A 113,204-nucleotide genomic window follows, 5' to 3' on the forward strand; every position below is an offset into this window, starting at 1 on the left:
CGCCGCCGTCAGCGTCGTCTTGCCGTGGTCAACATGGCCAATCGTGCCGATGTTCACATGCGGTTTCGTCCGGTCAAACTTTTGCTTTGCCATGGATAGGGCACCCTCTGTTGGTGGGCCGATGTGGCGGGCCCGAAAAGACACGCGCGCCAGTTACCGAAGCGCGCGGGGGAAATCAAGCCGGAAAGGCGCGGCTGCGGCGTCTCAGCTGTCTTCGGTCGCGGCGGTGGCGGCCTGTGCGGGGTCGTCCTGCGCTTCGGCGGTCTCTTCCTCTTGGGTGTCGGGCTGCTCTGGCGCGGGCGGGAACCACTCTTCCTGGGTGGCCAGCCAGCGCTCGATCGCGGCGACGCCGTTCTGGGTCAGGTTCTGCATCTGCTCTTCGGCGCTTTGGGTCAGCCCAGAGCTGATGGCGGTTTCGCCCGACAGCGATTCGAACACGATGATGCGGTGCGGCTTGTCGTTCAGCTTCTGGCCCGCCGCGTCATCCCAGACGGTCACGCCAAGGATGAGGAACGACTTGGGCGCGGCCACCAGCGGAATGCCCGGAATGGCCAGCACGTAGCCCTGCACCGCGACCCCCAGATGATAGAGCTTGTCCCCCTGATAGCGCCCGAATCGACGCTGCAATTCAGCTTCAAGGCTCTCTTTCCAAGCATTCGGCTCTGCCTTGCGCGAGGCGGGGCCGGCGACGGCGTTTTCATCCACCACGATGGCATGGCCCAGCAGGAAATTGTTCAGCTCGGCGCGTTCTTCGCCCAGCTTCGCGCCGCTGGCGCAAGCCGACAACAGCCCGATCGCGGCGACCAGCCCAAGCCTGCGCAAGAAAGCACCCGAAACCCGCATGACGACACCCTTTCAGCCAAAGACCCGTCTGCCATAGCTTATTGAAGCCAAAGGCGCAAACCCATGAGGCGGGCCAGCCGGTCAGGCGAAGCGGTTATCGCGTGGAAAGCCGCGCGGGGCCATGCGGCCCGCGCTAGCGCGTTTGCCCAGCCATTCGGTCAGGTCCGCCTCGTGCCGGGTGCGCCCTGCCGGGTCCAGCCAGCGCAGCCCTTCGGCCAGCGTGATCGTGGTCAGGTCCGACAGCCCGCCATCCTTGTAGGATTGCAGCCGCACCCCCTTGCCACGCCCCATTTCGGGCAGATCGGCCAGCGGGAAGACCAGCATCTTCCGATTTTCACCCACACAGGCCAGATGGTCGCCTGCCACGGGTCGACAGACCAGCGCGCGCACGCCTTCCTTGACGTTGAGCACCTGTTTGCCGCTGCGGGTTTGCGCTACCACATCATCGGCAGGCACGACAAAGCCGTCGCCCGCACTGGAGGCCACGACAAGCTTGGTGCCGGGCTTGTGGATGAACAGATCAACGATTGCCGCTTCGTTCGGCAGATCGACCATCAGGCGCACGGGTTCGCCCATGCCGCGCCCGCCGGGAAGGTTGGCGGCCAGCAGCGTGTAGAACCGCCCGTTCGAGCCAAAGAGCACGATCTTGTCGGTGGTTTCGGCGTGAAACGCGAAGCGCCCTTCGTCGCCATCCTTGAACTTGAACGCCTGATCGAGCGCCACATGGCCCTTCATGGCGCGGATCCAGCCCATGGCAGAGCAGACGATGGTCACGGGTTCGCGTTCGATCATCGCCTCTAGCGGCACATCTTCGACGTCGGCGGCCTGTGCGAAATCGGTGCGGCGGCGGCCCAGATCGGTATTCTTGCCGAACTCGGCCTGCACATCGCGCAACTCGCGCCCGATGCGCTTCCATTGCAGTTTGTCCGACCCAAGCAGGTCTTCCAGATCGGCGCGTTCTTTCAGCAACTCGTCACGCTCGCGGCGCAACTCCATCTCTTCCAGACGGCGCAAGCTGCGCAGGCGCATGTTCAGGATCGATTCGGCCTGAAGCTCTGACAATTCGCCCTCGCCCTCAGCCGGGGCGACATAATCCTTCTCGGACGTGGCGCGCGGGAAATCGCGCCCCCAAACCTCGCGCATCAGCGCGGCGCGGGGGTTGTCATCGTAGCGGATGATGTCGATCACGCGGTCAAGGTTCAGGAAGGCGATGATAAAACCTTCCAGCACTTCCAGCCGGTGGTCGATCTTGTCCAGCCGGTGGCGCGAGCGGCGCAGCAAGACCTCGCGGCGATGGTCCAGAAACGCGCGCAGCACTTCGCGCAAGGAACACACCCTGGGCGTGACCCCGTCGATCAACACATTCATGTTCAGGCTGAAACGGGTTTCCAGATCGCTGTTCTTGAACAGCATTCCCATCATCAGCTCTGCATCGACCGTGCGCGACTTGGGTTCCAGCACGATGCGCACATCATCGGCGGATTCGTCGCGCACATCGGCCAGAAGCGGCACTTTACGGGTCTGGATGACCTCTGCCAGCTTCTCGATCAGGCGCGATTTGGGCACCTGGAAGGGAATTTCCGTGACCACGACCTGCCATTGCCCGCGGCCCAGATCCTCGACCTCCCACCGCGCGCGCAGACGGAAGGCACCGCGCCCGGTGGCATAGGCCTCGCGGATCGCCTCGGGCGGCTCCACGATCACGCCGCCTGTGGGAAAATCGGGGCCGGGGATCAGCTTGACCAGATCGTCATCGGGCAAATCGGGCGTGGCGATCAGCGCCAGACAGCCCTCGATCAACTCGTCCAGATTATGCGGTGGAATGTTGGTGGCCATGCCCACGGCAATACCGCTTGCGCCATTGGCCAACAGGTTCGGAAAGGCAGCGGGCAGAACAACGGGTTCGCTGAGCGTGCCGTCGTAATTCGGGCGGTAATCGACCGCGTTCTCGGCCAGCCCTTCGAGCAACAGCTCCGAGGCCCGCGCCATGCGTGCCTCGGTATAGCGCGCGGCGGCCGGGTTATCGCCGTCGATATTACCGAAATTGCCCTGCCCGTTCACCAGCGGGTAGCGCAGGTTGAAATCCTGCGCCAAGCGCGCCATCGCGTCATAGATCGCGGCGTCGCCATGTGGATGATAGTTGCCCATCACGTCGCCGGTGATCTTGGCCGATTTGCGAAAGCCGCCTGTGGGCGAAAGCTTCAACTCGCGCATGGCGAACAGAATGCGCCGGTGCACGGGTTTCAGCCCGTCGCGCGCATCGGGCAGCGCGCGGTGCATGATGGTGGAGAGCGCATATTGCAGATAGCGCGAGCCAAGCGCGCGGCGCAGCGGCTCGGATGTGTTCAGCTCGGGCGTCGGATCATCATCTTGGGGCATTCCTCTCGCATACCGCTATGGATGGGCTGCGTCCAGCCCTTGCTTTTGCTGCGCGCCAATCGCCGTGGCAAATACCCGCCGCTGCCCGCGCGTGCCTGTTTCCAGCGCATCTTGCACAGGCTAGGCTGCGTGAGCGTTTACATAAAGGACCGCCCCATGCGCCCCATCGCCGCCCTTCTGCTTTGCACCGCGCTGACCCAACCCGCCTTGGCCCAGACCGACCTGCGCGCGGTCACGCTGTCGACCGCCGGGGTCGCCATGCTGGAGGGTGAGGGGCAAATGGGGCCGGATGGTCTGCGCCTGACGCTGCGGCACGCCGACATGAACGATTTCCTGAAATCGCTGCGGCTGGCCGACCCCACGGGGGCCACACCCCGCCTGACCATGCCGGGGCCGGGGGGCTTGGAAGATGCCTTTGCCACCCTGCCCTTCCCGCCAGAGGCCGTGTCGGACCTGACCGCGCTGATTGACGCCATGCAAGGCGCGCCCGCGCGGCTGACCCGGCGGGCAACCACGCTGGAGGGGCGGCTGATGGGCACCGGGCCAACCCCTTGCGACGACGGGCGCGCGGGATGCGTGGCCGTGTCGGTCATGGATGCCGACGGGCAGATCTTGCAGATGCCGCTTGATGATGCGACCACGCTTGTGCTGGACGATGCCGATGACCGCGCGGCGCTGGACACCGCGCTAAATGCCATCCGCGCCCAAGGCCGCGCCAGCCGCATCGAGGTGCAGATCGACAGCGCTGACACCAGCCCCCGCACCGTGGGCCTTGGCTGGCTACAACCCGCGCCCGTGTGGAAAACCGCGTGGCGCGCGGTGGATGGTCCGGATGGGCTGACGCTGACCGGCTGGGCGGTCGTGGAAAACACCACCGGCCAGGATTGGGACGGCGTGTCGCTGACACTGGCCACGGGGGCTGTCCGCGCGCTGGATGCGCGGCTGTATGACCGGGTGGATGCCCCACGCGAAAAAGCGCCGCAATTCGCGCCCGCGATGGCGGAAAGCGCCGTGATGCGCGGGATGGCTGACATGCCCGTGATGGAACCCGCCCCGGTCGAGATGGTCGAAGGCACGAGTTTCTCGGCCTATACGCTCAGCGACCCCGTGACCTTGGCCAGCGGCCAGATGATAAGCCTGCCCTTCCTGCAAGAGCAGGCGCAAAACGCGCGGCTGACGGTCTATTACGGCGGCAGCTATGCGCCCCATCCGATGATGGCGCTGGAAGTGGAAAACCCCCTGCCGCTGCGCCTGCCTGCGGGCATTGTCACCGTCTATGACGCCACGCGCGGCCATGCGGGCGATGCGATGATGCCCGAACTTGCCCCCGGCGACACCGCGCTGGTCGAGTTTGCCGAGGACACCGCCCTGTCCATCCGCGAGGATCTGGCAGAGCAATCGACCGTGACCGAGGCCACGCTCTCGGACGGGGTGCTGGTCGCGTCCGAGCGGGTGGAGCTGACGACAACCTACCGGATCGAAGGGGCCGAGGCGGGCACGCGCGTGCTGACGCTTTTGCACCCGTTGCGCCCCGGTTGGGACATGCAGACCCAAGGCGGCGCGGCAGAACTGGACGCAACCCGCTTCACCATCGACCTGCCGCAGGGCGAGATCACGCGCTTCGACGTGCTAGAGACCCGCACCACCCGCACGCGACTGGCGCTTCTGGATATGGACGCCGACGAGCTTGCCTATTGGCAGGGGCGGATGCCCACCGACGACACGCGTGCCCTGTTCGAGCGCTTGCGCACCCTGCGCGCCGAGCAATCGCGCCTGCAAGACCAGATCGCCGATCTGCGCGACGCCGAGGCGCAGCTTATCGCCGATCAGGACCGCTTGGCGGGGTTGATCGTGCAACTGGGCGACGAAAGCAGCGCGACTGCCGAGCGTCGCGCGCGGGTCGATGCGATAGAAGGCGAAATCGCGGCCCTGCGCGCCGAGCGTATCGCGCGGCAGGCCGAGTTGGACGCCTCGGACGCAGCAATCGCGGAATTGCTGCGCTAAGGGCCGCTCAGGCGGCGGACAAGATGGCGGCCAGATCGTCGAGGCTCAGGTCCACCGGGTTGGCCTTGTAGGACGAGGACAGCCGCGCCTCGCGTGCAAGCTCTGCGTGCTGGTCCGGCTGCACGCCCAAGGCAGACACCCTTTGTAAGCCATGGCCCTGTGCCCATGCGTGAAAGTCGCTCAGCCCGCCAAATTCATCCGTGATCCGGGCGATCACCCAATCCATCCGCTGGGCAGCCTCGGTTTCCGGCGCGGCAGCGGCCCGGTTTGCGCGCAAGACCGGTACCAGAAGCGCGCCGCAGATCGCGCCATGCGCCGCCCCCGTGCGCCCGCCGATGACGCCCGCGAACCCATGCACTGCCCCCAGCCCCGCATTGGCCAGCGCCAGCCCGCCGTAAAGGCTGGTCAGCGCCATGTCGTCCCACGCCGCACTCTCGCCATGGTCCATCAGGCGGTGCAGCGCGTGCAGCCCGCGCGGGATGGCGTCGCGGCACAGCGCATCGGTCATAGGGTTGGCGCGCGCGCAAATGAAAGGTTCGATCACCTGCGTAATCGCATCAAGGCCAGAGGCAAGCGTCACCCCGCGCGGGCAACTTTCCAACAGGTCTGGATCGACCAGCGCCAGTGCCGGATACAGGCGCGGATCGCGCAGGCTGACCTTGCGCCCGGCCTGCGGCACGCCGATGACCGCGTTGCGCGTGACCTCTGCACCCGTGCCGGCGGTGGTGGGAATGGCGATCAGCGGCAGGGGGGCGGCATCCAGCGGTTGCCCCTCGCCCACCACTTCCAGGTAGCGCATCGCGCCATGAGGCGCGGGCACAAGCGCGGCCAATGCCTTGCCATGGTCGATGATCGCGCCGCCGCCGATGGCGACGATCAGATCGGGACCAAAAGCGCGCGCTTGCGCGAGCGTGGCCTCTAGCTGGGGCAGGTCCGGCTCGCCCCGCGCGACCATGTCCAGCACATCGCCCGGCAGCGCGCGGGCCAGATCCCCGGCCTGCGCGACAGAGGCCGAGCGCAGCAACAGCACCCGCCGCGCGGATGCGGCAAAGGGGGCGGCTTCCGCCAGCACCCCGCGCCCGAAGCGGATTTGCCCCGCCGTCGCAAAGCCGAAGGGCGGCACGCTCATACCCCCAACACGGCATTCACCGCGCGGCCCCAACGGTCATAGCGTGCGCTGCGTTCGCCCGCGTCCATCGCGGCGGTGAATTGCCGTTCGATCGCCCAACCCTTGGCAAACTCGTCCATCCCCGGCCAGACACCGGCACGTTGGCCTGCCAGCCAAGCCGCGCCCAGCGCGGTTGTTTCCAAGACCTGCGGGCGATCCACGGGCGCGCCGATAATGTCGGACAGGAATTGCATGGCATAGTCATTCGCGGCCATGCCGCCATCCACGCGCAGGCTGGGCCGGGTGCCTTTTGCGGTCCAGTCATCCTGCATCGCTTCCAACAGGTCGCGGGTCTGGTAGCCCACCGATTCCAGCGCCGCGCGCGCGAATTCAGCAGGGCCGGAATTGCGCGTCAGGCCAAAGACCGCGCCGCGCGCCTCTGGCTTCCAATAGGGCGCGCCAAGCCCCACGAAGGCGGGCACGAGGATCAGGTCTTGGGTAGGGTCGGCCTTTTCGGCCAGCGCCTGGGTTTCGGGGGCCGAGCGGATGATCTGGATGCCGTCGCGCAGCCATTGCACCACCGCGCCCGCAATGAAAATCGACCCTTCCAGCGCATAGGTGGGCGTGCCGTCCAACTGGTAGGCGATGGTCGTCAACAGCTTGTTCGACGACGCCACCGGCTTTGCGCCCGTGTTCAGCACGGCGAAACACCCTGTGCCGTAGGTGGATTTCATCATGCCGGGGGTAAAACAGGCCTGCCCGATGGTCGCGGCCTGCTGATCGCCCGCCACGCCAAGGATCGGGATCTCGCGGCCGAACAGATCGGCGCGCGTGACGCCGAAATCGGCGGCGCAATCGCGCACCTCGGGCAGCATGGACATGGGAATGTCGAAAAGATCGCAGATCGTCTTGCTCCACCGGCCCTTGTGGATGTCGTAAAGCATGGTGCGCGCGGCGTTGGTGGCGTCGGTCACATGGGCCTTGCCGCCGGTCAGGTTCCAGATCATCCAGCTATCGACCGTGCCGAAAGCGAGTTCCCCGCGCTTGGCCCGGTCGCGCGCGCCGTCGACCGTGTCGAGGATATACTTCACCTTCGTGGCAGAGAAATACGGGTCCGCCAGCAACCCCGTGCGCGCGGTAATCATCGGCTCGTGCCCGTCCTTGCGCAGACCGGCGCAGAAATCGGACGTGCGGCGGTCCTGCCAGACAATCGCGTTGTGGATGGGCTTGCCCGTTGCGCGGTCCCAGATCAGCGTGGTTTCGCGCTGGTTTGTGATCCCGATGGCGGCGATGTCACTGGCCGAGAGCCCCGCCTTTTCGATCGCGGCGCGGGCCGTGGCGGCGGTCGTCGCCCACAGATCGGACGGGTCATGTTCCACCCAGCCCGAGCTGGGGTAATGCTGGGTGAACTCTTCTTGCGCGATGGCCTTGATCCGCATCTGCGGATCGAACACGATCCCCCGGCTGGACGTAGTGCCCTGATCGAGTGCAAGAATATGGCCCATTGACCCCTCCCTGGAATTCCAACTTCTCAGAGAGGTTTTGCCCCGAAACCCCGCCATGTTGCAATCTTTGCGTGGCGGCGGGGCGCATGGGCCGTGTCAGCCCTTGGATTTGCCTTCCAGCGCATCCAGCCGCGCTTGCAGGGCCGCGTTTTCCTCACGGGCCTTTTGCGCCATGGCGCGGACCGCATCGAATTCCTCGCGGGTGACGAAATCGCGGTCGGCGAGCCACCGGTCGAGCAGGCTTTTCATGGCCGTCTCTGCCTCTGTGCGCGCGCCTTGGGCCACGCCCATGGCGTTGGTCACAAGTTGCGACATGTCGTCTAGGATCTTGTTGCGGCTTTGCATGACGGCTCCTTTGCCAGCGGCTTTTGCCTGATATGTGACCTGACGCGCCAAAACGCAAGGTTGACTTCCCTAGCCCCCACGCGCCAGACAGTCGCAACACTTGCCCGGACCTTGCCATGCTGTCGCCCCTCGCCATTCTGTTTCCCGACCTGCGCCCCGAGATTTTCACGCTCGATATCGGCAATTTCAGCTTCGCGCTGCGCTGGTATGCGCTGGCCTATATCGCGGGGTTCCTGCTGGGCTGGTGGATCATCCAGCGCCTGATGGCGCGGCCCGCGCTTTGGCCGGGTGACACAGCCCCCATGGCCCCCGCCAAGGTCGAAGGGCTGCTGACATGGGTCATCATCGGGGTCATTCTGGGCGGGCGGCTGGGGTTCGTGCTGTTCTACCAGGCGGGCTATTACCTTGAATATCCGTCGCAAATCCTGCGCATCTGGGAAGGGGGAATGTCCTTCCACGGCGGGCTTGCGGGGGTGATCGTGGCGGGGCTTCTCTATTGCCGCCGCCACGGCGTGCCGCCGATGCAACTGGCCGATGCGATGGCGCTGGTCGCGCCCATCGGGATCGGGCTGGGGCGGGTCGCCAATTTCATCAATGCAGAGCTTTGGGGGCGGCCCACGCTGGCCCCGTGGGGCGTGATCTTTCCCGGCCCCGCCGCGCAAGACTGCCCGTGGGATTGGCCCAGCACCATCTGCGCGCGCCACCCCACGCAGCTATACGAGGCAGCGCTTGAAGGCGCCCTTCTGTTCGCCGTGCTGGCATGGCTTGTCTGGCGGCGCGGCGCGCTGAAGCAGCCGGGGCTGGTGACGGGCGTGTTCATCGCGGGCTATGGGCTGGCGCGCTTCACGGTCGAATTCTGGCGGCAGGCGGATGCGCAATTCATCACGCCCGACAACCCGCTGGGGCATGTGCTATCGCTTGGCCCCCTCGGCGTCAGCATGGGGCAAATGCTGTCGCTGCCCATGGTGCTGATCGGGCTGGCGCTGCTGTGGCAGGCCCGGCGCACATGACGGCGCTGGCGGACATCCTGCGCCGCCAGATCGCGGCGCAAGGGCCGATCACCGTGGCCGAGTACATGACGCAATGCCTGCTGCATCCGCGTCATGGCTACTATACCACCCGCGACCCGCTTGGGCAGACGGGCGATTTCACCACCGCGCCCGAAATTAGCCAGATGTTCGGCGAACTCTTGGGCCTGCTGATCGCGCAGGTCTGGATGGACCAAGGCGCAGCCCCCCGCTTCACGCTGGCCGAACTTGGCCCCGGTCGCGGCACGCTGATGGCGGACATCCTGCGCGCCACAGCCCGCGTGCCGGGGTTTCACGCGGGCGCAGAGCTGCATTTGGTAGAGGCGTCGCCCGTGCTGCGTGCGGCCCAGGCGCAGCGCGTGCCCGGTGCGGTCTGGCATGACAGCGCCGACAGCTTGCCCGACGACCGCCCCTTGTTTGTAGTGGCCAATGAATTTTTCGACGCCCTGCCCATCCGCCAGTTCCTGCGCCACCCCAAGGGCTGGGCCGAGCGTGTGGTGGGGCTGGACGGCGACCAGCTTGCCTTCGGCCTGACCCCACCCGCGCCCTTGGCCGCCTTGGACAACCTGCTCGACAACACGCCAGAGGGCACGATGGTTGAGTCCTGCGCCCCCGCCCTGCCCGTGATCGACGCGCTGAGCACCCGCATCGCTACACAAGGCGGTTTCGCGCTGATCGTCGATTACGGCGACTGGGGCAGCGCGGGCGACACGTTGCAAGCCATCTGGCAGCAGCAAAAGGACCACCCGCTGGCCCATCCGGGCGACGCGGACCTGACCGCGCATGTCGATTTCCGCGCCTTGGCCTATGCCAGCCCCTTGGCCGCCACACCGCTTGCCCCGCAAGGCGCACTTCTGGCGGCGCTCGGCATCGGCCAGCGCGCGCAGGTGCTTGCCCAAGGTCTGACGGACGCGGCGCTGGAAAACCACCTTGCCGCATATCGGCGCTTGACCGACGCGGGGGAAATGGGTCAGCTATTCAAGGCGCTGGGCCTTTACCCTGTAGGGGCGCCGCAACCGCCCGGTTTTGGACAAGTGACGTGACGTTGGACATCATCACCTCGGACGCGCTACAGCCCTTTCGGCACGGGTTTTTCACCCGGCGCGGTGGGGCATCCTCGGGCATTTTCGCGGGGCTGAATTGCGGCACCGGGTCTTCCGACCAAAGCGACAGCGTGCGTATGAACCGCGCCCGCGTGGCAGAGGCGATGCAGGTTCCAACCGACGCGCTTGTCACCGTGCATCAGGTGCATTCAGCCGATGTGGCCAGCGTGAACGCAGCGCTTGGCGATGACGAGCGCCCGCGCGCCGACGCGGTCGTGACCGCCACACCGGGGCTGGCGCTGGCCATCCTGACCGCCGATTGCCAGCCGGTCCTGTTCGCCGACCGCGATGCGGGCGTGATCGGCGCGGCCCATGCGGGCTGGCGCGGCGCGCTGGACGGCGTGCTGGAACAGACGATAGACGCGATGATCGCGCTTGGCGCCCAACGCGAGCGCATCACCGCGGTGATCGGCCCCTGCATCAGCCAACGCAACTACGAGGTCGGGCAGGATTTTCTGGAAAAGTTCCTCGACGAAGACCCCGACCACATGCGCCATTTCGTCAATGGCGAATGCGGGCGCTACCAGTTCGACCTGCCGGGCTTTGGTCTGGCCCGTCTGCGCGCGGCGGGGGTCGATGCGCATTGGACCGGGCATTGCACCTATGCCGACCCGGCGGCATTCTATTCCTACCGCCGGTCCTGCCACGAAGGGCAGGCCGATTACGGGCGGCTGATTTCGGTCATTCGCCTGTAGCGTCCAGCCCCGCGCTGAATTCGCCCATCAGGGACCGCACCACGGCGCGCAGGGCTTCGGCCTGATCCGCGCTATCGGCCACGGCCTGCGCATGAACGGCGCGCTGCCGCTCGGCGCTGGTGCCTTGGGCGACGATGTCCTGCGCCGCGCGCAACTCGTTCAGGCAGCCCAAGGCCATGGCATCTGCGTCCAGCAGATCAATCAACTCGGCCACCAATTCGCCCATCGGCACAAGCGCGCCGCGCCCAATGTCCAAGAGCCCTTCGCGCGGGCCATAGCGTTGCGCCCGCCAGCGATTCTCGGCGATCAGGAAGCGGTCATAGATGCGCCAGCGTTGGTTGCGGCGGCGCAGCTCGACCAGCATCCGGGTGATGGATTGCACCATCGCGGCGATGGTCAGCGTATGCTCCATGATCGGCATGACATCGCAAATCCGCGCCTCGATGGTCGGAAAGCGGGCCGAAGGGCGAATATCCCACCAGATTTTCGACGTGTCCTCGATCAGCCCCGCGCCGATCAGCATATCGACCGAGCGGCGATATTCGGCATATGAGATGAAATCAGGCGGTAGGCCCGTGCGCGGCAAATTGTCGAACACGCTTAGTCGGTAGCTATTGAGCCCGGTATCCTGCCCGCCCCAGAACGGCGAGGAGGTGGACAGCGCCAGCAGATGCGGCAGGAAATAGCTGATCTGGCGCATGATATCCATGCGCAAATCGTCATCCGGCAGGCCCACATGCACATGCGTGCCGCAGATCAGCATCCGCCGCACCACGCCACCCAGATCGCGGGCCAGATCGTCATAGCGGGGCTTTTCGGTGTGCTTGCGCGATTGCCAATCGGCAAACGGGTGGCAGGACACCGCCAAGGGCGCCATGCCGTATTGCGCGGCGCAAGCGGCAATCGTGCGGCGCAGATGGCCCAGATCGGCGCGCGCCTCGGCCACGCTTTCGCAAATACCGGTGCCGACTTCGATCTGACAGGCTAGAAATTCGGGCGAGACCTGATCGCCAAGCGCCTGCGCGCAGTCGCGCATCAGCGCATCGGGCACATCGACCAGCGCGCAGGTCTCGGCATCGACCAGCAGGTATTCTTCTTCGATGCCAAGCGTGTATTCGGGCTGTGCCATGGGGCCATGCTGCCGCGAAATCCGCCCTTGCGCAAGAAATTGCTGTGGCGGGGCGAGCGCGGGCGCGGTAGCGATGGGGCATGATCCTGAACGCGCGCCTGCCTTTTGCCCCTTGGGTGGACCCTGCCCGCCGCCGCTTGCCGGGTGTGATGCCCTTGGCGCGGGACGAATGGCTACTGATCTCGGACGCTTACGCGGCGCAGATGGCAGAACGCGCGCGGCTTTTGGCAGATCGCCCCGCCGAGGTGACGGCCTGCTTGGCCGAAGCCGAAGATGCGGCGGCGGAACTGTTGGCGACCGTTCTGGGCGACCTGCCCGCCTTGGGCTTCACGTGCGACGGTCCGCGCATCACATGCCCCGATGGGCGCAGAGTGGACCTGTCCGCCCTGCCCCCGCTTCATGCGCTAGGGCTGCTGGTGCAAGAAGATTTCTGCATCCTGCAAAAGCGTGATGGCGCGGACGAGCATGTGTTGACGGGCGCGGTGCTGTGTTTTCCGTCCAGCTGGACGCTGGCGCAGAAACTGGGCCGCCCGCTTCTGCGTATTCACGCCCCGGTCGAAAGCTATGATAGCCAGATGGGCGCGCGGGTGCAGCGGATGTTCGACGCGATCCGCCCGGAACAGCCGCTCTGGCGCGCCAACCTGCTGCGCTACACCAACGCCGCGCTTTACCAGCCACGCCAAGAATACGCGCCCAAGGACAAGCGCGACGATGGCGATTTCATCCGCTCGGAACGGCAATGCCTGCTGCGCTTGGCCCAAAGCCGGGCGGTGGTGTTTTCGATCCACACCGCTCAGGTACGGCGGGCGGATCTGACCAAGGCGCAAGCGCAAGCGCTGGCCGAAATTCTGGATTAACGCAGGCTGGGGCCAGAGGCGAGCAGCCGCGCGCGATCGGATGCCGCGATGACCGGGCCGCGCAGGCGGGCGGCGCGCGCTCGCAGAGCGGCGGCACGGGCTTGGGGGGCGGCGGCAAGGCTGACGGCGGTCAGGCTTTCGGGGCGTGCGGCTTGGTCAAGCAGGCCCGAAATCGGCACAAGGCTGGGGGCTGCGCCCTGCGCCTGCCGGTCGGCGGGCGGCAGGTCAGGGCTGGTCACGCAGGCGGCAAGCCCGGTGCAAAGGCAAAACAGCAAACTGGCGCGGCGCGGCATGGCATGGTCCGTTGGCGAGGCTGGCTTACCCTAGCCTTGGAACGACACGGGGCGCAAGGCGATCTTGCCCTGCGCCCCGGTCTGTTTGCCGGTGGGGAAATTGTCAGTAATGCTCGAACAGAATGTCGGCTTGACAGGTGCCCTGACTGTAGCGCCCACCCCAGATGATGTAGGTTCCGCTTTGTGCATGAGCCAGTTCCAGCCCAGCATTCCAGCCAAATCCTCTAAGGTCGTCGACCCAGAACCACTGGCCGTTGGGGTCGCGCATCAGCAACACGGCATCGCATTCCGCGCCATTGGCCCCGTCATCGGTGCGAATGCGGAAGCGGTTATTGTCCCAGTTGCCGGTGTCGTTTTCATATTCCAGAACCATCAGCGGCGAGGCGTTGAAAAAGCCATAGCCGTCACTGCGGCAGTTCCTCATCTGCGTATCCCCGCCGAAGGTGCGGCGCATCGGGATCGCACCGCCCCACAGGTCGTAATTGCCCAAGGACAGGGTATCTGCCGGGTTGTTGTTCACGAAACAGCCGGAATGCACCGGAAAGCCGGTCAAGCTATCGGTTCCAATCAGGGTAGCACGGTCGGGCACCCAGCGGTCGGGGTCTTGCGACCCGGCAACAGCGCTGAGGGACATGCCGCCGAAACCGAAGGATTCATTGTCGAGGCCTTCGCTTGTGTTGGCAACGAAACCGATGCTGATCGTTTGCGCCGGATCGACGATACGAATCGACAAGGACCAAATCTGGTCCATCCAGTAATCCCCGTCGATATCGACCGCAGTTTCAACAGGTTCCAGTGTGACGCGGACGCGACCATGTGCAGTATGGACCAAGCTTTCCCGAGCGCGCTCCGTAACCCCCCAAGGGTTGACTGCAAACGGCTCCAGCGCGACGACCTCGCCATTGACGGTGATTCCGAGCGTCTCGCCCTCCGGCAAGTTCCAATTCCGATCGAAACCATCCCACGAGCCAAGGATGACCAAATCGAAATGGTAATCCGCCTGCGACATGGTCTGGCTGAACGTATTGGTAAAGGTGACGGGGCTGGTGCGGGTTTCATTGCCGAACGGACCCAGATAGCTGTTGCCCGCCGCGTTGCTACCGGCCGCCGCGGTTGTTTGCGTGCTGGACCAGCCGTCGTTCACACCCGCCGAAAAATCCGTGACCGACACCACATCGACCGTGTCGCCGGGGTCAACCGGGTCCACCGGGTCGGTAATGTCCCCCTCGGGGTCGCTGACCGGGTCCGAGGGCGTGCCGTCAAATTCCGAGAAATCCGGCGGAACCGCGTCGATCGCGCCTTCGAAATTGATGAAGGGCGAGAAGCGCGGGCGCACCACGGCAATCGGGCTGAGGCGGCTGTTCTCCAGCAGGTCGAAGCCAAGGAAAATGCCGCGCGTGGGCGCTTGCCACATGGTGAAGCTTTCGACCAAGATCAGCGCCTCACCCGGCATGACCGGCGGGATACGCTGGTGCAGGTCGGCGACCGGCGTCTGGGTAAAGCCGGAAATCAGGTTCTCGCCTTCCATGCCGTCCATGGCTTCTTGCAGCATGGCATATTCGCCGCTCGCCATAAGCTGGAAAGCGTTGTCGGGCAGCGGGTTCATGCCGCGCGTGCCATAGGACCACAGCACCATCGGCTCATCCGCGTCGCGGTCCCACACCACAGAGGTCACGCGCAGGCGCGACAATTCCTCGCCCCCGGTCAGGAAGTCATACACGTCGTTCATGCCTTCCAGGTATTCGGTCGTCAGAATGGTCGTGTTGCGCGAAATGGCGTCGGCCACATGCAGCGCCGCCGCCTGCGCTTGCGTGCGCGCGCGGTAGGCGTCGTTGAAGATCATGGTCGCGAAAAAGGCCCAAAGCAGCATGGGCAGAACCAGCACCAGTTCCACGGTAATGGCGGCGCGGGCATCTTGCGCGAAAAGCCGCAGGCGCAAGAAAAAGGCGTTAGCTAGGTTCATTGACGAAAATCCCCCGAGACGCGATCACGTAATCACCGTCAGGATTGATCGGCATCGCGTTGAAAAAACCGGTGAGCCGGATGAACGGGTTGGCCGAGACACAGGTCTTGATAAGCATCAATTCCTGCGCCGCGCCGCCAGAGCCGGGGTTGAAGGCCACGGCGGGCGTGAGCGCCAGCTCGCGGTTCACGCAGCGCACAGGGTCATTCAGCCCGGTGAAATTGGTAGTGTCGATCGGTTGCATTTCGACCGCGATATTGTCGTGGCAATCGGAAAACAGGATCGCGCGGTCACAGATCAGTTGCGCCATGGTGACAGAGCCGTCGCTGGGCACCCGGCCCAAGCGCACCTCGCGCACCGCCATGTCCACCGCGCGGTCCAGCATGACCTGGCGCAGCATGGTGATACCCGTGTCGACCGACGCGAAGAACAGAGTCAGGACAAAGGGCACGACGACGACGAATTCGACGGTGACAGCGCCATCCTGGCGCGTGGCCCATGATCGAAGGAAGTGACTGACACGCTTCATGGTCTTACCTGTTCACACTCTTGGCCCGGACTGTCGGGCCTGTAGGTCTTGAAATCTAACGCGGCATTGCGGCCCTATCGGCGCGCAAAAATGGCAAAATCGGGGTTTTGGCGGATTGACCCGGCGCAGGCGTTCGGCCCGCGCCGGGTCTGATGGCGCTATTCGATCAGGCGCAGCGCCTGCACCTGAACATGCGTGGCAATCGCGTCGAAAGAGGCGATCAGCTCTTCCCCGCCGGTGTTGAAGAAGTGACCGGGCGAAGAGGCGCATTCGGCCAACAGGTCGATCCCGCCCTGCGGGGCTTCGAACGACACGGTGTAGACCGTCACGTCATTGGCGCGCAGACCTTCGCAGACTGCAAGCGTGTTGTCGTCTTGCGTGTCGCGGTTGAAGCGTGCGCCACAGCAGTTCTGACCGTCGGTCAGCAGCACCATGACCCGCGCGACATTGGGCTCGTCCCAGTCAAAGGGGCGGCCGCGCATGGATTCGGGCAATTGGCCTGCATCCACCAACGCGTCGATGAAGGGGCGCATATCCGGGTCCAGAAGCATCGCCCCGAACCGTGCACCAAGGTCGATAGAGGTGGTGCCGCGCGTGGTGATCGCATCGACATAGCCCTCGAAGGCGGTCAGGTCATTGACCATGGGGCGCACTTCGTAAGCGGCATTGGTCGGGCAATTCACACGGGTTGCTTCGGCGTTGCGGCTATTTTGGCCGACGGACGCATAGGGTTCGGTGCTGGCACCGTTCTGGAACGGCGGCGGTGTGCCCCCAACGCCCCAGCCGTTGCCGTTGGTGCTACCATTGCCGTTGCTGCCACCGACACCAACGCTAACGCCAACACCGCCAACACTGACTCCAACGCCAATACCGTTGCTATTGCCGTTTCCGTTGTTGCCGCTGTTGCCGGGGCTTCCGCCGTCTTGGAACGGCGGCGGTGTGCCACCAACGCCCCAACCGTTGCCATTGCTGGGCGCAGGCGGGCCGTTTCCGGCGCGCACATCCGCCCAGTCGTCGAATTCCATACAAGCGCCCGTGCCATCCACGCGCAGCATGTGGTTCAACATGCCCGGCGTCGGCAGCACCCAGGAATCGTAGGTGACAAGCGAGATCGACACGAGGTCGGGGTCAGACGTGGTCAGGATCTGGTTCGCGAAGGATTTCGCGGCAAGCTTCATCTCTTCAAGGCGCGTGTTCCCGGTAGAGGTCATGGACCCCATCGACCCGGACGCATCCAGCACCATGACGATTTCCAGCTTGGTCGGCCCGCCCCGCCCTTCGACGGCAGCGGCCGGTGCGGACATGGCCAGCTGGTCCACACCCGACATGCGCAGGAACATCGTCTCCATCGGGGCTTCGGGCGTCACGCGCACAACACGGCCGGTTTCCGGCGTATCGGTCACGGAAATGCGGCCTTGGGAATACTGACCCAAACCTTCGGCATCGAAATAGGCTTGCGCCAGTTCCACGGGCGTCAAGGTCGTGTTGTTGTTCATCAACGATGTCGCGGCCAGAACCGCACGGTCCGACGTGCCTTGCAGGCGCACGCGTTCATTCTCGTAGCGCATGACATCGACGGCCAGACCGCTGACCATCAGCATCATGACGAAGATAATCAGGCCCAGCACGATGATCGCGCCGTCTTGTGCGCGGGCGAACCCGGCAGCCAGCCCTTGCGCCTTGCGGGCGGCGATACTTCCAATACTCGTAATCCGTTTCATGGCTAATACCTCTAAACTGGCCAACCTGCGCGAACCGCAAGCTGGAATGAGCAGCATCCATCTCTCTAGATACGTGGCTCAAATGGCTTTTCTGGGGCGCTGGCGGGGCGAAATATGGCGGGATTTTGGCGGTCTGGTGGCGCGTTGCCGGCCTTTGCCGACAGTTTTGCCGACCGGCCTAATGCACCAGCCTTAACGAGGTCGTTCGGATATGCGTGGCAATCGCCTCGAACGAATAGACAAGGTCATCAATGGTGCTGTTGAAGAAATGCCCCGGCGAGGATGCGCAAGCCTGCATCACGTCGATCCCGGCCTGCGGCGCGGCGAAGGCGACGGAATAGATAATCACGCCCTGCGCTTTGATGGCGTCACAGGTCGCGATGGTCGCGGCGTCCATCTCTGCGCGCGTTGCGTAGCGGTTCCAATAATAGCCTTCGTTGAAGCAACAGTTTTCACCATCGGTCATCACGACGATTGCCTTGGTCGCGCGGTCATCGGTCCAGTCGGCCGGGTAGGCTTGGAACCGCGCGTCCAGATCGCCGCTGGCCACCAGCGCAGAGGTGATGGGGCGAATGCTGGGGTCCAGCAGCATGGCGGCGGTGCGGATACCCAAGTCGATATGCGTTTGTCCGTAGCGCGACAATTGCGCAATGGCATCTACCGCATCGGCATGGCTGTCAACAAAGGGGGATACACGCGCCATGATGTAGTCAGGCGCGGGCCGGACAATGCAATTCTGCCGGAACATGGGCGCGTTCAGACTGTCGACGACATTGGTGATGTCGACCCAATCATGGCACCAGTCATTCTCGACCACAGGGGCGGGCGATGGTCCGACATTCGTGAAATGGTCCAGCCAGCCTTCGGGCAACCAAACCTGCGTGGAATAGGGCACGATGCTGAGCGCAAGGCTCTCTTCCGGGCGCCCGTCCGCAAGGCTTCGCGAAAAGCGCTCCGCGGCGGCGCGCAGGGTGGGCATCATGGCCGAATCGTCCATCGAGGTGGACACGTCCAGCACCAGCGCCACTTCCAGCGTCAGCTTGTCCAGCCCTTCGCCTGCGGCGGCGGGTGCGGACACCCCCAACCCCGACACCCCGCCCAGACGCAGGAACATGGTATCCATCGACGCCTCTGGCGCGACCGTGACCACGCGGCCCGATTCGTTATTGCCCGACACGGAAATTCGGCCCTGCGAGTAGGCGCCAAGCCCCTCGGCCTCGAAATAGGCCTGCGCCAGTTCCTCGGGGGACATGGTGGTGTTGTTGTTCATCAGCGACGCCGCCGCCAGCACCGCCCGGTCAGAGGTGCCCTGCAGGCGCACGCGGTCGTTTTCATAGCGCATGGTGTCGACCGCGAAGCCGCCGACCATCAGCATCAGCACGAAGATAATCAGCCCTAGAACGATGATCGCGCCGCTTTCGTCGCGGGCATGGCGTTGCAGGGCGCGGCTGATACGGGGGAACGGGCGAAACGGGATCGAGGGAAACCGGGACATGACACTCACCATGGCAAACAGGCTATGCCCCCGCAGAAGAGCGGTTGCATGATACAGTCTTGTCGTATCGCCGCAGAACACGGCAGGATTCGGGCAACAGCAAGGCAGATTGCGGCAAGTGCAGGCAACTGCGCGCATTACCCGACCAGGCCCGCGGAGCTGCCACGCCGGGGTTTCGCTGCGGCGTTTACCTGTTACTCTCCGAATCAATGTAGCAATATGCCGCAGCCACCGCGTTCATCTGGGAGGATTTCATGCGCGACACGACCGAGCCGGGCTTTCGGGAAAATGTGGACATCATGTTCCGGCGTGCCGTCGAATATCTGGACCTGCCACCGGGGCTGGCCGACAAGATCCAGATCTGCAATTCCACCTACACCGTGCGTTTCGGCGTGCGGCTGCGCGGCAAGATAGAGACATTCGTCGGCTATCGCGCCGTGCATTCCGAACATATGGAACCTGTGAAAGGCGGCATCCGTTACGCCCCCGAAGTGCACCAGAACGAGGTCGAGGCGCTGGCAGCGCTCATGACCTATAAATGCGCGCTGGTTGAAACCCCTTTTGGCGGGTCCAAGGGGGGCTTGTGCATCGACCCGCGCAAATACGAGGAACACGAGCTTGAACAGATCACCCGCCGCTTCGCCTATGAACTGGCCAAGCGCGACCTGATCCATCCCGCGCAGAACGTGCCCGCCCCCGACATGGGCACCTCCGAGCGTGAAATGGCCTGGATCGCCGACCAATACGCCCGGATGAACACGACCGACATCAACGCGCGCGCCTGCGTGACCGGCAAACCGCTGAACGCGGGCGGCATCAAGGGCCGGGTCGAGGCGACGGGCCGAGGCGTGCAATTCGCCCTGCGCGAATTCTTCCGCCATCCTGATGATGTGAAGAAAACCGGGCTGAAGGGCGATCTGTCGGGCAAACGCATCATCGTGCAGGGCTTGGGCAATGTGGGCTATCACGCCGCCAAGTTCCTGCGCGAGGAAGATGACGCCATCATCACCGCCGTCATCGAGCGTGACGGTGCGATCCTGAACGACAAGGGGCTGGACCCCGACGCCGTGCGCGACTGGATCGGGCAGCACGGCGGCGTCAAGGGTTTTCCCGATGCCGAATTCACCCCCGGCGGCGCGTCGGTGCTGGAGCATGAGTGCGACATCCTGATCCCGGCGGCGCTGGAAGGGGTCATCAATCGCAGCAATGCCGACCGCATCCGCGCACCCCTGATAATAGAGGCCGCGAATGGCCCGATCACGGCCGGCGGCGATGAAATCCTGCGCGAGAAGGGGACGGTTGTCATTCCCGACCTCTATGCCAATGCGGGCGGTGTCACGGTGTCCTATTTCGAATGGGTCAAGAACCTGTCGCATATCCGCTTCGGCCGGATGCAGCGGCGCAACGAGGAAGCCCATGCCATGACCCTTGTACGAGAGCTGGAACGGCTGTCGGCCGACAAGAACCTTGGCTGGGAATTGTCGCCCGATTTCAAGAAACGCTACATGCAGGGCGCGGATGAGTTGACGCTGGTGCGCTCCGGTCTGGATGACACGATGCGCACCGCCTACCAGTCCATCTCGGAGGAATGGAACCAGCGACGCGACGTGCGCGACCTGCGCACGGCGGCGTTCATCGTCTCTATCAACCGCGTGGCCAGCAGCTACCGCGCCAAGGGGCTGTAGGCGCGACCGGTGGCACGGCACCTTATTTCGCGCCGCAAACCAAAGCGGCCGCAACTGCGCGTGACGCATTTCGCCCAAACAGGTCGCATTTAACGGGCTGATCGCCCGGAAGGCACATAATCTGTAGGCGGTTATCCTGAAAAAATGCTGTGGTAATCGAAATAAAGAGTTATCGGTTGCATTGCGAAACCCGGTTCGTTTTACTCTGTGACAGGAAAAGAGCGGATACCGCCGGTCCAACAGGGAGAAGAGTGTGAGCGCATCAGATAAGCGTGACGGCTTCGTCGTATTCGACAAAGTGCAGAAGAGCTACGATGGCGAAACGCTTGTCGTAAAAGACCTCAACCTCTCGGTCGCGAAGGGCGAATTCCTGACCATGCTGGGGCCGTCCGGGTCCGGCAAGACGACCTGCCTGATGATGCTGGCCGGGTTCGAGACCGCCACCAATGGCGAGATTTTGCTGGACGGCAAGCCGATCAACTCGGTTCCGCCGCACAAGCGCGGCATCGGGATGGTGTTCCAGAACTACGCGCTGTTCCCGCATATGTCGGTGGGTGAAAACCTGTCCTTCCCGCTGGAAGTGCGCGGCATGGCCAAATCCGACCGCGAGGTGAAGATCAAGCGCGCGCTGGACATGGTGCAGATGGGCAATTTCATCAACCGCCGCCCGGCGCAGCTTTCGGGCGGTCAGCAACAGCGGATCGCGCTTGCCCGCGCGCTGGTGTTCGAACCCGAACTTGTTTTGATGGACGAACCATTGGGCGCGCTCGACAAACAGTTGCGCGAACATATGCAGTTCGAGATTACGCGCCTTGCGCATGAGTTGGGCATCACCACGGTCTATGTGACCCATGACCAGACCGAAGCGCTGACCATGTCCGACAACGTGGCGGTGTTCGATGACGGGCGCATCCAGCAGCTGGACCCGCCCGACAAGCTGTATGAGGAACCGCGCAACAGTTTCGTGGCGCAATTCATCGGTGAAAACAACACGCTCGACGGCGTTGTGAAAGAGATCACGGGCGACGAATGCGTCGTGCAACTGGACAGCGGCGACCTGATCGACGCGCAGCCGGTCAATGTCTCGAAAGTGGGCGAGCGCACCCGCGTGTCGATCCGCCCGGAGCGCGTCGAGGCCAATAAAGAGCGCCTGAAAGAGGGCGCGCATACGATCAAGGCCCAAGTGCTGGAGTTCATCTATATGGGCGACGTGTTCCGCACGCGCCTGAAGGTCGCCGGCAACGAGAATTTCATCATGAAAACCCGCAACGCACCCGACCAGGTGCGCCACAAGCCGGGCGACATGATCGAAATCGGCTGGTTGCCGAAGGATTGCCGCGCGCTGGATCACGACTGATCCGGCATTGCGGCCAATAATTGCATAACCAGAGGGATGGGGATGCAAAAATGCGTATCGGCACGGACCGATCACGTTCACAACCTAGGAGGTTACGAATGACGAAGAAATTGAAACTGATCGCGCTAAGCTCGGCCGCCAGCATGATCGCGCTGAGCGCCGCGGCCCAAGACCCGGTCTCGCTGACCGTTGTGTCCTGGGGCGGTGCCTATACCGAAAGCCAGCAGCGCGCCTATCACGAGCCCTATATGGCCGCGAACCCGCATGTCACCATCATCAACGATGACGGTTCCGCCAACGCACTGGCCGGTCTGCGTGCCCAAAGCCAGGCAGGCAACGTGACCTGGGATCTGGTCGACATGCTGCCGTCGGATGCGCAGCTCGCCTGTGACGAAGGTATCATCCTGGAAATCGACCATGACGCGATGCTGGCCCCTGCCCCCGATGGCACGCCTGCCAGCGAAGATTTCCTGCCCGGCTCGCTGGGTGACTGCTTCATCCCGCAGATCGTGTATTCGACCATTCTGGCCGTGCGCCCCGGCGCGTTCGAAGGCGAGCAGCCCGACTCGATCGCCGACCTGTTCGACCTAGAGAACTTCCCCGGCAAGCGCGCGCTGCAAGACCGTCCCGGCACCAACCTGGAATGGGCGCTCTATGCCGATGGCGTCGCCCCCGAGGACATCTATGACGTGCTGGCCACGCCCGAAGGTGTGGACCGTGCGTTTGCCAAGCTCGACACGATCAAGGACGAGATCATCTTCTGGACCGAAGGCGCGCAAGCACCGCAGCTTCTGGCAGATGGCGAAGTTGCCTTCGCAACCGGCTATAACGGCCGTATGTTCAACGCGATCGAGGTCGAAGGCATGGATGCCGCCATCGTCTGGGACGGCCAGATCGTGGAATGGGATGGCTGGGTCGTGCCCGCAGGTGGCCCGAATGTCGATGCCGTAATGGACTATCTGCGTTTCGCCACCGACACGCAGCGTCTGGCGGATCAGGCGAAGTTCATCAGCTACGGCCCGGCACGCGCCTCGTCGGCAGCACTGGTTGGCCAGCACGCCGATCTGGGCATCGACATGGCACCGCATATGCCGACCGCGCCCGCGAACTACTACTCGCCGATCGTTCTGGATAACGATTTCTGGGCCGACTATGGCGACGAACTGCGCGAGCGTTTCGCGAACTGGATGCTTCAGTAACCAGAGGCAACCACCAAGGGCGCGCGGGTTTCGCGCGCCCTTTTTCGGCCCTTCGGCCGATCACGGATTTCCATGAAGGATGACGCCATGGCACCGTCTGACGCTTCGGACACCCCCACAGCAATCGGAAACGAGACCGACAGCAAGGGCCGCTTGCTGACCTCGGACGGTCGCCCGCTGCGCGCCGCGCTGCAACGCGCCAACCGCCGGCGCAAGCTGACGGCGCTGGGGCTTGTCGCGCCGCTGCTGGCCTTCATCCTGATTTTCTTCGCCTACCCCATCGTCCAGATGATGTGGCGGTCTGTCGACAACCCCGCCGTGGTCGAAGCCCTTCCCCGCACGCTCGCCGCGCTCGAGGAGTGGGACGGCAATGACCTGCCCGGCGAAGAGGTCTACCGCGCCCTTTACGAGGATATGCTGGCCGACGAGGAACTGCCCCGCGCCGAGCAGAAAATGGGCCCCCTGGCCGTGCGCCTGAACTACGAGATTTCGGCAGCACGCAGCGCGATCGTGCGCACCGCGCGCAACGTGGACGAGATGGAAGCGCCCTACAAGGAAGCCTTCCTTGACGCGCACCGGCTTTGGAACGACCCCACCATCTGGCGCATCATCGAACGCGAAGGGCGGCCCCTGACCGCGTCCTATTACGTTGCAGCCGTTGACCGCGAGTATAATGCCGAGGGCGAGATCGTTCAGGCCCCCGAGAACCGCCAGATCTATGTCGCGCTCTTCGGGCGCACCTTCATGATGAGCGTGGTCATCACCTTCATGACCTTCGCGCTGGGCTTTCCCATTGCCTATTACCTGTCCACCCTGCCGATGAGCAAAGCCAACCTGCTGATGATCGCGGTGCTATTGCCCTTCTGGACATCGCTTCTGGTGCGGACATCGGCGTGGATCGTGCTGTTGCAGGGGCAAGGGGTGATTAACGACATGCTCGTGGCGCTTGGCGTCATCGACGATGAGAACCGCCTGACGATGATCTACAACCAGACCGGCACCATCATTGCCATGACGCATATCCTGCTGCCTTTCATGGTGCTGCCGCTCTATTCCGTGATGAAGACCATCCCCCCCAGCTACACGCGCGCCGCCAAAAGCCTTGGGGCCACGCCCTGGACCGCGTTCCGCCGGGTCTATTTCCCGCAGACCCTGCCGGGGATTGCCGCGGGCGGTGTGCTCGTCTTCATCATCTCGATCGGCTATTACATCACGCCCGCGCTGGTTGGCGGTCAGGATGGGCGCATGATCTCGAACGAGATCGCGCGGCATATCCAATCCTCGCTGAACTGGGGTCTGGCCGCAGCGCTCGGCACGATGCTTCTGGTCAGCGTGCTGATCCTCTACTGGCTCTTCAACAAGCTTGTCGGAACCGACAGCCTGAAATTCGGATAAGGGGGCGCGCATGTCACTTCCCGCCTATTACACCACCAAGGACAAGGTCTGGCATTACGCCTTCCGCGTGATCTGCTTCGCGATCTTCTTCTTCCTGCTGGCGCCGATCCTCATCATGATCCCGCTCAGCTTCAACGCGCAGCCCTATTTCACCTTCACCCGTGAAATGCTGACGCTGAACCCCGAAGGCTACAGCCTTCGTTGGTATCAGGATTTCCTGGGCGATGACGGCTGGATGCGGTCAATCCGCAATTCCTTCCTGATCGGCATTGCGGCGACGATCCTGTCCACCACGCTGGGCACGCTGGCAGCCCTTGGCCTCTCGCGCGCAGAGATGCCGGCGAAGGGGCTTATCATGGGTATCTTGATCTCGCCCATGATCGTGCCGCTTATCATCTCGGCGGCGGGGATGTTCTTCTTCTTCTCGCAGATCAATATCGCGCAAACCTTTCTGGGGGTGGTGATCGCCCACGCAGCCCTTGGCACGCCCTTCGTGGTCATCACGGTCACGGCCACGCTGGTGGGCTTTGACCAGTCGCTGACCCGCGCGGCGGCCAATCTGGGCGCGTCGCCCACGACCAATTTCTTCAAGATCACCATGCCGCTGATCTTGCCCGGCGTGATCTCTGGCGCACTTTTCGCTTTCATCACCTCTTTCGACGAGATCGTCGTGGTGCTGTTCGTGGCCGGCGTCGAGCAACGCACGATCCCGCGCGAAATGTGGTCAGGTATCCGCGAGGACATCAGCCCCACCATCCTCGCGGTGGCGACGATCCTTGTGCTCATCTCGATCGCGCTGCTGACGGTCGTGGAACTGCTGCGCCGCCGGGGCGAGCGGTTGCGCGGACTGTCGCCGCAATAGCCCATGGCAGAACGATAACAAAAGGCGCGTCCCCGGACGCGCCTTTTTGCTTGGGCACCGAACAACGGCAACACCCGGCCCGAACGGGCCGAAACCTATGGAATTAAGGGAAAAATGGTGCGGTCGAGAAGAGACCGCTTTTCCAAGGCCTAGTCATTGTTTTTCAACGACTTTTTGTCACCCGAATTTTCAGCTTTGTAGCAGGTCTTTGTAGCGCAGGTCAAGCCAAAGCGCGCCCCGAACCCGCGCGTAGCAATTCAGCTTGCGATTGCGCGGCCCTCTCTGTTCAATAGCCGCAAATCCGACAGGGGCATTCCGTGACATTGATTTCCGACTTCATCGCCCGCGTTCAGGACGTCCAGAAAACCGGCATTGCCCGCGAACATGCCTACCGGCCTGCGCTGCATGACCTGCTGAAAGCTCTGGGCGATGATCTGGAACCCGTGAACGACCCCGCCCGCTCTGAAGTGGGTGCGCCCGATTTCATCATCCTGCGCGACAACATCGCCATTGGCCACCTAGAGGCCAAGGATATCGACATCGACATCCGCGCGATGAAGGACGCGAACAAGCGCCAGAAGGACCGCTATGTGAAGGGTCTGGCCAACCTGATCTACACCAACTGTCTGGATTGGGATTTCTACCGCAATGGCGAGCTGGTCGCCTCGGTGAAGATCGCGGATTACCTGATGGGCATCCAACCCATCCCCGACAACTACACCCAGCTTGAAAACCTGTTGCGCGACTTCATCGCCCAGCGCCCGCAGACCATCACCAGCCCGCGCGACTTGGCAGAGCGGATGGCGGGCAAGGCAATCCTGATAAAGGACGTGCTGTTCAACGCGCTGCGAACCGATGCCGACATGCAAAGCGAACTGACGGGCCAATACCTTGCCTTCAAGGAACACCTTATCCACGACATCGCGCCAGAGGATTTTGCCGACATCTACGCCGAAACCATCGCTTACGGCATGTTCGCGGCGCGCCTGCATGACGACACGCTCGACACGTTCAGCCGCCGAGAGGCGCTGGACCTTCTGCCCAAATCCAACCCCTTCCTGCGCAGCCTGTTCAGCTATGTCGCGGGCGTGGACCTAGACGACCGCATCGCGTGGATACTCGACGACCTTGCCGCCGTGTTCCAAGCCGCGAATGTCAAAAAGATCATGGCCAATTTCGGCAAGCTGACGGGCCAGCAAGACCCGTTCCTGCACTTCTATGAAACCTTCCTTGCCGCCTATAACCCGGCCAAGCGCAAGGCGCGCGGGGTCTGGTATACGCCCGAACCCGTGGTCAACTTCATCGTGCGCGCGGTGGATGAGGTGCTGCAAACCGAATTCGGCCTGCCCGACGGGCTGGCGGACACGTCCAAGGTCACGCTGGATTGGGACACGGGCCAGACCGACAACAAGGGCCGCGCCGTCACCATCAAGAAAGAGGTGCATCGCGTCCAAATCCTTGACCCGGCCACCGGCACGGGCACCTTTCTGGCAGAGGTCATCAAGCAGATCGCGCCGAAAATCCAGGGCGTGGCCCCCGGCATGTGGTCGGGCTATATCGAGAATGACCTTATCCCCCGCCTGCACGGGTTCGAGCTGCTGATGGCGTCCTATGCGATGTGCCACATGAAGCTGGACATGATCTTGACAGAGATGGGCTATAAACCCACCAGCACCCCCCCGCGCCTGTCGGTCTACCTGACGAACTCGCTGGAGGAAGGGGAACCCGCCACCCAGAACCTGCTGTTCAGCCAATGGCTGTCACGAGAGGCGAAGGGCGCGAACACCATCAAGCGCGACATGCCGATCATGTGCGTCATCGGGAACCCGCCTTACTTGGGCGAGGGTGGCGTGTCCGAGGGGTGGCTTGGCACGCTGATGGATGACTACAAGAAGGAACCGGGCGGCAAGGAGAAGCTGCGCGAACGCAACCCGAAATGGCTGAACGACCTATATGTGAAGTTCATCCGCCTCTCGTCGCACCTGATCGAAAAGAACGGCGAAGGGGTCTTGGGCTTCATCACCAACCACGGCTATCTGGACAACCCGACCTTTCGCGGGATGCGCTGGCACCTGCTGCACAGCTTCGACAAGATCTGGGTTCTGGACCTGCACGGCAATGCCAAGAAGAAAGAGGTCACGCCCGACGGCAAGCCCGACAAGAACGTCTTCGACATTCAACAGGGCGTGTCGATCATTATCGGGGTGAAGAAGAAAGGCGCGCGCAAAGGTCTGGCGCAGGTCATGCAGGGCGACCTGTGGGGCGCGCGACAGGCGAAATACGAGGCGCTGGAAGCGGCCAGCCTGACCGCGCCGGTGTTCGAGAAGCTGGAAAGCCCCGCGCCGCAATATCCGTTGGTGCGGCGGGATTTTGCGACGCAGGAAGCGTATGACGCGGGGTTTCAGATCAATGCTTTTATGCCGGTGAACTCGGTCGGAATCGTGACCGCGCGGGACGCGCTGACAATCGACATATCCAAAGACGAGCTTTGGAGGCGGGTGCAGGTCTTTGCCAGCCTTGAGCCGGAAATGGCACGCGAACGCTTCAAACTGGGAAAAGATGTCAGAGACTGGCAGGTCGCTTGGGCACAAGAGGACGCAAATGAGAACCTAACGCAGGACCGGCTTGAGAGAATCGCCTACCGACCACTCGACAATCGCTGGTCATTCTATACCGGGAACTCACGGGGGTTCATGTGCTACCCGAGATATGACGTAATGCGACATATGCTTGAAAAGAACTTTGCGCTTGCAACCGCGAGAAGCAACAAGAACCCAAGCCTCGATCATTTCTTCTGTGTCGACGCGATCATGGAAACGAAATGCGCAGAACGTAGCACTCAGTCCTGCCTTTTCCCCCTCTACCTCTACCCCGACGCGCAAGACCTCGACCAATCCCGCCGGGTCAATTTTGACCCGAAGCTCTATGCCAAGCTGCGCAAGCTGGCCACGCACCCCGACCACGGCACCCCCGATGAGGTGCAGGTCTTCGACTATATCTATGGCGTGCTGCATTGCCCCGCCTACCGCGACACCTATGCCGAGTTCCTGAAAATCGACTTCCCGCGCATCCCGTGGCCCAAGACGCCTGATGAATTCTGGGACGTGTCCGCCAAGGGCCACACCCTGCGCCAGCTTCACCTGATGGACCCCGCCACCATCGGCCCCACGCCCTACCCGTTCATGGGGGACGGCGACAATGTGGTCGAGAAACCGCGCTATGAGGACGGTCGCGTCTGGATAAACCCCACCCAGTATTTCGACGCAGCACCAGAGGTGTCTTGGGGCTTCTACATCGGCGGCTACCAGCCCGCCCAGAAATGGCTGAAAGACCGCAAGGGCCGCGCGCTCAGCTTCGACGACGTGAAGCACTACCAGCGCATCCTGAAGATACTGGCCGAAACCGACCGCGTGATGCAGACGATAGAGATGGATTTGGGGGATGACCCGGCCTGACGCTCGCCCCCGCCCGCGATTGATTTTGCACCCCGCATCCGAGCGGCCAAGATCGACTACACGGCCCAGCGCCTACCCCCCTGCACCCCCTAGCATAGCCCAGAGGATACCATGCCGACCCGCTTTCGTATGACCGCCCTGACCCTTGCCGCCAGCCTGATGGCCAGCACCGGGCAAGCCTATGTCTCTGGCGGGCATGAATACGGGCTGACCTGCAACCCGGACGGCTATGTGCTGACCTCGCGCTACCCCGTCGCGCGCACCAAGGGCTTTGGTGCAGCCACCCAAGTGGTGTCGGGTATCGAGAAGCTCTACCTTGGGAAAAGCTGCGATGCCTTCCACCCCATCTTTGGCGGCGGGCGTTGGTGCTGGGCGAATGGCGGTTTCGTTGCAGAGTTCGCAGAGTTCCGCTTTGGCTTCGCTCGGCAAGAGCTGCACTGCGAGGCAGAGCCGGGTTTGGGTCTGGAGTGCCTCTGCTAAGGTTCTGGAATCGGGCAGTTTTGGTGCGGTGTCCGTTAGCCTATACCCCAGCGGTCATGTTGAGGTGAGTCCGAAAGGGTGTCCGTAAGGGTTGACTCGGGCTTTCGGTCAGTCTACTCATCGGTCACTACCCTTTCGAACACTACGGACTGCCATGACCACGATCTTCTATGCCCGCGTCTCGACCACTGACCAGACCCTCGACCACCAAGTCACCCAAGCCCGGAAAGCGGGTTTCGAGATTGACGAGGTGATCGCAGACCACGGGGTCTCTGGGGTTGCCACGAAGCTCTCGGAACGCCGTGAGGGCCGCAGGCTGTTCGACAAGCTGCGCCGGGGGGATACCTTGGTTGTCCGTTGGGTGGACCGCTTGGGCCGCAACTATCAAGACGTGACCGACACCATCCGGCACTTCGTGCGGCAGGGGGTGACGATCAAGACGGTCATCAACGGCATGACCTTCGACGGGGCCACCACAGACCCCACGCAGCAGGCCGTCAGGGACGCGCTCATCGCCTTCATGGCGGCAACGGCACAGGCGCAGGCAGAGGCCACGAAAGAGGCCCAGAAAGCGGGCATAGAGGCCGCACGCGAGGGGAAACCGCAGGCCTACCGGGGGCGCAAGCCTAGCTATAGCCGGGAACAATTCGAGATGGTGCAGAACATGCTTGCGGGGGGCACGGCGGGAACCTCTGAGATCGCGAGGGCTACCGACTTGAGCCGCCAGACGGTGCTGCGCATTCGCAACGACATGGCAGAGGCAGAAGCCGCGTTGGCCCGGTGGGGGCTGTGAGGGAGCCTCAGGGTGCCCAGCGCCCGTTCCTGTCGCGGGGTATCTGTCTTGCCGAGGTGAATGTCCGCGTGGGCAATTAACCCACACTTACGCCCTCACAAAACCGTTTCGGGCACACGCAAATCGACCGACGGCCCCTGCCTGATGGCGGGGGTCTTTTGCATTCCGGCCTTCTCAAGTGGCCGCGTGTTCACTCAAGGAAACCCCATGACAGCCAAAGCGAAAACCCCACGAACCCCAACCTACCGCCGCGCCAATGTGAACCTGCGCGAGATCAATTTCGACCCAGAGTTCTCCATCCGTGACATCCAAGAGCACCATGTCAGGACGTTGGTGGCTGCGCTGCGCACCAAAGGAAAGCTCGACCCGATCTTGCTTCTGGATGACAAAAGGAACCCTGAGCAGCCCAAGCTGACCTTGATCGACGGGCACCACCGGGTCGCGGCATACAAGACGCAGCAGCGGTCACAAAAACACCCCAAGCCAGTGAATGCCCTCATCGTGTCATGTGATGAGATCACGGCGCACCGTCTGGCCGCCCAGCGCAACAGCAAAGACAAGCTACCTCTGACCACCACAGAGAAGCTGAATCTGGCTTGGAAGCTGGTTTGGCTTTCAGAGGCCGCGCTCTCGAAGGCCGAGATTGTGAACGACACGGGGGTCAGTCGCACGACCGTCCACAACATGCGCAAGCGCCGCAGGCAGATGCTAGAGGCTGGAAAGGAACCGACAGGGGAATGGTGGAAAGACTCGAAAGACAACAGCCTAGGGACACAGGAGGAGACTGATTTGGACAAGAAGCTCGAGAAGTATGTCGACGCGCTGAAAGGTCCGGCTGAGGCGATGCGAAGGGAACCTGCCGAGGTGAAATGGGGCGTCCTTGAATATGTCTTCGGAACCTATGAAGCACGGCAAATTGCTTGGCACGGCATCTACACGGCACAAGACGATTTCGAGCTGGACGCACCCCAACTAGAACATGTGATAACCGAACTAGACGAAAACTGCGACTTCTAGCAGAGACACATGGTCACCTCTATTGTGGTCATATGACCACCTTGTGCGGCCCTGAGGGATACCCTTGGGGCCGTCACGAACACGGCCAGACGCCCACTGAACCCCAAGAAAACGCGGCGTTTGGCACTGTTAGACGTCATATCGGGGGAATCGGCTGATTGCCTCTGCGATGTCCTCTAGCGAAGGCGTCTCATAGATTGCCCCAACACTACCCGAACTATGCCCGCAAATCCCGTCCCTCAGTCGCTGTTCGATTCCTGCCCGTGCAGCTCTGCGTTTGAACGTATGCCGCCAAGCATGGTTTGGCCGAATTCGCGGGTCTTCGACTCCCTGCTTCCGAACCCAGTCTGCAAGCTTGGTCCGCGCAATCACATGCGGGGGCCGAGGTGGGTTCAGCGGGTCTATCGGGGTATCGCTAGCAGGCTTGCAGAAGAGATAGCCGTCATTGCTATCAGCGACAAAATCAATGAGGCCTTGCTCCAAAAGGTGCTCATGCAGCACAACTTCACGAAACTTGTCACCCTTTACCGCTCCAGCTTCGGGTGTGATGGTGATGAACCAAAACCCTGAGCGGTGACGCTGGAAATCTTGCTTTCTTAGCTGAGTGATTTCCCCAACGCGCGCACCCGTGTAGGCACAAATCCAAGGCACCCAGCGATACGCGGCCCGGAGTTGTTCCCCAATGCGCGGTGACATGGGGGCAAGGCTTGCGTTCAAGATCAGCTTGATTTCTGCGTCGTTAAATTCGTCTTGCCGCGTCTTCGGCGGTTTTGCTGGGCCAGCTACCTTGACGCCTTCGAATGGATTTTTAGGGATTTTCTTCTGCTCGACAACCCATCCGAACACCCGGCGCGCAGCACTCAACCAGATTTCGTTCACTGTGCGAGTGCCCCGCCCCTCTGTAATCAGGCTGTTTTTCCAGTTGATGGCGTCCTCTGCGGTGAAAAGCGCAACGTCCTTACCTTCATGGGCAACATCAAGAGCTTGGAAAACACCTCGCCAGCGGTTGACAGTCGACGCCGCAGGTTTCCTTTCTGCCACCCAAGCTTCGAATGCTTGCCACGCGGTCCAGCCTGCAAGCTTCTCCTTTCGGACGACGCGCGCCAGATCAGACACGTCAGGGAATCTTCGAAGCCTAGTGTCTTCCCCGAAATCGCCCAAAGCGCGACGCCTGCGAACCCCAAGTGCTGCAACGAAGTCATTCTCGAGTGCATCAATAAGTTCACATCGCTGACCTTCTGACAGCCCTACCCCTTCAGAGATCAGAAATGCATCAATGTCGGAATGCGCCGCAACGAAAGCTCTGACACGCGCGGCATGTTGTGGTGTCCGTTCTTCGCTTTCGTCAAAGTCCTCTGGATTACCAAGGGTTGAACAGCCGCTTTCGACAACCTGTTCGTAGGCGTCGTAGATATGTTCGATCTCTTCGGCAGTTTCAGGCGGGTCTGTGCGCTCCTGCGTGAACTCTGCATACCAGCGCCCGATAAGAGCGTGCATTTGCCGCTGAGTGAGCGTTTGCACCGAACTCGCATTGCGAATTCTGTCTATGCGATCTTCGATTTCGGCAAGCCAGTCGAGGAACTCTCGCTTGGCACGGCCTGACGGCAACCCCGAATCTCTGCGAAAGCGTTCTTCTTGAGATTTCCCATACGCTGCCCGATAGGCATCCCGAATGTCCTTTGGGATACCCTTTCGGGCAAACCAGTCGCCGTTCCTATCGCGCTTGAGAGACGTCATGCAGATAGCCATTTTGTAGTGCCCTTTGTAGCGAAGGGGCAACCACAAGTCGTTGAAAACACCTAACTATTTGGCATCACAACATAAAAGGCAAGGGATGGTGCGGTCGAGAAGACTCGAACTTCCACGGGAGTTACCCCACAGCGACCTCAACGCTGCGCGTCTACCAATTCCGCCACGACCGCACGTGGGTGGTATGGCCGCCTGATAATCATTTCGCTGCGCGTTGAAAAGGGGAAAAAGCCGCTTGCCGGATGCCCGCCCCAGAAAAACGGCCAAAAAAAAGCGCGCCCGTCGCGGGGCGCGCCTGGTCGGGGCCGATGCGGTGGCGCCGGGGTTATTGCAGGCTGAAAACCGGCAATGTCGCCGTGGCTTTTTGGGTCTCTGCCTCTGCTGGAGTGCTGAACAGAACCGCGCGCAGCAACTCGTCCCGTTCGGGCTGCATGGGCGCGAAGACGGCGGTTTTCGCCGGGTCCAGACCGTGTTCATACCACGCCAGCGACAGGTCATCGCGCTGCGAGGCGCCAAAACCCTCGGCCAGATGGTGGCCCATCAGCTCGCCATAAGCGCGCTCGCCCATGGCCACCAGCAACAGGCCGGAACCGATGGCCAGAACCATGTCATCCTGCATGTAGCCCACGGCCAGGCAGATGCGGGCCGTCGCGCCAAGCTGTTCGGGGTTCATGCCGGTTTGCAGCACAAACCCGCCCACATCGCGCATCACCTCGTCACGCGGCTTGACCGAAAGCGCGCTGACATGCGGCTGCAAGCTGGGGGCAAAGCCTGCGCATTGGGCCGCGATCTGGTCGGGCGTCACACCTTGCACCTTGGCGATCAACGCCTCGCCATCGGCCATGGCATAGGTGCGGGCCAGACAGAACTGTTCGGCAATTACGACGGCGCGGTCGGCCATCGTGTCGAGCGTGGCAAAGCCACCATTGGCGTTTGTCAGCAGGTTGACCTTGTTGCAATGCGATGCAAGCGAGCGCGCCCCCTGCCCGCCCCCGAAGAAATTGGGAATGGCCGGGGCGGCGGGCGCGGCAGCCATTTCGGCATTCGGGTTGCGCGCGGCGGGTTGCGCCGAGGGAACGGACAGCGCCACCTCCGTGGTGGGCGTGGCAGGGGCTGCGGGCACGGCCGGTTGCGCCACGCTGACCGGGGCGCTGGTATCGGTCATGGTGCAGGTGCCGCGCGTGCAAGAGAACATCGCAGGCGTGACGTTGAACGCCTGGAAGTCGTTGCGCACATAGCCGTCGGGCGTGGACATGAAGGTCTGCACCGTGCAGGCCTGCGCCGAACACCAGAAGGCAGAACCAGTCACGGATGTATCAAGGATATAATCGGTGCGCCCATCGCCATTCATATCGGCCAGCTGAATGAAGCCCGCGCGCTGCACAAGCTGTTCGGCATTCGGATCGGACGAGGCCGCGATTTCATCGACCGCTGTCGCCACCAAGGCGGGCAACCCGTAATTGCCCGCGCTGCGCGCCGGGCTGCGGCCCGACATCTCGTCGCGCACCACAAGGATCAGCCCGCGCATTCCCTGCGGGTGCGATGACACGGTCTGCGCCACCTGCGGCCCGCCCACGATCGCGCGCTGATGCGCCGTGACAAGGATGTTGCGTTCGAAATCGGTCAGCACGCCCGTGCCCGAGAACCCGGCAAAGACCTGGTACTGGCTGATCCCCTCGCGCGAGCGGCGGCCCAGAACCCCGTCGGCACCGCCCACGTTCCAGCCGAAATGGTTCAGCGCGGTCTGCACCGAACGGTTCTGTTCGCGCTGCGCAGAGCTGACGGCGGGGGCAGAACGCACCACGCGCTGGGTTTGCGGCGCGGAGCGGCGCTGCCCATTGGCAATGGCACCGCCGATAATGCCGCCGATGATCCCGCCAACCAGCCCGTCCTGCGCACGCGCCTGCTCTATCGGAAAGGCGGCCACGCTCAGCGACAGGACCGCGACCAGACTGAATTTTCCAAACATATCAATTCTCCCCAAGAAACATCGGTCGATGCTACCCGAAGTTGAGGATTCGAGATAACAAAAAGTTCAAGACGGGAAAAAACGCCTTAGCGCGGGGTCGGGTGGCCTTGGAGACTGCGTTGCAAGCGCGGGTAAAGAATCAGACTCAGCGCGATGGTAAGCCCCAACGCGATCAGCACATAGCCAAGCTCGGGCAGTTGCGGGAACAGCGTGCGGTTCACGATCCGGCCCGGCAGAAAATTGAAAAGCCCAGCCACCATCAACCCGTACCAGTATAGGTTTCGAAAAACCCGCCGATGTGCCGCGACCTGCCTCATACGCGCGCGGCGAATGCCTTCCCACAGCGACCATAGCGTCAGCAGGGCCAGACCATGCAGCGGGCTGAATGGCCCGATCAGCGCAAACCCGTGGATGCCGAAGGACGACAGCGCCAGCACGGCCATGGAAGCAACCCAAAGACAGCCAATCATCTTGTGCGCCCCTTGCCCCGGTCGCATGTAGAGCGCGACAGGCCCGAGCAGGATGGCCAGACAGGCCGCCGCGATATGAAGTTGAATGACAGGGCTAGCGGTCAGGATTGCGGACATGGTCATATTGGGTCTCCGGGAATTGGCGTTGCAGTGGATCTGCGCTATGGCTGACAGGAACCCGCGCTGCACCCAAGCGCCGATACGGCAAGAACAAGGATTGCTTCGTGACTGACGCCCGTTCGCAGTCTGCGCTTCGTGAATGGCGGGACCAGTTTCGCCAGCCCAAGGTGCTGGTCGTGCTAGCGGCGGTGGGTGTCACGCTTGCCATTGTCGCGCCATACGGCACCGACATATCGCTGCGTCCCCTGCCCCGGTTGGGCTACTGGGCTCTGGTTGTGGCCGCAACTTATGCGGCGGGTAGTCTGGTGGTGACGGTTCTGCGTGAAGTGCTGCCGCCGTGGGGCTTTGCACTGCGCATGGGGCTGTCGGGCATCGCGGCAGGGCTTGTCGTGGCAGTGGTCGTGTTGGCCCTGAATGCCGGGTTGCTTGGGTATGTGCCCGAAGCTGCCGATCTGCCCGGCCTTGTCGGCAGTATTACGGGCGTGGCCCTGGTGGTGACGCTGACCATTGGCTGGCTCAGCCGGGAGGATCGGCCAAAGCTCGAAACGCCGCCCGCGCGCCCTGCCATTCTGGACCGCCTTCCACTGGAAAAGCGTGGCGCGCTTCTGGCGCTGTCGGTCGAAGACCATTATGTCCGGGTGCAGACAAGCAATGGAACCGAGTTGCTGCTGATGCGCCTGTCCGATGCCATCCGCGAAACCGGCGATCTGGCCGGTGCGCAGGTTCACCGCTCGCATTGGGTGGCGTTCCCGGCGGTGCAAACGGCCCGGCGCGACGGCGACCGCGCAGTTCTGACGCTGAAGGACGGCACAGAAATTCCGGTCAGCCGCGCCAACCTGCCCAAACTGAAAGAGGCGGGGCTCTTGCCCCGGTAGCGCCATGGTGGAGTGGATCATATCGGACGGGCTGACGGATTACGACGCGGCAACCGCTTTCATGGAGGCCCGCGCAGAGGCCATTGCCCGTGGCGAGGCCCGCGAATGTATCTGGCTGGTCGAGCATCCGCCACTTTACACCGCCGGCACCTCTGCCCGCCCCGAAGACCTGACACAGCCCGACCGTTTCCCGGTCTACCCGTCCAAGCGCGGCGGGCAATATACCTATCACGGCCCCGGCCAGCGGGTCGTCTATGTCATGCTGGACGTGGGCAAACGCGGGCGCGACGTGCGCTGTTTCGTGCGCGACCTAGAGGCCTGGGTCATCGCCGCACTGGCCGAGTTCGGCCTGACCGGCCATATCCGCCCCGGTCGCGTGGGCGTCTGGATAGAGCGGCCCGACAAAGCCCCCCTGCCCGATGGCAGCGCGCGCGAGGACAAGATTGCCGCCATTGGCATCCGCCTGCGGCGCTGGGTCAGCTTTCACGGCATCTCTATCAACGTAGAGCCGGATCTGGAACATTTCAGCGGCATCGTGCCTTGCGGCATCCGGGGGCATGGCGTGACCAGCCTTGTCGATCTGGGCCTGCCGGTCACGATGGCCGATCTGGACAGCGCCCTGCGCAGCAGTTTCGAGCGCGTGTTCAATGCCCCCGCAAGCTGTGACAACACAGGGAGCAACCCGGTTACAGCCTGACGAGGGCCGTGTCTTTTCAACAAGATGCCTGCCCCGACGACCCATGCCAAAGGTGCCTTGGTCGCGATTTCAAGAGCGCTGCGACATTTTAGATCAAAAAATGTGAATATGCCGCAGATCGCGCGTTGCGTCACGAAAAGAGACATTCTAAACCTATAGTATGCCGTGCCATGCCATTTGGGTTGCACGGAATGGAATCGGGCGCGCGGTTTTCGTCGCGCGCAGCTGCAAACAGCCGCCGAAAAGCGCGGCAGGAAACGGGAACTGGAGTAGCCAATGGCCGACGCAGCCACCCATGACCATGGGCACGAAGATACCCGCGGGTTCTTCACCCGGTGGTTCATGTCCACCAACCACAAGGATATCGGTATCCTTTACCTGTTCACCGCAGGGATTGTCGGGTTCATCGCCGTAGCCTTCACGGTCTACATGCGCATGGAGTTGATGGAACCCGGCGTGCAATACATGTGCATGGAAGGCGCAAGCTTTACCGCACAGGAAAACTGCACCCCGAACGGCCATATCTGGAACGTGCTGATTACCGCGCATGGCATCCTGATGATGTTCTTCGTGCTGATCCCGGCGCTGTTCGGTGGGTTTGGTAACTATTTCATGCCGTTGCAGATCGGCGCGCCGGACATGGCTTTCCCGCGCCTGAACAACCTGTCTTACTGGCTGTTCGTGGCAGGGTCCGCGCTGGCCGTGGCTTCGGTCTTGTCGCCGGGCGGCAATGGTCAGCTTGGCTCTGGCGTGGGCTGGGTTCTCTATCCGCCGCTCTCGACCAACGAGGCGGGCTATTCGATGGACCTCGCGATCTTCGCGGTGCACGTGTCGGGGGCGTCGTCCATTCTGGGCGCGATCAACATCATCACGACCTTCCTGAACATGCGTGCCCCGGGCATGACCCTGTTCAAGGTTCCGCTGTTTGCCTGGTCGATCTTTATCACCGCGTGGATGATCCTTCTGGCGCTGCCGGTTCTGGCGGGTGCGATCACCATGCTGCTGACCGACCGCAATTTCGGCACCACCTTCTTCGATCCGTCGGGCGGTGGCGATCCGGTGCTCTACCAGCACATCCTGTGGTTCTTCGGCCACCCGGAAGTGTATATCATCATCCTGCCGGGCTTCGGCATCATCAGCCATGTGATCGCGACCTTCTCGCGCAAGCCGGTCTTCGGCTACATGCCGATGGTCTGGGCGATGATCGCGATCGGTGTTCTGGGCTTCATCGTCTGGGCGCACCACATGTATACGGTCGGTATGTCGCTGACCCAGCAGACCTATTTCATGCTGGCCACGATGACGATTGCGGTGCCCACGGGGATCAAGATCTTCTCTTGGATCGCGACCATGTGGAAAGGCTCTGTCAGCTTTGAAACGCCCATGCTGTGGGCCTTCGGCTTCCTGTTCCTGTTCACCGTGGGCGGTGTGACCGGGGTAGTGCTGTCTCAGGCCCCCATCGACCGGGTCTATCATGACACCTATTATGTGGTGGCCCACTTCCACTATGTGATGAGCTTGGGTGCCGTCTTCGCGCTGTTCGCCGGGATCTACTACTGGATCGGCAAGATGTCGGGCCGTCAGTATCCGGAATGGGCCGGTAAGACCCATTTCTGGCTGATGTTCATCGGCGCGAACCTGACCTTCTTCCCGCAGCACTTCTTGGGCCGTCAGGGTATGCCGCGCCGCTATATCGACTATCCGGAGGCCTTTGCTTACTGGAACTACATCAGCTCGATCGGCGCGTTCATCAGCTTCGCTTCGTTCCTGTTCTTCATCGGGGTCATCTTCTACACCCTGACGCGCGGTGCCCGCGTGACCCAGAACAACTACTGGAACGAACATGCCGATACGCTGGAATGGACCCTGCCCTCGCCGCCGCCCGAACACACGTTCGAGCAACTTCCCAAGCGCGAGGACTGGGACAAGCAGGCCGCTCACTAAAGCAGCCTAGCTACCCATGCCAGCAATCTGGACAATAACGCCAAAGGCCCCGGGCACGCCGCCCGGGGCCTTTAGCGTGGCACAGGCGGATGGCGCGGAATACCTGCTGGTGCTGTCGCCGCATCTGTCGATGGGGGCCGAGGGATTCGTGGCGATCATCGGCATCAGCGCCAGCCTTTTGGCCCTGCCCCTGATCGGCGTCTTGGGCACGCCGGTTCTGTGGGGGCTGATCCCTTTCGCCGGGATTGTGCTATGGGGGTTGTGGTATGCGCTGCAACGCAACGGGCGCGAGCGGATGGCCCTGCGTGAAGAACTGCGCCTGACCCGCGAGCGGATAGAGATTACCCGCACCAACCCGCGCACACCCGAACAACGCTGGGAAGCCAACCCCTATTGGGTGCGCCTGTCGCTGCTGGAAAAGGGTGGGCCGGTGGAAAACTACCTGACGCTCGACGGCGGCGGCCGCGCGGTGGAACTGGGCGCATTCCTAAGCCCCGAAGAGCGTGCGGCACTCCATGACGAGTTGTCGCGCGCGCTGCGCCATCTGCGCTAGGCCGGCGCGCGCCGATTCGTGTCATATGCTTGCGCCACGCAAGCGGCGCGCCGGGTATCCTTCTCGCAAAGCGGCCCCGCCCCTTCTGGCCGAAACCGCGCCCGAAACGCGGCCAACCGATCCTCGGGCGGCGCGGGCGGATAGCCGATGCGGTCAAGGCTCGAACCGAAATCGCCCTCGCCCCCCTGCCCCTCTGGCCACAGCGCATGGCCCGCGCGGGCCAAGGCGCGCCAGTCGAACCTTGGGCCGGGGTCTTGCTTGCGCGCAGGTGACATGTCGGAATGTCCGATCACGCCCTCTGGGCCAATGCTCCATCGCGCCATGATCCCCGGCAAAAGCCCTTCCAGCGCGCGCATCTGCGGCCATGGAAACGGCTCTGCCCCGGTATTGACCAGCTCTATCCCGACAGAGCGGGAATTGATGTCCTCCAGCCCCGCCCATGCGCCTGCGCCCGCGTGCCACGCGCGCATCTCTTCATCCACCATCTGGAAACAGGTGCCATCCCGGTCGATCAGGTAATGCGCCGACACCTCGGCGCTGGGGTCGCACAAACGGGCCAGCGCCTCTGCCGCGCTGCCCATGGCCGTGTAATGCAACACGATAAACCGGGGCCGCAGCCCGTCGCGGCGCGGCCCAAAATTTGGCGAAGGGTGCCAGATCACGCTATTCGCGGGCCTTGACCGTGCTCGCCGCTTGCCGGAACGGGGCCGGATCCCACCAGCAGGCAAAGCCGTCGCCATCTGGGTCCATATGGTCGGGGTCACGCTCTGGCCCGCCTGCGGCAAGGAATGCTTCCTGCGCCAGATCCTGATGCGGGTATTGCGCGCAGGCCGCTTCCCAACGGTTCCAGCGGAAGGGGTTGCGGCGCGTGTAACGCTCCTGCCCCACGTTATGCTGCGTCGAGAGCGCATACATGAACAGGTTCGGGCCAGAGGCTGCGGGCGCTTCCGCTTCTGTCACGCGCACTTGCGGAACATAATCCCGCCGCACCACGCGGTTCTGAATGGGCGTGCCGAACGGCTGCGCCTGATAGCTTTGCGTGCTGACCCCGGCCTCTGCCGGGGCGGGTGCCGCGGCGGCAACGGTCTGCCCGGTGTTGAAGCTTTGCGCAGGCGATTGCGCGACCTGCTGCGGCAGGGGCTGGCTTTGCAGCGGGCTGGCCGCCACGGGCTGGCCCAAGGGCGCTTGCTGCGGCATCTGGGTTTGCGCGTTGCCAAAGCCCTGCGGCTGAAAGGCCACCTGCGCCGGGGCATCGGCGGGCGGCACCAATGCGGTGCGCGCGGCCGCGGCCTCTGCCCGGCGAATGCGCGACAGTTCTTCCTGCGCACGCATATACTGGGCGTAATCGCTGAAACCCACACCGCTGCCCGCCGTGTCGATCACATTGGAATAGGGCGCGTTAGAGGTGCAGGCCGACAGCAGACCAACTGCAACAAGAACTAGGGGCAAACGCATGGGGCAAATCTCGACGCTCGACTGTTTTGCCAGACGTTACCACCATTTGGCCGGTTTGGCCACAAAGCCCGCAGCCGTTTCCAAAACATGCGCGGTGTTCAGCAAATCGCCCTCTTCCCACGGCCGCCCGATCAGTTGCAGCCCCAGGGGCAAGCCTTGGCTGTCCAGCCCCGCAGGCACCGACACACCCGGCAAACCTGCAAGATTCACAGTCACGGTGAACACATCGTTGAGATACATCTGCACCGGGTCGGCGTCGGCCATTTCACCCAGACCAAAGGCGGCAGAGGGCGTGGCAGGCGTCAAGATCGCATCCACACCCGCCGCGAAAGCCTGCTCGAAATCACGCTTGATGAGCGTGCGGACCTTGCGGGCGCGGTTGTAATAGGCGTCGTAAAAGCCTGCCGACAGCACATAAGTGCCGATCATCACCCGGCGCTGCACTTCGGGGCCAAAGCCCTCGGCGCGGGTTTTCTCATACATCTCGGTTATGCCATCGCCCGCCGACAGCGTGGCGCGGTGGCCATAGCGCACCCCGTCATAGCGCGCGAGGTTCGACGACGCCTCTGCCGGCGCGATCACGTAATAGGCTGGCAGCGCGTATTTCGTATGCGGCAAACTGATCTCGACGATCTTCGCGCCCGCATCGCGCAGCATATCGGCACCCTTGTCCCAAAGTGCCGCGATCTCTGCGGGCATCCCGTCAATGCGGTATTCACGCGGAATACCGATGGTCTTGCCGCGAATGTCGCCGGTCAACATCGCCTCGAAATTCGGGACCGGCAGGTCGGCGCTGGTCGAATCCTTCGCGTCATGCCCACACATGGCTTCCAGCATGATCGCCGCATCGCGCACGGTTTTCGTCATCGGCCCAGCCTGATCGAGCGAGGACGCGAATGCCACGATCCCCCAGCGCGAGCAGCGTCCATAGGTCGGCTTGATCCCCACGGTCCCGGTAAAAGCCGCGGGCTGACGGATGGACCCGCCCGTGTCGGTGCCGGTCGCGGCCAGACACAGATCAGCCGCCACGGCTGCGGCAGACCCGCCGGATGACCCGCCCGGCGTCAGGTCGCGCGCATCCACCTTCCACGGGTTGATGGCATTGCCGTAGACGCTGGTTTCATTGCTGGACCCCATGGCGAACTCGTCCATGTTCAGTTTGCCCAGCATCACCGCGCCCGCATCGCGCAATTGCGCGCTGACGGTGGATTCGTATTCGGGGCGGAACCCGTCCAGAATGCGGCTGGCCGCTTGGCTGGCCACGCCTTCGGTGCAGAACAAGTCCTTGATCCCGATGGGCAAGCCGCACATCGCGGGCGCATCGCCTTGGGCCAGCCGTGCATCGGCGGCCTTGGCACGCTCCAGCGCCAGTTCAGGGGTCTTGTGCACGAAGGCATTCAGCGCACCCGCGCCCTCTATCGCGTCCAGACAGGCCTCGGTCAGCGCCACGGACGTCACATCGCCCGTCCGCAGCAGATCGCGAGCCTCGGCCAGCGTCAGTTTGTTCAGATCGCTCATTCCACCACCTTCGGTACCGCGAAAAAGCCCTCGCGCGCATCGGGCGCGTTGGACAGGATACGCGCCTGCATGTTGCCATCCGTCACCCCGTCGGCGCGCCGCTTCAGGCGCATGGGCGTGACCGATGTCATCGGCTCCACGCCCTCGACATCGACCTCGTTCAGCTCTTCCATGAAGGTCAGGATGTTGCTGAGCGATTGCGCAAGCTCTGGCAGGTCAGCCTCTGCCACGGCAATGCGCGACAGCTTGGCAACCTTGCGCGCGGTTTCCAGATCAATCTCGGACATACGCCCTCCGCCGGGTAGTCGGGTTTCGCTTCGGGGTTTATCCAGATGCCGCGCGGGGTGCAAGCGCGCCCGCGCGCGCGTGGCGGCAATAGACAAGGATCATCCATCCCAGCATGATCCCGTTCAGGATATGCCACATGAAATGCGTGCCGATCGGCAGGCGCGCACAAACCACCTCATCCGCCATTCGAAAGCCAAGCGACAGGCACAGGATCGCCGCCCCGATCAACAAACCCCGACCCGTGTCGCTGCGGATCAGCCACAGGCCATAGGCGAAGATCAGCACCGCGACACTGGCATAAAGCGCATTGGCACCGGGCAAGACACCGCTGAACACCGCGTGGAAGCCGAATGCATAGGGAAAGAACCCCAATGCCACGATCGCGGCCACGACCGCGGGTGCCCCCAGATAGTCGCGCGTGGCGGCATATATATAGACAAGGATGAACATGAGGATCGGCAACACATCGGCAAGGCTTGCCCAGCCGGTTGCATGGGTGTGCCACAGGAAAGACCCAAGCCCAATCATCGCCAAAATCACCGCCATCGCCCGCGCCAGAACCAGCCCCCGCGTCTGCGGCCAGACATGGAGTGCGGCTAGCACAAACGCGATATTTGTCAGCGCGTTGATGGGTTCGGCCCAATAAGAGAAATCCGTGCGTTCACAATAGGCTATGACCTGCTCGAACATGATCCGGCCTCAGCGCAGCTTTTCAAAAAACGACATAAGCAGCCCGCGCGCGTCTTCTGCCTGCAAGCCGTCATAAAGCTCGGGCACATGATGGCATTGCGCATGCGAAAAGACCCGCGCCCCGTGCAGCACCCCGCCCGATTTCGGGTCATCCGCCCCGAAATAAAGCCGCGCAATCCGCGCATGGGCAATCGCCTGCGCGCACATGGCGCAAGGCTCCAGCGTGACATACAGATCGCAGCCCGTCAGCCGCTCTTGCCCAAGGCGCGCACAGGCCGCGCGAATGGCCAGAAGCTCGGCATGGGCCGTGGGATCGTTTCGCTCACGGGTCCGGTTGCCCTCGGCGGCAAGGATTGTCCCATCGGGCGCAACAATCGCCGCCCCCACCGGCACCTCGCCCCGCAAGGCGGCCTTGCGCGCTTCCTCCAGCGCCAGCGGCATATGGCTTCGAAACCGGGTCATGGTCTTTCACTTGCCTTCAAAGGCGGAAAAAACAAGCCTCTTCATCCTTGCCCAAATATCCTGGGGGAGTCGCGGCACAGCCGCGACGGGGGCAAAGCCCCCTGAAACATAGACTTGGCGCGTCAGCGCCTCCGCCAGATTTGACACGTATCCGCGCCAATGCGGTCGAACCCCACAAGATCGAACTGAGGGGCATCGGCCAAGGCGGCCAGCCCAAGCGGCCCCATGCCGGGCAAGCCATCCGCGCCGATCACCTTGCCCGCGGTGAACAGCACCAGTTCATCCACAAGCCCCGCGCGCAGCAGGCTTGCGGCCAGCGCCCCGCCGCCTTCGCAAAACACACGCGTGATCCCTTCACCCGCAAGCGCCGTCATAATCGCGTGCGGATCAAGATACCCCTCGGATACGGCACATCCCATCATCCGCGCGCCTGTTGCGGCCCATGCAGCGGGCACATCCAGCCCGTCGCCATGCAGCACCCAAAGGGGCACATCACGCGCGGAACGGCCCAAGCGCCCGTTCGGGTCCAGATCCAGCCCGCGGCTGGCCACCACCCGCACGGGCTGCTGCGTCACGCCCAGATCGCGCACCGTCAGGTCCGGGTCATCGGCCCGCGCGGTGCCGCCGCCCACCAAAACCGCGTCGTGGCGCGCACGCAGCGCGTGAACGGCGCGCCGCGCCTCTGGCCCCGTGATCCAGCGGCTTTCGCCGCGTGCCGTCGCGATCCGCCCATCCAGCGTTTGCGCCAGCTTCAACGTAACCCAAGGCCGCCCTTCCGTCACACGCAGCAGGAAACCGGCATTGACCAGCGCCGCCGCGTCCGCCTCGACCCCTTCGTCGACCGCGACCCCGGCGGCGCGCAGCCGCGCATGGCCTTGCCCTGCCACGCGGGGGTCAGGGTCGGTCAGCGCGGTCACAACCCGCGCCACGCCTGCCGCGATCAGCGCATCGCAGCAGGGCGGCGTGCGGCCATGATGGGCGCAAGGCTCCAGACTGACATAGACGGTCGCGCCCCGCGCGTCGCAGCGCGCGAGCGCCATGGCTTCGGCATGGGGCCGTCCACCCGGTTGGGTCCAACCGCGCGCCAGGATACGCCCATCGCGCACGATGACGCAGCCCACCGCCGGGTTCGGCCAGACCCGCCCCAGCCCGCGCGCCCCCAAGGCAATCGCCAGCCGCATGAAGCGGCGGTCTGCGCGGCTTGCCAAGGGTTACTCCGTGTCTTGCTGCGACGGCCGCAATTCCGAGACGAACTTGTCGAAATCGTCAGCTTCCTGGAAATTCTTGTAGACCGAGGCGAAGCGCACATAGGCGACCGTGTCGATCCGCGCGAGCGTTTCCATCACGATCTCGCCGATCAGTTTGGACGGGATGTCGCTGTCGCCCACGGATTCCAACCGCCGCACGATGCCGCTGATCATCTGGTCCACGCGCTCATGCTCGATATTGCGCTTTTGCAGCGCGATGCGCACCGAGCGTTCCAGCTTCTCGCGGTCAAAGGCCTCGCGCCGCCCGTTCGATTTCACCACGACCAGATCACGCAATTGCACGCGTTCATAAGTGGTGAAGCGCCCGCCACAGGCCGGGCAAAAACGGCGGCGACGGATCGCGCCATGGTCCTCTGCGGGACGGGAATCTTTCACTTGCGTGTCGGTATTGCCGCAAAAGGGACAGCGCATCAAAAGCCTCGGGGGTTATTTCCTTGGTTGCCCCAAGGACTATACCCAACGCCAAGGCTTTGGGTAGCGCTTTGTCACGACCACCAGATCATGCGCGCTGCCCTGTGGCATCGGGGACTCAGCGCACCACGATCACGCGGGTCTGATCCATCCCCTCTTCGCGGACCATGTCGAACAGCACGCTGGCATTGGCCGGGTCAAGCCGCACGCAACCGGCAGAGGCCGGCCGCCCAAGGCGGCTGATCTGGTCGGTGCCGTGAATGGCATAATGCCCCGAGTAGAAAATCGCGAAGGGCATGGGCGCGTTGTTGTAGCGGCTGGAGCGGTGGTATTTCGACAAAAGCTGGGGCCGCCATGTGCCCGTGGGCGTGATCTTGCCCGCCCGCGCGGTCGAGACGGGCCATTCATGCACCAGCATCCCGTGATGATAGACATACATCCGCTGCTCGGAAATGCTGACACGGGCCACCACGCGATCCGCCAGCGCGCCCTGCGCCATGAAGATCAAGGCGACCAGCGCCCCCAAAATCTTGTGCATGTCCTATCCCCCCGGAAAAACGATGCAAAACCGGGTCAGACCCGTTCGACAATCTGGCCCGATGCGCCATGCCCGAGTCAAGCAGTCTTTGCCGATTATATCTTGAAAAGCAGGGGGCACGGTGTCATTTGCGCCGGATGGAACAAAACAAAATCGCACTTGTCACTGGCGCATCGCGGGGAATTGGCGCGGCGCTGTCCGAAGAACTGGCCGCGCGTGGCTGGCATATCGTGGCCGTCGCGCGCACGATGGGCGCGCTGGAAGAGCTGGACGACCGCATCAAGGCGCGCGGCGGGTCCGCCACGCTGGCCGCTATGGATGTGACGGTGGATGACGCCATGCGCCACCTGTGCCGCGATATTTACGACCGCTGGGGCAGCGTGGGGCTGTGGGTGCACAGCGCCATTCAAGCGCCGCCCCTGTCGCCTGCGGGGCACATCGCGATCAAGGAATGGGACAAGGCCTTGGCGGTGAACGCGCGCGCGACGGGCGTGCTGATCCCGATGGTCGCGCCCTTGCTGGCGGCCAGCCCCGATAAGGGCACGGCGCTGTTTCTGGCCGACCCCGCCGCAGAGCAACGTTTCCATAGCTGCTATGGTGCAACCAAGCTGGCGCAGATGGCGCTGGCGCGGGCTTGGGCAGAGGAAAGCGTCAAGACCGGCCCGCGCGTGCTGATAGAGGCCTGCGCGCCCATGCCCACGGCCCTGCGCGCGCGCTTCCATCCGGGTGAAAACCGCGATGCGCTGACGCCCTGCGCGGCGGAAGCCACGCGACTGGCGGACCTACTTTAACCGACTTCTGCCTGCACCGCTTGGCGGGCAAGCGCAGAGTCACGGTCGGCCATGCCCAGCAGGTTGCTGGCCAGCCGCATAAAGCCGTCTTCCTCGAAGTCTCGCGTCTCGTCCGCCAGCACCACGCGCCACAGGTCTTGCAGGTAGGCCATGCGATCATCATGCGGGATTTCATCCTTGATGATCTTGGTCAGATGCACCGTGTCGCCCGCGTTTTCCTCGAACACCTCGGCCTGCGGCAACAACTCTGCGCTGCCGTAGCGGCGGGTCAGGATGTCGCGGATCACGGCCACCTCTGCCGCTGCATACTCGCCATCTGTTCGCGCCACGCGCACCAAAAGTGCCGCGACGGCCACGCGGCCGTCGGGCTTGGGGGCTTCGGGTTTGCGAAACAGCCGTCCGATCATGCCACGGGCACCGGGTGGCCTTCGACAACGCCGGTCTCATCCGGGGTAAAGGTCAGCGCCAAGCCGTTGATGCAATGGCGCATTCCGGTGGGCGCAGGCCCATCGCTGAAGATATGCCCCTGATGCCCGCCGCAATTGCTGCAATGCACCTCTGTGCGGACCATGAAGAAGCGGCGGTCCTCGCGCGTGCCCACGGCCCCGTCCATCGCCTGCCAGAAGCTGGGCCAGCCGGTGCCGCTGTCATATTTCGTGTCGGACCGATACAGCCCTTGCCCGCACCCGGCGCAATTATAAGTGCCCGCGCGCGATTCCTTCAAAAGCGGCGAGCGTTCGCCCATCAGCGCATTTGTGAAAGCGCGCTCGGTCGCTTCCTCGCGCAAGACGGCGAATTGCGCGGGCGTCAGGCGGGCGCGCCATTCGGCCTCTGTCAGCTTGAACGGAAAATCGCCTTCCGATGCCGCGGCCTTTGCCCCGTAGAATGCAAGCCCGGTTGCAGCTAGAAATGTGCGTCTGTCCATCTTCCCCTCCAGTCTTGGGTTCCTGACCATATTACGCAAGAAACACGCGTCTTGTTTCATCATATAGGTCAGGATACCGAGAATCCTTCTACAACCCCGCGTGATCTGCCATTGTAGCGCCCATGAGTCTGCCCCCCGGTTTTCTGGATGAACTGCGTAATCGAGTGTCGATCTCGTCCATTGTCGGGCGCAAGGTCATCTGGGACATGCGCAAATCCAACCAGGCCAAGGGCGATTTCTGGGCACCCTGCCCGTTTCACCAGGAAAAGACCGCGTCCTTTCATGTCGATGATCGCAAAGGGTTTTACTACTGTTTCGGCTGCCACGCCAAGGGCGATGCGCTGACCTTCCTGCGCGAGAGCGAAAACATGTCCTTCATGGAAGCGGTCGAGCTGATGGCGCGCGAGGCAGGGCTGCCCATGCCCGAACGCGACCCGCGCGCGGCGGAAAAAGCCGACCGCCTGTCGGAACTGGCCGAAGTGACCGAAGCGGCGGTGCGGTTTTTCCGAATGCAGCTGAACACCTCTGCGGCGGCGGGCGCGCGCGACTACCTGAAAGGCCGCGCGCTGGCGCAATCGGCGCTGGACCGGTTCGAAATCGGCTTTGCGCCCGATGCACGACAAGCCCTTTGGTCGGCTCTGACCGGCGCAGGCATTGCGGGCGACAAGATCATCGAAGCGGGGCTTTGTGCAAAGCCCGACGATGGCAGCGCGCCCTATGACCGGATGCGCGGGCGCATCATCTACCCCATCCGCGACGGTCGCGGGCGCTGCATCGGCTTTGGCGGGCGGGCGCTCAGTGCGACGGCGCGGGCGAAATACCTCAACTCGCCAGAGACGCCTTTGTTCGACAAGGGCCGCGCGCTTTACAACCTTGGCCCTGCCCGCAGCGCTTGCGGCAAGGGCCAGCCCTTGATCGTGGCCGAAGGCTACATGGACGTGATCGCGCTGGTCGAGGCCGGGTTCGAAGGTGCGGTCGCCCCGCTTGGCACCGCGATCACCGAAGACCAGCTGCGCCTGATGTGGCGCGTCGCCCCAGAGCCGATCATCGCGCTGGATGGCGACACGGCGGGCCTGCGCGCGGGCTTTCGGCTGATCGACCTTGCGCTGCCGCTGCTGGGTCCAGAGCAATCGCTGCGCTTTTGCCTGCTGCCCGAAAAGATGGACCCGGACGACATTCTGCGCCAAGGCGGGCCCGCCGCCATGGGCAAGCTGATCGAAGAAGCAGTGCCCCTTGTGCAATTGCTGTGGCGGCGCGAAACCGAGGGGCAGGTCTTCGACAGCCCGGAGCGGCGCGCAGCGCTGGACAAACGGCTGCGCATGGCGCTGTCCAAGATCGCCGATCCCGGCCTGCGCGGGCATTATACCGATGAAATCAAACGCTTGCGGGCCGAGTTTCTGCGCCCGCCCGCCCGCGGTTTCACCCCGCGCGGCGCGCGCAACGCCGCCCCGGTCAAACCGCTGACCGCCACCCGCAGCACCCGGCTGGCCAGCGCCCCCGATGACGCGATTGCCGAGGCGATGCGCGAAGAGCTGATCGTCGCGACCCTGATCTGCCACCCCGCGCTGCTGCCCGAATTCGAAGGCGATCTGGAACGCCTGACCTGCCGCGACCCCGCCCTCTCGCAGCTTTGCGCCGCACTTCTGGCAGGCGACCGGCCCGACGGCGCGCAGGCCGACGCGCTGCTGTCGCTGCCGCATGTCGCCATCGCGCCCCCGGTGCGCGGGGCGGACCCGGACTTGGCGCGCCTGTGTCTGCGCGACGAATTCGCCAAGCATTTCGCGCGCGGCGGCGTGGAAGCAGAGTTGCGCGAGGTGGTCGAGGATCTGGACGATCTGGCCGATGAAAGCGTGACCTACCGTCTGGCCCGCGCCACCGCCGCACGAAACGAATCAGAGCGGTCGCGCCTGAGTGATTCGACCGATCTGGGCGAGGATCGCGCGGCGCTTTCCAACGAATTGCAGCGCTTGATCGAATCGGAAATCTGGGTGAAACGGAAAAAGTGACCGATTCGTAACGATAGCGGTGGCATTAACGACCAAATATGCACACCCTAACTGGAAAATCCGGCAATCTGCCCCTAAATCATACCCAGCACCGATGCGCGTTCACCCGATTCGTCTGAATCGGGGCGGGTATCTTCGCAATTTACTTGGGAGCTTCCATGGCCGCCAAAGACACTGACGACACCCGCAACGACGATATGGAAGTTGAAGAGACCCAAACCGTCAGCCAAGCCTCGATCAAGAAGATGATCGCACAGGCGAAAGAGCGCGGTTACATCACTTACGAACAGCTGAACAAGGCGCTGCCGCCGGAACAGGTCTCTTCCGAACAGATCGAAGACGTGATGTCGATGCTGTCGGAAATGGGGGTCAATGTCGTCGAGGATGACGACGAGGGCGACGAGGGCGACGCCAAGGGCGGCGATCTGGTCGAGGTTTCGACCAGCCGCGATGTGGCTGTTGCCACCTCGTCCAGCTCTGAAACGCTGGACCGCACCGACGACCCGGTGCGCATGTATCTACGCGAAATGGGCTCGGTCGAGCTGTTGTCGCGCGAGGGCGAGATCGCCATCGCAAAGCGGATCGAGGCCGGGCGCAACACCATGATCGCGGGCCTATGCGAAAGCCCGCTGACCTTTCAGGCGATCACCATCTGGCGCGACGAATTGCTGAACGAAGACGTTCTGCTGCGCGACGTGATCGACCTTGAAACCACCTTCGGCAACTCGCTGGACGAAGATGACGGCGTGCCCGTGACCGAAGGGCTGAACGGCGGCGCGAACGAACAGAAGCGCGAGCGCAGCGCAGAGCCGGAACTGGACGCCGACGGCAACCCGATTGCGCGCAGTGACGACGATGAAGAGGATGACGAACATTCCAACCTGTCGCTATCGGCGATGGAAGCCGCGCTGAAACCGCGCGTTTTGGAAACGCTCGACCGCATCGCAGAGGATTACGAACGCCTGTCCGAAATGCAGGACGCGCGCATCGACGCCACCCTGCGCGAAGCGGGCACGTTCAGCGATGCGCAGGAACAGCAATACCAGAAGCTGCGCGGCGAGATCGTGGAGCTGGTGAACTCGCTTCACCTGCACAACAACCGTATCGAAGCGCTGGTCGATCAGCTTTACGGCATCAACAAGCGCATTATGTCCATCGACAGCGCCATGGTGAAGCTGGCCGATCAGGCCCGCATCAACCGCCGCGAATTCATCGACGAATATCGCGGGTCCGAACTGGACCCGACCTGGTGCGACCGGATGGAAGAAAAGCCGGGTCGCGGCTGGCAAGCGCTGATGGAGCGCTCGCGCGACAAGGTTGAAGAGCTGCGCGCCGACATGGCGCAGGTCGGCCAATATGTGGGCGTGGACATCAACGAATACCGCCGCATCGTGGCGCAGGTCCAGAAGGGCGAGAAAGAGGCACGTCAGGCCAAGAAGGAAATGGTTGAGGCGAACCTGCGTCTGGTGATCTCGATTGCCAAGAAATACACGAACCGCGGCCTGCAATTCCTTGATCTTATTCAGGAAGGCAATATCGGCCTGATGAAGGCCGTGGACAAGTTCGAATACCGTCGCGGCTACAAGTTCAGCACCTACGCGACATGGTGGATCCGTCAGGCCATCACCCGCTCGATCGCAGATCAGGCGCGCACCATCCGTATTCCGGTGCACATGATCGAAACGATCAACAAGCTGGTGCGCACCGGCCGCCAGATGCTGCACGAAATCGGCCGCGAGCCGACATCGGAGGAACTGGCCGAAAAGCTGCAAATGCCGCTGGATAAGGTTCGCAAGGTGATGAAAATCGCCAAGGAACCGATTTCGCTGGAAACGCCCATCGGCGACGAGGAAGACAGCCAGCTTGGCGATTTCATCGAGGACAAGAACGCGCTTCTGCCGCTCGACAGCGCCATTCAGGACAATCTGCGCGAAACCACGACGCGGGTTCTGTCATCCCTCACCCCGCGCGAAGAACGGGTGCTGCGGATGCGCTTCGGCATCGGCATGAACACCGACCACACGCTGGAAGAAGTGGGCCAGCAGTTCAGCGTGACCCGCGAACGTATCCGCCAGATCGAGGCGAAGGCGCTGCGCAAGCTGAAACACCCCTCGCGCTCGCGCAAGCTGCGGAGCTTTCTGGACCAGTAACAGGGTGCGGTTGCCTTGCAGCCGCGCCAAGACTTCGGACGCGTGCCCCAAAGGCGCGCGTCTTTTGTTTTGGCGATGTGGCCTGTCACAAGATCAGCCGCGCCGAAGTCAGCCGTTCTGTCACCAAGGCCAGCCAATCCCCCCGCGTGGTCGTCAGTTTCGCGCGATAGGCTTGCCATTCCTGCGCCAATGTCGCCAGCAGATCGGCATCTGCGGCCACCTTTTCGACCACGCACCAGCGGTTCCATTCATAGGCGAGCGACCAATCCGCCTCGTCCAGCCGGGTTTCGGGCAAGCGGTAGTGAAAGGTCGGGCGCCCGCCTTTCAACTGGTCCTCGGGCACATCCGCGAGCGTGTCAGGGCAGGCGTCTTGCAACAGCGGCAGCAGGTCCAGCCCGTAGCCACGCGAGGGTGCCATTTGGGCATAAGCCCGCCCCAGATCGGCAAGCGACCAGTCCTCGGCCAAGGCCAGCGCATCGACCAAGGGGCGGGGCCACGGATCGACGAAGGGCAGCACCCGGCGCGCGGGGTCCAGCGGGTCGGACGCGCGCAGCCAATCCTCCAGCAACGCGAAGGCGCGGGCAATCGCCACGGTCGCCGCGTCATCGGGGCGTTCGGGGTTCAGATGCACGCCAAAGCCATAGGCGAAATGCGCGCGCGATCCTTCGGCCCCGGCAGCGGCCAGCCTAGACAACAACGCCTCGACCTGCGGCAGATCGGCTTGGGCCATGGGCGCGGTGACAATCTCGACCGGGACCAGATCGCCCAAGATCCCCGCCGCCATATCTTCGGCCCATGCGTTTTTAAGGGTAATGTCGAGTTCGATCTTCACACGGCCAAACCGCCCATCCGCCACCACCAGATCGCGCGGCCCGTCCCGCGTGACCGTGCCGCCCCATTCGGCACGCACGATCTCGGCCGCCTGTTCGGGCGAGAGGCCCGCGAATTCCACCTCTATGCCCGTTTTGCGCCCCGCACTTGACCCGGCATGGTCGGGCAAGGGCAGAAAACGGTCGCGGGGCAAGGCGGAATGCAGCGGGTCCATAATTAATCCTCGACCGCTTCCAGCCCTTGGGTGCCGATCAGGCGGTAAACCCACGCGCTGGAGCCGTCTTCCAACATCATCAGATCGCGCCGGTAGCGTCGGCCCGTGCGCTCGTATCGGTCAAGGCGTAGCATTTCCTGTGGCGAGACCGTAAAGACAACGCCGTCCAAGACCATATCCGGCCCTTCGACGATATTGCGCCCGGCCCCGCGCCGCCAGCCCCGTAGGCGCGCGGGTTCCGCAGGTACCCACCGCCCGACCACAACCAGCCGCACCAAGGGGTTGGTCAGCGTGGCAAATCCGAACACCCGCGCGGGGCCATCCGGGAGCGCGGGCGTCGCGGCATCGGTGGGCGGCAGGTAGAACGGAGCGCGGGTGACAGCATACCACAGCGCCGCCAGCACGGTCAGGGCAATCAGGGTCAATTTCATCCCCCTCAAACTGGCACGGGGCGCGTGGCGGTCAAGCCTGCGCCGCGCGGCGGCGGCGCAGCACTTCAGAGATATAGAGCGCCATCGCCGCCCAGATCATGGGAAAGGCGATCAGGCGCGCACCCTCGAACGGTTCCTTGAAGGCCAGAACCGAGATCAGGAAAATGATCGTCGGGATCGAATAGCCCGCGATGGCGATGGTCGACAGCCGCAACCCCTTGGCCCCGTTTGCATACAGGATCAGCGGCACGGCGGTGATGAATCCGCAGCCCAAAAGCAGCGCCCAGTCGAGCGCCCCGGCACGGGCCGCGAAAAGCTGCCCCTGCCCCGCTTGCCACGCCATGAAACCCAGCGCGAAGGGCAAAAGGATCAGCGCTTCCAGCGCGAAGCCCTGGTTCGGGCCGATGGGCAAGGCACGCTTGAAAAACGCGTAGCCGCCCCAGGAAAAGACCAGCACCAGCGCGCCCATGGGCAGGCTGCCCGCCTCGATTGTCAGGACCAGCACGGCGGCGATGGCAAGGCCCACCGCCCCCCATTGCCGCGCGCTCAGCCGCTCGCCCAAGAAGATCGCACCCAGAAAGACGCTGAAGATGGGGTTGATGTAATAGCCAAGGGCCGCGTCCATCGCCTGCCCCGACTGGATCAACCACACATAGGTGCCCCAGTTGAGAGAGATCAGCGCCGCCGTCACCATGGCCATGCCCAACATGCGCGGCGTGCGGATGGCCATGCGCAAATCCGCCGTGCGCCCAAGCCACAACAGCCAGCCCAAGGCCACGGGCACGGCCCAGACCACGCGATGGGCGACCACTTCCGGCGTGGGCACATGGCCCAGCGCGCGAAAGTAGAAGGGCAAGATGCCCCAGATCGCGAATGCGCCCAGCGCGAAGGCAAAGCCGCGCGGTGTGTCTTCGTTCATGCCTGCCCCAGCCCCGCTTTCACGGCGGCGATGAAGGCCGCGCCGCGCGCTTCGAAATCGGGGAACTGGTCGAAACTGGCCGCTGCGGGGGCCAGCAGGACGGTATCGCCCGCCTCTGCCTCTGCCATGGCGCGGGCGGTGGCTTGGTCAAGCGTGTCGAACACCTCATGCGGGTGCTCGCCCAGTTGCAGGGCGAATTCGCGGGCGGAATGCCCGATCAGGTAGGCTTTGCTGACACGGTCCAGATGCGGCACGAGCGCGGCGATGCCACCCTCTTTGCCCAAGCCGCCCGCGATCCAGCGGATGCGCTCGAAGGCTTGCAGCGCTTTCGCGGCGCTGTCGGCATTGGTGGCCTTGGAATCGTTGATGTAGCGCACCCCGCCTGCTTCGGCGACCAACTGGCTGCGATGCGGAAGGCCCGTGAAGCTGGCCATCGCGTCTTCGATCGCGCGCGGGGCCGCGCCAAGGCTGCGCGCAACCGCATAAGCCGCACAGGCATTCTGGTGGTTATGCGCGCCCGGCAGGCCCGGCATGGCGCGCAGATCAATCGACGCCACTTGCCGCCCGCCCCGGTATTCGGCCAGAAACCCCTTGCGCGCAAAGACATTCCAGCCCGGCCCGGTCAGCTTTTGCCCGGACGAAATGCGGATCACCCGCGCATCCTCGCGCGCCTCTGACAGCTGGCCCGCCATGAACAGGCCTTCGACCTCGTCCACGCCGATGATGGCGCGATCCGGTCCGCCCTCTGCGAACAGCCGGCGCTTGGCCGCGAAATAGCCGCCCATCCCGCCATGACGGTCCAGATGGTCGGGTGAAAGATTGGTAAAGACGGCAATATCGGGCGTCAGCGCGCGGGCCAGTTCGGTCTGGTAGCTGGACAGCTCCAGCACGATCACCTCGCCATCTTGCGGCGGGTCAATGGACAAAACCCCCTTGCCGATATTCCCCGCCATCTGGCAAGGCCGTCCCAAAGCGGTCAGGATATGGTGGATCAGCGCCGTGGTGGTGGATTTCCCGTTCGATCCGGTGACGGCCACGACCTTGGGCGGCGTGTCCATCTCCATGTTCGACAGCGTTGCCATGCTGCGAAAGAACAGGCCGATGTCGTTGTCGACCGGCACACCCGCAGCCAAGGCCGCCGCGATATGACGGTTCGGCGCGGGGTAAAGGTGCGGAATGCCAGGGCTGGTGATGAGCGCCGCTATCTGTGACCAGTCGGCGCGCGACAGGTCTTGCAGCGCGATGCCCTCGGCTTCGGCGCGGGCGCGGGAATCGGGGCTGTCATCCCATGCCAGCGGCACCGCGCCGCCTGTGGCCAGCGCGCGACAGGTGGCCAGCCCCGAGCGGCCAAGCCCCAGCACCGCAACCTGGCGCCCTTCAAACCCTTGCACCGGGATCATGTAACATGCCTTTCAACCGGAAGGGGCTGCGCACCCCGACGCCATTTTTCAGGGGGCTTTGCCCCCAGTCTGGCCCCAGAGTATTTGGGGCCAGATGAAGCTGCAAGATCGCGCTTAGCGCACTTTCAGCGTGGCAAGCCCGATCAGCGCCAGCACCAGCGCGATAATCCAGAACCGGATCACGATCTGCGGCTCTGCCCAGCCCTTCTTCTCGAAATGGTGGTGGATCGGGGCCATCAGGAACACGCGCTTGCCGGTTTTCTTGAAGTAAAGCACCTGGATGATGACCGACATCGTCTCGACTACGAAAATACCGCCGACGATGGCCAGCACGATTTCATGCTTGATCGACACGGCAATCGCGCCAAGCGCGCCGCCCAGCGCAAGGCTGCCCGTGTCGCCCATGAACACGGCGGCAGGCGGCGCGTTATACCACAAAAAGCCCAAGCCGCCGCCCGCAAGCGCCGCGGTGAAGATCAAAAGCTCGCCCACGCCGGGGACGTAATGCACATCCAGATAGGCCGTGAAATCGACCCGGCCCACGGCATAAGCGATAATGCCCAAGGTCGCGCCCGCGATCATAACGGGCATGATGGCCAGCCCGTCCAGACCGTCGGTCAGGTTGACGGAATTCGCTGCGCCCACGATGACGAACGCGCCGAAGGGGATGAAGAACCAACCCAGCGTCAATAGCACTTCAGAGAAGACAGGCACGGCCAATTGCCCCTGAAGCTCTGCCGGGTGAGCATACATGGCGGCCGCGCTGGCCAGCACGCCGATCAGCGTGCCAAGGGCCAGGCGCACGCGGCCCGGCACACCTTTGACATTGCCCTTCGACACCTTGGCCAAATCATCGGCAAAGCCGATCAGGCCGAAGCCGATCGTGACCAGCAGCACGATCCAGACATAGGGATTGTCCAGCCGCGCCCAAAGCAGGGTCGAAACGGTCAAGGCCGAGAGGATCAGCAAGCCGCCCATGGTGGGCGTGCCGGTCTTGGTCAGAAGGTGGCTTTCCGGTCCGTCTTCGCGGATAGGCTGGCCGTTCGACTGGCGGCGCTTCAGCAGATTGATAAGCGGTCGCCCGAAGAAGAAGCCGAACACAAGCGCGGTGAAGAACGCGGCCCCCGCCCGGAAGGTGATATAGCGAAACAGGTTGAACCCCGGCAGGGTATCGGCGAACTCGGTCAACCAGAAAAACATTACGACCCCTTTTCCTGCGAGGATGTAGTATCAAGGCCGCGCAGCGCATCGACCACGCGCGATACACGGCTGCCCTTGGACCCTTTGACAAGCACGACATCGCCCGGCGCGACCAGATGATGGGCGTGATCGACCAGCGCCTCGGCGGTGTCGACCCGTTTGCCGCGCTGGCGGGCGGGAAGCGCTGCGTGCAAGCTGGCCATGCGCGGCCCGACACAATGGACAAGGCGGATTTGCGGCATCGCTGAGTCTTGCGCAAGCGCTTTGTGCATGGCCAGTTCATCGGGGCCAAGCTCCAGCATATCGCCAAGGATCGCGATGCGCCGCCCGCCGGGACCGGGGGTTGCCTGCGCCAGCAGCGCGAGCGCGGCTGTCATCGAGGCGGGGTTGGCGTTGAACGCGTCGTCGATCAGGGTAAAGCGCGCATCCTCGACCGGGTCGAGCAGGATGTCCTGCCGCAAGCCCCGGCCCGCGGGCGGCTGCCAGCGCCCCAAGGCATGGGCCGCGCGTGCAAGATCCAGCCCCAGCGCATGGGCCGCGCCGAGGCAGGCCAGCGCGTTGGTCGCGGCATGAACACCAGAATTGACCAGGCGCACAGCCAGCGCCATGCGGCCGACCTTGGCGCGGACGACCAGCGCGGTTTCGGTCTGGCGGATGTCATGCAGGTGCAGGGGCACATCGCCTGCACCAAAGGGCAGGCAGGTGGCGGCATGGGCTTTGGCGGCGGCATCGAGGATCGGGCTGGTGGGCAGGTCGGCGGGGTAAATCGCCGTGCCGCCGGGTTCCAGCCCGGCAAAGATACTTGCCTTTTCCTGCGCTATCGCTTCCAGACTGCCCAAGGATTCAAGGTGCGCGGGCGCTATCGCTGTCACTATTGCAACATTTGGCCGGGCTAGCGTGGTCAGGGGTTCAATCTCGCCCGCATTGCTCATGCCCATCTCGATCACGGCGAAATCGGCATCTTGCGGCAAGCGTGCCAGCGTGATCGGAACGCCCCAATGGTTATTGAAACTGGCCTCTGCGGCATGGACCTTACCGAATTCCGCCAGCATCTCGCGCGCCATGTCCTTGGTCGAGGTCTTGCCGACCGACCCGGTGATCCCGATGACCTTGGCCTTGGACCGCGCGCGGCCCGCTGCGCCGAGTGCGCGCAGCCCCTCCAGAACGTCGGGCACGACCAGAAGCGGCGCATCATCCGCCACACCTTCGGGTCTGCGCGACACCAACGCCGCGCCTGCGCCCTTGGAAAGCGCGTCGACCACGAAATCATGCCCGTCACGGGCGGCGGTCAGGGCCACGAACAAATCGCCCGGTTGCAGGCTGCGCGTGTCGATGGAAATGCCCGTGACCAGCCAGTCGCCGGTCGCCTTGCCCCCGGTGGCCGCAGCGGCGTCAGGCGCAGTCCAGAGGGTCATGCCCGTTCCTCCAGCGCGGCGATGGCCAGCGAGGCCTGTTCCAGATCATCGAACGGATAAACGGTGTCACCCACGATCTGACCCGTCTCATGCCCCTTGCCCGCGATCAGAAGCGCGTCGCCCGGACCAAGCGCATCGACCCCGCGCAGGATTGCTTCGGCGCGGTCAGCAACTTCGGTCGCATCGGGGCAGGCTTTCAAAATCTCTGCACGGATTGCGACAGGTTCCTCGGATCTAGGGTTGTCATCTGTCACAAATACAACATCAGCATGTTCCGCCGCCGCCGCGCCCATCAGCGGGCGTTTGCCCCGGTCGCGGTCGCCGCCCGCCCCGAACACGACCACCAGCCGCCCCATCACATGCGGGCGAAGCGCCTGAAGGGCCACTGCCAGCGCATCGGGTGTGTGGGCGTAATCGACAAAGACGGTCGCGCCGTTCGCACGGGTGCCCGCAAGCTGCATCCGCCCGCGCACCCCGTCCAGCCGAGGCAATTGCGCCGCCGCCTCCGCAGGATCGGCCCCGCAGGCCAGAACAAGCCCATAGGCCACAAGCACGTTTTCCGCCTGAAAGCCACCGATCAACGGCAAAGTCTGCTGGTAGGTCACGCCGTCATAGCCGAAACGCAAGACCTGACCAGAGGCATCAAACCGCTGACCCAACAGGCGAATATCGGCATCCGGGTCGCGCCCGACGGTCAGCGTGCCAAGGCCGCGCGCCTCGGCAATTGCCAACAGGTCCGCCCCCCGCGGGTCATCCATGTTCAGAACCGCGACGCCATCTTCGGGCAGAACGCGCTCGAACAACAGCGCCTTGGCGCGGAAATAGGCGTCCATCGTCTGGTGATAATCCAGATGGTCCTGCGTGAAATTCGTGAACCCCGCCGCGCGCAGGGTGACGCCGTCCAGACGGCGCTGGTCCAACCCATGCGACGACGCCTCCATCGCGCAATGGGTGACGCCCTCGCGCGCCATATCGGCCAGCAGACGGTGCAAGGTCACGCTGTCGGGCGTGGTATGGCCCAGTGGCGCGCTATAGGCGCCTTCGACCCCGGTTGTGCCCAGATTGGCCGCTTCATGGCCCAGCGCGGCCCAAAGCTGGCGGGTGAAGCTTGCGACCGAAGTTTTGCCATTGGTGCCCGTAACCGCCGCCATGACGGCGGGCTGCGCGCCGAACCACAAGGCAGCCGCCCCCGACAAGGCCGCGCGCGGGTCTTCGGCCAGCACGAGCGCCGCGTCGGACGCGGCAAGCGCGTCTGCCGCGATGTCCGCGCCCGCGCGGTCGGTCAGGATGGCGCTTGCGCCGCGCGCCAGGGCGGTCGCGATATACTCGGCCCCGTGCACGCGGCTGCCGGGAAGCGCTGCGAAAAGCGCGCCCTTGGGGACCGCGCGGCTATCAAGGCTGATACCCGTCACCACCGCGTTTTCCCCGCGCACGGGGTTCAGGCCAAGCTCTGACAGGGGGCGGGCAGGCAGGTCGGACACGCGCGGGTTCCTTCAAACAGCCGGGGCATGGGGCGGATTGCCGTTCTGTTACCCCGTTTTGGCGCACGGGTTCAATGGCCCGCATGGCGCGGTGGTCATTGCGCGCGCAGGTCGGCTTGAAACTTCGCCTCGGCCTCTGCAAACGACACGGGCCGCAGACCCAGAAGCGGGGCCACGCGGCGCGTGATCTCTGCCGCCGTCGGCACCGCCGTCCAGCCCGCGGTGCGGCGCGGCTCTGGCCCGGTCGTATCGACGGCCTCGTCCAGCGTCACGATCAGCACGTATTTCGGGTCATGCGACGGAAAGACAGAGGCGAAGGTCGCCAGAACCGCGTCTTCCTTGTAGCCGCCATTGGGCGCGGGCTTGTCGGCAGAGCCGGTCTTGCCGCCGACCGGATAGCCCGGAATGCGCGCGAAAGACGCCGTGCCCTCGAAAACCACGTCATGCAATATCTTGCGCATCTGGGCCGATGTGCGCGCGCTGATGATCTGCGCGCCCTCTTGCGGGGCATCGCGGCGCAAAAGCGTGGGCGTGATCGCGTAGCCGCCATTGACCAGCGTCGCATAGCCCGCGGCGAGCGCCAGCGGGCTGGTGGTCATGCCATGGCCGTAGGAAATGGTCATGGCCGACAATTCCGACCACGGATCGGGCAGCAAGGGGCGCGCACGAGCGGCCTCGGCCAGCTCTATCCGGGCCGAGTCGAGCAGGCCGAAACGCCGCAGAAACGCCTGCTGACGCTCTGCCCCCATGGCCTGCACCATGCGCGCGGTCCCGATATTCGAGGATTTGACCATCACCTTGGTGACGGACATTTCGTTGCCGTAATCGCGGAAATCGTCGATCTCGAACCGGCCCCAACGGATCGGGCCACGCGTGTCGATGATCGTGTCGGGCGTGACCGCGCCTTCGTCGAGCGCCTGCGCGACGGCAAAGGCCTTCATCACGGAACCAAGTTCATAATACCCCTGCACGGCGCGGTTAAACAGCGGGCTGTCAGCCGGTTCGCCCGAGGTGGGCGGCGCGGGGCGGTCGTTGGGGTCGAAATCGGGCAATGACACAAGGCTCAGCACCTCGCCCGTATAGGCATCCATCAAGACGGCGCTCGCCCCGCGCGCGTTCAGGACCGCCATGCTGCCGGACAAGACTTCGGTCACGGTGGCCTGAAGCGGCAGGTCGATGGACAGGCGCAAGGGCTGGTTGGCCTGGGCAGGGTCGCGCAGACGGTCCTCGAAATACAGCTCCGCGCCTGCGACGCCCAGCAATTCGGCCGCGCGCACCCCTTGTTCGCCATAGCGCGCCCCGCCCAGCACATGCGCGGCCACCCGGCCATTGGGATAGACCCGCATCTTGCGCGGGCCGAACATCAGCCCCGGCTCGCCAATGTCATGGACGGCCTGCTTTTGTTCGGGCGAAAGCTGCGTGCGCACCCAGACGAAGCGGCGGTCGGGGTCGGTGAAGCGGGCGGCCAGGCGATCCACATCCATATCGGGGAAAATGCGGCCCAACTCGCGCGCCGCGCGCAGCGGGTCAACCATGCGCCGGGTTTCGGCATAAAGCGCGTGGGTGGCAAGGTTCGTGGCCAACACGCGGCCATTTCGGTCGGTGATGTCCGCCCGCGCGCCAGAGATATCTTCCATCAGGCCCGCGCGCACCTCCAGCGGTTCGGTCGCGGCCAATAGCCCCATCCGCGCGCCCAGCAGCACGAAACCCGACAAGAAGATCAACGCCAGCAGCAACAGCCGCAATTCGGCCTGCATCCGCCCGGTATCGCGCAGCTCCTGACGGCGCAGGCGCAGGTTTTCCTGTTCGATGTAATCCGGGTTTTCGCCTTGTTCGCGGGCTTTCAGAATCCGGGCAAGGGGGCGCAGGGGCTTGCGGATCATGGCTGCTCCTCGGATGCGGGGTCGGTCGTGCCCGACAGGGTTTGCAACGCGCCAAACACTTCTATGCCCTCGCCCACCTGCAGATGCGCTTGCGGGGCGGGATAGGCGATGTCGCCGATCTCTCCGAAATGGTCAGCGGTGATGGGCACCAGCCTGAGCGTGTCGAAATTGAAATCCACAAGCGCGCGCAGCCGGTCGGGGCGGTTCAGATAGGCCCATTCCACCCGCTGCACGGAAATCTCGGCCTCTAGCCGGGAAATTTCACGCTCCAGGCTCGTGCGCATGTTCATCGCTTGCTGCGTCAGGTGGTTCTCGCGATAGGCCCATGTCGCAAGCCCGATCACGGCCAGCGCGGTCAATAGATACAGAATGCTTCGCATGGCTTACACCTCTGTCATTCGGGGCAGTCCCAGCCCGCTGCGGTCGGCAGGCCCGGCGGGCGCATCGGTGCGCAAGGCCAGCCGCAACCGGGCCGAGCGCGCGCGCGGGTTCAGCGCCAGTTCCGCGTCATCCGCCGCAATGCCCTTCTTTTCCAATAGCTTGAAGCGCGCCTCTGTCTGCGGGGCCTCGGGTGCGAAGCGGTTCCCGCCGCCCCCCTGCCCCGCACGCTGCGCGAGGAAGCGCTTCACGATCCGGTCTTCGAGCGAATGAAAGCTGACCACAGCAAGCTTGCCACCGGGCTTGAGCGCGCGCTCTGCCGCTTCCAGCCCATCGACCAGCGCGTCGAATTCCGCGTTCACGGCAATGCGCAAGCCCTGAAAGCTGCGCGTGGCCGGGTGGCTTTGACCGGGCTTGGGGCGCGGCAGGCAGGCCGCGACGATCTGCGCCAGCTGGCCAGTGCGCTCGATGGGCGCGTCTTGCCGGGCTTTCACGATGGCGCGGGCAATGCGGCGGCTGGCACGTTCCTCGCCGTAATGGAACAGGATATCGGCCAGCACTTCCTCCGAGGCGGTGTTGACGATGTCGCGCGCCGAGCGGCCCGATTGCGACATGCGCATGTCCAGCGGCCCGTCCTTGGAAAAGGAAAACCCCCGCTCGGGCAGGTCCAGCTGCATACTCGACACGCCCAGATCCAGCACGATGCCATCCAACGGCCCGCCTGCATGTTCGTCCAGCTGCGCGAAATTGCCCGCCACAAGGCGCAAACGGTCGCCATACTCCGCGCCCCAGTCGCGCGCCATGTCCAGCGCCAGCGGGTCGCGATCCACCCCGATCACCTGCGCCGCGCCCGCCTGCAACAGCGCCCGCGCATAGCCGCCCGCGCCCAATGTGCCATCCAGCCAGACCCCGGAAATCGGGGCCAGATGCGTCAGGATGGGGGTTAGCAGAACCGGGATATGGGGGCTTGCGTCTTGCATCACACTTAATTGCGACGAGAGAGCAGGTCACGCAGCAGCGCTTCGGCATCCATATCGGCGGGCCGCTTGGCCTTGCGCGGCGGCAGATGGATACGCGGGTCGAAATCGGGGTCTTGACCGACAAGGAACACCTCGGTGCGGCGCGATTTGACGGCCGTGAAGGTTTCTTCCTTCCAGATCTGGAAATGGTCGCCCTTCGCGATGAAGAAGGCGGCCTCGTTTGGCTCCAGCTCCAGCTTGTCGCGCAGGCGTTGCGGCAGCACGATACGCCCGTCCTCGTCAATCTGCGCGTCAAGGGCGTGACCGTGAAAGGTCAGTTCCAGCATTTCGCGCTCGGGGCTGCCGGGCTGCATGTCGCTGATGCCCTCTTCGATCTCTTCGATCGCGGTCATCGTGTAGCAATCCAGCCGTTTCTGGCTGTCCATGCCATGCACGATCACAAGATTGGGGCGCAGACCGTCGGTCCAGTCCGGATCGCCCTCTTCGATGACACGCCGGAAGCTGGCCGGGATGGAAACCCGGCCTTTGCTGTCCACCTTCTGGTGGAAAGAGCCTCTGAACCTGCGTGCCACGTTGGGCGGTCCTTCGTCTGTGCCCGGCGCCGGTCGGGTGCCGGAAATGAAAACGGCGGATCGAGCTGCTGCCACTGCCCGATCCGCCGACTGTCCCATCGCTGGGTGCCCGGTTGGCGCTCGCTTCCTTGGGGGGAGGGGATGCTGCTCGCGAGCGCGCCGGATCTGTGTTTTTGCAGATAAAGCGGGGCCTGTATGAACTCTGCCTCTGCGGGGTCTTTGTGCCCCTGTGATGCCCGTTTATCTTGGAAACAATGATTGCCATGGGATTTCATGGTAATCAATCACCAAGTTGGGAAAACTTGTAAGAATCTCGCCTTCGCGACCACCGCAACATACAGAATATAGGCAGGCATTCAGACCCTTTAGACTACATGTTGTGAGAACAAAAACAGATCAACTCTATATGTAAGGTGAATTCGAGGGAATTCCTGCGCCATGAAAAATGTTCCATGAAATCCCGATAGCTGCAAGCTTTGCCCGGAATTGTGGCGCACCCGCCACAGACTCGCTGAAAACCAGACGCGAATCCATAAAAAAACACGCACGGATCACGGGCGAGTGATTCGTGCGTGTGGCCTTTCCCGGCGGCTGTGCGCCGATTCCATCAATTCCCGAACGGGTGCGGCGCGGCGCTTACAACTCGGCGATGAGCTTGTCCGCGATCCGTGCATAGGCATTGGCCACGGGGCTGTCAGTTGCCGCAACGGGCACGCCGCCGTCGCCGGCCAGGCGTACTTCCACGCTCAGCGGCAACTCTCCCAAGAAGGGCAAGCCCTGCTTCGTCGCCTCTTTCCGCACGCCGCCCTCGCCGAAAATATGCTCTTCATGGCCGCATTGCGGGCAGATGAAGGTCGACATGTTCTCGATCAGGCCCAGAACCGGGGTTTTCAGCGTCTCGAATGCGCGCAGCGCCTTGCGCGCATCAAGAAGCGCCACATCCTGCGGGGTCGAGACGACGACCGCGCCTCGAACATCGAATTTGCTGCACAGGGTCAGCTGGATATCGCCGGTGCCTGGCGGCATATCGACGATCAACACATCCAGCGCGCCCCATTCCACTTGTGTCAGCAATTGCTGAAGCGCGCCCATCAGCATCGGACCGCGCCAGATCACGGCCTCGTCGCCTTTCAGCATCAACCCGATAGAGATCATCTTCACGCCATGCGCGTCCAGCGGCAGGATGCGCTTGCCGTCGGGCGATGCGGGCCGCTTGTCGACGCCCATCATCTTGGGCTGGCTGGGGCCATATATATCGGCGTCCAGCAGCCCGACCCGCAGCCCCTTGCGCGCCAGCGCCACCGAAAGATTGGCGGCCACGGTCGATTTGCCAACGCCGCCCTTGCCAGACCCGACCGCCAGCAGATGGGTCACACCCGGCACAGCCTGACGGCCCTCTTGCGGGGTGGGATGGCGACCGACCTTCAGGCTGGGCGGCGCTTTCGGCGCCGAATGGGCGGTCAGTGCAACAGAGACCGATTGAACACCGGGCAAGGCCGCGACCACCTTCTCAGCCTGCGCGCGCACCTCTCCATAGGTTTTCGCGATCTCTGCCGAGGGCGTCTCGATCACGAAGCGCACGGAATGATCGTCGATCACCAGCGCGCGCACCAGATCGCGCGCGACAAGGGTGCCGCCATCGGGCAGCTTGACCGTGTCGAGGGCGGACAGGATTGCTTCGCGCGTCTGGGTCATCTTGGGCTCCATCTTGAGGTTGCCCAATACATGGTCACACCACCCCCGGCGGCAAGAGGCAAACGGCACGCATCTGTCAAGAAATCAGCGCATTTCGACCGACGCCCGCGGGGCGTGATCCGGGTCATGGCTGCGTTGGCTTCACAATTTGCCCTCGCAATCATCGAAATTGCAGAGGGTTGCCCAATCCATAAGCGGCAGGAAAATGACGTAAGGTAAATATGCCAAAAGTGCATAGCTGCATTGCAGCATCAGCCATTGCGCACCCGCAGCATGCGCCTATCTTTGGTTTCAACGAAGGGCCAAACGGGCCACAACGACATTCCAAAGGTGCACCAAGATGGCACATATCGCTGAAAATATTGGCACGCGCAGCATCCGCCTGCCTTCTTTCGGGCTTCTGGCACGGATCGCTGACGCCTTTGCCCGCCGCCGGGTCTACAATCGGACCTACGCGGAACTGAACGCGCTGACAACCCGCGAGCTGGACGATCTGGGCATCAGCCGGTCAATGATTTCGCGCCTCGCCTACGAGGCAGCATTCGAGAATTGAGTTTCAGGCCCTATCCTCCTCCCAGGGCTTGATTACGGCGGCGGCTTTCTCCTCCTCCCTTGGCCGCCGCCAGAAATACCGCCCCGGTCGCAAGATCGGCACGCGGAACGGAACGATCGCCTCTATCCTCCTCCCGGGGGCGCTCGTAAGGAAGACCGGCCTCCTCCTCCCTGCCGGTTTCCTTCAGGATCGGGCTTCGGCCCATGACATTGTGGCGGCCCCCCTCCTCCTCCCTGGGGTCGTGCATAATCGGCGGCAGTCCCCTCCTCCTCCCTGGGACTGCCGCCTTTTGCTTTCTGGGGTATCGGGGCCTGCGCGCTAGAAGTAACTGCGCACCAGGGCCTCGGAAATCAGCCGCCAGCCGTCCGCGATCACGAAGAACGACAGCTTAAACGGCAGCGACACGATTGCCGGGGGCACCATCATCATCCCCATCGACATCAGCACCGCCGCGACCACAAGGTCGATGATGAGGAAGGGCAGAAAGATCAGGAACCCGATCTGGAACGCCCGCGCGATTTCGCTGAGCATGAAAGACGGCACCAATAACGACAGCGGCGCATCGGGGCCAAGCGTGGCTTGGGCGTCCGGTCGCAAGCTGGCGAGGCTTTCGAAGGTGTCCGGCTCTATCCGGGCTGCCATGAACAGGCGAAACGGTTCTGCCGCGCGCAGGAAGCCTTCTTCCAGCGACAGGCTCCCGTCGTTGAGTGGCACGATTCCGTTCTGCCAAGCGTCTGTCAGAACCGGTTCCATCACGAAATAGGTCAGGAACAGCGCGAGCGAGATCATCAACATGTTCGGCGGCGACTGCATCAGGCCCAACGCCTGCCGCAAGATGGCCAGGACCGTAACGATGAAGGGAAAACACGTCACCATGACAAGGATGCCGGGCACAAGGCTCAGCAAGGTCAGCAGAACCAGAAGTTGCGTCCCCCGCACCGCGAGCGAGCCACCCTCGCCCAGTTGCAGGCTGAGCTCTTGCGCCGCGGCAGGCACAAGCGCGGCCAGCCAGATCGCAAGCGCAAGTGTCAGAACGTGCCAGCGCATCGCTCAGAGCATCTCGTCAAGATTGGCCAATTCGGTCAGGCGCACGCCCAGAAACCCGGCCTGATCGCCCTCCATCTCTTGCAGCTCGCCACGCGCGATCAGTTTGTCGCCGATGTATAGTTCGACCGGATCGTCGATGCGCCGATCCAGCGGCAGCACCGCGTCGCGCCGCAGCCGCATCAGGTCGCGCACCACCGGTCGGGCAAAGCCCACCGACACCGTGATCTCTATCGGCACTTGGCCCAAAATTGCGCTTCCGTCGCGGTCGGGGGCCGTGGGGGACAGGCTTGTATCATCCATGAGAGGCTTCCTTGTGATATGTTGGGGCGCTCAGCCCCTCTGTCAGCGCGGCCAGAACGCCGTCGAGGTCGATCATCCGGGTTGTCTGGTCGATGCGCAGCATGACCTGCGCTTCAGAGAAGCTCGGCTCGTCCAGCAGCGTCACCTCAAGGCCCGCCACCTGCGCACAGCGTTCGGCCAGCGCGTCGCGCACCGATGGCGCGCAGAGCACTTCCAGCCGACCCGCCAGTTGCTTCGCCGCCACCGCGCGCAATTCCCGCTCCAGGTGCTCCGGCAAGGCGTCGCGCGCCAGTCCCGGCAAAATGGCTGCGATCATCTGCCCGGCCAGTTCGATGAAACTGCCCTCCAGCGCCGCCGTCGCCTCTCGGTAGCTGAAGGCGACCGCTTGCAACGCTTCCTCGGCGGCGGAACGTCGCAGGGCGTCCTCGTTGCGCATCTGCTCCAGCGCGTCGGTCCAGCCGGCGCCATATCCTTCTTCGAACGCGCGGCTGCGCAGGGTCTCCACCTCGTGCGGGGTGACGGGCGTGTCATCCAGCGGCGCGCGTTCGCCGTCGAAGCTTTCCAGTCTCAACATCGCGGTCATCATGAACGCTCCTTTCGGTCTTCCATCCAGTGCCGCAGCAATTGGGCGGATTCGTCCTGCCGCTCTTCGATCATGCGGCGCAGCCGCGCGACCGGGTCGTCCTGCTCGGGCGTTGCTGTGTCAAACCCCTCTGCGCCCAGACGTTGAACGCCCTCGCCCGGCGGGAAAGGCCCGTCGAGCGCCAGCAAGCCATCGGGGGCGGCGCTTCGGTCCTGACGGGCGGCCGTCAAGAGCGGGCGCAGCACGAAGAGGATGAAAATCGCGAGCACCGCCAGCAGGAACGCCCAGCGTAGCAGCGTCATAAGGTCCAGCGCCGAATTGGCGAACAGCCCCGCCCGCGCCTCGGTGCCAAGCGCGCTCATCGGCTCGAAACGCAGTGATTCCAAGGTGATGATGTCGCCGCGCGCCTCGTCGAAACCGACCGCAGAGGCCACGAGCCCCCGCAGGGTTTCCAACTCTTCGGCGCTGCGGGGGCGCCATGCCAAGGTGCCGTCGGGCTGCGCTTCTTCCACGCCGTCGATCAGCACCGCCACCGTCATGCGCCGGATCGCACCGGGCCCGCGCTGGATTTCGCGCAACGTCTCGGAGATATCGTAATCGGTGTTCGCACGCGTCACCGTTTCCGAGTTTTCAGCCGCGCCGCCCTCGCCCGCCGCATCGCCATCGGGCAGGTTGGAGGCCACGGTCACACCGGCCGCACGCGAATCGGTGCTGGTGCTGCGCGATTCCTCCGTCTCGGCGCGGATCGCGATCCGGCTTTCGGGGTCGATCCGGCGCTCGGTTATGGTTTCCACATCGGTGACCGTATCAATCGACAACTCTACCACGGAGCGGCCCGGCCCGACATGCGCTTCCAGCAACCGCTCGACATTACGGCGCAACTCGCGGGCACGGTCAGCGGTTTGCGCGGCGGGCTGCTGCGTGTCGTCCGGCCCCAGAACCAGTCCGTTCGCGCCGTCTATGATGGACACGTCCTGCGGCGTCATTCCCGGCACGGCAGAGGCCACGAGGAAACGCAGCGCCTGCGCCTGCTCGACCGAAATCGCGCCGCCGCTTGTCGTGACCGAAACAGACGCTGTGGGCGCAATGTCGCGCCGAAACGCGCCGCTGACACCTTGCGAGATATGAACGCGCGCGCTGCGCACATGCGGGCTGGCCACGATCGTGCGCGCCAACTCGCCCTCTTTCGCACGCCAATAGGCCGCGTCGAACATCTGCGAGGTGGTGCCGAACCCGGTCAGGGAATCGAGCAATTCGTAGCCGGTGTGCGAATTCGCGGGCAAGCCCGCCGCCGCCAGCATCAGCCGCAATTCATCGCGCGCGGTGGTGGGCACGTAAATTGCGTCGCCACGCACCTCATACGCGACCCCGCGCGCTTCCAGCGCCTGGATCACCTCGCCCGCCGCGGCCTCTTCCAGCCCGGCATAAAGCAAGGCCTGCCCCGGCTTCAGCCCCTGCTGCGCGATGAACAGGATGACCACGACCGCGCCCAGGCCGATCGCGCCTGCCACCAGCCGGCTGCGCATGTCGAGTGTTGTCCAGAGTGCTTTGACTTGCTGCACCACGATGCTCCCTTCCAGCGGGCGTTCTGCCCGTTCGACAAGTTCAACATCGCGGCGAGGGTTTAAGATTCGGTTAGTGACCTTGTGTCAGAAAGGAGAAAATTTCAGAGCCTTGCGAGGATCCATGTCGCAGAACGCAGACACATCGGACACGAACACGGAAAATACGCCTAAAAAGAAGGGGTTGTTGCCCATTTTGATCGGCGTGGCGGGGGCAGCTTTGCTTGGGGGCGGCGGGTTTTACGCGGTCTATTCGGGGATGATTCTCGGCCACAAGGTGCCCGAGGCAGAGCACGCCACAGCAGCCCATGCCGCGCCCATGCCAAGCTATATGCCGATCGACCAGCTGACACTGTCGCTGGCCAATCCCGACGGCGCGCAGCATCTGCGCATGTCCGCCCAGATAGAGATCGCCGACGGCCGCCTGGCAGAGGCCGAAGGGTATCGCCCGCGCTTCCTTGCGGTGATGAACACCTATCTGCGCGCCATAGAGCCGCGCGATCTGCAAGACAGCGCCGCCCTGATCCGGCTGCGCGCGCAGATCTTGCGGCGTTTGCAGATGGTCGCGGGCGAAGACCTGGTCGACGATTTCCTCATCACCGAATTCATCCTCAATTAAGGAGCGCGAGACATGGAGATTCTTGCAGATATCGCAATCGGTTCGGGCGCGCTTCTGGCGGCGGCCTATTGTCTGCTTCTGTCGCGCCGCCTTCGGGCCTTCACGCGGCTTGACGGCGATGTGGGGCGCGCGATCGCGGTGCTGTCCAGCCAGGTCGACCAGCTGACGCGCGCTTTGTCCGCCGCCGAATCAGGGGCGGCGCAGCGCGAAAGCACGCTTGGCCAACAAATTGCAGCAGCGGAACAGGCGGCACGGCGGCTGGAATTGCTGATGGCCGCCGACCGCCCGAAGGCAGCGCCCGCGGCCCAGACCAGCGCCGTCGCGCCCGATTCTTTCTGGGGGCAAGGCGATGATACCTTCGAACCGCTGGAGCGCTCGCGCGCGCCCGAACACCGCCTGCGCACCACCCGCGCCCGCGTCGGGAGCCGCACATGAGCCGGAAAACTCATAAGCGCGGCAAGGGATTGGGCATTGTCCTGACGCTTTTGGCCGGGCTTTTCTTCGCGGCGGGCCTGTCGCGCCTCAGCCTTGGCGTGGTGAGCGCATTGGCGGCAGACGGCCCGGAGGTCTCTGCGCCCGTCACGCAAACCCCCGCGCAAGACGCCGGCGCCCTGTTCGAAGCCCTGCGATCCCGCGAAGCGCGGCTGGCCGAGCAAGAGAAAGCCCTAGAAGAAAGGGCCGAACGCCTGCGCACAGCCGAGGACAGCCTGCGCGCGCAAATCGCGGAACTGCAAGCCGCCGAGGAGCGCTTGAGCGCGACGCTGGCGCTGACCGAAACCGCGGCAGAGACCGACCTGACCCGGTTGACCACGGTGTTCGAACATATGAAACCGCCACAGGCCGCCGCGCTCTTCTCGACTATGGATACAGAATTCGCGGCCGGCTTCATCGCTCGTCTAGACCCGCAATTCGCGGGCGAGGTGATGGCAGAGCTCGATCCGACACTGGCCTATGGAATCAGCGCGGTCCTTGCGGGCCGCCACGCAAATACGCCACGCAACTGATGAAAATTGCTTGGAATTTCCCGGACACGGAAACCGAAACTTAAACCTCGTCCGGGATAGTCACTCCAACAGCGACGCAGTCCTTGCGACGATTCACTGACAAGAGGTTCACGTGCTACCGATCATTGGAATTGTGCTCGTCGTCGGTCTGGTCTTCGGCGGCTATCTTGGGGCCGGCGGGTCCATGACGATCATCCTCAAGGCGCTGCCCTTCGAGATGGTGATGATCTGCGGCGCAGCCCTAGGGGCGTTCGTGCTGGGCAATGACATGGCCACCATCAAGGGCGTCGGGCGCGATATCGGCAAGGTCTTCAAGGGGCCGAAATGGCACGCCCAGGACTACCGCGACCTGCTGTGCCTGCTGTTCCAGCTTATCTGGCTTGCCCGTCAGAACCCTGTCGCCGTGGAAGAACATATCGAATCGCCAGAGACTTCGAGCATTTTCGGCGCGTATCCGAAAATCCAGAAGGACCATGACGCGATCGAGTTGATCTGCGACACGATGCGCGCGGCCTCTATGAACTATGACGATCCGCATCAGGTCGAGGAAGTACTGGATAAACGGCTAGAGGCGCAGCGCCATCATGCCCTGCATACCAGCCACGCCGTGCAGGTGGTCGCCGATGCGCTGCCCGCCTTGGGCATCGTCGCGGCCGTGCTGGGCATTATCAAGACAATGGGCGCAATCGACGAACCGCCAGAGGTCTTGGGCAAGATGATCGGCGGCGCTTTGACCGGAACTTTTCTGGGCGTGTTCCTCGCCTATGGCTTCGTTGGGCCGATCGCCAGCCGCATGAGCGCCATCGTCGCCGAAGACGACCATTTCTTCCAGCTTATCAGAGAGGTGCTGATCGCCAATCTGCATGCGCACCCTGCCAATATCTGCATAGAGGTCGGACGGCAGAACACACCGCACCATGTGCGGCCCGAATTCTCGGACCTGGAAGAGGCGATGCGCGAGTTGAAAAAGGCGGCAGCTTGAGCGATGCGCAGACTGATCCAGACCTTTGCAATGTTGCTGACGCTCTGCTCTGCGCACTCCGCTGCTGGCCAACAAAGCGAAACCATCCTGCGCGCGGGCGAGCATAGCGATTTCACCCGCCTCGTGCTGACTTTGCCCGACCAGGTTTCGTGGCGGCTGGTCCCGCAGGCGGAGTTTGTCGACCTTATCATCGACGATGCCTCTGTTTCGATCGACGTGTCCCGCACCTTCGACCGCATCCCCCGCACGCGCCTGAAAGAGGTCGAGGCGATGCCGACGGGCGTGCGGCTCTATCTTGGCTGCGACTGCCCCTTGCGCGTCGTCGAGGGGTTCGCCAGCCAGATCATCGTCGATATCGTCACTCCGCTTCCCGGCGCTGACGACCCCGGCATTTTGCCACGCCCGAAACCCCGGCCCAGCCTGACGGCGCAGATCGCAAAGGACGACCGTGTCGCTGCACGCGCGGGCGTAGCCCTGGCGCAAGCGTTGCGCGCGCCCGGCATGGCCGAGGTCGCACCGGGTTTCGGCATTCGCGCCGAAGACCAGCTTGCCGCACGACAAGCCCCTCCTGCCCCAATTCCCGACCCAGAGGTGGAAATTCAGGCCCAGCGGCTTCTGCAAGGGCTGACCAAATCGCTTTCGGGGGCCGTTTCCCGTGGCGTGCTGTCGCCAGACCCGGATTTTAGAACGGATACCGCCAGCACCGTCGTGTTACCAGACAGCGCCGCCGCGCATTTGCGTGTGGCACCGGGCCCGAATGCGCCGGCCCGGACCCTTCTGCCAGAACGCTGCGACCAAACGCCAAGCACTCTGCTTGACGCATGGACAAGCCCTACCGAAGGCGGATTGTTCGGCACGGGCTGGGCCTCTCTCTACGACCCGCTCGACCGGGTCGACCCCGCCCAGGCCCAATCGCTCGCCGCTGCTTTCCTGAGCGCGGGTTTCGGCGCGGAAGCGCGCGCGATCCTTGGCCTGCTGCCGGCATCAGGGGCAAGAACGCAGCTGGGAAACCTTAGCTACATCATCGACTTGCAGCCACCGCCCAACCCCGAAGTGTTGCTGAAGGTTGCGACATGTTCTGACGCCGACACGCTCTGGGCCTTCTTGGCAAACCCGCAAGAAACCCTTGCGCAGCCCGATGCCGAAGCGCGCCTTGTGCGCGCGGTGCAAGCCCTGTCGGCCCCGATGCGCGCGCATCTTGGCCCAAATATCGTGCAGCAGCTTGTGCGAAATAACGCTGCAGAGGCTGCCACGCTCGTCCAGGCGACCCTGCAAAGAACAGCGCCCACGCCGGGAGAAGGCATTGAAAACGCGCGCCCCGCGCTCTTGTCGGCCGATCCCGAAGCGATCGCGGATCTCGATACCGCCGCATGGCACACATTGAGCGATGCAGAATTTCTGCTCATGCTCGAACATGCCAACGCCCAAGCCCTGCCGCTGCCTGCGGATGGCTTGACCGCCGCGATGAACCGGCAATTCGCCTTGCGGCGCAGCGACGAAGGTCGCGCCTTCGCAACTGCCACCGCGCGCGCTTTGGCATATGGTGGCATGTTCCCTGAGGCCTTCGAGATCGCCATCTCTTCCGAGGCCGATCTTTCTGCGGACACACGCGCCCCGCTTCTGGACCATCTCTATTCGCGGCTGGCATCGGCTGCGAACGATACCGATTTCGTCACAAACGTGTTCACCCATAGCCCTTGGGAACATGATCTGATCTCTGCCCCGACACGGTCCGAACTTGCCGAACGCCTGAAAGCGTTGGGCTTCGACCGTGAAGCGCTGGCGCTCACGGACCCGGTCGCGATGCCGGGCCCGACGCAAGATGTGGCAGACCCCACCGCAGCCCCGCCGCGCGCCGAAAGCACCAACCCACGGCCCAGCGCGCCCGATGGGGCCGCGCCGCCTGTCGAGATGGCCGCAACCAGTGCTGCACCACCGGAGACGGAAGCACAAGACGCCTTGGGCGCAGCCCTGCAAGACCCGGCAACGGCAGCGGAAAATAGCGTGCGCGAAACGGAAACCCTTTCCAGCGAAACCCCGCCCTCACCGGCGCAAGCAGACAGCGGGCTTCTGGCGCAAGGCCGAACGGAGCTGCGTCAATCCGCAGAACTTCGAGCGCAGCTTGCAGCAATACTGGGCGAACCGAATGAGTGATACTAACCCCGCCCCGCGACTGCGTTCAGGCGAATTGCTCGCGAATCAAGCGCTCTTCCAAGCCATGGCCGGGGTCGAACAAAAGCTTGTGCACGATGTCGCCACGCGACGCGATATCGACCGCGACGACATTACGCACCGACCGGCTGTCGGCATCGGCCATCACCGGGCGTTTGTCGGGCTCGACGACCTCGAAGCGGACCTTGCTGGATTTCGGCAAAAGCGCCCCGCGCCAGCGCCGGGGCCGAAAGGCCGCGACAGGGGTCAGGGCCATGACGTCGGACCCGACCGGCAAGATCGGGCCATGGGCGGAATAGTTATACGCGGTCGAGCCGGCCGGCGTGCTGACCATTGCGCCATCGCAGACCAATTCGGACAGCCGCTCTCGCCCGTCGACCAAGATCCGCAACTTTGCCGCCTGCGCCCCCTGCCGCAGCAAAGACACTTCGTTGATGGCAAGCGCCTGCGAGAAAGAGCCGTCCACCCGTTCCGCCCGCATCTCCAGCGGGTTCAGAAGTGCCATTTCCGCCTGCGCCAGCCGCTCTTCCAGCCCGTCGCGCGCATAGGCGTTCATCAGGAACCCCACGGTGCCGCGGTTCATGCCATAGACCGGCAGGTCGATCTGCTGCGTTGCGTGAAGGGTTTGCAGCATGAACCCGTCGCCGCCCAGCGCGACGATCACATCGGCCTGCTCCAGCGGGACGTTGCCATAAAGGGCGGACAACTCGGCCAGCGCCGCCTGCGGCTCGGCCACCGGACTGGCGACAAAGGCAATTTTCCGGCTCATCAAGGCGCTCCTGCTTTGCGCGGTCACGAAGTTGTGGCCCGTAACCGGGCACTTTGGCAAGCATTTGCTTGGCCGAACAGCCCGCGCGAAAGCGCGCACCCAGGTCGGGCTTGTGGCGAAATGCGGCGCAAACAAGCCTTTCCCAGCAGGGCCACATGCTCTAAGGGAACGGCATCCAAACCCTTTGCCGGAGGCCGCAATGGACATCACCACCCGCGACACAGGTTTTTTCACCGAAACCCTCGACACCCGCGATGCCGAACTGTTTGCCGCCATGCAGGCCGAACTGGGCCGCCAGCGCGACGAGATCGAACTGATCGCATCCGAGAATATCGTCTCGGCGGCGGTGATGCAGGCGCAAGGCTCTGTGCTGACCAACAAATACGCCGAGGGCTATCCGGGCCGGCGCTACTATGGCGGTTGCCAGTTTGTCGACATTGCCGAGAACCTTGCGATCGAACGCGCTTGCAAGCTGTTCGACTGCGGCTTCGCCAATGTGCAGCCCAATTCCGGCAGCCAGGCGAACCAGGGCGTGTTCACCGCACTTCTGCAACCGGGCGACACCATTCTGGGCATGAGCCTTGATGCCGGCGGCCACCTGACCCATGGCGCCAAGCCCAACCAGTCGGGCAAATGGTTCAACGCCGTGCAATATGGCGTGCGCGAGGGTGACTATGCCATCGACTACGACCAGATTCAGGCGCTGGCGAATGAACACAAGCCGAAGATGCTGATCGCCGGCGGCTCTGCCATTCCGCGCGTGATCGACTTTGCCCGGATGCGCCAGATCGCCGACAGCGTGGGCGCTTACCTTCTGGTGGATATGGCGCATTTCGCCGGGCTGGTCGCGGCGGGTCTTTATCCGTCGCCCTTCCCGCATGCCCATGTCGCCACCACGACCACCCACAAAACCCTGCGCGGCCCGCGCGGCGGCATGATCCTGACCAATGACGAGGCGCTGGCGAAGAAGTTCAACTCGGCCATCTTCCCCGGCATCCAGGGTGGCCCGCTGATGCATGTGATCGCCGCCAAGGCCGTGGCCTTTGGCGAGGCGCTGCGCCCCGGTTTCCGCGACTACCAAAAGCAGGTTATCGCCAATGCGCAAGCCATGGCCGACCAGCTGGAAAAGGGCGGTCTGGCCACTGTCACCGGCGGCACCGACACGCATCTGCTGCTGGTGGACCTGCGCCCCAAGGGCGTGAAGGGCAACGCGACCGAAAAGGCTTTGGGCCGCGCGCATATCACCTGCAACAAGAACGGCATCCCCTTCGACACTGAAAGCCCGATGGTCACGAGCGGCATTCGCCTTGGCACGCCCGCCGGCACCACCCGCGGCTTTGGCGAGGCCGAGTTCCGCCAGATCGCGGATTGGATCGTGCAGGTTGTCGACGGTCTTGCCGCCAATGGCGAAGATGGCAACGCAGAGGTCGAGGCCCGCGTGAAGGCCGAAGTGGCCGCCCTCTGCGCGCGCTTCCCGATCTACCCGCAGCTTTGATGCGGCTCGCGCAGGTCGTTCACGGAAGCGAAGGGGCGGCCCCGCCCCTGCTGATCGTGCACGGCCTGTTCGGCTCGGCGCGCAACTGGGGGGCGATCGCCAAGCGCCTGTCCTCGGACCGGCAGGTCATAGCCGTCGACATGCGCAACCATGGCGACAGCCCTTGGACCGACACGCACGACTACCCCGCCATGGCCGCCGATCTGGCCGAAGTCATCGCCGCACATGGCGCACCGATGGACGTGCTGGGGCATTCCATGGGCGGCAAGGCCACGATGTTGCTGGCGCTGACGCGGCCCGAACTGGTGAACCGCCTGCTTGTCGCCGATATTGCGCCCGTCGCCTATGGCCATACCCAGCGCCCTCTGGTCGCGGCCATGCAAGGGTTGGATCTGTCCGCGCTCTCGACCCGCGCCAGCGCCGACGCCGCGCTCGCCATCACCGTGCCGGACCCCGGCGTGCGTGCGTTTCTGCTGCAATCGCTGGATTTGCGGGCCGAACCGCCGCGCTGGCGGCTGAACCTGCCGGTTCTGGACCGCGAGATGGACAAGATCATCGGCTGGCCCGACACGGTCGCGGGACAGTTCGATGGCCCGACCCTGTTTCTGAGCGGGGCCAAGTCCGACTACATGCAAGCGGACTACCGCCCCGCCATCAAAGCGCTGTTTCCAAACGCCAAATTCGCCAAGATCCCGAATGCGGGCCATTGGCTGCACGCCGAAGCCCCACGCCCGTTCGAGGCAAGCGTCCGCGCGTGGCTCGACTAGGGCCGCAGGTCAGGCCGCTTCGTTGGCCAGAATCATCTTGGTAACCACATAGCTGGCAATCAGCCCGACAATGCCGCCCGCCGCTGCCCAGACCAGAATGGGCGTCAGCGTGTCCTGCCCGATCACCAGCGCGATCACAACGCCGATCCCGGCACAGGTGGCCCCGGCAATGCTGAAGATAAGCGAAAACAGGCGAAACATCGGCACACTCCTCGGTTCGTGAAACTTGCGGCGAAGTTACGGGATTTGACCGGCCCTGTCCTTGATCTGGCGCAAATGGCTTAATCGTCGCAGTCAAGCCGCGCGCGCAGCACACCGATATCGCCTTCCACGCTGTCCTTGCGCAGATCGCAGCCTGTCGCCTGGCGCATGGCCTGCATCAGCGTGCCGCGCAGATCGGCCATCCGGTCGCGCCGCACGAAGCCGTGGCGAATGGCCTCGACCCGGTCGCCCGCGCGCCAGACGGTAATGTCATGGCCGTCCACGGTCAGCCGCGTCGGCTCTGCCCGCCCCAACATGGGCGAGGGGCTGTCACAGGCGGCAAGCGCCAGAAGGGCAACGAGGAGAATACGCATGAGGCCAGATTGCCCGCGCATTGGTTAACATGACCTTAAAATCCGGCCGAGGATCAGAAATTTCGCGTGGCCCCTAGCGACACTTTCAGATTGTTGAAGCTGCGCATGGGCACATTGCTTTTATGGCGCTGCACCTCGAATTCCACCACCGGGGCAAAGCCGTAAACCGTCAGATCCCGGTGCATCACGGTCGTCGACAGCGTCGCGCTCCAGTCGCGTTGCGGGCCATATTGGAACAAGAGCGGGTTGGCCTCGACAAAGCGGGTATGGCCAAGGCTGGCTTCCAGCCCGGTCACGAAACCGCCGGAAAACGCGTATTCCGCGCCGACACCGACCACCGCGTCGCTGCGCCGATGAAACAACGCTTCTGTGCGGTGGTGCGACAGGCTGAGCGAGCCCGACAGCCTGAGTTGCGGCGTCAGGATATGCCGCAGCCCCAGCCCGAAGGTCACGCGCGGGCCGTCGAATTGTGGCGCTGTCGGGTAGCGCAACTGGTCGAAATTGGCCGTAACGGATAGTTGCGTCTTACGCCCGAACCGGCGCTGGAACGCGGCATAGATGCCCGCCCCCTTCATGATGACCCCTTCGCGCCCGCCCGCGCCTTGCAGCGTGATCCCCATGCCGAAGCTGCGTCCCAGATCGCCATAGCTGACGAACCCGATTTCGCTGCGCAGATGGCCGCGGTTAAAGGCTTTATCCTCGAATAGCTGCCCGGTCGCCATGACATGAAACCGCGCGTGCAGGTCGGGGGCAAGGCGGGGAATCCATGTGCCGCCCAACCCCACTTCGACACCCACCGCACGCTCGACCGGGGGAAGCGGCAGCAGCAGCACGCCACCGATATCGACAAAGCGCCGCCCCGAGCGGCGCCACGGGTTCGACTGCGGCACGATCGCGATCCGCGCCTGCCCGCGCCAGCTTTTGCGGGTGTCCATCGCCGTCAGGTATTCCTGCGCGGCATTGATTTCGCCCAGGCTCAGCTCGCCCGACAGCGCGTATTCGAAATGGTATCGCGCACGGTCATGGTCGTCGGTCTGGTAAAGCGCGCGGGCCAGTTCCAAGCGAAAGCGCCCATTGGCGGGATAGGCCGTAACCAGTTGTTCCAAAAGCGGAAGCGCCGCGCGCGGGGCACCGTCGCGCATATGCAGCAAAGCCTGCCGCCATGTTGCGACAACGGCCGGATCAGGCGCGGGTCGGCTGGTCCGAGGCACATCGGCAGGCGCATCTTGGACAGGCGCTTGGGCATACCCCTGCGCTGCGCCCATCAAAAGCGCCAGGCTCACCGCCTGCAAGACTACGACAATGCGTCTCAAATTCTGCTCGATCTCTGGTGCGCTCTGTCGGCGCTTTGGGTGACGATGGAAGAAATTAACCATCAAGTCAATCAATTGGGCCGATCAGACCCCGGATTTACCGTTTCTAAACGACGCCCGTGCTGTGCTTGTGGCCAATGGGGCACAGCAACGGGGGGCGTTATGGTCCGCAAAGTCACACGCAGTCGCAGCTCGGCCATGGTCGGGGTCATCCATCACGACAGGCGAGAGACGGCCTATTTGCGCGATTTCTCGGCAGAGGGGGTCTGTCTGGAGGGGGTGCGCGACGTGATGGCGGGCGATACGCTCAGCCTGCATTGCAAAGGGGCGCTTGTGCGCGCCGAGGTGCGTTGGGTGCGGGGCCAGCGCATCGGCCTGTGTTTCGCCCCCGACTGCGAACAGGGCGAAAAGGCACGGTTCCTCAGCAGCATTTCAAGAGGGCAGAAACCGGCGCAAGCGGCGCGCATCTTCGGCTTTTCGGAACTGGCCTAGGGACGGTTCTCTGTCTGTCGCACCGCCTGTTCCAGGCGCGCCACCTCTCGGGCGACCCCGTCGGTCAGGGCTTGGGCAAAGCGGTCCAGGCGGCTGTTGCGCCGGTCATCGGCATGGCGGATCAGGTAAAAGGCGCGGGTCAGGTGAAATTCGTCGGTCAGCACCCGCCGCAATTCCGGTGCCTGTGGCAAAGCGAAATCATGCACCACGCCAAGCCCGGCCCCGTGGCGCAGCAGGTTCAACTGCACGGGCACCGAGTTGGACGCCATCTGCGCGCCTGGCAGGTCGAGCCGCGCCAAATAATCCAACTCGCTATCGAAGATCATGTCGGGAATATAGCCGACAAGCCTGTGCGCCCGCAGATCGCCCAGATTGCGGATCGGTGGATGCGCGGCAAGATAAGCGCGCGTGGCGGCGAAATGCAGGTGATACTCCGTGATCTTGCGCACATCCAGCCGCCCGGCCTGCGGGGCAGAGACGCCGATGGCCATATCCGCCTCGCGCCGCGACAGGTTGAAGACACGCGGCAACGCCACGATCTGCACCTCCAGCGCCGGGTGCGCTTCGCAGATCTGCGCGATGACCTGCGGCAGCAGGTAATTCGCGCAGCCATCGGGCGCCCCCAGCCGGATCTGACCGCTTATGCCCTGCCCCGGCGCACCCGGCGCGATGGCGGCGCGCAGATGCGCCTGCGCGGCCTCTATATGCGGCAGCAGGCGCAAGCCGTCTTCGGTCAGCGCATAGCCTTGGTGCGAACGTTGGAACAAACGCCGCGCCAGCCGCGCTTCAAGCCGCGCGATGCGGCGACCCACGGTGGCCGGGTCCATCTTCAGCGCCTGCCCCGCGCGCCCAAGGCTTTGTGCCCGCGCCAGCGCCAGAAAGACGCGCATATCGTCCCAATCCATCCGCCCAACCCTTGCAAATTTGCAATGCCGAGATGGGATATTGCCGCTTCCCAAGGCGAAAACGCAAGGCTACTGTGCGCCCGAACAGCGATTGGAGGATGGAATGGAAGAGCTTTCCCACTGGATTGACGGCAAACGCGTGGCAGGCACATCTGGCCGCTTCGCCGATGTCTACAACCCCGCCACGGGCGACGTGCAGGCGCGCGTGCCGCTGGCCAGCAAAGCCGAACTGGACGACGCCGTGGCCCGCGCCGCGCAAGCCCAGATCGCATGGGGCGCCACCAACCCGCAAAAACGCGCGCGCGTGATGATGGCCGCCGTAGCCCTCATCAACCGCGACATGGACAAGCTGGCCGAAAAACTGTCCTCCGAGCATGGCAAGACATTCGTCGATGCGAAGGGCGACATCCAGCGCGGTCTGGAAGTGATCGAATATTGTATCGGCGCGCCGCAGCTTTTGAAGGGCGAATTCACCGACAGCGCCGGCCCCGGCATCGACATGTATTCCATGCGCCAGCCCTTGGGCGTGGTCGCGGGCATCACGCCCTTCAACTTCCCGGCCATGATCCCCTTGTGGAAAATGGGCCCGGCGCTGGCCTGCGGCAACGCGATGATCCTGAAACCGTCCGAGCGCGACCCCTCGGTGCCCTTGATGTTGGCCGAGATTTTCAAGGAAGCGGGCCTGCCCGATGGCGTGTTGCAGGTCGTCAATGGCGACAAGGACGCGGTCGACGCGATCTTGGACAACGAGACCGTGCAGGCCGTGGGCTTTGTCGGGTCGACCCCCATCGCGCAATATATCTATGCGCGGGGCTGCGCGAACGGCAAACGCGTGCAGTGCTTCGGCGGCGCGAAGAACCACATGATCATCATGCCCGACGCCGATATGGACCAGGCCGCCGACGCGCTGATCGGCGCGGGCTACGGCGCTGCGGGCGAGCGCTGCATGGCGATTTCCGTGGCCGTGCCGGTGGGCGAGGGGACGTCGGACGCGCTGCGCGAACGCCTTGTTCCCAAGATCGAAGCGCTCAAGGTCGGCCCGTGGACCGCTGGCGATGACGTGGATTACGGCCCCGTCGTGACCGCCGCCGCCAAGGAAAACATCCTGCGGCTGGTGCAGACCGGCGTAGACCAAGGGGCTGAACTGGTCGTCGACGGGCGCGATTTCAAACTGCAAGGCTATGAGAACGGCTTTTTCGTGGGCCCGCATCTGTTCGACCATGTCACCACGGATATGGACATCTACCGGCAGGAAATCTTCGGCCCGGTCCTGTCGATGGTGCGCGCCAAGACCTATGACGAAGCCATCGGCATGGCGATGGACCACGAATACGGCAACGGCACGGCGATCTTTACCCGCGACGGCGACACCGCCCGCGATTTCGCGCATCGCATCAATATCGGGATGGTGGGTATCAACGTGCCGATCCCGGTGCCGCTGGCCTATCACACCTTCGGGGGCTGGAAGAAATCGGGCTTTGGCGACCTGAACCAGCACGGGCCGGATGCGTTCAAGTTCTACACGCGCACCAAGACCGTGACCTCTCGCTGGCCGAGCGGGATCAAGGAGGGTGCGGCCTTCAACTTCAAGGCCATGGACTGACGTGGCACGCGGGGGGTTTTGCACCCCCCGCACCCCCCGCAGGATATTTTTACAAGGATGAAGGGGTGGTTTAGCCCAAGCCTTCGTTCGGAAAACGGGGTTGAAGTCAGGGGCGCGGCCCCACAGGATGAGAACGCTCTGGCCCGTGTTGCCAGGGTGTGTCGAAGGGGCGATGGAGCAAAGCGCGGCATGACCGATCTGCATATTCGCCGCGAGGGCCGCGCCGGGCGGATCACGCTGGACCGTGGCCATGCGCTGAACGCACTGAGCTACGAGATGTGCCTGGCCATAGATGCGGCGCTGCGCGATTGGGCCGAGAACGACGCGGTTGCGCTGGTGCTGGTGGATGCGACCGGCGACAAGGCGTTTTGCGCAGGCGGCGATCTGGGCGAGATGTATGCCACGGGCCGCGCCGGGGATGCGGGCTATGGCCGCCGGTTCTGGGCCGATGAATACCGCATGAACGCGCGGATTGCCGAATACCCCAAGCCGATCGTCACGCTGATGCAAGGGTATACGCTGGGCGGTGGCGTGGGGCTTGGCTGCCATGCCAGCCACAGGGTGGTGTGCGACACAAGCCGCATCGCCATGCCCGAATGCGCCGTGGGGATCGTGCCGGATGTCGGCGGCTCGCGCTTGCTGGCGCGCGCACCGGGGCGCGCGGGGGCGTATCTGGGGCTGACCGGGGCGCGGATGGGACCGGGCTGCGCGATCTGGGCCGGGTTTGCGGATCATTTCGTGCCGCGCGCCGATTGGGCCGCGCTTGTGGCCGAGCTGGTCGCGACAGGGGATGTGCGCGCGATCCCGGACCAAAGCGCGCCCGACAGCCCGCTTGCCACGCGCGCGGCGCAGATTGACCGGCTGTTTCAGGGCGCGACCGGCGCCGAGATCGTCACCGCCTTGCAGACCGATCGCAGCTCGTTTGCAACCGAGGCGTTGGAGATGCTCGCGCGCGGTTCGCCCTTGGCGCAAGCCTGCGCGCTAGAGGTGCTGGCCCGCCTTGGCCCCGCGCCCGGCATTCGCAACGCGCTGGCGATGGAATACCGCTTCACCTGGCGCGCGACCGAACAATCAGACTTTCTGGAAGGCATCCGCGCCGCGATCATCGACAAGGACCGAACGCCCCACTGGCGGCATTCCAGTTTGGCAGAGGTCAGCGCTGCGGAGGTTGAGGCTATGCTTGCATCGCTAGGCGCGGCAGAGATGACATTCGAGACAGAGGGAGAGAGGCCATGAAAATCGGATTTATCGGCTTGGGCAATATGGGCGCGCCGATGGCGGCCAACCTTGCCAAGGCAGGCCACGCGGTGACGGGGTTCGACCTGACAGCCCCCTGCCCCGATGGCGTGAGCAAGGCCGCAAGCGCGGCAGAGGCCGCGACGGGGGCAGAGGTCGTTATCACCATGCTGCCCAATGGCGCGATCCTGCGCGATGTGGCGGATACGATCATTCCGGTCATGGCGGCGGGCGCGGTGCTGTGCGACTGCTCGACCGTCGATGTCGACAGCGCACGCATTGTCGCCGCGCAGGCCGAAGCCGCAGGATTGGGCGCGCTGGATGCGCCTGTCTCTGGCGGGGTGGGCGGTGCGGCGGCGGGGACGCTGACCTTTATGGTCGGCGGGTCAGACGCTGCGTTTGCGACCGTCCAACCCCTGTTCGAGATCATGGGCCAAAAGGCCGTCCATTGCGGCGGCGCGGGCGCAGGCCAAGCGGCCAAGATCTGCAACAACATGATCCTTGGTGCAACGATGGCGGTGACCTGCGAAGCCTTTGCGCTGGCCGACAAGCTGGGGCTGGACCGCGCGCGCATGTTCGACGTGGTCAGCACCTCGTCGGGCTATAGCTGGTCGATGAATGCCTATTGCCCGGCCCCCGGCGTCGGCCCGCAAAGCCCGGCCGACAACGAGTATAAACCGGGTTTCGCGGCAGAGTTGATGCTGAAAGACCTGCGCCTGTCGCAGCAAGCTGCCGAAGCGGTCGATGCCGACACGCCCATGGGTGCCCGCGCCACCACGCTTTACGCGGCTTTCGTCGAGGATGAGGACGGGCGCGGGCGCGATTTCTCGGCGCTGCTTCCACGGTTTGCAGCGCGCGGGCGCGGCTGATGGGCTGGGCGGGCGCGCTTTTGCCGGGGCTGGATGCGGCGTCTATCGCGCGGCTGGATGCCCTGCCCGCCATGGACCTGCCCGTGGGCCAATGCCTGTTTCGCGCGGGCGACCATGCGCAAGGCTTTGCCATGGTGCTGGAGGGGCGGGTCGAGGTGACACTAACCGCCGCGTCGGGCCGCGAAATTCTGCTCTATGCCATTGAACCGGGTCAAAGCTGCATCCAGACCACCTTGGGCCTGCTGGGCGACATGCCCTATTCGGGCGAGGCGCGCACCGTCACGCCCGCCCGCATTGCCATGATCCCGGCAACGGAATTCGCGCGCCTGATCGAAGGGTCGGGCGCCTTCCGGGCCTTTGTCTTTCGCGCCTTCGCCGCGCGCATGGGCGAGTTGACGGCGCTTCTGGAACAAGTCGCCTTCACCCGGATCGAGGCGCGGCTGGCCCGCGCGCTTCTGGACCTGGCGGATGGCGCGCAGGTCACGGCCACACATGCCGAACTGGCCACCCGGATCGGCAGCGCGCGCGAGGTCGTCTCGCGCCAGTTGGAACGCTGGGTCGGCCAAGAGCTGATCGCGTTGCGGCGCGGCCAGATCACGATCCGCGACCGCGCGGGGCTGGAACGTATCGGCTAAGTGACCTTGTCACAGACTTTGGGCGAACGGGCGCTATGTTGCGTTCATATCGCCAAACAAGGAGTCTTTGACATGCTGGCCAAAAATGTAGGCGGAATTGACCGCATTCTTCGTATCGTCGTGGGCGCGGCCCTGCTTCTGGGCTTCGTGCTGAACATGGACGGGGCCTATAGCTGGTTGTATCTGATCGGGATCGTGCCGCTGGCAACCGGCCTGATGCGGACCTGCCCGCTCTATTCCATCATCGGGGTCAACACCTGCTCGACGAAATAAAGGCTGTCGCGCCCCGGAAAAACGAGGCGCGAAATTCTTGCCGAAAAGGGCGCAGATTGTGCTTGCAGCCAATCTGCGCCTTGGCTAGAACGCCGCTCACGGTTGGGGTGTAGCCAAGCGGTAAGGCAGCGGTTTTTGGTACCGTGTACCGTAGGTTCGAATCCTACCACCCCAGCCAGTCCTTTCCCGCAAATCGCAATGACGCACCGGCGCAGGATGCCGCGCATTCGGCAATTGTGCCCCATGGTGCTTCTTGCTAAGACGGCGCGAACCCTTCCAAGCCGTCCATAGCGTGGCGATTTGCCCCGGCAGGATCGTCAGCACAGCAACGCGGAATGAACATGGCAAGACAGAACTATATCTTCACCTCAGAGTCGGTCTCTGAAGGGCATCCGGACAAGGTTTGCGACCGTATCTCGGACGCCGTGCTGGACGCATTGATCGCCGAAGAACCCAATGCCCGCGTGGCTTGCGAAACCTTCGCCACCTCTTCGTTGGTGGTCATCGGCGGCGAGGTCGGGCTGTCCGACCCCGAGCGCCTGAAGGATTACATGGGCCGCATCCCGCAAATCGCGCGCGATTGCATCAAGGATATCGGCTATGAGCAGGACAAGTTCCACTGGAACACCTGCCATGTGCTGAATTTCCTGCACGAACAATCCGCCCATATCAGCCAGGGCGTGGACCGTGACGGGGCGGGCGACCAAGGCATCATGTTCGGCTACGCGGTGGATGAGACGCCCGAACTGATGCCCGCGCCGATCCAGTACTCGCACAAGATTCTGAAGCGTCTGGCGCAGGCGCGCAAATCGGGCGAGGTGCCCAGCCTGCGCCCCGATGCCAAGACGCAGCTTTCGCTGCGCTATGAAAACGGGGTGCCGGTCGAAGTGACGCAGCTTGTGCTGTCCACGCAGCATGAAAGCGAAAGCCAGACCTCGGACGATATTCGTGCCATCGTCGAACCCTACATTCGCGAAGTGCTGCCGGCCGAATGGCTGACCGCCAAGACCGAATGGTGGGTCAACCCAACCGGCACCTTTGTCATCGGTGGCCCCGATGGCGATGCGGGCCTGACCGGTCGCAAGATTATCGTCGACACATATGGCGGCGCGGCCCCGCATGGCGGCGGCGCGTTTTCGGGCAAAGACCCGACCAAGGTGGACCGCTCTGCCGCCTATGCCGCGCGCTATCTGGCCAAGAACATCGTGGCCGCTGGCTTTGCCTCGCGGTGCACGCTGCAATTGTCCTATGCGATTGGCGTGGCCAAGCCGCTGTCGATCTATGTCGACACCCACGGCACGGGCCAAGTCGAGGAAGACGCGATCGAGCGCGCCGTTGCCCGCGCGCTGGATCTGACACCCTCGGGCATTCGCGACCATCTGGGCCTGAACCGTCCGATCTACGAGCGCACGGCGGCTTATGGCCATTTCGGGCGCGAGCCCGAAGCGGATGGCGGCTTCTCTTGGGAAAAGACCGATCTGGTCGATGTGCTGAAGAAAGAAATCTAAGGCCTGTCCCTTGAAGCAGACCAAAGGCCGCAATGCGCACCCGCGCGTTGCGGCCTTTGTTTTCGGCGACCTTATTTGCCGCCGAAGATACGGTAATAGGCCCAGTCGGGCAGGAAATTGCCGCCCCGGAAGACCAGCGAAAACAGCTTCGGAAAGGCGCGCTGGAAACTGTTCGAGCGCATGAGCGTCATCATCTCATCCGCCGCCTGATCCGGCTCCATCAGGAAGGGCATGGTGAAGTTGTTCTTGTCGGTCAGCCGCGTGCGGATGAAGCCGGGCACCGCCAGTTGCACATCGACCCCGCTGCCGCGCAGGTCGCAATGCATGGATTCGGCCAAATGCATCAACCCCGCTTTCGACGAGGCATAGCCGATCGCCCCCGGCAAACCCCGATACCCCGAGAGCGATCCGGTGATGACGATATGCCCCGATTTGCGCGCGACCATCTTAGGCACCACTTGGCCCAGCACGCGGGCCGCGCCGGTCAGGTTCACGTCGAACATGGCCTCTGTCTGCTCTGCGTCCCAGTCTTGCGCGGGGAAGGGCCAGTAGACGCCGGCCAGAAACACCAGCCCGTCCACCTCTCCAACCTGTTCCGCCGCCGCCACGACCGACGCGCGGTCCGACACATCGCAGGTCACGATCCGCGCGTCACCGGGCAGGCCATCTGCCAGCGCCTGCAAACTGTCGGCATTGCGTGCGCTTAGGACCAGCGATACGCCCGCTTTCGACAGTTTCTCGGCCAGCGCGCGGCCCAATCCTTCGGAGGCACCGACCAACCAATAGGTTTTGCCCGACAGTTTCCTCATGGGTCCACCTTGCGCATGGTGGCGACAAGCTCGGCTACCTTGATGCCGAATTTGCGGAACTGGCTGCGGTTCACGATGGTTTTGTCGTCGACCAGATACAACCAATCGGTCACGTCCAGCGCGTGCCCGCCCGCGCTTTCAGGCAGGCGGATCGTGTAGCGCAGTTGCAGCGCGCTGCCCTCGGCGGTGCCTTGGCCGTGGCCCACCAGATCATCTGCCTCGGCCCGGATGCGCCCGTCATTGCCGATGCTCAGCCGCCATTCGCGGTCTTGCACGGTGCCGCTGTCGTAGCGGAAATGCTCGGCCAGAACGCCCTTGTTGCCGTCCCAACGCCCCTCCATATCGGCAGTAAAGCGTGAACTGACACGCCCCATCGGCCCGTAGATGACGCCCTCGCAGGTCATCGGGCCGCTCAGGTGCTGGCGCAGGTCAAAGCGCGGTTCCTGCCCCGCGTAATCCTGCGGCTTCTGGGCCTGAAACCCCATGAACCGCTGGGCAAAGGCAAACAGCACAGCCATCGCGGCCATTCCCGCCAGAAATGTCACAGCAATCTCCATGTCAACTTTCCTTCAATGGGGTCAGCGCCAGCAATGCAAAAGCGCACGCTTTGAGCGCCGTCGGCACTGCGGCATAGAGCAGAATGAGCGCGCTCAGGGCCGTGTCGCTATTCTCGGCCCCTTGCTCGAACCCGGCCATGTCGAGCGTCGGGAACACGATCAGCGCCGCCAGTGCCAGCGTGGCCTTGGTGACAAAGGCCCACAGGCCGAAACCCTGCGCCGCCTCTGGCGACAGCTCTGCCATCCTGCGCGAGAAGATCGCGGGCAAAAGGGTCAGATCCGCGCCCATTCCTGCGCCGGAGATAACGCAGATGATTGCGAAGGCAATCACCTGGCCGGGCCCCAATGTCAGCACAAAGGCGAAACTGCCCGCCGCCAGCGCCATGCCCAGCAAAAGCGCCAGTTTCGCGCCCATGCGCTTGGCCAGCCACGCCCAGCCGGGCGCGCTGGCGGCGGCGGCCAGAAACAGCAGGATCAGAAGCGGCCCCTCTGCCCCGTCGGTTTGCAGCACGGATTCGGCATAGAACAGAAACAGGGTCGAGGTGATGGCCACAGGCGTTGCATTCACCAGCGCAATGGTCAACAGGCGGCGCGCGGTCGGGTCGGACAGCACATCGCGCATGGTCGGGCCAGCGGCGGACATGTCGGGTCGAAAGCGCGGCCATTCGGCCCGCATGGCAAAACCCGCAACAAGCGCCACAAGCAAGAAACCCAGCGCGAAGCCGGTAAACGGCGCGGGCAACACGCCTTCCAACGCGACCGGTGCGGCAGCGGCAAGACACACCCCCACCAGCGCCCCGCTTTCGCGCCACGCCGCCAGCCGCACATGCCCGCCCTGCCCCAGCGTGGCCCCGCGCGCGGCCCCCGTGGCGTAAAAGCAGATGGTCAGAAAGGAATAGCAGGTGAACAGAACCGTGATCGCGATGGCGAACCACGCCAGCGGCCAGAACTGCGGTGTGACGGCGAAGAGCATGACCATCGCGCCCGACAAAAGCAGCACGGCCAAGGCGGTCGCCTGCCCGCGCCATGCGCCAAGACGGGCGGCCAGCCAGCCCAGCGCCGGATCTTGCAAGAAGTCCAGCCCGCGCAACACGAATAACACCGTGCCAAGCGCCGCGAGGGAGACGGCATATTCCTCGACATAATAAAACGGCGCGTGAATATAGATCGGCAAGCCCGCCATGGCCAACATGCCGCCATAAAGCGAATAGCCCCAGAAGCGGGGCGTTTGGCCTATAGCGGCGGCTTGGGTCACTGGCTGACCTCTTCCACCGGGGGCGTGGGGCGGTTGCGGAAGCGCGCGCCTTTCCACCACAGTTTCAGCGCCTGCCAATGGATCAGCGCCAGCACCCGGCGCGAGCCCATGCGCCGCGCCATCGCCCAGACAATCGCCCTATTCCCCAAGGGTTTGCGCGCGCCCGTCAGCGTGGCGACCAGTCCCGCATTCTCGGCCTCGGCATCTTGGCGGTAGCCGATGCGGATGTTTACCTTCGCTGCCGTCACTTCGACATGAAAGCTGTAATCGCCTTCGACCGGCTGGAAGGGCGAGACGTAGAAAATCTTGCGCGCCTGCAATTCATCCGTGGGCTGGATGGCAGAGCGGTCGGACTTGACACACAGATAGGAATGGCGGTCGCCATAGGTGTTGTTCACCTCGGCGATCATGGCGCGCAGATCGCCGCCCGCGTCATGGCACAGCCAGAAGCTGACCGGGTTGAACAAATGGCCCAGCACACGCGGTTGCGTCAGCAGCAGCAATTGCCCATCGGTCACACCTTCCAACTGATGCGCCGCCAACACCTCGCGCACCCAAGCCGCGCCACGGCCCTGCCCCGGCAGGCCGCCATGATCGCGGTCTGACAGGCTGGCCAGATTGCGGCCATTGCGCGACAAAAGTGCCGGGGTTTGCAGCTCTGCCTCGGCATCGAACAGCACGTAATCCACGGCATAGGTGAAGCGGTTATTCACCGGGCCGCGCCGCCCGTGAAAGGTCTGGCCCGCGATATGCTCGACCGCGCTCATGCCACGTCTGCCAGCTTGCGCGCGCGGGCCTCCATGGCGCGGGCGACATCGACCGCGGATTTGAACCCGTCCTCGTGAAAGCCGCTATGCAGCCACGCGCCGCTGAACCATGTGCGGTTCATCCCGTTCATCTTGCGCACCGCGCCCTGCGCGTCCAGCGCCGCCGCGTCATAGACCGGGTGGGCAAAGCTGTAGGTGTCATAGATACACTCTTCCCGCACCGGGTGGTTCGCGTTCAGCGTCACGAACATCGGGTCATCCTTGGGGATGGGCTGAAGCGAGTTCATCCAGTAGCTGAGCGAGATGCGCGCGCGGTCTTCCGGCCCGCGTTCGGTATAGGCCCAGCTTGACCATGTCTTGCGCCGCTTGGGCATGAAATCGGTGTCGCAATGAAGCACCGCGTCATTGCTCTGGTAGCGGACCGCAGACAGCGCGCGGCGCTCGGCCTCTGTCGGGTCGGCCAGCAGACGCAGGGTGATGTCGGAATGCGTGGCGAAGATCACCTCGTCGAAGCGCTCGGCCTCTGCCCCTTCGGCCTTGATCTGCACACCATCCACCCCGCGCGTCACCGACTGCACAGGTGTTCCGCTGCGCAGATTGACGCCCGCACGCTCAAGATAAGCCGTCAGGCGGCGCACATACTCGACCGATCCGCCGCGCACGGTATGCCACTGGTGCTGGCCCGTGGCGCTCAGCAGCGCGTGGTTGCGGAAAAACTCCATCATCGCCACGGCAGGAAAATCGAGGATCTTCGCCGTCGGCGTGGACCAGATCGCCCCGGAAAACGGCAGGATATAGCGCTCTCGGAACCATTCGCCCGTGCCAAGGCGTTCCAGCAGCCCGCCTATGCTCAGGCTTGGGTCGGCTTGCGCAACCCGCAGCCCGTGCTTGTTGAAATGCAGAATGTCGCGGATCATCCGCAGATGGCGCGGGTCCAGCGCCGCGCGCCGCGTGGCGAACAACTGATCCAGATTGCCAAGCCCATATTCATAGCGCCCGCCCTCGAAAGAGGCGCAAAAGCTCATGTCAGAGGGCGCGGTCGGCACCTCTAGCTTCTCGAACAGCGCGGTCAGATTGGGGTAATTCACATGGTTGAACACGATGAACCCGGTATCGACTGGCTGATCGCCGCGCTTGCCCGCAATCACGGTGCGCGCATGGCCACCAAGGCGCGGCTCCGCCTCGAACAAGGTCACGCGATGGCGCTGCGACATCAGATAAGCGCCTGCCAGCCCCGAAATGCCCCCGCCGATAATTGCAATGCGCCGCGCAGGCATGTCGATCATTTCAAAGGGCATGGTGTCTCCGTTTCTTGACAGTGTTGGACGCCCGACCAAGGCATCGAAAGTATTACGCAAGGGGGCAACGCCCGGATCAAAGGTAAAAACATCTCATTTCTGTGCATATTTTTTGATCCAGCTGTGCGCAAATACCGTATGTCAGGTATGATGGACAGTATCCAGCCTCTCATCGTGTCTCGACACACGCAGGTCTTGCACCATATGGTGCAGGAAAAGCGGCCCTTTTGGGCCGTGATGGCAGGGCTGAACAGCGTGAGCAGAAAGACAACCGCAGCAACAAGCGACACCGATTGGGGCGATATGCTGCGCCGCGTGGCACAGACACAGGATAGCGAGGCATTCGCCGCGCTATTTGCCCATTTCGGGCCGCGGGTGAAGGGTTACTTGATGAAATCGGGCGCGGATGCCGCAAGCGCCGAGGAATGCGCGCAAGACGTGATGGTGACGGTCTGGCGCAAGGCCGACCAGTTCAACCCGGCGCGCGCCTCTGCCGCGACATGGATCTTCACCATCGCGCGGAACCGCCGGATCGACATGTTGCGGCGCGACAAGCGCCCCGAACCCGAAGACCTGCCTTGGGGGCCGGAAGCGGAACCCGACCAGGAGGACGCGATGGCGCTGCAACAGGAAAGCGAACAGCTTGCCGCAGCGCTTCAAGAGCTGCCCGAAGCACAACGCAGCATGATCGAGCGGGCCTATTTCAACGACCTGTCACATAGCGAGATCGCCGATGCGACGGGCCTGCCCCTTGGCACGATCAAATCCCGGATCCGACTGGCGCTCGAAAGGCTGCGCCACAGCTTGAACTAGAAAGACACGACCATGATCACGCATCACCTGAACGACAAATTGTTGATGGCCTATTCGGCGGGCAGCCTGCCCGAGGCCTTCAACCTTGTGGTCGCCACGCATATTTCCATCTGCGACGAGTGCCGCGCGCGGCTTGCCAGCTTCGATGCCATTGGCGGCGCGCTGCTGGACCAAGACGACAGCGCAGAGATGGGCGCACAATCGCTTTCGACCGTGATGGCGCGCATCAAGACGGCCGGACCGGTTGCGAAAGAGAAACCGCAAACGCGCGACGCCGTTCTGCCCGCGCCCTTGGTCGCGGCCATCGGCGGCGGGCTGGACAAGGTGCAATGGCGCGCGGTCGGCGGTGGCGTGCGGCAGGCCATTCTGAAAACCTCTGACAAGGCCACAGCGCGGCTTTTGCACATCCCCGGCGGCGTCGCGGTGCCCGATCACGGCCACCAGGGGCTGGAGCTGACACTGGTGCTGCAAGGCGCGTTTCGCGACGAAGACGGACGTTTCGGGCGCGGCGATATAGAGATCGCATCGGAAGAGGTCGAACATACCCCGGTGGCAGAGCCGGGCATGGACTGCATTTGCCTGGCCGCGACCGACGCGCCGCTGAAATTCCGCTCTATCCTGCCGCGCCTGGCGCAACCCTTCCTACGGATTTGACGCATATCAAGGTCATCTATCCGCTTCGGCCCTAGAGACGGAACCTGTATCAACGACAGGACCGTCCCATGAACTATCCCGATTTCATCAACGCAACCCGCGACCAGAGCCGCGCGTTGTTCAAGACCATCCCTGACACGATGAAAGGCTTTGGCACCTTGTCCAAGGCCGCCAAGGAAAGCCCCGCCATTGGGGTGAAGGAAAAGGAATACGTGGCGCTGGGTATCGCGGTCGCGGTGCGCTGCGAGCCGTGCATCGCCTTTCATGTCGAAGCGCTGATGAAGGCCGGGGCCACGCGCGAAGAACTGGGCGATGTGCTGGCCATGTGCATCCAGATGGGCGGCGGGCCTGCCGTGATGTATGCCGGCAAGGCACTCGATTGCTGGGATCAGCTTGCCGCGGCTTGACCTGATTGCGCGGCTGCGCCGCAAGACGATATGTCACGCCCTGCCTTGCGGCAGGGCGTTCCGGTTTCAGGCACTTGGGTCAATAGCCCAAGGCACACCCATCCTTGCGCGGGTCTGATGCCCCCTCCAGAATCCCGCTGTCATGAATACGAATGGCTTGTGCGCCGCCGCGCGGACCGGGCGACGGGATGATCTGGTGCCCCAGATCGGCCAGTGCTTGCGCGGTTGCGCTTGGATAACCGGTTTCCAGCGACAATGTGCCATTTTCAGCGAAAGCGCGCGGCGCATCAAGCGCGGCTTGCAGCTCCATCCCGTAATCGCGCAGGTTGGTAACGACACGCGCATGGCCCACGGGCTGGTATGGCCCGCCCATAACGCCAAAGGGCATGGTGATGCGCCCGCCCTCGCCCAGCATGGCCGGAATGATCGTGTGCATGGGTCGCTTGCCGCCCTTCAGCTCGTTCGGGTGCCCTTCGGCCAGGGTAAAGCCCGCGCCCCGGTTCTGGAATAGGATGCCGAATCTGTCCGACGCAAGCCCCGCGCCGAAACTGTGAAAGATGGAATAGATCAGCGACACCGCCATGCGGTCCCGGTCGACCACGGTGATATAGACGGTATCGCGATGGATGGCTTCGGTCAGGGGGGCCACATCTGGCAAAACGCGGCGCGGGTCGATCAGCGCGGCCAGTTTCGCGGCCGTCTCTGGCGCCAGCATATGCGCCAGCCGCGTGGTATGGTCCGGATCGCCGATAAAGCGGTTGCGGGCGTCATAGGCAAGTTTCGTCGCCTCTGCTTCCAGATGCGCGCGCTCCGACCCAAGCGGGTCGAGGCTGCCCAGATCGAAATGTTCCAAAATGTTCAGGATCAAGCTGGCAACCGCCCCGGTTCCATTGGGCGCATGTTCGAAAAGGTCAAGCCCGCGGTATTGGCTCTGGATCGGGTCGCCATAGGTGCAGCGGGTGGCAGCCAGATCGTCCAGCGTGTGAACACCGCCCATGGCGCGCAGGCTGTCGATCATGTCTTGGGCGACCTCGCCCTCGTAGAAGCCCGCGCGCCCCTTTTGCGCGACACGGCGCAGCACCTCGGCCTGCCCCGGCGCGCGGAACAGCTGGCCCATGCGCAAGGGCGTGTCATCGGACATGTAGAAACGGCGCGCGGCACCGCGCACATGGTCGGGCTGGCCCCAGTCATGGGCTACGCGCGGCGCGACCGGAATGCCGGTTTCGGCATAATGGATCGCGGGGGCAAGGGTTTGCGCCATGTCCAGCTTGCCCCAATCGGCGCTGAGCGTGCAAAACGCGTCGATCGCACCGGGCAAGCTGACCGCTTCGGGACCATGCACCGGCACCGAACCCATCCCCCGCGCGCGCAGATCGGCGGCATCCAGCGCCGCCGGCGCGCGGCCAGAGCCGTTGAGCGTGACGATCCGCTCTTCGCCTGCCGGTTTCAACAAAACAAAGCAATCGCCGCCGATGCCGGTCATCTGCGGCTCACAAAGGCCCAGCAGCACGGCGGCACCAATCGCGGCATCGACCGCGTTCCCGCCCTGCTGCAACAGGTCCAGCGCGACCTTGGCGGCCAGCGGGTGCGAGGTGGCACACATGCCTTCGGTCGCAAAGACCGCCGAGCGGCCCGGTGTTTCAAAATCGCGCATGATCCCTCCTGAATGCTACGCGGAACCTAGCCTGCCCCGCGCAGAAAAAAACCCCGCCTTTTCAGGCGGGGTAGAGTGGGCGCCCCGGCGGGTAACACAGGGCACCGGCGGTAACTGGGATCAATCGTGCATCTCGGCCCGGATTTGCTGGCGCAAGATGTCGATGGGAATGAGTTTGCCGTCACGCTTGAACTGCCAATAGGTCCAACCGTTGCAAGAAGGCGCGCCTTCCAGCGCCGCTCCGACCTGGTGGATCGACCCGCGATGTTCTGCGCTGACAAGCGAGCCATCGACACGCAGCTTCGCCGCCTGCCCGCGCGGATTGACCAGCACTTCGCCGGGACGCAGCAGGCCGCGTTCGACCAGCGTGCCAAAGGCCACACGCGGCTGCGCGCGTTTCGAGACCGTGGTTTCCAGCGCCGCACCATCCAGCGGGCGCACTTGGCCAAGACGTTTCGCGGCAACCTTGCGGTAGCTTTCCTCACGCTCGATGCCGATATAGTTGCGGCCCAGAAGCTTGGCGACCGCGCCCGTGGTGCCTGTGCCGAAGAACGGGTCCAGAACCACGTCGCCGGGGTTCGTGGTGCCGACCAGCACGCGGTGCAACAGGGATTCGGGCTTTTGCGTGGGATGGGCTTTCTCGCCGTTTTCGTCCTTCAGGCGTTCATGGCCCGAACAAATCGGCAGCACCCAGTCAGAGCGCATCTGCACGCCTTCGTTCAGCTCTTTCAACGCTTCATAGTTGAAGGTGTATTTCGCCCCTTCGGATTTCGACGCCCAGATCATCGTCTCATGCGCGTTGGTCAGGCGTTTGCCGCGAAAATTGGGCATGGGGTTCGACTTGCGCCAGACCACATCGTTCAACAGCCAAAAGCCTTGGTCTTGAAGCGCGGTGCCGACGCGGAAAATATTGTGATACGATCCGATCACCCAGATCGCGCCATTCGGTTTCAGCAGGCGGCGCGCGGCGGCCAGCCACTCGCGGGTGAACTGGTCATAGGCCTTGAAGCTGTCGAACTGGTCCCAAGCGTCGTCCACAGCATCGACACGGCTGTTGTCGGGGCGGTGCAGATCGCCGCGCAATTGCAGGTTATAGGGCGGGTCGGCAAAGATCAGGTCGATGCTGGCCTCTGGCAGGCCATTCATCACCTCTATGCAATCGCCATCCAGAATCTGGTTCAGGGGGAGCATGGCTGCACCCTTCGCTATATCTTTGACTGCCATCTGTGCCTCTGCATCCACGCTTTGTGCGTGTGTTGTTAAGGGCAGGATGAGTCATGCGATTCGTTTCGTCAATTTCATTTTGAATCAGCGCTTTAAAAAACTTTCTTCACGTAGAATCCGAACACAAGATTTTGCGTATCGGCTTGAAAGAGCGTCTATGCTCTGGGGTTGGGCCCAAATTGGCTATGGCATTTAGGTGACACTTGGTCGGGTATCCGGCGTTCCGTTCCCATCCATAACCGGGGTAGCTTTGCGCCAGATCGGCCATGATCGCGTCGCGCGCGGTCTTGGCGATGATCGAGGCCGCCGCGATCGACATGCACCGCCCGTCGCCTTTGACCACGGCCTGCGCCGGGCATGGCAGGTCTTTTGGCAGGCGGTTGCCGTCGATCAGTATATGATCGGGCGGCATCGCAAGCGCATCAATCGCGCGGCGCATGGCGAGGAACGTCGCTTGCAGGATGTTGATCTGGTCAATCTCTGCCGGGGTGGCATGGCCGATGCCCACATCGGCATGGGCGCGGATATGGCCAACCAATGCATCGCGCGCGCGGGCGGACAGGCGCTTGGAATCGCGCAACCCCTCGGGCAGATGCGCCGGGTCCAGCCAGACCGCCGCCGCCGTGACGGGGCCGCAAAGTGGGCCGCGCCCGACCTCGTCCACACCGACAACACGGCGAGCGCCCTGCGACATGGCAAGGCGCTCGAATTCGAAATCCGGGACGGGCGTGGGCATGGCAGAGTTAATCCATGACCACAGCCCGATTGCAAGGCTTAGCCCCGCACATATCCTTGGCGGCTCAGACAGCGTGCGCCATAGATTGCGCCTTTCCAGTGGCCAACCACGCATTGGCTAGGCAGATGCGTCAGTCCGGCGCGGTTCAGGCACCGTTCGCGGTAGCCGTTGCGCTCACGGCCCCCAGATTGCAGCGACACTTCGCACCGATGCGGCAAAACCACAGCCCTGCGATGTCGCGGCGCCTCGGGCCGCGCGTGGCGCGGAGGCTGGTAATGTTGCTGCGGCGCGGGGCGGTGCTTGCTTTCGGCGTGCACGGCACCCGCTATAATGGCGAGGGCGGCAGCGCCGAACAGAAGCTTCGCGGCATCGTCAGAGGCGCGCGCAGGCGCGGCGCTGGTCGCAACCAGACCAACGGATAGCGCAACGGCACAGGCGGCAGAGGTGAGACGAGAAAACATGTGCATTGTCAGGCTCCTTTCAGGCAAATCCTCCAACCACGCTCGCCGCACGGGGCTTGGACAAGCAATAGCGGCACCGTGTTATCGGATAGCAGAGGCCCGAAAGCGCAGAGTCATTGCCTAGCAAGGCGGTCGGTGCGACTGTTGTGGCATGAAACGCATATTGACCCTCTCCGCCGCCCTGTTGCTGGCGCTTGCGACGCAAGCCTCGGCACAATGCTACGCGGATTACAAAGCCAAACAGGACAATCCGCTGCGGCTGCAATACGGGCTGATCGAATTGCCGGCATCGGCCTGCGGGTCGATTGACGCGGCAACCGCTTATGCCGCGCCGGTGATCGCAGGTTCGGGCTGGACCTTGTTGCAGATCGAATCCTTCCTGACAGAAGCCCAGTTTAATGCAAGGAGAGCCGATGCCGGTGCCATCCATCTCCGCCGCTGACCTGACACGGCACGGCAGCCGTGCACTGATCCTTGGGATCGGGGCGATCGTCGCGGTGCTGGCGCTGACGGCGGTGCTGCTGTTTCTGAACCTGCCCGACGCCAACGCGTTCAACGCGCGGGTCGAACGGGTTTTCGTGGAAAACGCCGATCTGACCACGGGGGCCGAAATCAAGCTGTTGGAGATCCTCGCCCAGTCGGGCACCGCGTTTTCCGAAACGCTGGTCAGCTACCGGATCGTGATCTTCGTGCTGTTGGTCTTCGCCACGGGCCTGCTGGTGACGTCGCTGTTCATGGTTGTCACGCTGGTCGTGCTGAACCGCCGGTTGGCGATGGTGGAAAAACAGGGTTTGCAAGTGTCGTCGCTGCTGATTGACCGGGCCACGAATACGGTAGGGATCAACGATATGGAGTTTCGGCTGACACCCGCAGCGGTCGAAACACTCGCCGTGCTGGCCGAGGCGCGGCTGGATGACGATATGCTGACGGGTGCGGCCATAGAGGCCGTCATCTCTGGCCGCTCAGAAGCCGATTGCGACGAGGCGGCGGGGGCTACGCGCATCAAGCGCTTGCGCGATGCGCTTGGAAACCAGCTGATTAGCGAGGTTCTGGTGAAAAACGTCGCGCGCCAAGGCTATATGCTGGCCATTGACGCGCGGGTTATTGATCTGCGTTAGGCAGGCGGTCTTAGACCGCCGATGCCTTCACCTTGCGCAGGTAGGGCAGAACCACCTCGACCTCGCCGAATTTCTCGCGGGCAGCGTCGGTGTCCAGCGCCAGACCGACGATCATGTCGTCACCGGCTTCCCAGTTCGCGGGGGTGGCCAGCGGCTTGCCCTTGGTCGCGATGATCGCGTCCAGAGCGCGCAGGATCTCGGCAAAGTTGCGGCCCACCGACATCGGGTAGATCAGCGCCAGTTCCAGCTTCTTGTCCGGCCCGATGATGAAGGTCGTGCGCACGGTCGCGGAATCGTTCGCGGTGCGGCCATCGGGCAGGTAGGCATCGGCGGGCAGCATGTCGTAGAGCTTTGCAATTTCCAACTTGTCATCGGCAAAAATCGGGAAATTCAGCGGGCTGCCTGACACTTTCTCGACATCTGCCTTCCATTGCAGGTGCTCTTCCACCGGGTCGATGGACACACCGGCGATCTTGCAATTGCGCTTGGCGAATTCGCCCGCCATCGCAGCGGCGGCACCGAATTCGGTCGTGCAAACCGGGGTGAAATCCTTGGGGTGGCTGAACAGAATGGCGTAGCTGTCGCCGATCCACTCGTGGAAATCCAGCGTGCCTTCGGTGCTGTCCGCGGTGAAGTTGGGCACGATGTCGTTGATGCGCAGTGTCATAGTCTCTCCGATTGCTATCGACGCATGAGTCGCGTCGTTTTAGAACTGTTCCAAACATCACATTCAAACATCGCATTTTGAATGCGACATTTCGACCACCCTTGCAGGCGGTGCGGCACGGTGCAACAGTGCCGCCAAATACAGGAGGTTCGGATGCAGGACAAACGGCAATTCTACATCAATGGCGCTTGGGTCGCCCCAAAGGCCGGCACTGATCTGGACGTGATCGACCCCTCGACCGAAGAGGTCTGCGCCGTCATTTCGCTGGGCGGGCAGGCCGATACTGATGCCGCCGTGGCCGCAGCAAAAGCCGCCCTTCCCGGCTGGATGCACAGCGACCCAGCCCTGCGCTTGGCGGCGGTCGAGCGCATCCTCGCGCTTTACCAGGACCATGCCGACGCACTTGCCCAAGCGATGAGCCTTGAGATGGGCGCGCCGATGGATCTGGCACGCGGCTCGCAATATGGCGCGGGCGAATTCCACATTCGCAATTTCATCCGCGCCTTCGAGCAGGTCGAATTCAACGCCCCCTTGGGCGACCACGCCCCCGACACACGCATCATCCGCGAAGCGGTGGGCGTCTGCGCGCTGATTACACCGTGGAACTGGCCGATGAACCAGATCACCCTGAAGGTGATCCCGGCCCTGCTGGCAGGCTGCACGATGGTGCTGAAACCGTCGGAAATCGCCCCCCTCTCCGCGCATGTCTGGGCAGAGATCATGGACAAGGCCGACCTGCCGCCGGGCGTGTTCAACATGGTCAATGGCGACGGGCCGGGCGTGGGCTCTCAGCTATCGGGGCACAGGGATGTGGACATGGTCAGCTTTACCGGGTCAACCCGCGCGGGCATTGCCATATCCAAGAACGCCGCCGACACGCTGAAGCGTGTGCATCTGGAACTGGGCGGCAAGGGGGCAAATATCATTTTCGCCGATGCCGATGACAAGGCGGTAAAACGGGGCGTTCAGCATTGCTTCCAGAACACCGGGCAATCCTGCAACGCGCCCACGCGGATGCTGGTTGAGCGCAGCTTTTACGAGCAGGCCGTCGAACAGGCCGCAGAGGTTGCGCAGGCCACGCAGGTTGGCCCCGCCAGCCAGTCTGGCCGCCATATCGGGCCACTGGTCAGTGCGGCGCAATATGACAAGGTGCAAGCGCTGATCGAAACCGGCATCTCAGAGGGCGCGCGGCTGGTTGCGGGCGGATTGGGCCGTCCCGAAGGCATCAACCGGGGCTATTTCGTCCGCCCCACGGTTTTCGCCGATGTGACCCCCGACATGACCATCGCGCGCGAGGAAATCTTTGGCCCGGTTCTGTCGATCATGCCCTTCGACACCGAGGATCAGGCCATCGCCATCGCAAATGATACCCCTTACGGCCTGACGAACTATGTTCAGAGCCAAGACGGGGCGCGCTGCAACCGCATGGCGCGTCAATTGCGCGCGGGCATGGTCGAGATGAACGGCAAATCGCGCGGCGCGGGTGCGCCTTTTGGCGGCATGAAGCAATCCGGCAATGGCCGCGAGGGCGGCATCTGGGGGATCGAGGATTTTCTGGAGATCAAGGCCGTCGCGGGCTGGGATATGTCCGCCGAATAACCCAGCGGGCCCATGCCCGCCATAACCAGATTGGACGGGCATGAGCACCGGGCGCACGCGCAACCTGCGAGAGGGGTCGATCCCCGGCCATTTCCGGGCCTTGGCGGTTCCGGCGGCAATAGGGCTGGTGTTTTCCACGCTCTATAACGTGGTGGACCTATGGTATGCGGGCCGCTTGGGCACCGATGCGCAGGCCGGGCTGGCGATCACCTTTCAGGTCTTCATGCTGCTGATCGCCTTTGGCGTGGGTTTGGGCAGCGCGATGTCGGCGCTTGTCGGCAACGCCTTGGGCGCGGACGACACCGAGGCCGCGCGCCGTATCGCCACGCAAGGGCTGGTCTTCGGCACGTTGACCGCGCTCGGTTTGGGCGTGGCGGGCATATGGGGATCGCCCGCGATGCTGGCGCTGGTGTCAGAGCCGGGCGCCTATCGCGACGCGGCCAATGCCTATATGAACGTGATCCTGCTTGCGACCGCGCCGTTCCTGCTGGCCTTTGGCGGCAATGGGATCTTGTCGGCACAGGGCGACACGGAATCGATGAAACGCGCGCAGATCGCCGCGTTCTTTGCCAATCTGGGCCTGAACCCGCTGTTCATCTATGGGATTCCGGGCGTGGTGCCGGGGCTTGGCTTCAACGGGATCGCGCTGGCCACGCTGGTCAGCCAGTCCGGCGTGATGGCCTATATCCTGTGGCAGGTCATGCGCTCGGAGGTGATGGCGGGACAAAGACAGTGGCGGCCCGACCCGGCACTCGGCCGCCAGATCGCGGCGCAAGCCCTGCCCGCCACCTTCGCGATGATGATCCTGCTGGTCGCGGGGTTCTTCGTGCAGGTTTTCCTCAAGGGGTTCGGCCCGCAGGCCTTGGCCGCCTATGGGGTTGGCTTGCGGATAGAGCAGTTGATCTTGCTGCCCGGCTTCGGACTGACCAACGCACTGTTGCCCATCGTCGCGCAAAACTACGGCGCGGGCCAGCATGACCGCGTGCGCGCGGCGTGGTGGTTCTGCGTCAAGGCGGGGGTGGGGCTAATGCTCTGCGGCTCTGCGCTGCTATGGCTTGCGGCGGGGCCGATGGTGGGGCTGTTCAGCGACGACCCAGAGGTCATCCGCCTTGGCACCGACTACCTACATGTCGATGCCTGCATCCTGCCGGTCTACCTGGTTCTGTTCGCGGTCAATTCGGTGCTGCAAGCGCTGAAACGCCCGATGGCAACGGTCTGGATCGGGCTGTGGCGGCAGGGCGTGGCCGTTGGGCTGTTCTGCTGGCTGTATGTCAGCCTGTTCGACTGGGGCACATGGGGCGTGTGGTTCGGCATTGCCACGGCGGTCGTAACCGGGCTGGCGCTGTCGCTTTGGGTGGTCGAGCGCGTGGCAAGCGGGGCGATTGGCGGGCTGCTGCTGACCCGGCCCAAAGGTCAGGCATAGCTATCTGTCAGCCGCGCCAGGCAGGTCGAGGATTGCCGTCAAACCCGACCCGTTCGGGCCGCTTTCCAAACTCAGCGCGCCGCCGCCGGCCTGCGCGATCTCGAACGCGATGGACAGGCCCAAGCCGGTGCCGGACTCGTCTGCGCGGGCATGGCGGCGCAACAGGGCCGCGCGCTGATCTTCCGCTATGCCGGGGCCGTCATCGCTGATGCCAAGCCGCACGCGCCCCTGCCCTGCCTCTGCGCCAAGCGTAACGCCCGCGCGCGCGTGACGGGCCGCGTTTTCCAGAAGCGCGCCCATCGCTTCGGCCAGATCGGCCTCATCCAAGGCCACCGACAGACCGGGCGGAATATTTTGCCGCCAGTGCAGGTCGGCCCCGTCGGGCGTGCGGCGCAGCACCGCGATCAACCGCTCGGCCACCAGCGCCGGGTCCGCGCGCGCATCACGCGCTTGCACCGCGCGGCGCGCGCGCGCCAGTTCCCGCTCGACCGTGCGCTGCATGGCGCGGGCGGTATCCTCAATCCCTTCGGCCTGCGCCACCGCGCCCGCAGCGCGCAGGCGCGCGGCCTCGCCCATCAAGGCCTGTAACGGGGTTTTCAGCCCATGCGCCAGATCGGCGGCGCGGGTGCGGGCGCGCGCCGTTTCCGCGTCGCGCGCGACCAGCAGATCGTCGATTTCCGTGGCCACGGGCCGCAATTCCAGCGGCCAATCCGAGCCCATGCGCCGCGCCTGCCCGCGGCGCAGCGCGCCAATCCGCGCACCAAGGTCTTGCAGCGGGGCCAGCCCCACCGTCAGCTGCACCCATCCCGCAACGATCAACACCGCCGCCAAGACAGCCAGATACGGGGCCAGATCGGCCATGAAAGCGCGCTGCGCCGCGACAAGATCGGCACTGTTCATGCCCACTGCCGCACGCAAAGTGCCGCCGCCCAGCCGCGCGGGCAGCAGGACAGAGCGCTCCATCACCAGAAGCTTTTGACCATCCGGGCCGGGCAGGTCATGCACATGCACCGCCCCGTCGCCAAGGCGGTCTGAGGGCAAATCCAGCGCCGTGTCCCAAAGCGAGCGCGAGGTCTGCACGCTCTCGCCCTCCTCTATCTGCCAGTAAAGCCCGCCATAGGGCTGCACGAAACGCGGATCGGACGGGGCGCGGGCAAGGGTCAAGCCGTCGGCCCCACGCTCCAGCCCCGCGATCACCTGATCAAGCTGGACGGCCATCTCTGCCACGGCGCGACGTTCGACATGGGCCGCGAACAGGGCCGCCAGCCCCAACGCGGCCAGCCCCAGCGCGCCAAGGATGGCCACCGCGCCCGCGAGCGCAAGGCGCAGGCGCAAGCTCAGGGTCATGCCCCCTCCAGGTAGTAGCCAAAGCCGCGCCGCGTGCCGATCACACCGGGGCCAAGCTTGCGGCGCAGACGCGCGATCACGGCCTCTAACGCGTTGGCCTCGCGCGCGTCATCGTCACCATACAAGTGTTCCAGCAGTTCCGTCGGCGGCACGGGCCGGTCGCGATGCTGCATCAGGTAGGCCAGCAGACGGTATTCCAGCGCCGTGACCTGCACCGGCACTCCGCGCAGCGCAACACCCATGCGGTTGGTGTCAAGCGACAGATCGCCCGCCTCTTGCAAGGCGGCGGCGTGCCCGCCGGCCCGGCGCACGAGCGCGCGGGCACGGGCGACGAGTTCTTCCATGCGGAAGGGCTTGGGCAGGTAGTCATCCGCTCCCGCCTCGATCCCCTCGACCCGCTCTTGCCATGTGCCGCGCGCGGTCAGCACCAGAACCGGCATGGTGCGGCCATTGGCGCGCCACCGTTTCAGCACCGCCAGACCGTCCAGCGCGGGCAGGCCCAGGTCCAGCACGACAAGGTCGAACTCTTCGGTATCCCCCAGAAACCACGCCTCTTCCCCATCGCGGCTATGCTCGACACGAAAGCCCGCCGCCGACAGCGCCGCGTGCAGATCTTTCGCGATGCGGGGGTCGTCCTCGACAGCCAGCACGCGCATGTCAGTCGTCATCCCCGTCGCGCTCAACCTCCAGCACCATGGCCGTGGCGGCGTCGATTTCGATGTCATACAACTGCCCCTCGGGCGAGACGAGCTCCAACTCATAGACCCAGCGCCCGTCATCGCGTTCCAGCTCTATCTCGATCACGCGGCCCGGTTGCACGGCATGGACCGCCGCCAGAATATCCGACAGCGGCAGGATTTCACCGGCATCGAGCGCCCGGCGCGCGCGGTCATGGTCATCGCGGTCCGCCAGCGCGGGGGCGGCGGCGGCGGCAAGCGACAGAAGCAGGGTTATGGCAAGTCGTTTCATGGCCCCAGTCTGTAGCTTGGGCAAGCTGACAGCAAGCTGACAATTCGGGTCAGGCCGGTGTCAGGGCGAATCGTGCACAAGGGGGCATCGGCGGCCAACCCGGCCGTCCTTGCCATAAAGGAGAGACACCATGAAACGCACCATCCTGTTCACCAGCGCAGTTGCCGCAACCGCAACCCTGTTTGCCCTGGGCGCAAGCGCACAGCAGCAGATGATGACCACAGACGCCCCGCGCCTGAGCATTGCCGAAATCGCCACCAAGCTGGAATCGCAGGGCTACACCGTTCTGGAAATCGAGCTGGAACGCGGCCGCTACGATGTCGAGATGATCGACGCCAATGGCATGAAGGTCGAAGCCTATCTGAACCCGACCACCGGCGACGTGCTGCCCTATCGCGGCGATGACGATGACCGCCGGGGCCGGTATGATGACGACCGTCGCGACCGCTACGACGACTGATCCCGCGCGACCGCAACACGACCTGACCCGGAGTTTCGCTGGCTCCGGGTTTCGTCATCGGGCAAGGCCGCGCGCCCTGCTCGAGCTTTCACACCGCAAAGGCGCTGCCAATGGCTATTTCCCTGAAATTCGTGGTGCCGCTGAAGGGACTCGAACCCCCGACCCCATCATTACGAATTTTGCCGTCCACGACTTGGACGTGACCTGACAATACCCGCCAGAGCCGTATAACCCACTGCATTTAAAGAAATATTTTCAATAGCGTTCTTGGGCGGTACCGGACCTAGCCCGAGAACGTTTGACGTACATTCCCTACTAATCCCCTACTAATCGGGCACACACCGCCGCGGACGAGGCCGTCCGGCGCGTGAAGAGGCGGCACAGGTTTGTCTTGCGGCAATGCTGGCCATCCGTCATCCCAACCCCTTTCTTTCCTCGACCCGGCTACCGCTCGGCGTCGAACGCACGTAGAAACCTTGCGGAATGGCCTCCTGCACCAGCCCGACATGGGAGATCAGACCCACCGCCCGGCTGCCTTCTGTCAGCGCCGCAAGAACCTGAATCACCTGGTCCAACGTGCCCGCCCCGTTCTCGGTATCGAGGCTGCCGAAGCCCTCATCGATAAAGATCGTGTCCATCCGGATCTTACCCGACAGGCTTTCGACCACATCCGCCAGCCCAAGCGCCAGAGCCAGTGCCGCGATAAAGGTCTCGCCCCCGGAAAGGGTCGCCGTCGGGCGCGCCTTGCCGGTGTTGATGTCGAAGACCTCGATTTCGAGCCCACGCTTGCCGCGCCCGCCAGATGCCTCGAGCCCGCGCGTCAGCCGGTATCGACCACGTGTCATAGGGTCGAGCCGCATATTCGCCGCCTCGAGAACCTGGTCGAACATTGCACCAATCGCGAAAGTCTCGAGTGTCATCTTGAAGTCGTTCTTGCCGTTGGCCAGCTCGGCTAGTCCCCGGAGCGGCCCAGTTTCGGACTCAAGCTGCTCGGTTTTGGCCAAGGCCAAAGCCAGCGATTCCTTGAACTTGGTAAGGGACGATACATCCGTTCTTGCCGCGGAAAGCGCATCGTTGGCGGTGTTCAATACCTGGGTAGCGTTGTCGAGTGCCAGCTGAAGCGGGGCGAGGTCTGGGCGCTCGCGATCCGCACAGGCAGCCCTGGCGTTCTGCCAAGTCGTGCGCGCCGCGATCAGGCCCTCACGATGATCGGAAACAGTCTTCCGGTCAGCGTCGAGGGTCGAGAAATGAGCTTTGCAGGCCTCATATCCTGCTTTGTCCAGTCCGACCTCGGCGAGCCGAGCGCCAAAATCAGTTTGCGCCTTTTCCACGCGCTGCGCCTGCGCATCACGTGCCCGCTTAGCGGCTTCGAGCTGCTCTTGCGCACGGGTTAGCGCTTCGCTCGCCAGTCTATCACCCTGCGTTGCCAGTTCTAGCGCCTCGGAGAGTTGACTCTGCTCGCGTTGCAAAGCCTCCCGCCGTGCGACAACCGCCTCAGGTGTACGCAGCCCTTCAGGCAAGGCCTCAACCACTGTATCGCGCTTGGCGCGAGCCTCGGCTAGTGTCGTCTCAGCCTTTCCTGCGGCTTTGCGCGCCTTAGCCTCGTCAGTCTCAGCCTCGGTCACTTCCCGCTTCAAATCCGCAAGCCGCCCCGCCATTGCGTCAACATCAATGGCCTCTCCAAGCGCAGCGATGGTGTCTTCCAGCCTAGCGATTTCAGCTTCGAGTTCCGCCAACTTCCGCTCAGGACGTTCCTGTTCGTCCAGCGCCCGTTTCTTTTCGTCGAGCCGCGTTCGGCAATTGCCGAGTTCGCTTTCCGCCCGAACCCTCGCTTCGGCTGCGGTTCTTGCCTGAGCCTGTGCGGTACGAAACGCTTCGGTCAAGCCAGATTGCTCGGGCGTGCCATGGGCCGGGGTAGGATGTTCGTGGGAACCACAGACGGGACAGGGAGCCCCTTCGGTCAACTTTTCGGCTAGAATGATCGCCTGCGTGCGCGAAAGCCGTGCCTCGGCCTCAGTCAGGGCCACCTCGGCAGCTTGTGCCGCTTCAGTTTCTGTCGCCAGAACACTCGATGCCTCTTCGACCTTTCGTTCGGCATCGGCGACGGCTCTCTGCGCCTTTGCATGCGCCACCGCCTTGACCTGTTCCCGGTTTATCTCGGCCAGTTCACCAGTCAGTTTGCCTCGCGCCGCCTCGGTTTTTCGTGCCTGTTCCAGTGCCAGATCGGTCGTATCGCGCCGAGACTGGAGGCGTTCACGGGCCTCTACAGCCTCGGTCAGCGCCTTCTTAGCTGCAGCTTCTTCCATCGCTGCCGCATCAAACGCTGTCTGTAGCTTCGCTGCCTGCCCGACCTGGTTCTCGATCGCCTCTAACCTTGTCAGGTTGGCCTGAACCTGCTGCCGTCGCTCTTCGCCCGACTGCGCATCGATTAGTTTTTGCGCCGCTTGCTTCTTCACTCCATTGGCGGAGTTAAGCTCTGTCTCAGCGTTGGTAACGGCATCCACCGCAAGTTGATGGTCGTGCTCCGCATTGTGCCAAGCCGTCTCAAGATCACGGGCCTGCAAGGCATTGCTGACTGCCTCAACCCGCTTGGCCAGGGCTTCGACCTCACCCGTCTTCGCTTCAAGATCGTCAAGCGCCTGCCGCGCCGTATCGACGGCAGCAAAAGCCTTCTCGATCTGCTCGCCTTCGGTCAGAGATTTGCGCGCGGCTTCGTTCGCCGCCTCTGCGATCTGCTGAATTCCCTGCTTCTCCGCGACTTTGGCTTCCGCCGCAGAAATTCCGAGTTCCAGTGCCTCGGCGCTCTCGAAGCTGCGTTCCTCAAGCCGGGCAACATAGAGCGCACGCTGGTCGCGCAACGCTCGTTCTGCCTCCGAGGCTTCGTCCTTCAGCCGTGCTGCAAGATCGCGATAGATCTTCACGTCAAAGAGATCCCGTAAAATCTCGACCCGCGCATCGGTCTTTGCGGCTAGGAACGTCTCGAACTTGCCTTGCGGCAAGAGCACGATCTGTCGAAACTGATCTGCACCATAACCCAACAGCGCCTCGATATGTTGCCCGACTAGTGAGACCTTCTTTTCAGCAATGACACGGCCAGACTGGCTCTGACCAAGTGTGTCCACCGGAATCCCGGTGACGTCGAATAGTGAGGCTTCCGCCGCGTCCTCGGTCGTCCCTTCACCGCGTGCCTTCGGACGTTCCTGCGCCGGACGACGACGGATCAAGTAGGTCTTGGCACCCAGCTCAAAGACAAATTCGACTTCGGTGGGCAGATCCGGCGCTGCGTGGTCCGAACGGAGCGAACGTGGTTCCTGATCGGTTCTGGTTGGTGCCCCGAAGAGCGCGAAAGACATCGCCGAAAACAACGTCGACTTCCCAGCCCCTGTCTGGCCGTAGATCCCGAACAGCCCCGTTTCCAGCGCAGAGCGGAAATCCACTACTTCAGTGGTCGCGAACGGCCCGAAGGCCTGAAGCGATAGGCGAATGGGTCTCATGTCTGCTCCTCCCCGGAGGCTGCTGCATGGAGCTTGTCCCCTACGATCGCAACTTCCTCGGCATTGGGCTCCCGGCCACGCACAACCTTTATGAAGTCGTGGATCATCTCGATCGGCGTGGTCGCAGCCCGGCCTGCGCCAAACGCCTTAGCCTCTGGCGCGCGCGCCTGCCGGGCGTAGGCCAGATGGCAGGCATTGGGGTAGATCGCACGCAGCCGCTTCATCGGATCGATCAGAGGGACCTCATCCGCCAGTATGGCCTGGATAAAGTCTTTAGACGGCGTTCCTGCTAAAAGATCGGAGAATGCCCCAGTGAGGGAGCGCACTTGTCGGTTAGGACGGAACGGCACCGTGCGAATCTCGGCCCCTCCAGCTTTCAGATCGACAACAGTCATGGATTTTTCGCTTCCCGCCTCGTCGAAACCAAACGCGAGAGGTGCGCCGGAGTATCGAATATGACGCGCGCCCACGTCCTGCGGCTTATGCAAATGCCCCAGTGCAACGTAATCCGCCCCGTCGAAGACATCGGAGGGAACAGTTTCGATGCTACCGACTCGCGTTAGGGCGCGCTCTGTCTCGCCGACCGCGCCGCCCGCAACGAAGGCATGGGCCACTACCACCCAACGCGCTCCTTCGGGCACCTGCCCCCTCGCTGCGGCGATCTGGGCAGCGATGACATCTGCTGGCGCGCTGATACTCTCATCCCCGAACACCTCGCGCGCGGCGTACTCATAGGAAAAGGGCAGCGCGGAAAACGCGATCTCGCCATGTTCGTCACGCAGCACAAGCGGAGCTTCTACCGCGTCGGCGATCCCACGCACCAACACTCGCGACGCAGTGGAAAAGACAGACATTGCCTCGATCCGATCGCCGGAATCGTGGTTGCCCGAGATCATAACTACGGCGGCTTCGCTCTCCTCCGCTACGCGCTTGAGGAAGCGGTTGAACTGCCGGATTGACGAATTGGGCGGAGAGGCACGGTCAAAAATGTCTCCTGCGATCACAAGAACATCGGCCCGTTCGACCACTAACGTTTCAAGAATCTGACCGAGGACGGCCTCGTGATCCTCCTCGAGGCTCAACCCCATAAATTGCCGCCCCAGGTGCAGGTCCGCCGTATGAAGTATGCGCATTTGGTCAATCCACTTTCTATACGTATAGTAAATGTATGGACTTCCAGCAGGGAGTCAAGTATTGCTTGGCACATGACTCTGGAAGCCCTCAAACACGCGCAACGTGAGCGAATTTTGTTCCTCGACCAATGCCTGACCTGGAGAGGTCAGGCGAACCGTCGTGACTTGATGGAACGGTTCGATATCTCGATGGCACAGGCTGCGGTAGACTTTCGAACCTATCTATCGCTGACAGGTACGCCGCCAGTCTATGATGCCGCTGAGAAGGCCTATTTTTCTAGCGGCGACCATAACCCGTTGACGGATGCTGGCCCGGAGCAAGTTTTCGAATTGCTCGATCAAGAGACGCCATCGCTGGGCGCGAGCATCCCTCTTCCTAATCGCGTGATGGAACCCACCGTCGTCGCGCAACTCTACCGAGCCATGAAGGGCGAACGAGACATCCAGATTACCTACACCTCGATGACGAGCGGTCTCTCCGGACCGCAGTGGATCAGTCCGGTGCGTTTCCATTTCGACGGAGAGGCAATTTATCTCCGCGCATGGAGCTATAAGCATGAGACCTACCGCGATTATCTCCCGATACGAATAACTAAGCAAACTGAGGCGGCAACGCGGTACCGGTCGTCTCCCCTACCGGTTGACACGGACTGGCACAAATTTGTGCGCATGTGGATACGTCCGCGTTCAAATCTATCCGATGCACAGGCGCGGGCTGTCCGGCTGGAGTACGGCTTTGAAGACAGAACGCACATAAAAATTGAAACTCGGAAGGCGCTTGCATTCTATGTCATCAGGCGGTGGCGTCTGAATCAGGAAAAGGCCCGGCTTGAGTTGGAAACGATTGAAGACGTGGACGTGTGATGGCTTGTACGGTCCATATTGGTCGTCCGCTTGGCCTCAGAGGCTGCGATGTGCATAGGTTCCATTTTGATAACCGCCGGCCGTACAACTTCCTGACTGCGCCAGGCTCTGCAAACCATGTAATCCCTGGCCACCCCACCCCAAGCACGGGCCATTCGCACGTGCAGTGGTGGGCCGCTCCCAGGTCACCCTCTCTCACGGGCCATATTGCGCCCAGGTGCGACCAACTCAGAGGCCTGACAAATGGCCGGAAAATGATTCATTGCTCCAGGCTGGAAGCACCCTTCATACTCCGAAGACCTCGCCATAGTTGGTATTAGCTATTGTTTTCACTTCCGAATTGGCTCCGCTCGAAGCCACAGACCATTGAAGAGCCCAAGGCCACTGGGTTGGCCGAGACGGACCTTTCGGGTGGGCCGAAGGTCGGGACCAATATCGACCGCCCTGTCATCGACCTCTATCGGCCGCACTTCACGTCTGGCGACTGTCTCATCGTGACCGGCTATCAGGACTTCCTGTCGTCGCTCGCCGTCTTGATGAGAGAGGTCAAGGAGCTCAAAGACCCTGACGCAGACCCTGACATCCGTATTCGGATATCGTTCGGTATCGATACGGCGAACTCTCGACGGTTGGCAAAGCCGAGGCCGGTGACCGAAGAGATGAAGCTCTATTGGCTGGAGAAGTCCGGACTGCAGGTCGAGGATGACGACGATCTGCTGGCGGTGCTGGCAAAGCGGGCGATCCAAACACGCAAGATAGAGCTTCGTGTGTTTGATCCCGTACTGGCCCAGACCCGCCTGGGGATCTGCGGTGATCGTCGGATGCATTCCAAGATCGTGAGTTCGCGGGTGGGCGCGGTGGCAGGCTCGGCGAACTTTTCGCGCTCTGGCCTCTACAGCAACATTGAGTACGCGGATGGACTCGATACTGGTTCGCACGAGCTGCAGCTTGAGCGCACCCGAGCGGCTGAACAGATTTGGGAGGTTTCGGCCGACTGGACCGAAGAAGCGCTCGAAATCCTCGATAGGCTGATAAAGCCTGCAACGGCAGAAGACGCCATGGCTCGGATGATCTCGGAGCAAAAGGGCTTCGAGCCCTGGCTGACTGGAGGCCGCCAAGAGATCACCGGCCACACACTCTACGAGTACCAACAGGAGCTGACCTACGAGGCCTGCTCTATCACATACGATCACGGCATCGCCTTCGTGGAGGCGCCTACAGGCTCGGGGAAAACCGAGATCGGATGCCATCTCGCCGAGGCTCTATCGGAGACATTTTCACGGGTCATTCCGCGCTCCCCCGTGCATGGCGTCGCCAGGAAGAACGCGGCGGTGATAGCGCCACCCAAGGTCATCCCCAGCTGGGTGAAGCACTCGACCAACTCCCTAGAGGCCATAGCCAACACGAGTCTGTCAAAGAAGCGCCTGCGAGGGGCCGGCGACGATAGCAAATCGGGTCTGAGACTCGATCAGTTCGGCGTGCTCATAATCGATGAAAGTCATACAGTGACGCCTGGCTTCGAACAGGCATCCCAGATGGCCGCTGCGGTCGAACTCGCGCCACCCAGCTGGAACATCTGCTTATCTGCGACCCTTCTGGGCAATCGCGACGTCGACTGGCTTGCCCATATGCAGGAGAAGCGCGCCTCAATCTTCATGACCCCGGACTACATCCAGGCCATGGGTGAGCTGTTCGAACGTGAGATGCAAAGTTCCCCCGACATCTTCGATCAGAAGGCGCCACTTGCTGTTCTATCCGAACCAGAAACCGCTCTGTCCAGGCAGGCACGTACGGAACTGTCCGAGCTGATTTCGCCCTTTTTGGCACGCCGTCAGCGCCGATGTATTGGCGAGGATGAAGATCGCTCCAAACACAACTACCCGAAGCTGGCCAATCACGGGCGGCCCAATAGGCTGAAGCTCACGAAGCCCCAGAGGGCGCGTCTCGACGAGATCGTTGCTCTATGTAACGACCTCGCGCCCGGCGGTAGGGTTACGGCCGTCGAGAAAAGCCGCTTCGGTCACGTCAAGACACAGCAGAGCACCCAGGATCAGCTCCATATCCGCAACCTGCTGAATATTCTCCGGGTAAGCGCGGCGCAGGCAGCTTGGGAAATGTCCCATGGAGTCATCGGAAAGTGGCTGAGGGAATTTGAACAAGGGTCCAAGACCAAGCGGAGGGCGCCACACCCTGGCCAGGTCGACATGTTTGCTCTGCTTGGCATCGATGCGTTGGCGGCCCCCGAAAAGTGCGAGGCCCTGGCCAAGAAGCTCGACTCGCAGCCGCTGCGAGACCTGGATGAGAAGCGATATGAAGCTTGCCTACGCATCCAGCAGCAGAAGGATCGGGTTGTCTTTCTCGCAGAGCGCACCGACACGCTCGAAATCTTCGCTGAGGCGCTTTCTCGCCGCGGCCACCACACGAACTTCGTTGTTGGGAACCAGACCAAGGGTGATGATAGGGCCGTGAAGGCCATCTTCGGCAGCGGACTGGACGGCTTCCGACGGATCACGCATGGCAAGTCGGTAGAGTCCTACTTCCGCCCTGGGGGCAAGAACGCACCAGATGGACCAGCCTCAGTTTTTCTCACCTACAAAATGGCGGAGGGCATCAACCTTCAGTCAGCCGACACGCTCGTTCTCCTCGGGGTCACGTCGAACCTGAAGGAACTTATCCAGGGATTGGGGCGTATCGACCGGATAGATAGTCAGTTTG

The 113,204-nt window shown here is 63.5% G+C and carries 108 protein-coding genes and 2 tRNA genes (1 of these 110 running past the window's edge); 47 read left to right on the forward strand and 63 right to left on the reverse strand.

Translation table 11 applies throughout. The annotated features are described in order from the left end of the window. The 3 genes from J1C52_RS11630 to J1C52_RS11640 all read right to left on the reverse strand — a co-directional run. On the reverse strand, positions 1–93 hold a 93-nt coding region (locus J1C52_RS11630; RefSeq protein ID WP_227426990.1), incomplete at its 3' end, for a GTP-binding protein. A 111-nt stretch (positions 94–204) separates the two neighbouring features. After that, the gene (locus tag J1C52_RS11635; protein WP_227428120.1) at positions 205–843 is read right to left on the reverse strand and encodes a hypothetical protein; all 639 of its coding nucleotides are present in this window, start codon (positions 841–843) and stop codon (positions 205–207) included. 81 nt (positions 844–924) lie between these two features. Further along, entirely contained in the window at positions 925–3,222 is a 2,298-nt protein-coding gene (locus J1C52_RS11640; RefSeq protein WP_227428121.1) for a DNA topoisomerase IV subunit A, read from the reverse strand. 156 nt (positions 3,223–3,378) lie between these two features. On the opposite strand from J1C52_RS11640, the gene J1C52_RS11645 reads away from it, so the two are divergent. Then, positions 3,379–5,226 carry a hypothetical protein gene (locus tag J1C52_RS11645; RefSeq protein WP_227428122.1) on the forward strand — a complete coding sequence of 616 codons (1,848 nt, stop codon included), beginning with the start codon at positions 3,379–3,381 and terminating at the stop codon, positions 5,224–5,226. A 7-nt stretch (positions 5,227–5,233) separates the two neighbouring features. Here J1C52_RS11645 and J1C52_RS11650 read toward each other — a convergent pair whose 3' ends face one another. The 3 genes from J1C52_RS11650 to J1C52_RS11660 form a co-directional block, all read right to left on the reverse strand. Further along, positions 5,234–6,349 carry an iron-containing alcohol dehydrogenase gene (locus J1C52_RS11650; RefSeq protein ID WP_227428226.1) on the reverse strand — a complete coding sequence of 372 codons (1,116 nt, stop codon included), beginning with the start codon at positions 6,347–6,349 and terminating at the stop codon, positions 5,234–5,236. 2 nt (positions 6,350–6,351) lie between these two features. Then, a complete protein-coding gene (glpK, locus tag J1C52_RS11655; RefSeq protein WP_227428123.1) occupies positions 6,352–7,839 on the reverse strand; it encodes a glycerol kinase GlpK in 1,488 nt (495 codons plus the stop codon). Positions 7,840–7,935: 96 nt separating this feature from the next. Next, on the reverse strand, positions 7,936–8,184 hold the full coding sequence (locus J1C52_RS11660) for an accessory factor UbiK family protein (RefSeq protein ID WP_227428124.1): 249 nt from the start codon (positions 8,182–8,184) through the stop codon (positions 7,936–7,938). Positions 8,185–8,300: 116 nt separating this feature from the next. Between J1C52_RS11660 and lgt the strand changes: the two genes are divergently transcribed. Genes lgt through pgeF form a run of 3 tightly spaced genes read left to right on the forward strand, consistent with a single transcriptional unit; the run spans position 8,301 to position 11,010 of the window. Then, positions 8,301–9,194, forward strand: coding sequence for a prolipoprotein diacylglyceryl transferase (lgt, locus tag J1C52_RS11665; RefSeq protein ID WP_227428125.1), 894 nt, complete (start codon positions 8,301–8,303; stop codon positions 9,192–9,194). Further along, entirely contained in the window at positions 9,191–10,255 is a 1,065-nt protein-coding gene (locus tag J1C52_RS11670; RefSeq protein WP_227428126.1) for a class I SAM-dependent methyltransferase, read from the forward strand. Before lgt ends, J1C52_RS11670 begins: the two co-directional genes overlap by 4 nt. Next, entirely contained in the window at positions 10,252–11,010 is a 759-nt protein-coding gene (pgeF, locus tag J1C52_RS11675) for a peptidoglycan editing factor PgeF (RefSeq protein WP_227428127.1), read from the forward strand. Before J1C52_RS11670 ends, pgeF begins: the two co-directional genes overlap by 4 nt. Here pgeF and J1C52_RS11680 read toward each other — a convergent pair. After that, a complete protein-coding gene (locus tag J1C52_RS11680; RefSeq protein WP_227428128.1) occupies positions 10,997–12,139 on the reverse strand; it encodes a carboxylate-amine ligase in 1,143 nt (380 codons plus the stop codon). The genes pgeF and J1C52_RS11680 overlap by 14 nt on opposite strands. An 80-nt stretch (positions 12,140–12,219) precedes the next feature. On the opposite strand from J1C52_RS11680, the gene J1C52_RS11685 reads away from it, so the two are divergent. Continuing rightward, positions 12,220–12,996, forward strand: a complete 777-nt coding sequence (locus J1C52_RS11685) for a heme-dependent oxidative N-demethylase family protein (RefSeq protein WP_227428129.1) — start codon at positions 12,220–12,222, stop codon at positions 12,994–12,996. Here the strand turns inward: J1C52_RS11685 and J1C52_RS11690 are convergent. From J1C52_RS11690 to J1C52_RS11710, 5 genes are all read right to left on the reverse strand, one after another. Beyond that, positions 12,993–13,289 carry a hypothetical protein gene (locus J1C52_RS11690; RefSeq protein WP_227428130.1) on the reverse strand — a complete coding sequence of 99 codons (297 nt, stop codon included), beginning with the start codon at positions 13,287–13,289 and terminating at the stop codon, positions 12,993–12,995. The genes J1C52_RS11685 and J1C52_RS11690 overlap by 4 nt on opposite strands. Before the next feature lie 103 nt (positions 13,290–13,392). After that, a complete protein-coding gene (locus J1C52_RS11695) occupies positions 13,393–15,252 on the reverse strand; it encodes a hypothetical protein (protein WP_227428131.1) in 1,860 nt (619 codons plus the stop codon). Next, positions 15,239–15,781: a TadE/TadG family type IV pilus assembly protein gene (locus tag J1C52_RS11700; RefSeq protein WP_227428132.1), complete on the reverse strand. Its 543-nt coding sequence runs from the start codon at positions 15,779–15,781 to the stop codon at positions 15,239–15,241. The genes J1C52_RS11695 and J1C52_RS11700 overlap by 14 nt, the downstream gene beginning before the upstream one ends. A 158-nt stretch (positions 15,782–15,939) precedes the next feature. Beyond that, the gene (locus J1C52_RS11705) at positions 15,940–17,502 is read right to left on the reverse strand and encodes a pilus assembly protein TadG-related protein (protein WP_227428133.1); all 1,563 of its coding nucleotides are present in this window, start codon (positions 17,500–17,502) and stop codon (positions 15,940–15,942) included. A gap of 178 nt (positions 17,503–17,680) precedes the next feature. Next, positions 17,681–18,997 carry a TadE/TadG family type IV pilus assembly protein gene (locus J1C52_RS11710; protein WP_227428134.1) on the reverse strand — a complete coding sequence of 439 codons (1,317 nt, stop codon included), beginning with the start codon at positions 18,995–18,997 and terminating at the stop codon, positions 17,681–17,683. 254 nt (positions 18,998–19,251) lie between these two features. Here J1C52_RS11710 and J1C52_RS11715 point away from each other — a divergent pair, with 254 nt between their 5' ends. The 9 genes from J1C52_RS11715 to J1C52_RS11755 all read left to right on the forward strand — a co-directional run bounded on the left by J1C52_RS11715 (position 19,252) and on the right by J1C52_RS11755 (position 31,240). Further along, on the forward strand, positions 19,252–20,682 hold the full coding sequence (locus J1C52_RS11715) for a Glu/Leu/Phe/Val family dehydrogenase (RefSeq protein WP_227428135.1): 1,431 nt from the start codon (positions 19,252–19,254) through the stop codon (positions 20,680–20,682). Positions 20,683–20,935: 253 nt separating this feature from the next. Then, positions 20,936–22,039, forward strand: coding sequence for an ABC transporter ATP-binding protein (locus J1C52_RS11720; protein ID WP_227428136.1), 1,104 nt, complete (start codon positions 20,936–20,938; stop codon positions 22,037–22,039). 98 nt (positions 22,040–22,137) lie between these two features. Further along, positions 22,138–23,238, forward strand: coding sequence for an ABC transporter substrate-binding protein (locus J1C52_RS11725; RefSeq protein ID WP_227428137.1), 1,101 nt, complete (start codon positions 22,138–22,140; stop codon positions 23,236–23,238). A gap of 87 nt (positions 23,239–23,325) precedes the next feature. Then, positions 23,326–24,633: an ABC transporter permease gene (locus tag J1C52_RS11730; RefSeq protein ID WP_227428138.1), complete on the forward strand. Its 1,308-nt coding sequence runs from the start codon at positions 23,326–23,328 to the stop codon at positions 24,631–24,633. Between the two features lie 10 nt (positions 24,634–24,643). Then, positions 24,644–25,495 carry an ABC transporter permease gene (locus J1C52_RS11735; protein WP_227428139.1) on the forward strand — a complete coding sequence of 284 codons (852 nt, stop codon included), beginning with the start codon at positions 24,644–24,646 and terminating at the stop codon, positions 25,493–25,495. Between the two features lie 317 nt (positions 25,496–25,812). Further along, positions 25,813–28,950 (forward strand): type ISP restriction/modification enzyme, encoded by a 3,138-nt coding sequence (locus J1C52_RS11740; protein ID WP_227428140.1) that lies wholly within the window; start codon positions 25,813–25,815, stop codon positions 28,948–28,950. Between the two features lie 111 nt (positions 28,951–29,061). Continuing rightward, entirely contained in the window at positions 29,062–29,430 is a 369-nt protein-coding gene (locus tag J1C52_RS11745; RefSeq protein WP_227428141.1) for a hypothetical protein, read from the forward strand. 154 nt (positions 29,431–29,584) lie between these two features. Next, positions 29,585–30,223, forward strand: a complete 639-nt coding sequence (locus J1C52_RS11750) for a recombinase family protein (protein ID WP_227428142.1) — start codon at positions 29,585–29,587, stop codon at positions 30,221–30,223. Between the two features lie 207 nt (positions 30,224–30,430). After that, positions 30,431–31,240, forward strand: coding sequence for a ParB N-terminal domain-containing protein (locus J1C52_RS11755; protein ID WP_227428143.1), 810 nt, complete (start codon positions 30,431–30,433; stop codon positions 31,238–31,240). Positions 31,241–31,369: 129 nt separating this feature from the next. Here the strand turns inward: J1C52_RS11755 and J1C52_RS11760 are convergent, their stop codons facing one another. The 4 genes from J1C52_RS11760 to J1C52_RS11775 form a co-directional block, all read right to left on the reverse strand. Further along, positions 31,370–32,977, reverse strand: coding sequence for a site-specific integrase (locus tag J1C52_RS11760; RefSeq protein ID WP_227428144.1), 1,608 nt, complete (start codon positions 32,975–32,977; stop codon positions 31,370–31,372). A gap of 98 nt (positions 32,978–33,075) precedes the next feature. Beyond that, positions 33,076–33,162: transfer RNA gene (locus J1C52_RS11765), tRNA-Leu, on the reverse strand. 152 nt (positions 33,163–33,314) lie between these two features. Further along, the gene (locus J1C52_RS11770; protein WP_227428145.1) at positions 33,315–34,958 is read right to left on the reverse strand and encodes a peptidoglycan-binding domain-containing protein; all 1,644 of its coding nucleotides are present in this window, start codon (positions 34,956–34,958) and stop codon (positions 33,315–33,317) included. A gap of 86 nt (positions 34,959–35,044) precedes the next feature. Beyond that, a complete protein-coding gene (locus tag J1C52_RS11775; protein WP_227428146.1) occupies positions 35,045–35,551 on the reverse strand; it encodes a DUF2306 domain-containing protein in 507 nt (168 codons plus the stop codon). Between the two features lie 101 nt (positions 35,552–35,652). Here J1C52_RS11775 and J1C52_RS11780 point away from each other — a divergent pair, with 101 nt between their 5' ends. The 4 genes from J1C52_RS11780 to J1C52_RS11795 all read left to right on the forward strand — a co-directional run bounded on the left by J1C52_RS11780 (position 35,653) and on the right by J1C52_RS11795 (position 39,617). Next, the gene (locus J1C52_RS11780) at positions 35,653–36,423 is read left to right on the forward strand and encodes a LytTR family DNA-binding domain-containing protein (protein ID WP_227428147.1); all 771 of its coding nucleotides are present in this window, start codon (positions 35,653–35,655) and stop codon (positions 36,421–36,423) included. Positions 36,424–36,427: 4 nt separating this feature from the next. Then, positions 36,428–37,120, forward strand: a complete 693-nt coding sequence (gene lipB, locus J1C52_RS11785) for a lipoyl(octanoyl) transferase LipB (protein WP_227428148.1) — start codon at positions 36,428–36,430, stop codon at positions 37,118–37,120. Positions 37,121–37,396: 276 nt separating this feature from the next. Continuing rightward, a complete protein-coding gene (gene ctaD / locus J1C52_RS11790) occupies positions 37,397–39,064 on the forward strand; it encodes a cytochrome c oxidase subunit I (RefSeq protein ID WP_227428149.1) in 1,668 nt (555 codons plus the stop codon). A 76-nt stretch (positions 39,065–39,140) separates the two neighbouring features. Next, a complete protein-coding gene (locus tag J1C52_RS11795; protein WP_370633264.1) occupies positions 39,141–39,617 on the forward strand; it encodes a DUF2244 domain-containing protein in 477 nt (158 codons plus the stop codon). On the opposite strand, the gene J1C52_RS11800 is transcribed toward J1C52_RS11795, so the two are convergent. From J1C52_RS11800 to J1C52_RS11840, 9 genes are all read right to left on the reverse strand, one after another. Then, entirely contained in the window at positions 39,614–40,216 is a 603-nt protein-coding gene (locus J1C52_RS11800; protein ID WP_370633265.1) for an N-acetylmuramoyl-L-alanine amidase, read from the reverse strand. The genes J1C52_RS11795 and J1C52_RS11800 overlap by 4 nt on opposite strands. A 64-nt stretch (positions 40,217–40,280) precedes the next feature. Beyond that, positions 40,281–41,072 carry a hypothetical protein gene (locus J1C52_RS11805; RefSeq protein ID WP_227428152.1) on the reverse strand — a complete coding sequence of 264 codons (792 nt, stop codon included), beginning with the start codon at positions 41,070–41,072 and terminating at the stop codon, positions 40,281–40,283. Positions 41,073–41,108: 36 nt separating this feature from the next. After that, positions 41,109–42,590 (reverse strand): Asp-tRNA(Asn)/Glu-tRNA(Gln) amidotransferase subunit GatA, encoded by a 1,482-nt coding sequence (gene gatA / locus J1C52_RS11810; RefSeq protein ID WP_227428153.1) that lies wholly within the window; start codon positions 42,588–42,590, stop codon positions 41,109–41,111. After that, the gene (gene gatC, locus J1C52_RS11815; RefSeq protein WP_227428154.1) at positions 42,587–42,877 is read right to left on the reverse strand and encodes an Asp-tRNA(Asn)/Glu-tRNA(Gln) amidotransferase subunit GatC; all 291 of its coding nucleotides are present in this window, start codon (positions 42,875–42,877) and stop codon (positions 42,587–42,589) included. The genes gatA and gatC overlap by 4 nt, the downstream gene beginning before the upstream one ends. Positions 42,878–42,914: 37 nt before the next feature. Further along, positions 42,915–43,568, reverse strand: a complete 654-nt coding sequence (locus J1C52_RS11820; protein WP_227428155.1) for a ceramidase domain-containing protein — start codon at positions 43,566–43,568, stop codon at positions 42,915–42,917. Between the two features lie 9 nt (positions 43,569–43,577). Beyond that, the gene (locus J1C52_RS11825; protein WP_227428156.1) at positions 43,578–44,030 is read right to left on the reverse strand and encodes a nucleoside deaminase; all 453 of its coding nucleotides are present in this window, start codon (positions 44,028–44,030) and stop codon (positions 43,578–43,580) included. A 122-nt stretch (positions 44,031–44,152) separates the two neighbouring features. Continuing rightward, positions 44,153–45,238 carry a bifunctional diaminohydroxyphosphoribosylaminopyrimidine deaminase/5-amino-6-(5-phosphoribosylamino)uracil reductase RibD gene (gene ribD / locus J1C52_RS11830; protein ID WP_255618480.1) on the reverse strand — a complete coding sequence of 362 codons (1,086 nt, stop codon included), beginning with the start codon at positions 45,236–45,238 and terminating at the stop codon, positions 44,153–44,155. A gap of 3 nt (positions 45,239–45,241) precedes the next feature. Continuing rightward, complete coding sequence (gene nrdR / locus J1C52_RS11835; protein WP_227428157.1) at positions 45,242–45,709, reverse strand: transcriptional regulator NrdR; 468 nt, start codon at positions 45,707–45,709, stop codon at positions 45,242–45,244. A 118-nt stretch (positions 45,710–45,827) separates the two neighbouring features. After that, complete coding sequence (locus tag J1C52_RS11840; RefSeq protein ID WP_227428158.1) at positions 45,828–46,247, reverse strand: L,D-transpeptidase; 420 nt, start codon at positions 46,245–46,247, stop codon at positions 45,828–45,830. A gap of 137 nt (positions 46,248–46,384) precedes the next feature. On the opposite strand from J1C52_RS11840, the gene J1C52_RS11845 reads away from it, so the two are divergent. Next, a complete protein-coding gene (locus J1C52_RS11845) occupies positions 46,385–47,038 on the forward strand; it encodes an SDR family NAD(P)-dependent oxidoreductase (RefSeq protein ID WP_227428159.1) in 654 nt (217 codons plus the stop codon). Here the strand turns inward: J1C52_RS11845 and J1C52_RS11850 are convergent. Both J1C52_RS11850 and msrB read right to left on the reverse strand, forming a co-directional pair. Next, entirely contained in the window at positions 47,035–47,445 is a 411-nt protein-coding gene (locus J1C52_RS11850; RefSeq protein WP_227428160.1) for a TerB family tellurite resistance protein, read from the reverse strand. The two genes, J1C52_RS11845 and J1C52_RS11850, sit on opposite strands and share 4 nt — an antisense overlap. Then, positions 47,442–47,963 carry a peptide-methionine (R)-S-oxide reductase MsrB gene (gene msrB / locus J1C52_RS11855; protein ID WP_227428161.1) on the reverse strand — a complete coding sequence of 174 codons (522 nt, stop codon included), beginning with the start codon at positions 47,961–47,963 and terminating at the stop codon, positions 47,442–47,444. Before msrB ends, J1C52_RS11850 begins: the two co-directional genes overlap by 4 nt. A 122-nt stretch (positions 47,964–48,085) precedes the next feature. On the opposite strand from msrB, the gene dnaG reads away from it, so the two are divergent. Both dnaG and rpoD read left to right on the forward strand, forming a co-directional pair. Next, positions 48,086–49,969 (forward strand): DNA primase, encoded by a 1,884-nt coding sequence (dnaG, locus tag J1C52_RS11860; protein WP_227428162.1) that lies wholly within the window; start codon positions 48,086–48,088, stop codon positions 49,967–49,969. Between the two features lie 158 nt (positions 49,970–50,127). After that, positions 50,128–52,119, forward strand: a complete 1,992-nt coding sequence (rpoD, locus tag J1C52_RS11865; protein ID WP_227428163.1) for an RNA polymerase sigma factor RpoD — start codon at positions 50,128–50,130, stop codon at positions 52,117–52,119. Between the two features lie 85 nt (positions 52,120–52,204). Here the strand turns inward: rpoD and J1C52_RS11870 are convergent, their stop codons facing one another. From J1C52_RS11870 to J1C52_RS11925, 12 genes are all read right to left on the reverse strand, one after another. Continuing rightward, positions 52,205–53,164 carry an amidoligase family protein gene (locus tag J1C52_RS11870; RefSeq protein ID WP_227428164.1) on the reverse strand — a complete coding sequence of 320 codons (960 nt, stop codon included), beginning with the start codon at positions 53,162–53,164 and terminating at the stop codon, positions 52,205–52,207. Between the two features lie 2 nt (positions 53,165–53,166). After that, complete coding sequence (locus tag J1C52_RS11875; protein ID WP_227428165.1) at positions 53,167–53,595, reverse strand: gamma-glutamylcyclotransferase family protein; 429 nt, start codon at positions 53,593–53,595, stop codon at positions 53,167–53,169. Between the two features lie 31 nt (positions 53,596–53,626). Next, the gene (gene rarD, locus J1C52_RS11880) at positions 53,627–54,514 is read right to left on the reverse strand and encodes an EamA family transporter RarD (RefSeq protein ID WP_227428166.1); all 888 of its coding nucleotides are present in this window, start codon (positions 54,512–54,514) and stop codon (positions 53,627–53,629) included. Continuing rightward, positions 54,511–55,914 (reverse strand): UDP-N-acetylmuramoyl-L-alanine--D-glutamate ligase, encoded by a 1,404-nt coding sequence (murD, locus tag J1C52_RS11885; protein WP_227428167.1) that lies wholly within the window; start codon positions 55,912–55,914, stop codon positions 54,511–54,513. The genes rarD and murD overlap by 4 nt, the downstream gene beginning before the upstream one ends. A 114-nt stretch (positions 55,915–56,028) precedes the next feature. Next, positions 56,029–57,114, reverse strand: coding sequence for a phospho-N-acetylmuramoyl-pentapeptide-transferase (gene mraY / locus J1C52_RS11890; RefSeq protein ID WP_227428168.1), 1,086 nt, complete (start codon positions 57,112–57,114; stop codon positions 56,029–56,031). Then, the gene (locus tag J1C52_RS11895; protein WP_227428169.1) at positions 57,114–58,529 is read right to left on the reverse strand and encodes a UDP-N-acetylmuramoyl-tripeptide--D-alanyl-D-alanine ligase; all 1,416 of its coding nucleotides are present in this window, start codon (positions 58,527–58,529) and stop codon (positions 57,114–57,116) included. The genes mraY and J1C52_RS11895 overlap by 1 nt, the downstream gene beginning before the upstream one ends. Further along, the gene (locus tag J1C52_RS11900; protein WP_227428170.1) at positions 58,526–60,010 is read right to left on the reverse strand and encodes a UDP-N-acetylmuramoyl-L-alanyl-D-glutamate--2,6-diaminopimelate ligase; all 1,485 of its coding nucleotides are present in this window, start codon (positions 60,008–60,010) and stop codon (positions 58,526–58,528) included. The genes J1C52_RS11895 and J1C52_RS11900 overlap by 4 nt, the downstream gene beginning before the upstream one ends. Before the next feature lie 95 nt (positions 60,011–60,105). Further along, positions 60,106–61,893: a peptidoglycan D,D-transpeptidase FtsI family protein gene (locus J1C52_RS11905; protein WP_227428171.1), complete on the reverse strand. Its 1,788-nt coding sequence runs from the start codon at positions 61,891–61,893 to the stop codon at positions 60,106–60,108. Next, on the reverse strand, positions 61,890–62,273 hold the full coding sequence (ftsL, locus tag J1C52_RS11910) for a cell division protein FtsL (RefSeq protein WP_227428172.1): 384 nt from the start codon (positions 62,271–62,273) through the stop codon (positions 61,890–61,892). Before ftsL ends, J1C52_RS11905 begins: the two co-directional genes overlap by 4 nt. Positions 62,274–62,276: 3 nt before the next feature. Then, the gene (rsmH, locus tag J1C52_RS11915; protein WP_227428173.1) at positions 62,277–63,251 is read right to left on the reverse strand and encodes a 16S rRNA (cytosine(1402)-N(4))-methyltransferase RsmH; all 975 of its coding nucleotides are present in this window, start codon (positions 63,249–63,251) and stop codon (positions 62,277–62,279) included. 5 nt (positions 63,252–63,256) lie between these two features. After that, positions 63,257–63,823 (reverse strand): division/cell wall cluster transcriptional repressor MraZ, encoded by a 567-nt coding sequence (gene mraZ, locus J1C52_RS11920; RefSeq protein WP_227428174.1) that lies wholly within the window; start codon positions 63,821–63,823, stop codon positions 63,257–63,259. Between the two features lie 636 nt (positions 63,824–64,459). Next, on the reverse strand, positions 64,460–65,518 hold the full coding sequence (locus J1C52_RS11925) for an Mrp/NBP35 family ATP-binding protein (RefSeq protein WP_227428175.1): 1,059 nt from the start codon (positions 65,516–65,518) through the stop codon (positions 64,460–64,462). Between the two features lie 340 nt (positions 65,519–65,858). Between J1C52_RS11925 and J1C52_RS11930 the strand changes: the two genes are divergently transcribed. After that, positions 65,859–66,071: a DUF1127 domain-containing protein gene (locus J1C52_RS11930; protein WP_227428176.1), complete on the forward strand. Its 213-nt coding sequence runs from the start codon at positions 65,859–65,861 to the stop codon at positions 66,069–66,071. Between the two features lie 318 nt (positions 66,072–66,389). Here J1C52_RS11930 and fliP read toward each other — a convergent pair whose 3' ends face one another. Genes fliP through fliF form a run of 4 tightly spaced genes read right to left on the reverse strand, consistent with a single transcriptional unit; the run spans position 66,390 to position 69,563 of the window. Then, positions 66,390–67,118, reverse strand: coding sequence for a flagellar type III secretion system pore protein FliP (gene fliP, locus J1C52_RS11935; RefSeq protein WP_227428177.1), 729 nt, complete (start codon positions 67,116–67,118; stop codon positions 66,390–66,392). Positions 67,119–67,121: 3 nt separating this feature from the next. Further along, on the reverse strand, positions 67,122–67,418 hold the full coding sequence (locus J1C52_RS11940; RefSeq protein WP_227428178.1) for a FliM/FliN family flagellar motor switch protein: 297 nt from the start codon (positions 67,416–67,418) through the stop codon (positions 67,122–67,124). Next, positions 67,411–68,004, reverse strand: a complete 594-nt coding sequence (locus J1C52_RS11945) for a hypothetical protein (RefSeq protein WP_227428179.1) — start codon at positions 68,002–68,004, stop codon at positions 67,411–67,413. Before J1C52_RS11945 ends, J1C52_RS11940 begins: the two co-directional genes overlap by 8 nt. After that, positions 68,001–69,563, reverse strand: coding sequence for a flagellar basal-body MS-ring/collar protein FliF (fliF, locus tag J1C52_RS11950; protein ID WP_227428180.1), 1,563 nt, complete (start codon positions 69,561–69,563; stop codon positions 68,001–68,003). The genes J1C52_RS11945 and fliF overlap by 4 nt, the downstream gene beginning before the upstream one ends. Before the next feature lie 187 nt (positions 69,564–69,750). On the opposite strand from fliF, the gene J1C52_RS11955 reads away from it, so the two are divergent. From J1C52_RS11955 to J1C52_RS11975, 5 genes are all read left to right on the forward strand, one after another. Further along, positions 69,751–70,182 (forward strand): flagellar basal body-associated FliL family protein, encoded by a 432-nt coding sequence (locus tag J1C52_RS11955; RefSeq protein ID WP_227428181.1) that lies wholly within the window; start codon positions 69,751–69,753, stop codon positions 70,180–70,182. 12 nt (positions 70,183–70,194) lie between these two features. After that, a complete protein-coding gene (locus J1C52_RS11960; protein WP_227428182.1) occupies positions 70,195–70,617 on the forward strand; it encodes a hypothetical protein in 423 nt (140 codons plus the stop codon). Next, a complete protein-coding gene (locus J1C52_RS11965; RefSeq protein ID WP_227428183.1) occupies positions 70,614–71,186 on the forward strand; it encodes a MotE family protein in 573 nt (190 codons plus the stop codon). Before J1C52_RS11960 ends, J1C52_RS11965 begins: the two co-directional genes overlap by 4 nt. 112 nt (positions 71,187–71,298) lie before the next feature. Beyond that, on the forward strand, positions 71,299–72,168 hold the full coding sequence (gene motA, locus J1C52_RS11970; protein ID WP_227428184.1) for a flagellar motor stator protein MotA: 870 nt from the start codon (positions 71,299–71,301) through the stop codon (positions 72,166–72,168). Between the two features lie 3 nt (positions 72,169–72,171). Further along, complete coding sequence (locus tag J1C52_RS11975) at positions 72,172–74,322, forward strand: hypothetical protein (RefSeq protein WP_227428185.1); 2,151 nt, start codon at positions 72,172–72,174, stop codon at positions 74,320–74,322. Between the two features lie 25 nt (positions 74,323–74,347). On the opposite strand, the gene J1C52_RS11980 is transcribed toward J1C52_RS11975, so the two are convergent. Continuing rightward, on the reverse strand, positions 74,348–75,109 hold the full coding sequence (locus tag J1C52_RS11980) for an NAD kinase (RefSeq protein WP_227428186.1): 762 nt from the start codon (positions 75,107–75,109) through the stop codon (positions 74,348–74,350). 199 nt (positions 75,110–75,308) lie between these two features. On the opposite strand from J1C52_RS11980, the gene glyA reads away from it, so the two are divergent. Both glyA and J1C52_RS11990 read left to right on the forward strand, forming a co-directional pair. After that, complete coding sequence (glyA, locus tag J1C52_RS11985) at positions 75,309–76,604, forward strand: serine hydroxymethyltransferase (protein WP_227428187.1); 1,296 nt, start codon at positions 75,309–75,311, stop codon at positions 76,602–76,604. Further along, positions 76,604–77,371: an alpha/beta fold hydrolase gene (locus J1C52_RS11990; RefSeq protein ID WP_227428188.1), complete on the forward strand. Its 768-nt coding sequence runs from the start codon at positions 76,604–76,606 to the stop codon at positions 77,369–77,371. Before glyA ends, J1C52_RS11990 begins: the two co-directional genes overlap by 1 nt. A gap of 9 nt (positions 77,372–77,380) precedes the next feature. Here J1C52_RS11990 and J1C52_RS11995 read toward each other — a convergent pair whose 3' ends face one another. From J1C52_RS11995 to J1C52_RS12005, 3 genes are all read right to left on the reverse strand, one after another. Further along, positions 77,381–77,572: a CTP synthetase gene (locus J1C52_RS11995; protein WP_227428189.1), complete on the reverse strand. Its 192-nt coding sequence runs from the start codon at positions 77,570–77,572 to the stop codon at positions 77,381–77,383. 80 nt (positions 77,573–77,652) lie between these two features. Then, complete coding sequence (locus tag J1C52_RS12000; RefSeq protein WP_227428190.1) at positions 77,653–77,946, reverse strand: hypothetical protein; 294 nt, start codon at positions 77,944–77,946, stop codon at positions 77,653–77,655. 53 nt (positions 77,947–77,999) lie between these two features. Beyond that, entirely contained in the window at positions 78,000–79,211 is a 1,212-nt protein-coding gene (locus tag J1C52_RS12005; protein ID WP_227428191.1) for a porin family protein, read from the reverse strand. 210 nt (positions 79,212–79,421) lie between these two features. Here J1C52_RS12005 and J1C52_RS12010 point away from each other — a divergent pair, with 210 nt between their 5' ends. Then, positions 79,422–79,751: a PilZ domain-containing protein gene (locus J1C52_RS12010; protein WP_227428192.1), complete on the forward strand. Its 330-nt coding sequence runs from the start codon at positions 79,422–79,424 to the stop codon at positions 79,749–79,751. On the opposite strand, the gene J1C52_RS12015 is transcribed toward J1C52_RS12010, so the two are convergent. After that, positions 79,748–80,656 carry a LysR family transcriptional regulator gene (locus tag J1C52_RS12015; protein WP_227428193.1) on the reverse strand — a complete coding sequence of 303 codons (909 nt, stop codon included), beginning with the start codon at positions 80,654–80,656 and terminating at the stop codon, positions 79,748–79,750. The two genes, J1C52_RS12010 and J1C52_RS12015, sit on opposite strands and share 4 nt — an antisense overlap. Before the next feature lie 103 nt (positions 80,657–80,759). On the opposite strand from J1C52_RS12015, the gene J1C52_RS12020 reads away from it, so the two are divergent. The 7 genes from J1C52_RS12020 to metK all read left to right on the forward strand — a co-directional run bounded on the left by J1C52_RS12020 (position 80,760) and on the right by metK (position 86,780). Then, positions 80,760–82,259: a CoA-acylating methylmalonate-semialdehyde dehydrogenase gene (locus J1C52_RS12020; RefSeq protein ID WP_227428194.1), complete on the forward strand. Its 1,500-nt coding sequence runs from the start codon at positions 80,760–80,762 to the stop codon at positions 82,257–82,259. Between the two features lie 189 nt (positions 82,260–82,448). Further along, complete coding sequence (locus tag J1C52_RS12025) at positions 82,449–83,495, forward strand: enoyl-CoA hydratase/isomerase family protein (RefSeq protein ID WP_227428195.1); 1,047 nt, start codon at positions 82,449–82,451, stop codon at positions 83,493–83,495. Continuing rightward, positions 83,492–84,364, forward strand: coding sequence for a 3-hydroxyisobutyrate dehydrogenase (gene mmsB, locus J1C52_RS12030; RefSeq protein ID WP_227428196.1), 873 nt, complete (start codon positions 83,492–83,494; stop codon positions 84,362–84,364). Before J1C52_RS12025 ends, mmsB begins: the two co-directional genes overlap by 4 nt. Then, entirely contained in the window at positions 84,364–84,999 is a 636-nt protein-coding gene (locus tag J1C52_RS12035) for a Crp/Fnr family transcriptional regulator (RefSeq protein ID WP_227428197.1), read from the forward strand. Before mmsB ends, J1C52_RS12035 begins: the two co-directional genes overlap by 1 nt. 72 nt (positions 85,000–85,071) lie before the next feature. Then, positions 85,072–85,272, forward strand: coding sequence for a YgaP family membrane protein (locus J1C52_RS12040; protein WP_227428198.1), 201 nt, complete (start codon positions 85,072–85,074; stop codon positions 85,270–85,272). Between the two features lie 103 nt (positions 85,273–85,375). After that, positions 85,376–85,450: transfer RNA gene (locus J1C52_RS12045), tRNA-Gln, on the forward strand. 163 nt (positions 85,451–85,613) lie between these two features. Next, the gene (gene metK, locus J1C52_RS12050) at positions 85,614–86,780 is read left to right on the forward strand and encodes a methionine adenosyltransferase (protein ID WP_227428199.1); all 1,167 of its coding nucleotides are present in this window, start codon (positions 85,614–85,616) and stop codon (positions 86,778–86,780) included. Positions 86,781–86,851: 71 nt separating this feature from the next. On the opposite strand, the gene J1C52_RS12055 is transcribed toward metK, so the two are convergent. Genes J1C52_RS12055 through J1C52_RS12075 form a run of 5 tightly spaced genes read right to left on the reverse strand, consistent with a single transcriptional unit; the run spans position 86,852 to position 91,466 of the window. Further along, positions 86,852–87,589, reverse strand: a complete 738-nt coding sequence (locus J1C52_RS12055) for an SDR family NAD(P)-dependent oxidoreductase (RefSeq protein ID WP_227428200.1) — start codon at positions 87,587–87,589, stop codon at positions 86,852–86,854. Further along, a complete protein-coding gene (locus J1C52_RS12060; protein ID WP_370633266.1) occupies positions 87,586–88,146 on the reverse strand; it encodes a DUF3833 domain-containing protein in 561 nt (186 codons plus the stop codon). Before J1C52_RS12060 ends, J1C52_RS12055 begins: the two co-directional genes overlap by 4 nt. Position 88,147: 1 nt before the next feature. Beyond that, positions 88,148–89,401, reverse strand: a complete 1,254-nt coding sequence (locus J1C52_RS12065; protein ID WP_370633267.1) for an MFS transporter — start codon at positions 89,399–89,401, stop codon at positions 88,148–88,150. Beyond that, the gene (locus J1C52_RS12070) at positions 89,398–90,168 is read right to left on the reverse strand and encodes a DUF1365 domain-containing protein (RefSeq protein WP_227428201.1); all 771 of its coding nucleotides are present in this window, start codon (positions 90,166–90,168) and stop codon (positions 89,398–89,400) included. Before J1C52_RS12070 ends, J1C52_RS12065 begins: the two co-directional genes overlap by 4 nt. Next, positions 90,165–91,466: an NAD(P)/FAD-dependent oxidoreductase gene (locus J1C52_RS12075; protein ID WP_227428202.1), complete on the reverse strand. Its 1,302-nt coding sequence runs from the start codon at positions 91,464–91,466 to the stop codon at positions 90,165–90,167. The genes J1C52_RS12070 and J1C52_RS12075 overlap by 4 nt, the downstream gene beginning before the upstream one ends. Positions 91,467–91,769: 303 nt before the next feature. Here J1C52_RS12075 and J1C52_RS12080 point away from each other — a divergent pair, with 303 nt between their 5' ends. The 3 genes from J1C52_RS12080 (at position 91,770) to J1C52_RS12090 (ending at position 93,340) form a co-directional block, all read left to right on the forward strand. Beyond that, a complete protein-coding gene (locus J1C52_RS12080) occupies positions 91,770–92,279 on the forward strand; it encodes a sigma-70 family RNA polymerase sigma factor (RefSeq protein WP_227428230.1) in 510 nt (169 codons plus the stop codon). Positions 92,280–92,291: 12 nt separating this feature from the next. Next, complete coding sequence (locus J1C52_RS12085; protein ID WP_227428203.1) at positions 92,292–92,933, forward strand: ChrR family anti-sigma-E factor; 642 nt, start codon at positions 92,292–92,294, stop codon at positions 92,931–92,933. Positions 92,934–93,001: 68 nt separating this feature from the next. Next, the gene (locus J1C52_RS12090; protein WP_227428204.1) at positions 93,002–93,340 is read left to right on the forward strand and encodes a carboxymuconolactone decarboxylase family protein; all 339 of its coding nucleotides are present in this window, start codon (positions 93,002–93,004) and stop codon (positions 93,338–93,340) included. A gap of 79 nt (positions 93,341–93,419) precedes the next feature. Here J1C52_RS12090 and J1C52_RS12095 read toward each other — a convergent pair whose 3' ends face one another. The 4 genes from J1C52_RS12095 to J1C52_RS12110 form a co-directional block, all read right to left on the reverse strand. Then, complete coding sequence (locus J1C52_RS12095; protein ID WP_227428205.1) at positions 93,420–94,994, reverse strand: gamma-glutamyltransferase family protein; 1,575 nt, start codon at positions 94,992–94,994, stop codon at positions 93,420–93,422. 120 nt (positions 94,995–95,114) lie between these two features. Further along, a complete protein-coding gene (locus J1C52_RS12100; RefSeq protein ID WP_370633268.1) occupies positions 95,115–96,218 on the reverse strand; it encodes a site-specific DNA-methyltransferase in 1,104 nt (367 codons plus the stop codon). A 106-nt stretch (positions 96,219–96,324) separates the two neighbouring features. Next, positions 96,325–96,954, reverse strand: a complete 630-nt coding sequence (locus J1C52_RS12105) for a ribonuclease HII (RefSeq protein WP_227428207.1) — start codon at positions 96,952–96,954, stop codon at positions 96,325–96,327. A 38-nt stretch (positions 96,955–96,992) separates the two neighbouring features. Continuing rightward, a complete protein-coding gene (locus J1C52_RS12110; RefSeq protein WP_227428208.1) occupies positions 96,993–97,421 on the reverse strand; it encodes a hypothetical protein in 429 nt (142 codons plus the stop codon). Between the two features lie 145 nt (positions 97,422–97,566). Between J1C52_RS12110 and J1C52_RS12115 the strand changes: the two genes are divergently transcribed. Both J1C52_RS12115 and J1C52_RS12120 read left to right on the forward strand, forming a co-directional pair. After that, positions 97,567–97,857, forward strand: a complete 291-nt coding sequence (locus J1C52_RS12115; RefSeq protein WP_227428209.1) for a hypothetical protein — start codon at positions 97,567–97,569, stop codon at positions 97,855–97,857. Then, positions 97,829–98,533: a winged helix-turn-helix domain-containing protein gene (locus J1C52_RS12120; RefSeq protein WP_227428210.1), complete on the forward strand. Its 705-nt coding sequence runs from the start codon at positions 97,829–97,831 to the stop codon at positions 98,531–98,533. Before J1C52_RS12115 ends, J1C52_RS12120 begins: the two co-directional genes overlap by 29 nt. A gap of 10 nt (positions 98,534–98,543) precedes the next feature. On the opposite strand, the gene J1C52_RS12125 is transcribed toward J1C52_RS12120, so the two are convergent. Further along, the gene (locus tag J1C52_RS12125; protein ID WP_227428211.1) at positions 98,544–99,200 is read right to left on the reverse strand and encodes a redoxin domain-containing protein; all 657 of its coding nucleotides are present in this window, start codon (positions 99,198–99,200) and stop codon (positions 98,544–98,546) included. A gap of 153 nt (positions 99,201–99,353) precedes the next feature. Here J1C52_RS12125 and J1C52_RS12130 point away from each other — a divergent pair, with 153 nt between their 5' ends. Continuing rightward, positions 99,354–100,799, forward strand: coding sequence for an aldehyde dehydrogenase family protein (locus J1C52_RS12130; protein WP_227428212.1), 1,446 nt, complete (start codon positions 99,354–99,356; stop codon positions 100,797–100,799). Positions 100,800–100,839: 40 nt separating this feature from the next. Then, positions 100,840–102,222, forward strand: coding sequence for an MATE family efflux transporter (locus tag J1C52_RS12135; protein ID WP_227428213.1), 1,383 nt, complete (start codon positions 100,840–100,842; stop codon positions 102,220–102,222). Here J1C52_RS12135 and J1C52_RS12140 read toward each other — a convergent pair whose 3' ends face one another. Genes J1C52_RS12140 through J1C52_RS12150 form a run of 3 tightly spaced genes read right to left on the reverse strand, consistent with a single transcriptional unit; the run spans position 102,223 to position 104,538 of the window. Then, positions 102,223–103,569: a sensor histidine kinase gene (locus tag J1C52_RS12140; protein WP_227428214.1), complete on the reverse strand. Its 1,347-nt coding sequence runs from the start codon at positions 103,567–103,569 to the stop codon at positions 102,223–102,225. Then, positions 103,566–104,225 (reverse strand): response regulator transcription factor, encoded by a 660-nt coding sequence (locus J1C52_RS12145; RefSeq protein ID WP_227428231.1) that lies wholly within the window; start codon positions 104,223–104,225, stop codon positions 103,566–103,568. Before J1C52_RS12145 ends, J1C52_RS12140 begins: the two co-directional genes overlap by 4 nt. 1 nt (position 104,226) lies before the next feature. Further along, entirely contained in the window at positions 104,227–104,538 is a 312-nt protein-coding gene (locus J1C52_RS12150; protein ID WP_227428215.1) for a PepSY domain-containing protein, read from the reverse strand. 130 nt (positions 104,539–104,668) lie between these two features. Here J1C52_RS12150 and J1C52_RS12155 point away from each other — a divergent pair, with 130 nt between their 5' ends. Further along, positions 104,669–104,998, forward strand: coding sequence for a PepSY domain-containing protein (locus J1C52_RS12155; protein WP_227428216.1), 330 nt, complete (start codon positions 104,669–104,671; stop codon positions 104,996–104,998). A 413-nt stretch (positions 104,999–105,411) separates the two neighbouring features. Here the strand turns inward: J1C52_RS12155 and J1C52_RS12160 are convergent, their stop codons facing one another. Together J1C52_RS12160 and J1C52_RS12165 are read right to left on the reverse strand one after the other, a co-directional pair. Next, positions 105,412–108,492: an AAA family ATPase gene (locus J1C52_RS12160; protein WP_227428217.1), complete on the reverse strand. Its 3,081-nt coding sequence runs from the start codon at positions 108,490–108,492 to the stop codon at positions 105,412–105,414. Beyond that, positions 108,489–109,625, reverse strand: a complete 1,137-nt coding sequence (locus tag J1C52_RS12165; protein WP_227428218.1) for an exonuclease SbcCD subunit D — start codon at positions 109,623–109,625, stop codon at positions 108,489–108,491. Before J1C52_RS12165 ends, J1C52_RS12160 begins: the two co-directional genes overlap by 4 nt. A gap of 72 nt (positions 109,626–109,697) precedes the next feature. Between J1C52_RS12165 and J1C52_RS12170 the strand changes: the two genes are divergently transcribed. Both J1C52_RS12170 and J1C52_RS12175 read left to right on the forward strand, forming a co-directional pair. Further along, positions 109,698–110,489: a WYL domain-containing protein gene (locus tag J1C52_RS12170; RefSeq protein ID WP_227428219.1), complete on the forward strand. Its 792-nt coding sequence runs from the start codon at positions 109,698–109,700 to the stop codon at positions 110,487–110,489. A 389-nt stretch (positions 110,490–110,878) separates the two neighbouring features. Continuing rightward, positions 110,879–113,204 carry the 5' portion of a DEAD/DEAH box helicase family protein gene (locus tag J1C52_RS12175; RefSeq protein WP_227428220.1) on the forward strand. It continues 977 nt past the right edge of the window, so only the first 2,326 of its 3,303 coding nucleotides appear in the window; its start codon is at positions 110,879–110,881; its stop codon lies off the right edge, out of view.

It is taken from the genome of Roseibaca sp. Y0-43 (assembly GCF_020667835.1).
GTDB lineage: Bacteria > Pseudomonadota > Alphaproteobacteria > Rhodobacterales > Rhodobacteraceae > Roseinatronobacter.

Excerpts from the sequence above, each read along its gene's own strand:
- nrdR (WP_227428157.1), bottom strand. The coding sequence starts at position 45,709 with ATGCGCTGTCCCTTTTGCGGCAATACCGACACGCAAGTGAAAGATTCC.
- gatA (WP_227428153.1), bottom strand. The coding sequence starts at position 42,590 with ATGAGCGATCTGAACAAACTGACGCTGGCCGAGGCTCGCGATCTGCTG.
- J1C52_RS11725 (WP_227428137.1), top strand. The coding sequence starts at position 22,138 with ATGACGAAGAAATTGAAACTGATCGCGCTAAGCTCGGCCGCCAGCATG.
- J1C52_RS11700 (WP_227428132.1), bottom strand. The coding sequence starts at position 15,781 with ATGAAGCGTGTCAGTCACTTCCTTCGATCATGGGCCACGCGCCAGGAT.
- J1C52_RS12090 (WP_227428204.1), top strand. The coding sequence starts at position 93,002 with ATGAACTATCCCGATTTCATCAACGCAACCCGCGACCAGAGCCGCGCG.
- J1C52_RS12135 (WP_227428213.1), top strand. The coding sequence starts at position 100,840 with ATGAGCACCGGGCGCACGCGCAACCTGCGAGAGGGGTCGATCCCCGGC.
- J1C52_RS12000 (WP_227428190.1), bottom strand. The coding sequence starts at position 77,946 with ATGCGTATTCTCCTCGTTGCCCTTCTGGCGCTTGCCGCCTGTGACAGC.
- J1C52_RS11715 (WP_227428135.1), top strand. The coding sequence starts at position 19,252 with ATGCGCGACACGACCGAGCCGGGCTTTCGGGAAAATGTGGACATCATG.
- J1C52_RS11735 (WP_227428139.1), top strand. The coding sequence starts at position 24,644 with ATGTCACTTCCCGCCTATTACACCACCAAGGACAAGGTCTGGCATTAC.
- J1C52_RS11905 (WP_227428171.1), bottom strand. The coding sequence starts at position 61,893 with ATGATCCGCAAGCCCCTGCGCCCCCTTGCCCGGATTCTGAAAGCCCGC.
- lipB (WP_227428148.1), top strand. The coding sequence starts at position 36,428 with ATGGTGGAGTGGATCATATCGGACGGGCTGACGGATTACGACGCGGCA.
- J1C52_RS11770 (WP_227428145.1), bottom strand. The coding sequence starts at position 34,958 with ATGTTTGGAAAATTCAGTCTGGTCGCGGTCCTGTCGCTGAGCGTGGCC.
- mraY (WP_227428168.1), bottom strand. The coding sequence starts at position 57,114 with ATGTTTTTCTGGTTGACCGAGTTCGCCGATACCCTGCCGGGGTTCAAC.
- J1C52_RS11670 (WP_227428126.1), top strand. The coding sequence starts at position 9,191 with ATGACGGCGCTGGCGGACATCCTGCGCCGCCAGATCGCGGCGCAAGGG.
- J1C52_RS11775 (WP_227428146.1), bottom strand. The coding sequence starts at position 35,551 with ATGACCATGTCCGCAATCCTGACCGCTAGCCCTGTCATTCAACTTCAT.
- J1C52_RS12165 (WP_227428218.1), bottom strand. The coding sequence starts at position 109,625 with ATGCGCATACTTCATACGGCGGACCTGCACCTGGGGCGGCAATTTATG.
- J1C52_RS12025 (WP_227428195.1), top strand. The coding sequence starts at position 82,449 with ATGACCGATCTGCATATTCGCCGCGAGGGCCGCGCCGGGCGGATCACG.
- J1C52_RS12055 (WP_227428200.1), bottom strand. The coding sequence starts at position 87,589 with ATGAGGAAACTGTCGGGCAAAACCTATTGGTTGGTCGGTGCCTCCGAA.
- ftsL (WP_227428172.1), bottom strand. The coding sequence starts at position 62,273 with ATGCGAAGCATTCTGTATCTATTGACCGCGCTGGCCGTGATCGGGCTT.
- J1C52_RS11705 (WP_227428133.1), bottom strand. The coding sequence starts at position 17,502 with ATGAAACGGATTACGAGTATTGGAAGTATCGCCGCCCGCAAGGCGCAA.
- J1C52_RS11990 (WP_227428188.1), top strand. The coding sequence starts at position 76,604 with ATGCGGCTCGCGCAGGTCGTTCACGGAAGCGAAGGGGCGGCCCCGCCC.
- dnaG (WP_227428162.1), top strand. The coding sequence starts at position 48,086 with ATGAGTCTGCCCCCCGGTTTTCTGGATGAACTGCGTAATCGAGTGTCG.
- J1C52_RS11750 (WP_227428142.1), top strand. The coding sequence starts at position 29,585 with ATGACCACGATCTTCTATGCCCGCGTCTCGACCACTGACCAGACCCTC.
- J1C52_RS11805 (WP_227428152.1), bottom strand. The coding sequence starts at position 41,072 with ATGCGTTTGCCCCTAGTTCTTGTTGCAGTTGGTCTGCTGTCGGCCTGC.
- glpK (WP_227428123.1), bottom strand. The coding sequence starts at position 7,839 with ATGGGCCATATTCTTGCACTCGATCAGGGCACTACGTCCAGCCGGGGG.
- J1C52_RS11745 (WP_227428141.1), top strand. The coding sequence starts at position 29,062 with ATGCCGACCCGCTTTCGTATGACCGCCCTGACCCTTGCCGCCAGCCTG.
- J1C52_RS11680 (WP_227428128.1), bottom strand. The coding sequence starts at position 12,139 with ATGGCACAGCCCGAATACACGCTTGGCATCGAAGAAGAATACCTGCTG.
- J1C52_RS12085 (WP_227428203.1), top strand. The coding sequence starts at position 92,292 with ATGATCACGCATCACCTGAACGACAAATTGTTGATGGCCTATTCGGCG.
- J1C52_RS11845 (WP_227428159.1), top strand. The coding sequence starts at position 46,385 with ATGGAACAAAACAAAATCGCACTTGTCACTGGCGCATCGCGGGGAATT.
- J1C52_RS11820 (WP_227428155.1), bottom strand. The coding sequence starts at position 43,568 with ATGTTCGAGCAGGTCATAGCCTATTGTGAACGCACGGATTTCTCTTAT.
- J1C52_RS11995 (WP_227428189.1), bottom strand. The coding sequence starts at position 77,572 with ATGTTTCGCCTGTTTTCGCTTATCTTCAGCATTGCCGGGGCCACCTGT.
- J1C52_RS11980 (WP_227428186.1), bottom strand. The coding sequence starts at position 75,109 with ATGAGCCGGAAAATTGCCTTTGTCGCCAGTCCGGTGGCCGAGCCGCAG.
- J1C52_RS11975 (WP_227428185.1), top strand. The coding sequence starts at position 72,172 with ATGCGCAGACTGATCCAGACCTTTGCAATGTTGCTGACGCTCTGCTCT.
- J1C52_RS11755 (WP_227428143.1), top strand. The coding sequence starts at position 30,431 with ATGACAGCCAAAGCGAAAACCCCACGAACCCCAACCTACCGCCGCGCC.
- J1C52_RS11730 (WP_227428138.1), top strand. The coding sequence starts at position 23,326 with ATGGCACCGTCTGACGCTTCGGACACCCCCACAGCAATCGGAAACGAG.
- J1C52_RS11635 (WP_227428120.1), bottom strand. The coding sequence starts at position 843 with ATGCGGGTTTCGGGTGCTTTCTTGCGCAGGCTTGGGCTGGTCGCCGCG.
- J1C52_RS11895 (WP_227428169.1), bottom strand. The coding sequence starts at position 58,529 with ATGACCCTCTGGACTGCGCCTGACGCCGCTGCGGCCACCGGGGGCAAG.
- J1C52_RS11850 (WP_227428160.1), bottom strand. The coding sequence starts at position 47,445 with ATGATCGGACGGCTGTTTCGCAAACCCGAAGCCCCCAAGCCCGACGGC.
- fliP (WP_227428177.1), bottom strand. The coding sequence starts at position 67,118 with ATGCGCTGGCACGTTCTGACACTTGCGCTTGCGATCTGGCTGGCCGCG.
- J1C52_RS11840 (WP_227428158.1), bottom strand. The coding sequence starts at position 46,247 with ATGCACAAGATTTTGGGGGCGCTGGTCGCCTTGATCTTCATGGCGCAG.
- J1C52_RS11660 (WP_227428124.1), bottom strand. The coding sequence starts at position 8,184 with ATGCAAAGCCGCAACAAGATCCTAGACGACATGTCGCAACTTGTGACC.
- J1C52_RS12150 (WP_227428215.1), bottom strand. The coding sequence starts at position 104,538 with ATGAAACGACTTGCCATAACCCTGCTTCTGTCGCTTGCCGCCGCCGCC.
- gatC (WP_227428154.1), bottom strand. The coding sequence starts at position 42,877 with ATGTCCGAGATTGATCTGGAAACCGCGCGCAAGGTTGCCAAGCTGTCG.
- J1C52_RS12160 (WP_227428217.1), bottom strand. The coding sequence starts at position 108,492 with ATGAGACCCATTCGCCTATCGCTTCAGGCCTTCGGGCCGTTCGCGACC.
- J1C52_RS12070 (WP_227428201.1), bottom strand. The coding sequence starts at position 90,168 with ATGAGCGCGGTCGAGCATATCGCGGGCCAGACCTTTCACGGGCGGCGC.
- J1C52_RS11640 (WP_227428121.1), bottom strand. The coding sequence starts at position 3,222 with ATGCCCCAAGATGATGATCCGACGCCCGAGCTGAACACATCCGAGCCG.
- J1C52_RS12010 (WP_227428192.1), top strand. The coding sequence starts at position 79,422 with ATGGTCCGCAAAGTCACACGCAGTCGCAGCTCGGCCATGGTCGGGGTC.
- mmsB (WP_227428196.1), top strand. The coding sequence starts at position 83,492 with ATGAAAATCGGATTTATCGGCTTGGGCAATATGGGCGCGCCGATGGCG.
- J1C52_RS12100 (WP_370633268.1), bottom strand. The coding sequence starts at position 96,218 with ATGGCAGTCAAAGATATAGCGAAGGGTGCAGCCATGCTCCCCCTGAAC.
- J1C52_RS11825 (WP_227428156.1), bottom strand. The coding sequence starts at position 44,030 with ATGACCCGGTTTCGAAGCCATATGCCGCTGGCGCTGGAGGAAGCGCGC.
- J1C52_RS12155 (WP_227428216.1), top strand. The coding sequence starts at position 104,669 with ATGAAACGCACCATCCTGTTCACCAGCGCAGTTGCCGCAACCGCAACC.
- J1C52_RS11870 (WP_227428164.1), bottom strand. The coding sequence starts at position 53,164 with ATGGACCCGCTGCATTCCGCCTTGCCCCGCGACCGTTTTCTGCCCTTG.
- J1C52_RS11945 (WP_227428179.1), bottom strand. The coding sequence starts at position 68,004 with ATGATGACCGCGATGTTGAGACTGGAAAGCTTCGACGGCGAACGCGCG.
- J1C52_RS12110 (WP_227428208.1), bottom strand. The coding sequence starts at position 97,421 with ATGCACATGTTTTCTCGTCTCACCTCTGCCGCCTGTGCCGTTGCGCTA.
- rpoD (WP_227428163.1), top strand. The coding sequence starts at position 50,128 with ATGGCCGCCAAAGACACTGACGACACCCGCAACGACGATATGGAAGTT.
- J1C52_RS11965 (WP_227428183.1), top strand. The coding sequence starts at position 70,614 with ATGAGCCGGAAAACTCATAAGCGCGGCAAGGGATTGGGCATTGTCCTG.
- J1C52_RS12105 (WP_227428207.1), bottom strand. The coding sequence starts at position 96,954 with ATGCCCACGCCCGTCCCGGATTTCGAATTCGAGCGCCTTGCCATGTCG.
- J1C52_RS11645 (WP_227428122.1), top strand. The coding sequence starts at position 3,379 with ATGCGCCCCATCGCCGCCCTTCTGCTTTGCACCGCGCTGACCCAACCC.
- J1C52_RS12125 (WP_227428211.1), bottom strand. The coding sequence starts at position 99,200 with ATGACACTGCGCATCAACGACATCGTGCCCAACTTCACCGCGGACAGC.
- msrB (WP_227428161.1), bottom strand. The coding sequence starts at position 47,963 with ATGGACAGACGCACATTTCTAGCTGCAACCGGGCTTGCATTCTACGGG.
- J1C52_RS11685 (WP_227428129.1), top strand. The coding sequence starts at position 12,220 with ATGATCCTGAACGCGCGCCTGCCTTTTGCCCCTTGGGTGGACCCTGCC.
- J1C52_RS11875 (WP_227428165.1), bottom strand. The coding sequence starts at position 53,595 with ATGAAATTGACCCTGATTGCCCTGACCGTGCTGGCGGCGCTGTGGTAT.
- metK (WP_227428199.1), top strand. The coding sequence starts at position 85,614 with ATGGCAAGACAGAACTATATCTTCACCTCAGAGTCGGTCTCTGAAGGG.
- J1C52_RS12015 (WP_227428193.1), bottom strand. The coding sequence starts at position 80,656 with ATGGATTGGGACGATATGCGCGTCTTTCTGGCGCTGGCGCGGGCACAA.
- J1C52_RS12075 (WP_227428202.1), bottom strand. The coding sequence starts at position 91,466 with ATGCCCTTTGAAATGATCGACATGCCTGCGCGGCGCATTGCAATTATC.
- J1C52_RS11710 (WP_227428134.1), bottom strand. The coding sequence starts at position 18,997 with ATGTCCCGGTTTCCCTCGATCCCGTTTCGCCCGTTCCCCCGTATCAGC.
- J1C52_RS11690 (WP_227428130.1), bottom strand. The coding sequence starts at position 13,289 with ATGCCGCGCCGCGCCAGTTTGCTGTTTTGCCTTTGCACCGGGCTTGCC.
- ctaD (WP_227428149.1), top strand. The coding sequence starts at position 37,397 with ATGGCCGACGCAGCCACCCATGACCATGGGCACGAAGATACCCGCGGG.
- J1C52_RS12140 (WP_227428214.1), bottom strand. The coding sequence starts at position 103,569 with ATGACCCTGAGCTTGCGCCTGCGCCTTGCGCTCGCGGGCGCGGTGGCC.
- J1C52_RS11940 (WP_227428178.1), bottom strand. The coding sequence starts at position 67,418 with ATGGATGATACAAGCCTGTCCCCCACGGCCCCCGACCGCGACGGAAGC.
- J1C52_RS11930 (WP_227428176.1), top strand. The coding sequence starts at position 65,859 with ATGGCACATATCGCTGAAAATATTGGCACGCGCAGCATCCGCCTGCCT.
- J1C52_RS12170 (WP_227428219.1), top strand. The coding sequence starts at position 109,698 with ATGACTCTGGAAGCCCTCAAACACGCGCAACGTGAGCGAATTTTGTTC.
- J1C52_RS11695 (WP_227428131.1), bottom strand. The coding sequence starts at position 15,252 with ATGAACCTAGCTAACGCCTTTTTCTTGCGCCTGCGGCTTTTCGCGCAA.
- J1C52_RS12005 (WP_227428191.1), bottom strand. The coding sequence starts at position 79,211 with ATGGGCGCAGCGCAGGGGTATGCCCAAGCGCCTGTCCAAGATGCGCCT.
- J1C52_RS11925 (WP_227428175.1), bottom strand. The coding sequence starts at position 65,518 with ATGACCCAGACGCGCGAAGCAATCCTGTCCGCCCTCGACACGGTCAAG.
- J1C52_RS12130 (WP_227428212.1), top strand. The coding sequence starts at position 99,354 with ATGCAGGACAAACGGCAATTCTACATCAATGGCGCTTGGGTCGCCCCA.
- murD (WP_227428167.1), bottom strand. The coding sequence starts at position 55,914 with ATGATCCCGGTGCAAGGGTTTGAAGGGCGCCAGGTTGCGGTGCTGGGG.
- J1C52_RS12120 (WP_227428210.1), top strand. The coding sequence starts at position 97,829 with ATGCCGGTGCCATCCATCTCCGCCGCTGACCTGACACGGCACGGCAGC.
- J1C52_RS12145 (WP_227428231.1), bottom strand. The coding sequence starts at position 104,225 with ATGCGCGTGCTGGCTGTCGAGGACGACCCCCGCATCGCGAAAGATCTG.
- J1C52_RS12035 (WP_227428197.1), top strand. The coding sequence starts at position 84,364 with ATGGGCTGGGCGGGCGCGCTTTTGCCGGGGCTGGATGCGGCGTCTATC.
- J1C52_RS12040 (WP_227428198.1), top strand. The coding sequence starts at position 85,072 with ATGCTGGCCAAAAATGTAGGCGGAATTGACCGCATTCTTCGTATCGTC.
- J1C52_RS11960 (WP_227428182.1), top strand. The coding sequence starts at position 70,195 with ATGGAGATTCTTGCAGATATCGCAATCGGTTCGGGCGCGCTTCTGGCG.
- glyA (WP_227428187.1), top strand. The coding sequence starts at position 75,309 with ATGGACATCACCACCCGCGACACAGGTTTTTTCACCGAAACCCTCGAC.
- J1C52_RS12115 (WP_227428209.1), top strand. The coding sequence starts at position 97,567 with ATGAAACGCATATTGACCCTCTCCGCCGCCCTGTTGCTGGCGCTTGCG.
- J1C52_RS12020 (WP_227428194.1), top strand. The coding sequence starts at position 80,760 with ATGGAAGAGCTTTCCCACTGGATTGACGGCAAACGCGTGGCAGGCACA.
- rarD (WP_227428166.1), bottom strand. The coding sequence starts at position 54,514 with ATGAACGAAGACACACCGCGCGGCTTTGCCTTCGCGCTGGGCGCATTC.
- J1C52_RS12095 (WP_227428205.1), bottom strand. The coding sequence starts at position 94,994 with ATGCGCGATTTTGAAACACCGGGCCGCTCGGCGGTCTTTGCGACCGAA.
- lgt (WP_227428125.1), top strand. The coding sequence starts at position 8,301 with ATGCTGTCGCCCCTCGCCATTCTGTTTCCCGACCTGCGCCCCGAGATT.
- rsmH (WP_227428173.1), bottom strand. The coding sequence starts at position 63,251 with ATGCAAGACGCAAGCCCCCATATCCCGGTTCTGCTAACCCCCATCCTG.
- J1C52_RS12060 (WP_370633266.1), bottom strand. The coding sequence starts at position 88,146 with ATGGAGATTGCTGTGACATTTCTGGCGGGAATGGCCGCGATGGCTGTG.
- J1C52_RS11760 (WP_227428144.1), bottom strand. The coding sequence starts at position 32,977 with ATGACGTCTCTCAAGCGCGATAGGAACGGCGACTGGTTTGCCCGAAAG.
- J1C52_RS12080 (WP_227428230.1), top strand. The coding sequence starts at position 91,770 with ATGCTGCGCCGCGTGGCACAGACACAGGATAGCGAGGCATTCGCCGCG.